The sequence below is a fragment of the Bradyrhizobium sp. 137 genome (assembly GCF_023074095.1).
Lineage (GTDB): Bacteria > Pseudomonadota > Alphaproteobacteria > Rhizobiales > Xanthobacteraceae > Bradyrhizobium.
In genome coordinates this window covers 55,672-166,480 of the sequence record NZ_JADPKU010000053.1, presented here as the reverse complement: position 1 = coordinate 166,480, position 110,809 = coordinate 55,672, and the positions used below count along the sequence as shown (strand labels likewise).

General features: G+C 63.3%; 110 protein-coding genes, 1 tRNA gene and 3 pseudogenes (2 of these 114 running past the window's edge). 50 read left to right on the top strand and 64 right to left on the bottom strand.

The window, feature by feature from the left end; genetic code table 11:
- From IVA78_RS14755 to IVA78_RS14720, 8 genes are all read right to left on the bottom strand, one after another.
- A protein-coding gene (locus IVA78_RS14755) for an ABC transporter ATP-binding protein (RefSeq protein ID WP_247278292.1) crosses the window boundary here: on the bottom strand, window positions 1-645 show its 5' portion. Its footprint begins 96 nt before the window's first position; 645 of the gene's 741 nt are visible here — the first part of the coding sequence; its start codon is at window positions 643-645; its stop codon lies off the left edge, out of view.
- Window positions 642-1,490 carry an ABC transporter ATP-binding protein gene (locus tag IVA78_RS14750; protein ID WP_247278291.1) on the bottom strand — a complete coding sequence of 283 codons (849 nt, stop codon included), beginning with the start codon at window positions 1,488-1,490 and terminating at the stop codon, window positions 642-644. The genes IVA78_RS14755 and IVA78_RS14750 overlap by 4 nt, the downstream gene beginning before the upstream one ends.
- A complete protein-coding gene (locus IVA78_RS14745) occupies window positions 1,490-3,313 on the bottom strand; it encodes an ABC transporter permease (protein ID WP_247466113.1) in 1,824 nt (607 codons plus the stop codon). The genes IVA78_RS14750 and IVA78_RS14745 overlap by 1 nt, the downstream gene beginning before the upstream one ends.
- A gap of 54 nt (window positions 3,314-3,367) precedes the next feature.
- Window positions 3,368-4,525, bottom strand: coding sequence for an ABC transporter substrate-binding protein (locus IVA78_RS14740; RefSeq protein ID WP_247278289.1), 1,158 nt, complete (start codon window positions 4,523-4,525; stop codon window positions 3,368-3,370).
- A gap of 61 nt (window positions 4,526-4,586) precedes the next feature.
- A complete protein-coding gene (locus IVA78_RS14735; protein WP_247466111.1) occupies window positions 4,587-5,171 on the bottom strand; it encodes an alkylhydroperoxidase domain protein in 585 nt (194 codons plus the stop codon).
- 11 nt (window positions 5,172-5,182) lie between these two features.
- Window positions 5,183-5,800 carry a CMD domain protein gene (locus IVA78_RS14730; RefSeq protein WP_247466495.1) on the bottom strand — a complete coding sequence of 206 codons (618 nt, stop codon included), beginning with the start codon at window positions 5,798-5,800 and terminating at the stop codon, window positions 5,183-5,185.
- 36 nt (window positions 5,801-5,836) lie between these two features.
- On the bottom strand, window positions 5,837-6,871 hold the full coding sequence (locus IVA78_RS14725) for a putative FMN-dependent luciferase-like monooxygenase (RefSeq protein WP_247466109.1): 1,035 nt from the start codon (window positions 6,869-6,871) through the stop codon (window positions 5,837-5,839).
- 128 nt (window positions 6,872-6,999) lie between these two features.
- On the bottom strand, window positions 7,000-7,794 hold the full coding sequence (locus IVA78_RS14720; RefSeq protein ID WP_247466493.1) for a MetQ/NlpA family ABC transporter substrate-binding protein: 795 nt from the start codon (window positions 7,792-7,794) through the stop codon (window positions 7,000-7,002).
- A 235-nt stretch (window positions 7,795-8,029) separates the two neighbouring features.
- On the opposite strand from IVA78_RS14720, the gene IVA78_RS14715 reads away from it, so the two are divergent.
- Together IVA78_RS14715 and IVA78_RS14710 are read left to right on the top strand one after the other, a co-directional pair.
- A complete protein-coding gene (locus IVA78_RS14715) occupies window positions 8,030-8,545 on the top strand; it encodes a ferritin-like domain-containing protein (protein WP_247421036.1) in 516 nt (171 codons plus the stop codon).
- A 153-nt stretch (window positions 8,546-8,698) separates the two neighbouring features.
- Complete coding sequence (locus IVA78_RS14710; RefSeq protein ID WP_247278284.1) at window positions 8,699-10,486, top strand: peptide ABC transporter substrate-binding protein; 1,788 nt, start codon at window positions 8,699-8,701, stop codon at window positions 10,484-10,486.
- 236 nt (window positions 10,487-10,722) lie between these two features.
- Here IVA78_RS14710 and IVA78_RS14705 read toward each other — a convergent pair whose 3' ends face one another.
- From IVA78_RS14705 to mnmA, 10 genes and pseudogenes are all read right to left on the bottom strand, one after another.
- Window positions 10,723-11,580: an SDR family oxidoreductase gene (locus IVA78_RS14705; RefSeq protein WP_247466106.1), complete on the bottom strand. Its 858-nt coding sequence runs from the start codon at window positions 11,578-11,580 to the stop codon at window positions 10,723-10,725.
- Between the two features lie 623 nt (window positions 11,581-12,203).
- The gene (locus tag IVA78_RS34575) at window positions 12,204-12,491 is read right to left on the bottom strand and encodes a DUF2934 domain-containing protein (protein WP_247278283.1); all 288 of its coding nucleotides are present in this window, start codon (window positions 12,489-12,491) and stop codon (window positions 12,204-12,206) included.
- Window positions 12,492-12,805: 314 nt separating this feature from the next.
- The gene (locus tag IVA78_RS14695; RefSeq protein ID WP_247278282.1) at window positions 12,806-12,967 is read right to left on the bottom strand and encodes a DUF2934 domain-containing protein; all 162 of its coding nucleotides are present in this window, start codon (window positions 12,965-12,967) and stop codon (window positions 12,806-12,808) included.
- A gap of 545 nt (window positions 12,968-13,512) precedes the next feature.
- Window positions 13,513-13,724: pseudogene (locus tag IVA78_RS14690) on the bottom strand (porin); the annotation flags it as partial.
- 197 nt (window positions 13,725-13,921) lie between these two features.
- Window positions 13,922-14,269, bottom strand: coding sequence for a MarR family transcriptional regulator (locus IVA78_RS14685; protein ID WP_247421046.1), 348 nt, complete (start codon window positions 14,267-14,269; stop codon window positions 13,922-13,924).
- A gap of 231 nt (window positions 14,270-14,500) precedes the next feature.
- Window positions 14,501-16,039: a porin gene (locus IVA78_RS14680; protein ID WP_247466103.1), complete on the bottom strand. Its 1,539-nt coding sequence runs from the start codon at window positions 16,037-16,039 to the stop codon at window positions 14,501-14,503.
- 948 nt (window positions 16,040-16,987) lie between these two features.
- Window positions 16,988-17,064: transfer RNA gene (locus IVA78_RS14675), tRNA-Met, on the bottom strand.
- A 254-nt stretch (window positions 17,065-17,318) separates the two neighbouring features.
- Entirely contained in the window at window positions 17,319-17,675 is a 357-nt protein-coding gene (locus IVA78_RS14670) for a hypothetical protein (RefSeq protein ID WP_247466100.1), read from the bottom strand.
- A gap of 46 nt (window positions 17,676-17,721) precedes the next feature.
- The gene (locus tag IVA78_RS14665) at window positions 17,722-18,360 is read right to left on the bottom strand and encodes a class I SAM-dependent methyltransferase (RefSeq protein WP_247306944.1); all 639 of its coding nucleotides are present in this window, start codon (window positions 18,358-18,360) and stop codon (window positions 17,722-17,724) included.
- Between the two features lie 263 nt (window positions 18,361-18,623).
- Complete coding sequence (gene mnmA, locus IVA78_RS14660) at window positions 18,624-19,805, bottom strand: tRNA 2-thiouridine(34) synthase MnmA (RefSeq protein ID WP_247466098.1); 1,182 nt, start codon at window positions 19,803-19,805, stop codon at window positions 18,624-18,626.
- Between the two features lie 346 nt (window positions 19,806-20,151).
- Here mnmA and IVA78_RS14655 point away from each other — a divergent pair, with 346 nt between their 5' ends.
- The 9 genes from IVA78_RS14655 (at window position 20,152) to IVA78_RS14615 (ending at window position 29,892) form a co-directional block, all read left to right on the top strand.
- Window positions 20,152-21,783 (top strand): flagellar hook-length control protein FliK, encoded by a 1,632-nt coding sequence (locus IVA78_RS14655; RefSeq protein WP_247280366.1) that lies wholly within the window; start codon window positions 20,152-20,154, stop codon window positions 21,781-21,783.
- Window positions 21,784-21,795: 12 nt separating this feature from the next.
- Window positions 21,796-22,503: a flagellar hook capping FlgD N-terminal domain-containing protein gene (locus IVA78_RS14650; RefSeq protein ID WP_247280367.1), complete on the top strand. Its 708-nt coding sequence runs from the start codon at window positions 21,796-21,798 to the stop codon at window positions 22,501-22,503.
- A gap of 372 nt (window positions 22,504-22,875) precedes the next feature.
- The gene (locus tag IVA78_RS14645) at window positions 22,876-23,151 is read left to right on the top strand and encodes a DUF1153 domain-containing protein (protein WP_002714638.1); all 276 of its coding nucleotides are present in this window, start codon (window positions 22,876-22,878) and stop codon (window positions 23,149-23,151) included.
- A gap of 179 nt (window positions 23,152-23,330) precedes the next feature.
- The gene (gene fliF / locus IVA78_RS14640) at window positions 23,331-24,941 is read left to right on the top strand and encodes a flagellar basal-body MS-ring/collar protein FliF (RefSeq protein ID WP_247280368.1); all 1,611 of its coding nucleotides are present in this window, start codon (window positions 23,331-23,333) and stop codon (window positions 24,939-24,941) included.
- 32 nt (window positions 24,942-24,973) lie between these two features.
- Window positions 24,974-26,071: a flagellar motor switch protein FliG gene (fliG, locus tag IVA78_RS14635; protein ID WP_247280369.1), complete on the top strand. Its 1,098-nt coding sequence runs from the start codon at window positions 24,974-24,976 to the stop codon at window positions 26,069-26,071.
- A complete protein-coding gene (locus tag IVA78_RS14630) occupies window positions 26,071-26,694 on the top strand; it encodes a FliH/SctL family protein (RefSeq protein WP_247280370.1) in 624 nt (207 codons plus the stop codon). The genes fliG and IVA78_RS14630 overlap by 1 nt, the downstream gene beginning before the upstream one ends.
- 3 nt (window positions 26,695-26,697) lie before the next feature.
- Window positions 26,698-27,048 (top strand): flagellar motor switch protein FliN, encoded by a 351-nt coding sequence (gene fliN / locus IVA78_RS14625; protein WP_247280371.1) that lies wholly within the window; start codon window positions 26,698-26,700, stop codon window positions 27,046-27,048.
- A 54-nt stretch (window positions 27,049-27,102) separates the two neighbouring features.
- Complete coding sequence (locus IVA78_RS14620; protein WP_247280372.1) at window positions 27,103-28,488, top strand: sigma-54 dependent transcriptional regulator; 1,386 nt, start codon at window positions 27,103-27,105, stop codon at window positions 28,486-28,488.
- A 255-nt stretch (window positions 28,489-28,743) separates the two neighbouring features.
- Window positions 28,744-29,892 carry a M20 family metallopeptidase gene (locus IVA78_RS14615; RefSeq protein ID WP_247280373.1) on the top strand — a complete coding sequence of 383 codons (1,149 nt, stop codon included), beginning with the start codon at window positions 28,744-28,746 and terminating at the stop codon, window positions 29,890-29,892.
- 115 nt (window positions 29,893-30,007) lie between these two features.
- Here IVA78_RS14615 and IVA78_RS14610 read toward each other — a convergent pair whose 3' ends face one another.
- The 8 genes from IVA78_RS14610 to IVA78_RS14575 form a co-directional block, all read right to left on the bottom strand.
- Window positions 30,008-30,163, bottom strand: a complete 156-nt coding sequence (locus IVA78_RS14610; RefSeq protein WP_247280374.1) for a hypothetical protein — start codon at window positions 30,161-30,163, stop codon at window positions 30,008-30,010.
- Window positions 30,164-30,258: 95 nt separating this feature from the next.
- On the bottom strand, window positions 30,259-30,840 hold the full coding sequence (locus tag IVA78_RS14605) for a flavin reductase family protein (RefSeq protein ID WP_247280375.1): 582 nt from the start codon (window positions 30,838-30,840) through the stop codon (window positions 30,259-30,261).
- 32 nt (window positions 30,841-30,872) lie between these two features.
- Window positions 30,873-31,709, bottom strand: coding sequence for an ATP-binding cassette domain-containing protein (locus IVA78_RS14600; protein ID WP_247280376.1), 837 nt, complete (start codon window positions 31,707-31,709; stop codon window positions 30,873-30,875).
- A gap of 7 nt (window positions 31,710-31,716) precedes the next feature.
- A complete protein-coding gene (ssuC, locus tag IVA78_RS14595) occupies window positions 31,717-32,523 on the bottom strand; it encodes an aliphatic sulfonate ABC transporter permease SsuC (protein ID WP_247280377.1) in 807 nt (268 codons plus the stop codon).
- Window positions 32,520-33,698 (bottom strand): FMNH2-dependent alkanesulfonate monooxygenase, encoded by a 1,179-nt coding sequence (gene ssuD, locus IVA78_RS14590; RefSeq protein WP_247466096.1) that lies wholly within the window; start codon window positions 33,696-33,698, stop codon window positions 32,520-32,522. Before ssuD ends, ssuC begins: the two co-directional genes overlap by 4 nt.
- The gene (locus tag IVA78_RS14585; protein ID WP_247280379.1) at window positions 33,695-34,648 is read right to left on the bottom strand and encodes a sulfonate ABC transporter substrate-binding protein; all 954 of its coding nucleotides are present in this window, start codon (window positions 34,646-34,648) and stop codon (window positions 33,695-33,697) included. Before IVA78_RS14585 ends, ssuD begins: the two co-directional genes overlap by 4 nt.
- Window positions 34,649-34,685: 37 nt before the next feature.
- Window positions 34,686-35,636 carry a sulfonate ABC transporter substrate-binding protein gene (locus IVA78_RS14580; RefSeq protein WP_247280380.1) on the bottom strand — a complete coding sequence of 317 codons (951 nt, stop codon included), beginning with the start codon at window positions 35,634-35,636 and terminating at the stop codon, window positions 34,686-34,688.
- A 372-nt stretch (window positions 35,637-36,008) separates the two neighbouring features.
- Complete coding sequence (locus IVA78_RS14575; RefSeq protein WP_247280381.1) at window positions 36,009-37,175, bottom strand: cytochrome P450; 1,167 nt, start codon at window positions 37,173-37,175, stop codon at window positions 36,009-36,011.
- Between the two features lie 332 nt (window positions 37,176-37,507).
- Between IVA78_RS14575 and IVA78_RS14570 the strand changes: the two genes are divergently transcribed.
- Complete coding sequence (locus IVA78_RS14570) at window positions 37,508-37,699, top strand: hypothetical protein (RefSeq protein ID WP_247280382.1); 192 nt, start codon at window positions 37,508-37,510, stop codon at window positions 37,697-37,699.
- Window positions 37,700-37,838: 139 nt separating this feature from the next.
- On the opposite strand, the gene IVA78_RS14565 is transcribed toward IVA78_RS14570, so the two are convergent.
- Window positions 37,839-38,261: a hypothetical protein gene (locus tag IVA78_RS14565; RefSeq protein ID WP_247280383.1), complete on the bottom strand. Its 423-nt coding sequence runs from the start codon at window positions 38,259-38,261 to the stop codon at window positions 37,839-37,841.
- Between the two features lie 183 nt (window positions 38,262-38,444).
- Here IVA78_RS14565 and IVA78_RS14560 point away from each other — a divergent pair, with 183 nt between their 5' ends.
- Window positions 38,445-38,654, top strand: coding sequence for a hypothetical protein (locus IVA78_RS14560; protein ID WP_247280384.1), 210 nt, complete (start codon window positions 38,445-38,447; stop codon window positions 38,652-38,654).
- A gap of 477 nt (window positions 38,655-39,131) precedes the next feature.
- Here the strand turns inward: IVA78_RS14560 and IVA78_RS14555 are convergent, their stop codons facing one another.
- Window positions 39,132-39,632: a nuclear transport factor 2 family protein gene (locus IVA78_RS14555; RefSeq protein WP_247280385.1), complete on the bottom strand. Its 501-nt coding sequence runs from the start codon at window positions 39,630-39,632 to the stop codon at window positions 39,132-39,134.
- Window positions 39,633-40,034: 402 nt separating this feature from the next.
- Window positions 40,035-40,514: a nuclear transport factor 2 family protein gene (locus IVA78_RS14550; RefSeq protein ID WP_247280386.1), complete on the bottom strand. Its 480-nt coding sequence runs from the start codon at window positions 40,512-40,514 to the stop codon at window positions 40,035-40,037.
- Window positions 40,515-40,632: 118 nt separating this feature from the next.
- Between IVA78_RS14550 and IVA78_RS14545 the strand changes: the two genes are divergently transcribed.
- Complete coding sequence (locus tag IVA78_RS14545) at window positions 40,633-41,523, top strand: AraC family transcriptional regulator (protein ID WP_247280387.1); 891 nt, start codon at window positions 40,633-40,635, stop codon at window positions 41,521-41,523.
- Between the two features lie 232 nt (window positions 41,524-41,755).
- Here the strand turns inward: IVA78_RS14545 and IVA78_RS14540 are convergent, their stop codons facing one another.
- A complete protein-coding gene (locus IVA78_RS14540) occupies window positions 41,756-42,049 on the bottom strand; it encodes a hypothetical protein (RefSeq protein WP_247280388.1) in 294 nt (97 codons plus the stop codon).
- A 329-nt stretch (window positions 42,050-42,378) separates the two neighbouring features.
- Window positions 42,379-42,828, bottom strand: a complete 450-nt coding sequence (locus IVA78_RS14535; RefSeq protein ID WP_247280389.1) for a DUF4440 domain-containing protein — start codon at window positions 42,826-42,828, stop codon at window positions 42,379-42,381.
- A gap of 323 nt (window positions 42,829-43,151) precedes the next feature.
- Between IVA78_RS14535 and IVA78_RS14530 the strand changes: the two genes are divergently transcribed.
- From IVA78_RS14530 to IVA78_RS14505, 6 genes and pseudogenes are all read left to right on the top strand, one after another.
- Complete coding sequence (locus tag IVA78_RS14530) at window positions 43,152-43,739, top strand: hypothetical protein (protein ID WP_247280390.1); 588 nt, start codon at window positions 43,152-43,154, stop codon at window positions 43,737-43,739.
- 286 nt (window positions 43,740-44,025) lie between these two features.
- On the top strand, window positions 44,026-44,544 hold the full coding sequence (locus tag IVA78_RS14525; protein ID WP_247280391.1) for a GNAT family N-acetyltransferase: 519 nt from the start codon (window positions 44,026-44,028) through the stop codon (window positions 44,542-44,544).
- On the top strand, window positions 44,541-45,290 hold the full coding sequence (locus IVA78_RS14520) for a class I SAM-dependent methyltransferase (RefSeq protein WP_247280392.1): 750 nt from the start codon (window positions 44,541-44,543) through the stop codon (window positions 45,288-45,290). The genes IVA78_RS14525 and IVA78_RS14520 overlap by 4 nt, the downstream gene beginning before the upstream one ends.
- A gap of 145 nt (window positions 45,291-45,435) precedes the next feature.
- Window positions 45,436-45,756: pseudogene (locus IVA78_RS14515) on the top strand (integrase); the annotation flags it as partial.
- Between the two features lie 133 nt (window positions 45,757-45,889).
- Entirely contained in the window at window positions 45,890-47,059 is a 1,170-nt protein-coding gene (locus tag IVA78_RS14510) for a beta-propeller fold lactonase family protein (protein WP_247466094.1), read from the top strand.
- A 287-nt stretch (window positions 47,060-47,346) separates the two neighbouring features.
- A complete protein-coding gene (locus IVA78_RS14505) occupies window positions 47,347-48,093 on the top strand; it encodes a C13 family peptidase (protein WP_247280111.1) in 747 nt (248 codons plus the stop codon).
- 702 nt (window positions 48,094-48,795) lie between these two features.
- Here the strand turns inward: IVA78_RS14505 and IVA78_RS14500 are convergent.
- Window positions 48,796-49,020, bottom strand: a complete 225-nt coding sequence (locus tag IVA78_RS14500) for a hypothetical protein (protein WP_247280112.1) — start codon at window positions 49,018-49,020, stop codon at window positions 48,796-48,798.
- A gap of 414 nt (window positions 49,021-49,434) precedes the next feature.
- Here IVA78_RS14500 and IVA78_RS14495 point away from each other — a divergent pair, with 414 nt between their 5' ends.
- Window positions 49,435-49,890, top strand: a complete 456-nt coding sequence (locus IVA78_RS14495; protein ID WP_247280113.1) for a GNAT family N-acetyltransferase — start codon at window positions 49,435-49,437, stop codon at window positions 49,888-49,890.
- 899 nt (window positions 49,891-50,789) lie between these two features.
- On the opposite strand, the gene IVA78_RS14490 is transcribed toward IVA78_RS14495, so the two are convergent.
- Complete coding sequence (locus IVA78_RS14490; RefSeq protein WP_247466091.1) at window positions 50,790-51,566, bottom strand: helix-turn-helix transcriptional regulator; 777 nt, start codon at window positions 51,564-51,566, stop codon at window positions 50,790-50,792.
- 184 nt (window positions 51,567-51,750) lie between these two features.
- On the bottom strand, window positions 51,751-52,104 hold the full coding sequence (locus IVA78_RS14485) for a DUF2200 domain-containing protein (RefSeq protein WP_247280276.1): 354 nt from the start codon (window positions 52,102-52,104) through the stop codon (window positions 51,751-51,753).
- Between the two features lie 391 nt (window positions 52,105-52,495).
- Here IVA78_RS14485 and IVA78_RS14480 point away from each other — a divergent pair, with 391 nt between their 5' ends.
- The 4 genes from IVA78_RS14480 to IVA78_RS14465 all read left to right on the top strand — a co-directional run bounded on the left by IVA78_RS14480 (window position 52,496) and on the right by IVA78_RS14465 (window position 55,152).
- Entirely contained in the window at window positions 52,496-53,767 is a 1,272-nt protein-coding gene (locus tag IVA78_RS14480; protein WP_247466089.1) for an SDR family oxidoreductase, read from the top strand.
- Window positions 53,767-54,246 carry a DUF2269 domain-containing protein gene (locus tag IVA78_RS14475; RefSeq protein WP_247466088.1) on the top strand — a complete coding sequence of 160 codons (480 nt, stop codon included), beginning with the start codon at window positions 53,767-53,769 and terminating at the stop codon, window positions 54,244-54,246. The genes IVA78_RS14480 and IVA78_RS14475 overlap by 1 nt, the downstream gene beginning before the upstream one ends.
- A gap of 145 nt (window positions 54,247-54,391) precedes the next feature.
- Window positions 54,392-54,847 carry a YidB family protein gene (locus IVA78_RS14470; RefSeq protein ID WP_247333699.1) on the top strand — a complete coding sequence of 152 codons (456 nt, stop codon included), beginning with the start codon at window positions 54,392-54,394 and terminating at the stop codon, window positions 54,845-54,847.
- A 41-nt stretch (window positions 54,848-54,888) separates the two neighbouring features.
- Window positions 54,889-55,152, top strand: coding sequence for a GlsB/YeaQ/YmgE family stress response membrane protein (locus IVA78_RS14465; RefSeq protein ID WP_247280118.1), 264 nt, complete (start codon window positions 54,889-54,891; stop codon window positions 55,150-55,152).
- 115 nt (window positions 55,153-55,267) lie between these two features.
- On the opposite strand, the gene IVA78_RS14460 is transcribed toward IVA78_RS14465, so the two are convergent.
- The 7 genes from IVA78_RS14460 to IVA78_RS14430 form a co-directional block, all read right to left on the bottom strand.
- Window positions 55,268-56,002 carry a hypothetical protein gene (locus tag IVA78_RS14460; RefSeq protein WP_247466086.1) on the bottom strand — a complete coding sequence of 245 codons (735 nt, stop codon included), beginning with the start codon at window positions 56,000-56,002 and terminating at the stop codon, window positions 55,268-55,270.
- Entirely contained in the window at window positions 55,999-56,415 is a 417-nt protein-coding gene (locus IVA78_RS14455; protein ID WP_247333704.1) for a phage holin family protein, read from the bottom strand. Before IVA78_RS14455 ends, IVA78_RS14460 begins: the two co-directional genes overlap by 4 nt.
- Window positions 56,412-57,089, bottom strand: coding sequence for a hypothetical protein (locus IVA78_RS14450; protein ID WP_247466084.1), 678 nt, complete (start codon window positions 57,087-57,089; stop codon window positions 56,412-56,414). The genes IVA78_RS14455 and IVA78_RS14450 overlap by 4 nt, the downstream gene beginning before the upstream one ends.
- 12 nt (window positions 57,090-57,101) lie before the next feature.
- Window positions 57,102-58,061 (bottom strand): DUF3618 domain-containing protein, encoded by a 960-nt coding sequence (locus IVA78_RS14445; protein ID WP_247466082.1) that lies wholly within the window; start codon window positions 58,059-58,061, stop codon window positions 57,102-57,104.
- Window positions 58,062-58,550: 489 nt separating this feature from the next.
- Window positions 58,551-58,862, bottom strand: coding sequence for a hypothetical protein (locus IVA78_RS14440; RefSeq protein ID WP_247466079.1), 312 nt, complete (start codon window positions 58,860-58,862; stop codon window positions 58,551-58,553).
- A gap of 21 nt (window positions 58,863-58,883) precedes the next feature.
- Window positions 58,884-59,378 carry a septal ring lytic transglycosylase RlpA family protein gene (locus tag IVA78_RS14435; protein WP_247466076.1) on the bottom strand — a complete coding sequence of 165 codons (495 nt, stop codon included), beginning with the start codon at window positions 59,376-59,378 and terminating at the stop codon, window positions 58,884-58,886.
- 204 nt (window positions 59,379-59,582) lie between these two features.
- Entirely contained in the window at window positions 59,583-60,800 is a 1,218-nt protein-coding gene (locus IVA78_RS14430; RefSeq protein ID WP_247466073.1) for an LLM class flavin-dependent oxidoreductase, read from the bottom strand.
- Between the two features lie 171 nt (window positions 60,801-60,971).
- Between IVA78_RS14430 and IVA78_RS14425 the strand changes: the two genes are divergently transcribed.
- The 5 genes from IVA78_RS14425 to IVA78_RS14405 all read left to right on the top strand — a co-directional run bounded on the left by IVA78_RS14425 (window position 60,972) and on the right by IVA78_RS14405 (window position 64,270).
- Complete coding sequence (locus IVA78_RS14425; protein ID WP_247416313.1) at window positions 60,972-62,087, top strand: ATP-dependent RecD-like DNA helicase; 1,116 nt, start codon at window positions 60,972-60,974, stop codon at window positions 62,085-62,087.
- Between the two features lie 250 nt (window positions 62,088-62,337).
- Window positions 62,338-63,048, top strand: coding sequence for a peptide-methionine (S)-S-oxide reductase MsrA (gene msrA / locus IVA78_RS14420; RefSeq protein WP_247466071.1), 711 nt, complete (start codon window positions 62,338-62,340; stop codon window positions 63,046-63,048).
- Window positions 63,049-63,078: 30 nt separating this feature from the next.
- Window positions 63,079-63,498 (top strand): peptide-methionine (R)-S-oxide reductase MsrB, encoded by a 420-nt coding sequence (gene msrB / locus IVA78_RS14415; RefSeq protein WP_247466068.1) that lies wholly within the window; start codon window positions 63,079-63,081, stop codon window positions 63,496-63,498.
- A gap of 108 nt (window positions 63,499-63,606) precedes the next feature.
- Window positions 63,607-63,771 (top strand): DUF3309 family protein, encoded by a 165-nt coding sequence (locus tag IVA78_RS14410; protein ID WP_060737078.1) that lies wholly within the window; start codon window positions 63,607-63,609, stop codon window positions 63,769-63,771.
- A gap of 214 nt (window positions 63,772-63,985) precedes the next feature.
- Window positions 63,986-64,270 (top strand): hypothetical protein, encoded by a 285-nt coding sequence (locus tag IVA78_RS14405; protein ID WP_247280129.1) that lies wholly within the window; start codon window positions 63,986-63,988, stop codon window positions 64,268-64,270.
- A gap of 114 nt (window positions 64,271-64,384) precedes the next feature.
- On the opposite strand, the gene IVA78_RS14400 is transcribed toward IVA78_RS14405, so the two are convergent.
- Together IVA78_RS14400 and IVA78_RS14395 are read right to left on the bottom strand one after the other, a co-directional pair.
- A complete protein-coding gene (locus tag IVA78_RS14400) occupies window positions 64,385-64,927 on the bottom strand; it encodes a DUF4112 domain-containing protein (protein WP_247466065.1) in 543 nt (180 codons plus the stop codon).
- 61 nt (window positions 64,928-64,988) lie between these two features.
- A complete protein-coding gene (locus tag IVA78_RS14395) occupies window positions 64,989-65,414 on the bottom strand; it encodes a DUF5413 family protein (protein ID WP_247466062.1) in 426 nt (141 codons plus the stop codon).
- A gap of 144 nt (window positions 65,415-65,558) precedes the next feature.
- Between IVA78_RS14395 and IVA78_RS14390 the strand changes: the two genes are divergently transcribed.
- The 3 genes from IVA78_RS14390 (at window position 65,559) to IVA78_RS14380 (ending at window position 66,583) form a co-directional block, all read left to right on the top strand.
- Entirely contained in the window at window positions 65,559-65,801 is a 243-nt protein-coding gene (locus tag IVA78_RS14390) for a hypothetical protein (RefSeq protein WP_247280132.1), read from the top strand.
- Window positions 65,802-65,832: 31 nt separating this feature from the next.
- Complete coding sequence (locus IVA78_RS14385) at window positions 65,833-66,057, top strand: hypothetical protein (protein ID WP_247333714.1); 225 nt, start codon at window positions 65,833-65,835, stop codon at window positions 66,055-66,057.
- Window positions 66,058-66,316: 259 nt separating this feature from the next.
- The gene (locus tag IVA78_RS14380; protein WP_247333716.1) at window positions 66,317-66,583 is read left to right on the top strand and encodes a hypothetical protein; all 267 of its coding nucleotides are present in this window, start codon (window positions 66,317-66,319) and stop codon (window positions 66,581-66,583) included.
- Between the two features lie 182 nt (window positions 66,584-66,765).
- Here the strand turns inward: IVA78_RS14380 and IVA78_RS14375 are convergent, their stop codons facing one another.
- Entirely contained in the window at window positions 66,766-68,382 is a 1,617-nt protein-coding gene (locus IVA78_RS14375) for a hypothetical protein (protein ID WP_247466059.1), read from the bottom strand.
- 37 nt (window positions 68,383-68,419) lie between these two features.
- Complete coding sequence (locus IVA78_RS14370) at window positions 68,420-69,712, bottom strand: adenylosuccinate synthase (RefSeq protein ID WP_247333720.1); 1,293 nt, start codon at window positions 69,710-69,712, stop codon at window positions 68,420-68,422.
- Between the two features lie 422 nt (window positions 69,713-70,134).
- On the opposite strand from IVA78_RS14370, the gene IVA78_RS14365 reads away from it, so the two are divergent.
- From IVA78_RS14365 to IVA78_RS14355, 3 genes are all read left to right on the top strand, one after another.
- Window positions 70,135-71,067: a DMT family transporter gene (locus IVA78_RS14365; protein WP_247466491.1), complete on the top strand. Its 933-nt coding sequence runs from the start codon at window positions 70,135-70,137 to the stop codon at window positions 71,065-71,067.
- Window positions 71,068-71,246: 179 nt separating this feature from the next.
- Window positions 71,247-72,182: a DMT family transporter gene (locus tag IVA78_RS14360; RefSeq protein WP_247301633.1), complete on the top strand. Its 936-nt coding sequence runs from the start codon at window positions 71,247-71,249 to the stop codon at window positions 72,180-72,182.
- 96 nt (window positions 72,183-72,278) lie between these two features.
- Window positions 72,279-73,256 (top strand): tripartite tricarboxylate transporter substrate binding protein, encoded by a 978-nt coding sequence (locus tag IVA78_RS14355; RefSeq protein WP_247466057.1) that lies wholly within the window; start codon window positions 72,279-72,281, stop codon window positions 73,254-73,256.
- 187 nt (window positions 73,257-73,443) lie between these two features.
- On the opposite strand, the gene IVA78_RS14350 is transcribed toward IVA78_RS14355, so the two are convergent.
- The gene (locus tag IVA78_RS14350; RefSeq protein ID WP_247466054.1) at window positions 73,444-75,129 is read right to left on the bottom strand and encodes a methyl-accepting chemotaxis protein; all 1,686 of its coding nucleotides are present in this window, start codon (window positions 75,127-75,129) and stop codon (window positions 73,444-73,446) included.
- A 251-nt stretch (window positions 75,130-75,380) separates the two neighbouring features.
- Between IVA78_RS14350 and IVA78_RS14345 the strand changes: the two genes are divergently transcribed.
- The 5 genes from IVA78_RS14345 (at window position 75,381) to IVA78_RS14325 (ending at window position 81,289) form a co-directional block, all read left to right on the top strand.
- Window positions 75,381-76,424, top strand: coding sequence for a C-terminal binding protein (locus tag IVA78_RS14345; RefSeq protein WP_247466051.1), 1,044 nt, complete (start codon window positions 75,381-75,383; stop codon window positions 76,422-76,424).
- Window positions 76,425-76,508: 84 nt separating this feature from the next.
- Window positions 76,509-77,858 (top strand): extracellular solute-binding protein, encoded by a 1,350-nt coding sequence (locus tag IVA78_RS14340; protein ID WP_247280142.1) that lies wholly within the window; start codon window positions 76,509-76,511, stop codon window positions 77,856-77,858.
- A gap of 140 nt (window positions 77,859-77,998) precedes the next feature.
- A complete protein-coding gene (locus IVA78_RS14335; RefSeq protein WP_247466049.1) occupies window positions 77,999-78,955 on the top strand; it encodes a sugar ABC transporter permease in 957 nt (318 codons plus the stop codon).
- Window positions 78,948-79,847 carry a carbohydrate ABC transporter permease gene (locus IVA78_RS14330; RefSeq protein ID WP_091888289.1) on the top strand — a complete coding sequence of 300 codons (900 nt, stop codon included), beginning with the start codon at window positions 78,948-78,950 and terminating at the stop codon, window positions 79,845-79,847. The genes IVA78_RS14335 and IVA78_RS14330 overlap by 8 nt, the downstream gene beginning before the upstream one ends.
- A gap of 86 nt (window positions 79,848-79,933) precedes the next feature.
- On the top strand, window positions 79,934-81,289 hold the full coding sequence (locus IVA78_RS14325; protein WP_247466046.1) for an esterase-like activity of phytase family protein: 1,356 nt from the start codon (window positions 79,934-79,936) through the stop codon (window positions 81,287-81,289).
- Between the two features lie 129 nt (window positions 81,290-81,418).
- Here the strand turns inward: IVA78_RS14325 and IVA78_RS14320 are convergent, their stop codons facing one another.
- From IVA78_RS14320 to IVA78_RS14295, 6 genes are all read right to left on the bottom strand, one after another.
- Window positions 81,419-82,252: an energy transducer TonB gene (locus tag IVA78_RS14320; protein ID WP_247466042.1), complete on the bottom strand. Its 834-nt coding sequence runs from the start codon at window positions 82,250-82,252 to the stop codon at window positions 81,419-81,421.
- Window positions 82,252-82,695 carry a TonB system transport protein ExbD gene (exbD, locus tag IVA78_RS14315; RefSeq protein WP_247280145.1) on the bottom strand — a complete coding sequence of 148 codons (444 nt, stop codon included), beginning with the start codon at window positions 82,693-82,695 and terminating at the stop codon, window positions 82,252-82,254. The genes IVA78_RS14320 and exbD overlap by 1 nt, the downstream gene beginning before the upstream one ends.
- A 4-nt stretch (window positions 82,696-82,699) precedes the next feature.
- A complete protein-coding gene (gene exbB / locus IVA78_RS14310) occupies window positions 82,700-83,476 on the bottom strand; it encodes a tonB-system energizer ExbB (protein ID WP_247466040.1) in 777 nt (258 codons plus the stop codon).
- Window positions 83,477-83,502: 26 nt separating this feature from the next.
- Entirely contained in the window at window positions 83,503-84,018 is a 516-nt protein-coding gene (gene hutX / locus IVA78_RS14305) for a heme utilization cystosolic carrier protein HutX (protein ID WP_247466037.1), read from the bottom strand.
- Window positions 84,019-84,045: 27 nt separating this feature from the next.
- Window positions 84,046-84,381, bottom strand: a complete 336-nt coding sequence (locus tag IVA78_RS14300) for an antibiotic biosynthesis monooxygenase (RefSeq protein WP_247466034.1) — start codon at window positions 84,379-84,381, stop codon at window positions 84,046-84,048.
- A gap of 98 nt (window positions 84,382-84,479) precedes the next feature.
- Window positions 84,480-86,828, bottom strand: coding sequence for a TonB-dependent hemoglobin/transferrin/lactoferrin family receptor (locus IVA78_RS14295; protein ID WP_247466032.1), 2,349 nt, complete (start codon window positions 86,826-86,828; stop codon window positions 84,480-84,482).
- Window positions 86,829-87,089: 261 nt separating this feature from the next.
- Here IVA78_RS14295 and IVA78_RS14290 point away from each other — a divergent pair, with 261 nt between their 5' ends.
- The 4 genes from IVA78_RS14290 to IVA78_RS14275 are packed head-to-tail and all read left to right on the top strand — an operon-like array spanning window position 87,090 to window position 90,146.
- Window positions 87,090-87,296 (top strand): hemin uptake protein HemP, encoded by a 207-nt coding sequence (locus IVA78_RS14290; RefSeq protein ID WP_247280150.1) that lies wholly within the window; start codon window positions 87,090-87,092, stop codon window positions 87,294-87,296.
- Window positions 87,297-87,301: 5 nt separating this feature from the next.
- Window positions 87,302-88,255, top strand: a complete 954-nt coding sequence (locus IVA78_RS14285) for a hemin ABC transporter substrate-binding protein (RefSeq protein ID WP_247466028.1) — start codon at window positions 87,302-87,304, stop codon at window positions 88,253-88,255.
- Entirely contained in the window at window positions 88,252-89,346 is a 1,095-nt protein-coding gene (locus IVA78_RS14280) for an iron ABC transporter permease (protein ID WP_247466025.1), read from the top strand. The genes IVA78_RS14285 and IVA78_RS14280 overlap by 4 nt, the downstream gene beginning before the upstream one ends.
- A complete protein-coding gene (locus tag IVA78_RS14275) occupies window positions 89,343-90,146 on the top strand; it encodes a heme ABC transporter ATP-binding protein (protein WP_247466023.1) in 804 nt (267 codons plus the stop codon). Before IVA78_RS14280 ends, IVA78_RS14275 begins: the two co-directional genes overlap by 4 nt.
- 70 nt (window positions 90,147-90,216) lie before the next feature.
- Here the strand turns inward: IVA78_RS14275 and IVA78_RS14270 are convergent, their stop codons facing one another.
- The 5 genes and pseudogenes from IVA78_RS14270 to IVA78_RS14250 form a co-directional block, all read right to left on the bottom strand.
- The gene (locus IVA78_RS14270) at window positions 90,217-91,893 is read right to left on the bottom strand and encodes a mucoidy inhibitor MuiA family protein (protein ID WP_247466020.1); all 1,677 of its coding nucleotides are present in this window, start codon (window positions 91,891-91,893) and stop codon (window positions 90,217-90,219) included.
- Window positions 91,894-92,075: 182 nt separating this feature from the next.
- Window positions 92,076-92,375: pseudogene (locus tag IVA78_RS14265) on the bottom strand (DNA-binding response regulator); the annotation flags it as partial.
- A gap of 5 nt (window positions 92,376-92,380) precedes the next feature.
- A complete protein-coding gene (locus tag IVA78_RS14260; RefSeq protein ID WP_247466017.1) occupies window positions 92,381-93,016 on the bottom strand; it encodes a GNAT family N-acetyltransferase in 636 nt (211 codons plus the stop codon).
- A 22-nt stretch (window positions 93,017-93,038) separates the two neighbouring features.
- Window positions 93,039-93,689, bottom strand: coding sequence for a CoA transferase subunit B (locus IVA78_RS14255; protein ID WP_247280156.1), 651 nt, complete (start codon window positions 93,687-93,689; stop codon window positions 93,039-93,041).
- A 76-nt stretch (window positions 93,690-93,765) separates the two neighbouring features.
- On the bottom strand, window positions 93,766-94,473 hold the full coding sequence (locus IVA78_RS14250; protein ID WP_135165543.1) for a CoA transferase subunit A: 708 nt from the start codon (window positions 94,471-94,473) through the stop codon (window positions 93,766-93,768).
- Window positions 94,474-94,760: 287 nt separating this feature from the next.
- On the opposite strand from IVA78_RS14250, the gene IVA78_RS14245 reads away from it, so the two are divergent.
- Entirely contained in the window at window positions 94,761-96,653 is a 1,893-nt protein-coding gene (locus IVA78_RS14245) for an AsmA family protein (protein ID WP_247466489.1), read from the top strand.
- Window positions 96,654-96,746: 93 nt separating this feature from the next.
- Here the strand turns inward: IVA78_RS14245 and dctA are convergent, their stop codons facing one another.
- Window positions 96,747-98,132, bottom strand: coding sequence for a C4-dicarboxylate transporter DctA (dctA, locus tag IVA78_RS14240; protein ID WP_247466014.1), 1,386 nt, complete (start codon window positions 98,130-98,132; stop codon window positions 96,747-96,749).
- Between the two features lie 54 nt (window positions 98,133-98,186).
- Window positions 98,187-99,260, bottom strand: a complete 1,074-nt coding sequence (locus tag IVA78_RS14235; RefSeq protein WP_247466012.1) for a 4-oxalomesaconate tautomerase — start codon at window positions 99,258-99,260, stop codon at window positions 98,187-98,189.
- Window positions 99,261-99,370: 110 nt separating this feature from the next.
- Between IVA78_RS14235 and IVA78_RS14230 the strand changes: the two genes are divergently transcribed.
- From IVA78_RS14230 to IVA78_RS14215, 4 genes are all read left to right on the top strand, one after another.
- Window positions 99,371-100,351 carry a LysR family transcriptional regulator gene (locus tag IVA78_RS14230; protein WP_247466009.1) on the top strand — a complete coding sequence of 327 codons (981 nt, stop codon included), beginning with the start codon at window positions 99,371-99,373 and terminating at the stop codon, window positions 100,349-100,351.
- 405 nt (window positions 100,352-100,756) lie between these two features.
- Window positions 100,757-102,142, top strand: a complete 1,386-nt coding sequence (locus tag IVA78_RS14225; protein ID WP_247466006.1) for an ABC transporter substrate-binding protein — start codon at window positions 100,757-100,759, stop codon at window positions 102,140-102,142.
- 94 nt (window positions 102,143-102,236) lie between these two features.
- Window positions 102,237-103,109: a sugar ABC transporter permease gene (locus IVA78_RS14220; protein ID WP_247280158.1), complete on the top strand. Its 873-nt coding sequence runs from the start codon at window positions 102,237-102,239 to the stop codon at window positions 103,107-103,109.
- Complete coding sequence (locus IVA78_RS14215; RefSeq protein ID WP_247280159.1) at window positions 103,106-103,972, top strand: carbohydrate ABC transporter permease; 867 nt, start codon at window positions 103,106-103,108, stop codon at window positions 103,970-103,972. Before IVA78_RS14220 ends, IVA78_RS14215 begins: the two co-directional genes overlap by 4 nt.
- 51 nt (window positions 103,973-104,023) lie before the next feature.
- Here the strand turns inward: IVA78_RS14215 and IVA78_RS14210 are convergent, their stop codons facing one another.
- The 5 genes in view from IVA78_RS14210 to IVA78_RS14190 are tightly spaced (at most 52 nt apart) and all read right to left on the bottom strand, a layout consistent with a single transcriptional unit that may run on beyond the window.
- Window positions 104,024-104,836, bottom strand: a complete 813-nt coding sequence (locus tag IVA78_RS14210) for an ABC transporter permease subunit (protein WP_247466003.1) — start codon at window positions 104,834-104,836, stop codon at window positions 104,024-104,026.
- A gap of 4 nt (window positions 104,837-104,840) precedes the next feature.
- Complete coding sequence (locus IVA78_RS14205) at window positions 104,841-105,755, bottom strand: ABC transporter permease (RefSeq protein WP_247466000.1); 915 nt, start codon at window positions 105,753-105,755, stop codon at window positions 104,841-104,843.
- Window positions 105,752-106,924: an ABC transporter ATP-binding protein gene (locus IVA78_RS14200; RefSeq protein ID WP_247416262.1), complete on the bottom strand. Its 1,173-nt coding sequence runs from the start codon at window positions 106,922-106,924 to the stop codon at window positions 105,752-105,754. The genes IVA78_RS14205 and IVA78_RS14200 overlap by 4 nt, the downstream gene beginning before the upstream one ends.
- A 52-nt stretch (window positions 106,925-106,976) precedes the next feature.
- Window positions 106,977-108,452: a glycerol-3-phosphate dehydrogenase gene (locus tag IVA78_RS14195; protein WP_247465997.1), complete on the bottom strand. Its 1,476-nt coding sequence runs from the start codon at window positions 108,450-108,452 to the stop codon at window positions 106,977-106,979.
- A 35-nt stretch (window positions 108,453-108,487) separates the two neighbouring features.
- On the bottom strand, window positions 108,488-110,809 hold the 3' portion of the coding sequence (locus IVA78_RS14190) for an EAL domain-containing protein (protein ID WP_247465994.1). It continues 366 nt past the right edge of the window; the window shows 2,322 of its 2,688 coding nt (coding positions 367-2,688); its start codon lies beyond the right edge, outside the window; its stop codon occupies window positions 108,488-108,490.

Here is a 110,809-nt window from a genome sequence, read left to right as displayed (position 1 = left end):
GAGAACGTAGGCTTCATGTGCGATCTCGAGCGCAAGGCTGGCATTCTGTTCGACCATGAACACTGAGACGCCGTCCTGGTTGATGGTACGGATCAGCTCGAGCACGCGATCGACATAGAGCGGCGACAGACCCATGGTCGGCTCGTCCATCACGATCATGCGGGGACGGCTCATCAGCGCCCGCGCCATCGCCACCATCTGCTGCTCGCCGCCGGAGAGCGAGCCGGCGCGCTGCGACAGCCGCTGGCCGAGCTTCGGGAACAGCGTGAGCATCCTGTCGAGATCCTGGGCCACGACATCGCGGTCGTTGCGCACGAAGGCGCCCATCAGGATGTTCTCGCGCACGCTCATGTCCGCGAACAGCCGCCGCGCCTCCGGCACCGAGGCGATGCCGCGACGGACGATCTGCGGCGTGGTCAGCCCGATGAGCGAGGCACCGTCGAACGTCACATCACCGGAGCGCGGCTTCACCAAGCCCAGAATGATCTTCATTGTCGTGGACTTGCCGCTGGCATTGCCGCCGAGCAGGCAGACGATGTGACCGCGCGGGACCGATATCGAGAGGTCGAAATGCACCTGGGCCTGGCCGTAGAAGGTGTTGACATCGGACAATGCCAGCAACGGCTCCATCGAGGAGTTCGTCATGCCGCGCTCTCCTGCTCCGCCTTTCCGGAGAGACCATGGCCGAGATAGGCCTCGATCACCTTGGGATCGCTCCGCACCTGCTCGCCCGGACCTTCCGCGATCTTCTTGCCCTCGTCCATGACAATGACGCGGTCCGACAGGCGCATCACCATTTCCAGCTTGTGCTCGATCAAGAGGATGGTCAGCCCCTCCGCCTTGAGCTCGGCGACGAGGGCCTGCATCTCCGCAGTTTCAGTTGGGTTCATGCCGGCGGTCGGCTCGTCCAGCAGCAGCAGCCGCGGCTTCAGCGCCAGCGCACGCGCGATCTCGATGCGGCGGCGGTTGGCGTAAGAGAGGCTATAGGCCGGCTGTTCGATCCGCGGCAGCAGCCGTTCGCCGAAGCGAGCGAGAATGGTCTTCACCTCTTCGCGCAGCCGCTCCTCCTCCGCTTTGACGCTGGCGGGCCGCAGCAGCGCAAGGCCCAGCTCCAGCAGCGGGCCGATCGCCGGCACGGCCGGCTTCACCGCCCGCAGCCGCGTATGCGCGCCGATCAGGACGTTGTCCATCACGCTGAGATTGCCGAAGACGCGACCGAGCTGGAACGTGCGCGCGATGCCGTGGCCTGCGAGCCGCTCCGGCGACAGACCGGTGATGTCCTGCCCTGCGAAGCTGACAGTACCGGCGTCGGGCCGATCGAGACCGGTCACGAGATTGAACAGCGTCGTCTTGCCGGCGCCGTTCGGGCCGATGATGCTGATCAGCTCGCCTCTGGCGAGATCGAGATCGATGGCATCGACTGCGGTGAGACCTCCGAAGCGACGCGTCAGCCCGCGCAGGGACAACATGGGCAGATGCTGCTCCGCCATCAGATCGTCCCCAGCAGGCCCTGCGGCCTGAACCGCACGAGCAGCAGCAGCACGATGCCGTAGATCAGGATTCGATACTCCGCCGCGATCCGGAAGACCTCGGGCAGGCCGACCAGCGCCACCGATCCGAGAATTGCGCCGACGACATTGCCGAGGCCGCCGAGGATCACGACGGTCAGCGCCAGAATGGATTGCTGCGTGTTGAAGGTCTCGTGGTTGATGTAGGAATAGAGATGCGCGGCGATGCCGCCGCTGACACCGGCAGCGAAGCCGCCAAAGATGAAGGCGAGCGATTTGTAGCGGTTGAGGCTGAGGCCATAGGCGCGCGCGGCGATGTCGTCGTCGCGGATGGCACGAAAACTGCGGCCGAGATGCGAGGTCAGCAGACGACCCTGCAGCAGCGCCAGCACGACCATCACCGCAAGGCTGAACCAATAGACCGACGATGGGCTGATCAGGTCGTAGCCGAACAGCGATAGCGGCGGAATGCCGGAGATGCCGATCGGGCCGCGCGTGACGCTCTCCCAGTTCAGGATCACCAGCGACACGATCTCGCCGATGGCGAGCGTTGCGATCGACACGTAGTGCCCGCGCAGGCGGAACGACGGCGAGATCAGGAGCGTACCGAGCGCAGCGCTCATCAGGCCACCCCCGATGATGGCGAGGCCGACCGGCACAGAGAAGGTCAGCGACAGCAGCGCGGCGGTGTAGGCGCCGATCGCCAGCAGCGCGGCATGGCCGAGCGAGACCTGACCCACCGTCCCCGCAACCAGCGTCAGGCTGAGCGCGAGCATGCCGAGCAGCCATGCATTGATCAGCGTCTGGAGCACGTAGAACGACACCGGCAACAGCGGCAGGATCGCGAACCCACCGACTGCAAGCACCGAGGCCCAGCGCGGAATGCGCACAGGACGGCTGGGCGCGATGAAGGTGCCGGTGAGCGGCTCCGGCGGCGCCTGCCGCGCACTCGCGAACAGCCCGTTGGGCCGCAGCACGAGCACGACGACCAACAACAGGAACGCGAACAGATTGCGATAGCTGGTACCGAACACGGCGACGCCGTAGCTCTCGACCAATCCCAGCAGCAGGCTACCGACCACCGCGCCTGGCACGTTGCCGGCGCCGCCGACGACTTCCGCGACCACGCCCTTGAGCGTGGCCTGAAGGCTCATCGCGGTGTCGATCTGATTGTAGTACATGCCGACCAACATGCCGGAGACCCCGCCGAGCGCCGCTGCAATGCCGAATACGGCCTGATTGACGCGGTTGACGTCGACGCCCATCTGCTTGGCGGCGTCACGGTCCTGCGCGGTGGCGCGCACTGCCCAGCCGAGCTTGGTGTAGCGCAGGAAGACGAACAGCAGCAGCGCGCTGGTGATGCCAACGCCGGCGATGAGTAAGTCCAGCGGCCCGATCGTGCCGTTGCCGACCTGGAAGCGGACGTCCGGCAGCTGGCTCGGGAGCGCGCGCGGGTTGGGCGAGAAGGTCAGCATCACCAGCTGGTCGAGCACGAAGCTGATGCCGATCGTCGCCAACAGCGGCGCGATAGGCACCGAGTTCTGCAGCGGACGGAGGCCGAACCGCTCGATGATCAACCCGACGATCGCGGCAGCGACCGCGACCACGATGATGGTAAGCGGCAGCGGAGTATGCAGCTGCACCACCGCGACCCAGCCGATATAGGCGCCGACGAGATAGATCGAGCCTTGCGCAAAGTTGATCAGCCGGCTGACGCCGAAGATCAGCGCGAGCCCGACCGCAACGAGGGCGTAGACATTGCCGACGATCAGCCCGTTGATCGTGTAGTCGAGCCAGGAAGCCACGCAGCATTTCCAATCAGAGGAAGGGGGCCGGAGCGATCGCTCCGGCCATCATTATCAGGTTGGCTTGCCGTCCCAGAGTGCGAACTTGCCGTTGCGCACGACGAGCTCGGCATTCATGGCGCCCTTGACGCGGCGGCTCTCGACGTCGAACGTCGCCGAGCCGAAGATGACGCTGGAGACGTCTCTCACCTTGGCGAAAGCGTCGCGGATGGCGCGGCGATCGGTGCCGCCGATCCTGAGGACGGCAGCGGCCATGTTCATCGCGTCATAGGAATAGGCGTTGAAGGCGTCGGGCTCCTGCCCGTTGTACTTGGCCTTGAAGCCCGCGATGAATTTCTTCACCTCGGGCCGCGGGTCTTCTGGGAAATAGCGTGTGCCGAGGTGGACGTCCTCGACCGCCTCGCCGCCGAGCTCCAGGAATTTCGGAGAGTAGACCGAGCTCGCCGCGCAGATGGTCTGCTTCAGGCCGACCTGGCGCGCCTGGCGCGCGATCAGCGCGCCGTCGGAATAATAGGAGATCAGGATCAGCCCGTCGGGATTGGCGTCGCGCACGCGCACCAGGGTGGAGCGAAAATCGCGCTCCTCCGCGATATAGCCTTCGGTGACCGCGATTTCGGCGCCGTATTCCTTGGCCGCCTTGACGAAATGATCGCGGCTGGTGCGGCCCCAATCGGTGTTGAGGTGCAGCACCGCCAGCTTCTTCAAGCCGAGCCGCTTCACGGCATAGGATGCCAGCAGCGGCTGCTCGTCGGCCTGACTTACGGACGTGCTCCACATGAAGTCACCGCCCTTGGTGAAATCGGGATGCGAGTTGGTGAAGCCGAACTGCACCAGGCCGCCGCGCTGATAGATCGGCGAGGCCGCCATCGAGGCCGGGCTCGAGAAATCGCCGAGCTCCATGACGATGCGGGGATCGGAGACGAACTTCTGCGCGATCGCCACCGACTGGCGCGGATCGCTCTGGCTATCCTCGAACTGGTAGGCGAGCTTACGGCCGTTGATGCCGCCGGCGGCGTGGATCTCGTCGAGCGCGAGATCAAAGCCCTGCCTCCACTGCGCGCCGTATTGGGCGTTAGGCCCAGTCAGGGGACCGCTGACGCCGAGCAGGATCGGCTCGGACGACTGGGCGAATGCGCTGCGCGAGATGGCGGCTCCCGCCATCATGACGGCAAGCGAGCCCTTGACCAGGGACCGACGATCGATGTTGCTCATGCACGGCTCCATCCATTCAGGTGTTACGAATAAGCGGCAATTTATGTGCCAGTGACACTGCTTATTTAGTGGGCTCGCCGAGCGACAGCATCAGCCGGTTCGCCCAGTTGAAGAACGACGCGCCGTTGATGACATCGACGATCTCGGCATCGTCGAGACCGGCGCGGCGCAGCTCCTCAACGTTGTCAGGGCCGAACGCGATCGGCGTTGCGCTCAGCGCCACCGACGCCTTGACCACGGCATTCCAGCGCTCGCCGAGGTCGGCCTTAACCCCTTCGTCAAGCAGGCGCTGCACGTCATCGCGGCGCTTGGAATAGGTGCTGGCAAACCGCGCATGCACGGAGGCGCAATAGATGCAGCCGTTGTAGCGCGACGTCGCGGCCGCCGCGAGCTCGCGCTCGGCGCGCGGCAGGCCGTCGGCGACGTTGTAGAAAATGTCTTTGTCGGTCTTGGTGCGGGCTTCGAGCACCTCAGGGTCGCGCACCAGCAGGCGAAAATATTCGGACTTGGCGCGGGCGCGATCGACGAGGCCAGCGAAATGCCGGTCGGTCAGCTCGCCCTCGGGCAGCGGATCGATCCACGACACCCAGCCGAGCTCCTCCTGGGTGAAGACGACGGGCGGATTGACGTTGTTTGCAGCGCTCATATGCAGTCTCCTTACGCTCCGGCCGCGGTAGGCCCGAGCGAAGCGCCGAGCACGCGCAGGCCGGTGACGACGCGCACTTGGAACGACAGGAACGCAACAAGCTGAGAGAAGGTGACGATGCCGGTGTTCGACCAGCCGGCGACGAGCAGCGCCTTCATGTCGGCGGAGGCGGCATCGCGCGGACGGAACACCAACAGATGCGCATGCTCGAGCGCCGCAACGAGCCGGGCGCCAAGGACGGGCTTGCTTTCCGCGCTCACGCGGTAGATCAAGCCGGCCGTGTTCTCGACTGATAATGGTCCTGCTGGATACGCGCCATACGGGCCTGAGGTCTTGCCGCGTTCGACCTCGGCCTTGATCGCTTCGAGCAAAGGCGCGCCATCCGCATTCGCCGCAAGCTTCTCGCGATAGAAGGCTGCGACGGGGGACTCGCCATGAAGTCCGGTCACGAAGGCCGCGACCGCGGCACGCTCGGGAAGCGAGAACGCGCTCGCATCGATCGGCTCGAACAGGGCGAGATAGCTCTTCTGCGCGTTCTCGCGGGCCTGAAGGCGGCGTGCGCGGATGGCATCCAGAGCCGATCCCGGTTCGATGCCGGCGAGTGTGTCGATGATATCTTGCGTTCCCATCATTCAGCCTTGCGAGGTAATTCCCGTTGATTCCGATCAGCCCGCCAAGGCCACAGCGGGCGCTGCTCGGGTCCAGCCCAGTGCCGGCGCGACTTTTTCCGCGACCAGCTCGATCGAGCGCAGGATATAGGGATGCGGCGCATCGACCGAATGCGCCTGGAACACCAGATCGGTCACTCGTTCCAGCGTGGCATCGCTGCGCAGCGAGGCGATGACGTCGTCGGCTGCGCCGACATGAGTGTCGAACGCGGTGATCATCTCCTCCAGAGTTTCGCCCGGCCTGGCGTGGCCGCCCTTGAGAAATTGCGGCAGCGCGCGCCGCAGCCCGATATCAGCAAGGCGCATCGCCTCAGCCCGGTCGTCGGCGACGAAGACGCTGCGCGAGGCCATGATGCGCGGCTCGCATCCTGGCGGCAGCGCTTCGAGATAGGCATCAATGATCGGATTCTGGATCTCGGCCAGCGTGGCCTTCGGCGCCTCCTTGGTCCGCGGCTGGGTGCGCGACAGCAATAGGCCATCGCCCGCCTTGCCTGCCCGGGCGCCGCCCGCGACCGAGAATGTGGCCTGCCAGATGCGCTTGTCCAATTCCGGCCGTTGCGGATAGAGCGTGTCCCCGCCATCAAGAGGTTTGCCGACCAACGCCGCGCGGACGACCTCCAGATTGCGGGCAAAGATCTCGTTGCGCTGCGCACTGTCGAGACCGAAGGCGGCGAAGGCCGATGGGTTGCCGCCGGTGCCGACGCCCAGCTCGAAACGGCCATTGCAGAGGAGATCTAGCACCGCGGCATCCTCCGCCACCCGCACCGCATTCTCCAGCGGCAGCGTCACGATGCCGGTGCCGAGACGGATGCGCGAGGTCTGCGCGGCGACGTAGCCGAGGAAGGCGAAGGGCGACGGCAGGCCACCTTCGCGCTCGTGAAAATGATGCTGGGCAATCCAGGCGGAATCGAGCCCCGCCTTTTCCGCGCGCACGATCTGCTCGGCCGCATGGCGATATCGCTCGGCCGGCGGAGCCTCATCGAGCAGCCGCGTGAAAAATCCCAGTCGTTTCAGGTTTGCAAAGCGTTTCATACGACCCCTGTCGGGCGAGGATGGCCACGAGCCGATGATGTCGGTTGCCGCAGCTCCAGACAAGCGGGCATTGCGCAGGGCTGCCCGCCGGGATCACCGCTGCGTGGGATTATTGCTGAGCAGGTTGCCTACCAACTCGGCAGCACCGCGCCCTTGAACTTGGTCAGGACGAACTCCTTGACCTCCGGCGTGTGGTAGCTGTCGACGAGGGTCTTGACCCAGGGCTTGTCCTTGTCCGCGCTGCGGACGGCGATCAGGTTGACATAGGGCCCCTTCGGGTCCTCGCGCAGGATCGGATCCTTGACGGGATCGAGGCCCGCCTGAGTTGCATAATTGGTGTTGATCGCGGCAGCGTCGACGTCGTCGAGTGCGCGCGGCGCCTGCGCTGCATCGACCTCGATGAATTTCAGCTTCTTGGGATTGTCGGTGATATCGAGCACGGTCGGCTTGAAGCCGGTGCCCTCTTTCAGCTTGATGACGCCCTTGTCGCGCAGCAGCAGCAGCACGCGACCACCATTGGTTGGATCGTTCGGAATCGAGATCTTGCCGCTGTCGGGAATATCGGAGAAGGCCTTGTGCTTCTTCGAGTACACGCCGATCGGGAAGTTCACGGTGAGCGCGACGGCCTCGATCTTGTAGCCGCGGTCGGCCTTCTGGTTGTCGAGGTAAGGCTGGTTCTGGAATGAATTGGCCTGGATCTCGCCGGCATCGAGCGCCGCGTTCGGCACGACATAGTCGGAGAACTCGATCAATTGGATGTCGAGGCCCTGCTTGGCGGCGATCGGCTTTACCGCTTCCAAGATCTGCGCGTGCGGTCCCGGCGTCACGCCGATCTTGATGGTCTCGGCGGCAGCCGCCGCCGACCAGGCGGCGAGCACGGTCGAGAGAATCAGGGGCAGGCGAAACGACATCTTGGTCTCCATGGTCTTGCGGCAACGATTGGAACCGTATTCGCTTCTCCGCCGCGCGAAATCAATGAAATTGAAATCCTTTTTGGCCGGCTGATGCGGAGAAGGTTTCTCCTTTCGATCCGATGTGGGGAACGAATGCGCCCGCGCTCTTTCGCCGCTCATCCCGACTCTCGTCTTGGTGAGCCAGGCGGGAACAGCCGGCCCGCTGCGGCGTTCCCCTGCCATCATTGTTAAAGAGGAGTCTTTTATGGGTTTCTTCACCAAGGACATCAAATCGATGGAGGACCTGCTGATCCATGGTCTCCAGGATATCTATTATGCCGAGCAGCAGATCCTGAAATCGCTGCCGACGATGATCGAGAAGGCCACCAACAGGGACCTCGTCGCCGGCCTGAAGGCCCATCTGGAAGAGACGCGCAAGCAGGTCGAGCGGCTCGACAAGGTCTTCGCGAAGCTCGGCAAGGAGCCGAGCGGAACCCACTGCCCGGGGATCGACGGTCTCATCAAGGAGGCCGACGAGACCGCCGGGGAGATCGAGGACAAGGCCGTGCTGGACGCCGCCATCGTCGCGAACGCGCAAGCTGTCGAGCACTACGAGATGTGCCGCTACGGCACGTTGATCGCATGGGCCGAAGAGCTCGGCCACGACGAGATCGTGCGCTTCCTCACCACCAATCTGAACGAGGAAAAGGCCGCGAACACCAAGCTCAACACGGTGGCGCTGCGCAAGGGCGTCAATGCCAAGGCCTCCAACGCCGCTTGACGACGCGTTGGCGGCTCCGCCTCGGAGCCGCCAAGGTCGCGTTGCTCGGACCAAACCACTGCGACATCTTCGACTCCCGCACGCTCACCTCCTGAGCTAGACTGCGTCACTTCTGGTGACGACTTTTTTCTTGGGAAGAGTGGGGAGCATCCGATGAACGAGAATGAAATCCGCAATCTGATCGCGGAGGTGAAGCAAGGCACGCTGTCGCGACGCTCGTTCATCCAAAGGGTAGCCGCGATCGGAATCACAGCGCCGATCGCGAGCCAGATCCTGGTCTGGCACGATGTGGCGATGGCGGATGCCACGCTGCCGTACAAGCCAACGAAGGCGGGCGGCGGCGGCCCGCTCAAGCTCCTGCTCTGGCAGGCTCCCACTTTGCTCAATCCGCATTTCGCGAGCGGCACCAAGGACCAGATCGCCTCACGCGTCTTCTTTGAGCCGCTCGCCGGCTGGGACAAGGACGGCAATCTCATCCCCTGCCTTGCCGCCGAGGTTCCGACCAAGGCGAACGGCGGCCTCGCGGCGGATGGCATGAGCGTGATTTGGAAGCTCAAGCAGGGCGTCAAATGGCATGACGGCAAGCCCTTCACCGCCGACGACGTCGTCTTCACCTGGCAGTACGCCGCGGATCTCGCAACCGCCGCCTACACCACGGGCTCCTACAAGGACATCAAGGTCGAGAAGATCGACGACCATGCGGTCAAGGTGACCTTCAAGGCGCCGACGCCGTTCTGGGCCGACCCGTTCGTCGGCTCGGTCGGTCAGATCCTGCCAAAGCATCATTTCGGCGACTATGCCGGCGCCAAGTCGCGCGAAGCGCCCGGCAATCTGAAGCCGGTCGGCACCGGCCCCTACAAATTCGTGGAGTTCAAGCCGGGCGACATGATCCGCGCCGAACGCAATCCCGACTATCACGTCAAGAACCAGCCGCATTTCGACACGCTTGAGGTCAAGGGCGGCGGCGACGCGGTGTCCGCGGCACGCGCGGTGCTGCAGACCGGCGAATACGACTATGCCTGGAACATGCAGGTGGAGGAGGAGGTGCTCAAGCGCATGGAGGCGAGCGGCAAAGGCAAGGTCGACGTCACCGTGTCGGGCAATGTCGAGTTCATCATCCTCAACACGACCGACCCGTGGACCGAGGTCGATGGCGAGCGCTCCAGCGTCAAGACCAAGCACCCGACGCTGTCCGATCCGGCCGTGCGCCGCGCGATCAACTTGCTGATTGACCGCGAGTCGATCCAGAAATTCATCTACGGCCGCGGCGGCATCGCGACCGCGAGCTTCGTCAACCAGCCTCCGCAGTTCAAGTCCAGCAAGCTCAAATACGAGTTCGATGTCGACAAGGCGAACAAGATCTTGGACGAGGCCGGCTGGAAGAAGGGCGCGGACGGCATCCGCGAGAAGGACGGCAAGAAGCTCAAATACGTCTTCCAGACCTCGACCAACGCCCCGCGCCAGAAGACCCAGGCCATCATCAAGCAGGCCTGCCAGAAGGCCGGCATCGAGATCGAGCTCAAATCGGTCACCGCATCGGTGTTCTTTTCCTCCGACGTCGGCAACCCCGACACCTACTCGAAATTCTATGCCGACATGGAGATGTACAACACGACGCAGCCGCAGCCCGATCCGGAGCGGTTCTTGAACCAGTGCGTCTCCTGGGAGATCGCCAGCAAGGACAACAAATGGCTCGGCCGCAACAACTCGCGCTACTCCGATCCCGAGGCCGACAAGGCCTATAAGGCCGCGCAGAACGAGCTCGATCCGGTCAAGCGCGCCGCACTGCTGATCAAGGTCGACGAGATCTTCTGTGAAGCCAACGTGTTCCTGCCGCTGCTCTCGCGCAACATCGTCAACGCCGGCGTCAACAACCTCATGGTCGACATCTCGGGGTGGGACACCATAACGTGGAATCTGGGGGCGTGGTATCGCAGCTAACGGGAGCGCGGGTGAGCGCGAAAGCAACATCGTCGCCGCTCACTCGCGTGTCCCGGACAAGCTGCAACGCTTTGAGCGTTGTAGCGCAGAGCCGGGACCCAGAAGGCGGACAATACGATGCGGCAAGATGGGCCCCGGCTCTGCAGCGCATCGCTGAAATGGGGCTGCGTCCGGGGCACGAGAGGAGAGCAGCCATGCTCTCTCAACCTCGTCATTGCGATCATTGACGTCGCCGGTCAGATAAACGGCTTGCCGCCCGTGACGGCCAGGGTCGCCCCTGATGTGTAGCTCGAGAGCGGATCGGCGAGCATGACGTAGGCGGTGGCGAGCTCGGCCGGCTGGCCGGCGCGCTGCATCGGAACCTGCTTGCCGAAGTTCTTGACCCTATCCTCCGGCATCGTCGAGGGAATGAGCGGCGTCCAGATCGGACCCGGGGCGACGGCGTTGACCCGAATGCCCTTCTCCGCCAGCATCTGGGCAAGTCCGCCGGTGAAATTCTGGATGGCTCCCTTGGTGGTGGCATAGGCGAGCAGGTTGGGGTTCGGCATGTCGGAGTTCACCGAGGCCGTGTTCACGATCGCAGCGCCCGGGCGCATATGCGGGACAGCGGCCTTGGTCAGATAGAACATCGCGTGGATGTTGGTCTCGAAGGTCCGCTGCCATTCCTCGTCGCTGATGTCGGCGATGTCCTCGAACGTGGCCTGATGAGCGGCATTGTTGACGAGGATGTCCACGCCGCCGAGTTCCTCGACGGTCCGCCGAACGATCGTGCGACAATGCTCGGGATTGCGGATGTCACCAGGGATCAGAACGGCTTTGCGTCCCTCCCGCTCCACCAGCGCCTTGACCTCGGCGGCATCCTCGTCCTCGTTCAGATAGGAGATGACGATGTCGGCGCCTTCCCTCGCATAGGCGATCGCGACCGCGCGGCCGATGCCGCTGTCACCCCCGGTGATGATCGCCTTCTTTCCAGCCAGGCGCCCGGCGCCCCTGTAACTCTCCTCGCCGTGATCCGGTCTGGGATTCATCGCTCGGGTCGAACCGGGCATGGGTTGCTGCTGCGCAGGAAAAGGCGGCTTTGGATAATCGGTCATGCGACGGCTCCGGAAGTTTGCTCCGCTAACGGAGAGCGGTCTGAAGCGTTCCTCGCCGCTTGAGGTCTCGTCTCCCGGTTCGCCGACACGTGTTTCCGGTCTCGCGGCGCTTTTCGCCCGAGCTTTGCTTCGTCGCTCCACCCTCTCAAAGCCAACAAGAGGGCTCCGAATTTCGGTAAAACAAAGTATCTATATAGGAAGGGGTTTGACGGGGCGGCGGGTGTTTTGCTCGGATGGGCGGCAAAGAAGCAGCCCCACCAGCAATTCGGCTTCACGATCATCGTTGCCGCCTTGCATTGGATACGAGGCGTGATGGATTTTGTAAGGGCTCCACCCATCCGAACTGCCCCGAGCTCTCGCGCACCTTCGCCAAACCCGACATCGTCCTTCCACTGTGTGCTTCAAGTCACAGCAGAATCACCCGCGTCCGCCTACAAAGACCAGGCATGGCCGCAAACAAGGTAACGGCGGTACGCACGAGCTGGGAGGCGATCAACAGCTACGGACTTCTGAAGCCGCCAGGGTGAAGAACCCGGCGGCTTTTTTCTGTCGCAAGGAGACGCGCGGCCGGAGCCAAGCGCCCTGCTGCCAATGTCGGCATCCAGCGCCAGCAGCGATCGTCGCTATGACGGTCCCGAGCCCTTCCTCTGTTCGCGTTCTTCTTCGATCTGCCGCTCCGCTTCGAGCCAGAAGTCCAGTTCGCGGTTGGCCGGACGGCCGGCCTGCTCCCAGAGTTCGTAGGCGCGTGCCCGCACCTTGCCGCGCCGCATCATGCGGAGGAGCTTTTGCGTCAGCTCGTCGGCAAAGCTCCGGAATCGCCCGACAGTGGTTTCGTCTTTGGCGAGCGCCGCGGCTCGCGTTGCGAGCTCAATCTGGTGCTCTATCTTTTGCTGCTCGTCCACGGTGGCCACCACGCCCTGCGAACCGGTCTGCGGCGCAGCCCGTGCTGCTCAGAGCCTCAATTCATTTTTGAGAGCTCCGTTCCGCGCAGACTCAGACGCAGCAAAGACCAGCACTTCGAGCTGAGGAGACCTGTCGCTGTTTTAGTGCCACGTCGTGTCCGCTTCCACAATCACCACTCTTATCTCGGGATCTTCGGCCGTGTTGCAGGTGCACGGCATCCCCTCACCGCACCGGCAGCCGCCCAGCTTGTCACTCCAGGCCCGGAGCGGATGGTTTGTGCAAACCCATCCCAGACCGAAGCAGAATGGGCATTTCTTGCGGGTCACAGCGTATCCGGCGTCCGCGTGGTGTTCGACTTGTCCTCGTTGCGCAGCTCCTGCTCGGCCGCGTGCCAAAACTCGTCCTCACGGCCTTCGGGCTTGCCAGCTTGCTCCCACAGTCGGTGCGCGCGCTCTCTGATCTCCTGCTCGGTCGGCTCAGGCATGGGATCTCCTGCTGTGAAGCACGGCCCCATCCTTGGGGGTATGGGGGCTTGGAGGCGGGGCCGTGCAGACCAGCAATCGGCGGCGACGCTGGTCCGCGGATTCAAGCCGCGATCATGCGCAAGAGTTCCTTTCCTCGCGCGAGCTTCGCTGCGCCATGGGGCCGCTGCCGGAGATCGATGCGCTTTGAAGGTCATTGGTCGCGGCAGCGGGATCCGCCGCCCCATCCAAAACCGGAAAATCAGCAGTAATTCGAGAAACTTGCCTGAATTGCGATCAGCATTACGCGGGCGCGACCCAAATTCGAGTGCATCTTTCGGGAAGATGCCCAAAGCCTTGGCCGCGACGCATGCGAGGACAAGGACATCATTGCTCCCCTGAACCTCCGGAGTTTGCGCGTTGTTGCATCAGCCGGCTCAATGTCGGACGTCTCGAAGCCAGCAACACCTCCGGCGTCTGATTGCAGGTAGGCTCCGCGGCACGCAAACCAAAAAAAAAGCCCCGGCGGTTTCCCGCCGGGGCTCTCTGTCAGGTCGTTAGGCCGAACTTACCAGTTGCGCTGAGCGCGGAGCAGCAGGGTCAGCGAGTCCTGATCCTTCAGCTCGTACACAGCGGCCGGCTTCGCGATTGCACCAGCACCGCCGTAAGCAAACGTAGCCGCCATCCTCTGGCCCAAGTGGGTCCAGTTGAAATCAGCCGAGAACGTCAGGTTCTTGACCGGGTCCAGCGGGTGATCAAGCCGACCTGACCGATGGCGAAGTGTCGATATCGTTCCGAGCGGTCCGCAGAGCGCGGTCGGCCCGCGAGCCGTACTGCCCCCGCGGTAGGCATCGTAGGCGCGCCCGGTCCTCTGCTCTTCTAGTCTAGGTGGTTGCCCACATAGATGGTCCGCCTTCCAGAATATAGAAGCCAAATGGAAAGATAACCATGTGCCCTTCCCTCATTCGGAGCGGTCCCTACTCTTCAAGCTGCAGCCTCAACCGGCAGCGCAAAATGCAGTTGTCGAGGTCCTTGAGTAATTCGATGGTTCGCAACGTGCCGATCTCACCGAACGCTTGTTTGATGGAGGCGTCAAATGCGTTCCTCGTCTCCTTCAGGTCATCGAGCTGTTTCCGGGCCTTGGGCGTAAGTGAGAGATAGACCATCCGCTTGTCGGTGCGGGAGCTTCGCTTCTGTAGCAATCCTCGCGCGACCAAGGTTTTCGATTGGGCAGTGACAAACGTACCTTCGACGGCAAGCAACTCCGCCACCGTTTTGACGGACATCCCCGGTTTCTTGTCCACGTCGGAGATGATGACGAGCATGTTTAATTGCGGGACGCTCAGTTGGAGCTTGCCAGCCCACCTGGCCTGAATGTCACCAAGTGAAGCGCTGATAGACCTCACCAATCTGCTTATCTGTTCGGAAGCAGCGGGTGTTGGTGCCTCGCTCGTCAGTCCACGCGCCATCGGCCTCTTTGCAATGTCCCTATCAACGAAAGAACCCTCGGCAGTTTCCCGCCGAGGGCCTTTGGAGGTCAGGTCGTCAGACCGAACTTACCAGTTGCGCTGAGCGCGGAGGAGCAGCGTGAAGCTGTCCTGATCCTTCAGCTCGTAGAACGCCGTCGGCTTAGCGACGGTAGCAGCCGGTGTAACACCGACCACGCCAGCATACTTCTGATCCAGACGCGTCCAGTTGAAGTCGGCCGAGAACGTCAGGTTCTTCACCGGGGTCCAGCGAGTGATCACACCCACCTGCCCGATGTTGAAGTCAGGGTTACACGAGGTAACGCCTGGCACGGCCAAAGCGCCAGCGAAGCCGCCACCACCGCAAAGGAAGTCCTTGGCAAGCGATCCGAACGATGCATGCGCATAGGCACCATAGATAGCGGTGTTCCAGTACGGGTCCCAGTTATGGGTGTACGCACCACGGAAACCCCAGGTCTTCACAGATTCCTGATTGGAACCAGGGACGAACACCGTGTCAGGCGCATTGGCAAAGCCGATGCTCTGGTACGCAACGCCCGAACCGCCGAACATCGAGTACGAGCTGCCCGCCAGGTTCTGGAAGTTGTAGCGGGTTGCGCCGTCGGTGTAGACGCCCGAGATGTTGATCACGTCACCCGCACCGGTCGGGATGTTCTTGATCGACAGAGCGAGCTGAACCGCCCAACCCCATTTGTCGTCGGGGTGGCCAGTAGTCTCGGTCGCGCCGTAGTAGGCAACGTGGTTGTCATGGGCAGCCACCGATGCCTGGAAGAGACCCCAGGCCTGGTCAACGCGCACCATAGCGACGAGGTTCGGCGAACGCGAACCGCCGATGGCGTTTGAACCGTAGGAGCCACCAACGATGCCGGCCGCAGTCGCACCCGCAAGGTTCAGATTGCCGGCCTGGTAGTAGGCCGTCGCATCTTCCGCCGAGAACGATGCCGTGATGCCCTGGCCGAAATCAGCGGTATAGGTGAACTGGTTCACGCCAGTGACCGTGCCGCTGCCGCCGACGAGGCTGTCGATGTTGTTGCCGGGATAGTTGGTCCAAGGCGCGTCAAACTGCGACACGGCCTTACCCATCGTGAACCCAGCGAACTGGATGAAGGCATAGTACACGCCGAGCGAACCGCCCGAGGTGCCGCCGTCGCTGGGATTGATGGTGGTCGTACCAGCGGTCGTGGCGGTGTAACCAGTCGCGCCGGTGGCGGAGCCGGTGCCGACATAACCGCCCGTGGTCCAGGAGAACGTCGCATCGAAGAAGGTGCGGACGACGCCATATTCGGTGGCGGTGCGCGTGTCGATGTTGAGATCTTCACGAGCGCGCATCGTGTAGTAGTTGCTCAGGCGATTGTGTGCACCAGCGGGAGCGCCGTTCGAAATGCCGTAGACGCTGTTGGTGCCCAGCGCGACTTCAGCGCGCAGGTAACCACCCAGCTTGATGCAGGTGTCAGTGCCCGGGATGTAGTAGAATCCGGCACCGTACAGGGAGCAGATCTTCACGTATTCGACCGCTTTGGCCTTCACGGGGAGATCGGCTGCCTGTGCTCCGCCAACGGCGATCAGACCCGCCGCTGAACCGAGCAAAAGGCTCTTAACCAACTTCATGTTAAACCTCCAAGTTTGCTCTATAGGGAAGGTTCCGGATCCGCTGGGTGACGACACCCTAAGGTTGGTTCCCTTGTCCCTTAACTCACCGCTTAGTCGCTTCGCGCCTTCGGACACACCCGCTGAACGCGAGGGACTTAAGCGAACCACCTAAAACGGGACGACCTCGGGATGCCCCCCTCCGTCGCGGGTTGGATAAGAGCCTAAGAGGCTTGATCAATCAACGGAAGACGTCACCGTTTTGCCCTCAAGTGGAGCGTTTTCGCGCCGATGTTGCACAAATATCACGCGGCCGTGAGGCGATGGTATCTAAGCAACTTATTGATTTTGATTGCAAATTCCGGCTGTGACTGAGCACGTTTGCGCAGCAGCTCCAAGGGGCTGTTGTGACGCCATAACGGGTCGATTGAGGCGGTGCGTCGGCATCTGTGCACAGGCCCTCGCTTCAAACGACGTGGGTATTACGGAGATTCTCGTTCGTTGTTCATTGCATTGCGCCGCCCCGATTCTCGTTTGAACAGGCCGTCCGCTCGGGAACGGCCCCCCTTTGGGGGAACCACTGCGTCCCTCAGCTCGGTCGCACGATGAAGGTGCCGAACGGATCAGATGCTGCTCGCTCGGTTGCCTCAAGGCGGGTCGAAGAGGGCTACGCCGATGTTCGGCACAGTTTGCGCCAGGATGCGCTGGCGAGATCGCTGATATTGCTTAGATCGCTGGACCGCCACGCGCCGTCTGCCAACACCAAAGGATCAGCAAGCTCCCACGATCCCCATTGCCAGATGTAGTGCCTCGCAGCGACAAGCCGGGCGTGTGCGACCCGGATCTGAGCGCTAGTTTTGCGCTAGCTTGACATTGATGAGCGACCGTTCCGGATCTCTCAATGAGACATCCCTCGCGTCGAAATATCGATCGACCAAGTCTTGGGAAATCAATGGTTTACTTGGGATCTGGTAGCGGGGGAGGGACTCGAACCCCCGACCCCAGGATTATGATTCCCGTGCTCTAACCAGCTGAGCTACCCCGCCACAGGGATCGCGGCGGCGCATAAGGCCGATCTCGCGAACGCGCGGCATATAAGGAAGGGGGCGGCGGGAAGTCAATCCGCGTTAGCTAAAAGCTTCGGCGCGCCAAGGCGCTTGACGTGGAAAGCGGTCGATTTCGCCGCCGGAATTGCCCGGCTTAACGCACCAGACCCGCGGAAGTCCCCTCAACCGGAATCCCGCGCTTTCTGCGCGGATTCCAACCTCTCCCCGCAGGCGGGGGGAGGCGAAGAAACGGCCTATTTCGGCCTCACGTTCGGGTCGCCGCCAGGGCTGCCGGGGGGTGGGATCACCGGGGTGTTGCCGCCGGTGTCGGGCGCTGGGGCATGCATCTCAGGGTCGATGCCAGAGGGCGGGCAGAGCACGCCCTCGGATTTGGCCAGCTTGTCGCCGAGCGGTTCCCGGGACTGGCCCGTGGTCGTGCCGTCAGCCGGACGGTTCGGGCGGTCCTGCGGTGTACAATTGGCCGCATGTTGCGGGGATGGCGGCGCGGTCTGTTGTGGCGGCGTCGCCGGGGCGGGCGGGGCCTGCGCGATCGCGCTGCCAGAGGCGGCGATCAGCAGGCCCGCTAGGATCATGTTTGATGTCGTGCGCATGGGAAGGAAACGCGCGTCTCGCGCGCCCCGTTCCCTGCCCGCACGATCACGATTTGCGGTAGCGGATCAGCGAAAAATGTCCCATCGGCGGCATGGGGCGGCGCTCGGCAAGCGTGACGCCGCCGTGCCTTGCGGCCCAGTTGACGAGGCGGGCCCACGGGAATTCCGGGCGCCAGCCGAGGCGGCGGGCGACGGGTGCGAAGGCGAGCTCGAACAGCTTTCGCGGTCCGCTCTCGGCGCCGATGTGGTTGACGAGGATCAGTTCGCCCCCGGGCTTCAAGACACGCACGAACTCGTCGAGCGTGCCTTCGGGATCGGGCACGGCGGTGATGACATATTGCGCAACCACCGCGTCGAAGAAATTTTCGGGGAAGGCGAGATTCTTCGCGTCCATCACCGAGAGCACTTCGACGTTGGAGAGCCTGAGCGCACGCACACGCGCCTGCGCCTTGCGCAACATCGGCTCGGAGATGTCGACGCCGCAGATTTTCGTGGTGCGCGCATAATCCGAGAGCGACAGGCCGGTGCCGACGCCGACGTCGAGGATGCGGCCGCCGATGCGGTCGGCCTCCGCGATAGTCGACTGCCGTCCGGCGTCGAACACCTTGCCGAACACGAGATCATAGACCGGCGCCCAGCGGCCATAGGCCTTCTCGACCCCGGCCCGCGAGATGTCTGCTGCCATGCCCCCTGCCCCGGATACTTAAAGCGAAAAGAGTCTTGGTTGAATTGGTGAAGGCCGCGGGCTCAGTCCACCTCTCCCATAAGGAGAGATCGGATCGCATCGAAAGATGCGATCCGGGTGAGGGGTTGCGGTCTTAATCACAGCCGCGGCCCCTCACCCGGATTGCCCTGGACCATGCTTGGCATCGCCAGCAGCAATCCGACCTTTCCCCTCCGGGGAGAGGTGAACCCAGACCGACCGCTTGTGCTTGATATCGTCATCCGTCAGCCGCGGACCGCCTCAGCAAGCGGCCTTGCCGTGCTGCTCGCAAGCTTCGCCGCGGCGCTCTGAATAAAACCGCCGCCGAGCACGCGCGCCTGTCCGCCAGGTGCGTCGTAGAACACGCAGGCCTGGCCCGGCGAGACGCCCTCCTCGCCGGCGACGAGCTCGACCTCGTAATGGCCATTGCCGCCGCGCAGCCACGCCGGCTGGGGGCTGCGGGTCGAGCGCACGCGCACGAACATTTCGAGGCCGCCGCCGATGGCGCCGTCGATATCGCCATCGCCGATCCAGTTGACGTCGCGCAGCACGATGCGGTGCATCTTCAGGGCATCGCGCGGACCGACCACGACGCGGCGGTTTGCGGCATCCAGCCGCACTACGAACAGCGGCGCGGTCGCCGCGATGCCAAGGCCGCGGCGCTGGCCGACGGTGAAATTGGCGATGCCGTTGTGCTGGCCGAGCACGCGTCCGTCGAGATCGACGATGTCGCCGGGGTCCATCGCGTTCGGCCTCAGCCGGGTGATGATGTCGGTGTAGCGCCCGGTCGGCACGAAGCAGATGTCCTGGCTGTCGTGCTTGTCGGCGACCGCGAGCCCAAACCGGCGCGCGAGCTCGCGCGTCTGCGGCTTGGTCATGTCGCCGAGCGGAAAGCGCAGGAAGCCGAGCTGCTCGCGCGTGGTCGCGAACAGGAAATAGCTCTGGTCGCGGTCGCTGTCGGCTGCGCAGACCAGCGCGCGCGAGCCGTCATTGAGGCGCCGCGATGCGACGTAATGGCCGGTGGCGAGCGCGGTGGCGCCCAGTTCGCGCGCGGTCTTCAGAAGATCGCGGAACTTGACCGAGCGGTTGCACTCGATGCACGGCACCGGCGTCTCGCCGAGCGCGTAAGAGTCGGCAAAGTTGTCGATGACGGATTCGCGAAAACGGTCCTCGTAGTCGAGCACGTAATGGGGAATGCCGAGCTTGGCGCCGACGTCGCGGGCGTCGTGGATGTCTTGGCCGGCGCAGCAGGCGCCCTTGCGATGGGTCGCGGCACCATGATCGTAGAGCTGGAGCGTGATGCCGACCACGTCGTAGCCCTCAGCCTTGAGCAGCGCAGCCGTCGTCGAGGAATCGACGCCGCCCGACATGGCAACGACGACCCTGGTATCCTCAGGACGGCCTTCGAGATCCAGACTGTTGAGCATCGGCCTTAGGTTCTGACGGCAGCGCGCGGCGCATCCGCGATTTCTTGCTTCTCGCGGGACATCGGCGATCCCCGGGAACTTCAGTTCCCGAAAGGCACGAGGGCCCCCGGTCGAAAGCGGCTGAGAGTGACCTCTTTAATATAGGCGGCATTCCGGTGAAGCAATCACGCGGGCGGCCAGCTGAGGGCAATTCTTGCCGGGGAGGCAGAAATGACGGGGTCGCGGCAGGCGATCGGCGGCCGCACCAAGACATCAAAGTATTGATTTTATTGCCGAAACACCCAGGAAGGGACCCTGGCCCGCTCCTTGCTACCCTCATGCCATAGAAGTTTCCAAGGGGTCTCCTGTGGTTGGTCGGACATCAGATGTCGTGGCAAGCGTGCAAGTCCAAAGCGCGCAGCAGAAGCCTGCCCGGTCGCAAGCCGCGAAAGACGCGTCCGCGGCCGATTCCTTCGGCTCGCTGGTCGACAGCAACACCCAGGCAATCAGCAACAATACAGGCTCGCAGGCGCAGGACACCGTGCCGCGCCGGAGCGACTCTGCTTCGTCGCCCTCCTTGGACAGAAATGCGCGCGACACCTCGTCCGCGGACGAGCCCTCGCAGAGCAGGGCGAGTGATGGCGCCGACGCGTCGGCGCCCGCCAAGACCGATGACGAGAACGACAAGACGAGCGACACGATGGCCGATCCGGCCAAGGACGCCGGCAAGACCAAGGACAAGGCGGAGGCCTCCGACGCCGAATCGGCGGACAAGTCCGACGAGACCAAGGGAAACAAGACCGACGGCACCGACACTCTTACCGCCGCCGTCGACGCGACTACCGCCGCAACGACCGATGCGAGCCAGATCGCCGTGCCCGATCCGAACGCGGTCGTCGCTGCCGCCCCGGTCGTGCCAGTCGATCCGGCTGCGAACCAGGCCACCAACGCGGCCTCCCCCTTGACCATCGCCGCCGCCGGCCTCGCCGCGAGCGCCTCCACCGCAGCACAGATCCAGGGCGCCAAGACCGACAGTGCCACCGCGGGCGACAAGAGCGCCAAGACCGCGAGCGCCAAGGTCGATGCGGACACCACGACCACGCTCGGCGAGACCGCGACCGGCACGAGCGAAGCCACCGCGACCGATGCGAAAGCCAATGGCGGCCTGATCGCCGTGGACCAGGGCACGCCGAAGACCTCGTTCAAGGCCGCGGCCACGGCGCAAGCCCAGACCGACATCTCCAATATCGGCCAGGGCACCGGCAAGGCAAACGCCGCCACGCCACCAGCAGCGGGCGCAGCGACCCTCGACGCCGCCGCGCCTCCGCAGGCCGCCAGGGCGCAGGCAGATGACGGAACGGCTGACGCCAAGGCAGCCGGCACCGAGCGCACCGCTGATGCGGCATCCGGCGCGTCCGCCACGCACGCTCATGCGGGGCCGCAGCCAACTGTCGCCACGACGGATACCAGCGCACAAGCCACCTCGGCCGTGCAGGCGCCGCTGACCAATACCACCTCGGCTGCGACCGCATCGACCGCGACGCTCACCGCGAGCGCGGCAAGCCACACGACGGTGCCGATCAGCGGCGTCCCGATCGAGATCGCGGCCGCGATACGCGCCGGCAAGTCGCGGTTCGACATCAGCCTCGATCCGATCGATCTCGGCAGGATCGACGTCCGCATCAATGTCGACCGCAACGGCCAGGTCACCTCGCATCTCACCGTGGAGAAGCCGGAGACCCTGCAAATGCTGCGTCAGGACGCGCCGCAACTGCAGCGCGCGCTCGACGATGCCGGCTTCAAGACCGGCAGCAACGGGTTGTCCTTCAGCCTGCGCGACCAGAATTCATCCAACCAGAACTCCGGCCAGGACAACGACAATGGCGGCAATGCCCGCCGGCTGATCATCAGTGAGGACGAAACCGTTGCAGCCGTGCCCGTCGGGCGCAGCTACGGCCGCATGCTCGGATCGAGCAGCGGCGTCGACATCAGAGTGTAAGGAGTGTTCGACATGGCCACCACGAATGCCGCCACCGCCCCTTCCGTCGTCTCCGGGACGACCGACATCCCCAAGTCCTCGTCGAGCTCGAGCCTGGGCTCGTCCACCGGCGCGACGCTCGCCGGCAATTTCCAGACGTTCCTGACGCTGCTGACGACGCAGCTGCAGAACCAGAACCCGCTCGATCCGCTCGACACCAACCAGTTCACTCAGCAGCTGGTGCAGTTCGCCGGCGTCGAGCAGCAGCTCAAGACCAACGATTCGCTGGCCCAGCTCGTCACCCTCCAGCAGACCACGCAGGCAACCCAGGCGCTGGGCTTCGTCGGCAAGACCGCCCTGGTCGACGGCTCGACCGCGACCATGAAGAACTCGTCGGCGACCTGGCATCTCAACGTGCCCTCCGATTCGACCGTCGACATCACCGTCGCAAATGCCAGCGGTCAGACCGTGTTCACCGGCAAATATACCGCCGCCGCCGGCACCGACATCCCCTTCACCTGGAACGGCATGGGCAATGACGGCACGCAATGGCCCGACGGCAAGTACACGATCTCGGCCACGGGCAAGGATGTAGCGAACAACACTGTCGGCATCGCCGCGCAGGTGCAAGGCACGGTATCGTCGGTCGACCTGACCCAGTCGCCGCCGCTGCTCACCATCGACGGCGCCAGCTACACCCTGAGCCAGGTGAAGAGCATCATCGCCACCGCCAGCAATTAAGAGAGGTGCCGCTACACACTCGGTGTCGTTCCGGCGAAAGCCAAGACCTTACCGCGTGATCCATCGATGAGGCCCTGGTAGCAGCACCACTTTTCTCACCCAGGAGTCCTCGCCAAGCTGCTGGGGTCGCGACCTTCGCCGGGACGACAATTCGGGGCCTCCCAACCCCGCGCTCAGGCCTCGTTCGTTAGTAAAGCATTTACGAAATGCCTCCTGACCGGCCTGGACGCCCCCGTCCCGCCCGCGGAGACGAGCGCGTTCCAGCCAGTTTCAACGAGAATTGTATTGAAGCCTTAGGCTTAGCGGATTTTTAAGCCGCGACGCGTAGGGTTACTGGCGTGAGTTCAGTGGTTGAGAGTTTGTGAGTACGCCATGACAGAACCCCATCGCCCGAGGGTAAAATACGTCATCGGGCCGGACGGCAGTCCGTTGACGATCGCGGATCTGCCTGCACCCGGCACCAAACGCTGGGTCATCCGCCGCAAGGCCGAGGTCGTCGCCGCCGTCCGTGGCGGACTTCTCTCCCTCGAGGAGGCCTGTAGCCGTTATACCCTGACGGTCGACGAATTCCTCTCCTGGCAGTTTTCCATCGACCAGCACGGTCTGGCGGGTCTTCGCACCACCCGCATCCAGCAATATCGCCAGTAAGCGATCCGGAAACCTGCGGCTTTTGACGAAAATCGGCCTCGCGAGGCCGATTTTTTTCATGACGTTAACTTTTGTCCGACCTCTTAACCGTCGTTAACCATATCGAAACCATCACCTAGGCAATAATTGCCCACTCGGCCTTTCCAGTGAAAGCGGCCGAAGCTGGTTGGGGCGGTTGCTTGCAAGGTCTTGCGGACTTTTTGAAAAGTATCGGAGCCGCCCGATTCGGGGCGATGATCGCGGTCACCGCCGCGCTCATCGGCTTTTTCGCGTTCGTCATCATGCGCGTGACCACGCCGCAGATGACGACCCTGTTCACGGACCTCAGCGTCGAGGATTCCTCGGGCATCATCAAGGACCTGGAACGCCAGGGTATCCCGTTCGAGATCCGCAACGAGGGCTCCATCATCATGGTGCCCAAGGACAAGGTCACGCGCCTGCGGATGAAGCTCGCCGAGGGCGGCCTGCCGAAGGGGGGCGGCGTCGGCTACGAGGTGTTCGACAAGTCGGACGCGCTCGGCACCACCTCTTTCGTCCAGAACATCAATCACCTTCGCGCCCTGGAGGGCGAGCTCGCCCGCACCATCCGCGCCATTGACCGCATCCAGGCCGCCCGCGTCCACCTCGTGTTGCCCGAGCGCCCGCTGTTCGCGCGCGAGGCGCCAGAGCCGTCGGCCTCGATCGTGGTCCGCGTCCGCGGCTCACTGGAAGCCCAGCAGATCCGCGCCATCCGCCACCTCGTCGCCTCCGCCGTCAACGGGCTGAAGCCGCAGCGGGTCTCAATCGTCGACGAGGCCGGCCAGCTGCTCGCCGACGGCGCCGCGACCGATCCGGAGCAGGCGGTCGGCGACGAGCGCCGCATCGCCTTCGAGAAGCGGATGCGCAAGCAGGTCGAGGACATCGTCTCCTCCGTGGTCGGCTCGGGACGCGCCCGCGTGCAGCTCTCCGCCGATTTCGACTTCAACAAGGTCACCCAGACCTCGGACAAATTCGACCCCGAAGGCCGCGTGCTGCGCTCGAGCCAGACTCGTGAAGAGCAGAGCATGACCGCCGACAACAACGGCCAGGTCACCGTCAACAACGAGCTGCCCGGCAACCAGCAGAACAACGGCGTCGCGGCCAAGGACCAGAGCAAGAAGAGCGAAGAGACCAACAATTACGAGATCTCCCGCATCACCAAGACCGAAGTGACCGAGGCCGGCCGGGTGAACCGCATCTCGGTCGCGGTGCTGGTCGACGGCATCTACTCCAAAAACGACAAAGGCGAGCTCGCCTATCAAGACCGCACCAAGGAGCAGCTCGACCGCATCGCAGCGCTGGTGCGCTCGGCGATCGGCTTTGACCAGAAGCGCGGCGACCAGGTCGAGGTCGTCAATCTGCGCTTTGCCGACGCCCCCTCTACAGCGCCGATCGGCGAGCCTGGCGGCTTCCTCGGCATGCTCCAGTTCACCAAGGACGACGTCATGTACTTCGTCGAGCTCGGCGTGATGATGCTGCTCGGCCTGGTCGTGCTGTTCCTGGTGATCCGCCCGCTGGTCAAGCGCATCCTGGCCTCCGACGAGATGGCTGCCGCAATCTCCGGCGTGCTCAGCGGCCCGGCGGGCTCCGAAGAGGCCGTGCCCGCCGGCCAGCCGCTCCTGCCGAACGCCGCCGCAAGCGCGATCGACGTCGCCACCATCCAGGGCCAGGTCCACGCCCAGTCTGTTCATCGCGTCGGCGAGCTCGCCGAGCGCAATCCCAACGAAACCGTCGCCATCATCCGCCAGTGGCTGACCGAACCCGCGAAATAACCCCAGCCAACTGAATCAAAAAGTGATCTGACATGGCCGCCGCATTGCAAAACGCCAACAGCAACGACATCACCAGCGTGATCTCCACGCTCGGTCAGCGGGCCAACACCCGTGCCAAGGACGGCAGGCCGGCCGAGCAATTGTCCGGACCGAAGCGCGCCGCGATCCTGATGCTGGCGCTGGGCGAGCAATATGGCGGCAAGATCTGGTCGCTGCTCGACGACGACGAGGTGCGCCAGCTCTCGCTGGAGATGTCGACGCTCGGCACCGTCGAGGTCGACACCGTCGAGGACATGCTGCTCGAATTCGTCTCGCGCATGTCGGCCTCGGGCGCGCTGATGGGCAATTTCGACGCCACTGAGCGGCTGCTCCAGCAGTACCTGCCGCCGGAGCGCGTCAACGGCATCATGGACGAGATCCGCGGCCCCGCCGGCCGCAACATGTGGGAAAAGCTCTCCAACGTGCAGGAAGAGGTGCTCGCGAACTATCTCAAGAACGAATATCCGCAGACCATCGCGGTGGTGCTGTCGAAGCTGAAGCCGGAGCACGCCGCCCGTGTGCTCGGCATCTTCCCCGAGGAACTCGCGCTCGACGTCGTCAACCGCATGCTGAAGATGGAAGCGGTGCAGAAGGAGGTGATCGAGAGCGTGGAGAAGACGCTGCGCACCGAGTTCATGTCCAACCTGTCGCAGACCCGCCGCCGCGACGCCCACGAGGTGATGGCGGAAATCTTCAACAATTTCGACCGCCAGACCGAGACCCGCTTCATCACGTCGCTGGAAGAGGACAACCGGGAATCGGCCGAGCGCATCAAGGCGCTGATGTTCACCTTCGACGACCTCGTCAAGCTGGATTCCGGCTCGGCCCAGACCCTGATGCGCAATGTCGACAAGGACAAGCTCGGCGTCGCGCTCAAGAGCGCCAACGAGGACGTCCGCAGCTTCTTCTTCGGCAACATGTCATCGCGCGCGGCCAAGATGCTCCAGGACGACATGGCGGCGATGGGCCCCGTGCGTCTGCGTGATGTCGACGAAGCGCAGGCGCTGCTCGTCAACCTCGCCAAGGACCTCGCCGCCAAGGGCGAGATCATGCTGACCAAGAACCGCGCCGACGACGAGCTGGTGTACTGATGGGCGCTCCGGCAAAATTCCTGTTCGATACCGACTTCGCCGCACCCGAACGCTCGAGCCGCGAGAAACCCGCGACGGCGGCCGAGATCGCCCAGAAGATCGCGGAAGCCGAGGCACGCGCCTATCAGGACGGCTTTGCCGCCGGCCAGCGCGAGGCCAAGGCCGAGAGCGACCGCCGCGTTGCGCTGGCCATGGAGGAGATCAACATCGCGATCCGGGGCATCGCCTCCGGGATCGGCAACATCGAGTCCAAGATGGAGACCGAGGCTGTCGACGTCGCGCTCGCGGTGGCCCGCAAACTGTGCGCCGATCTGGTCGCCGCCGAGCCGCTCGGCGAGATCGTCGCACTCGTCAAGGACTGCTTCTCGCATTTGGTGGCGACGCCGCATCTCGTCGTCCGCATCAACGACGCGCTCTACGACGCTGCGCGCGACAAGATCGAGCGGCTCGCCAAGCAGAGCGGCTTCGAGGGCCGGCTGGTGATCCTGGCTGAGCCGGAGATTGCCACCGGCGACTGCCGAATCGAATGGGCCGATGGCGGCGTCGTGCTGGAGCGCGGCGCCATCGCGGCCAAGATCGACGAAATGGTCGGACGCTACATCGCGTCCCGCAGGGGGAATTAAGCCATGAGCGACACCGACGGACAGGTCCCGCTGCCCGATCTCAACGGCCCGATGCCGCCGACCGGTACCGATGTCGGCTACACCGAGGACGAATATGCCTCGCGCGTTGCTGCCGACCTCGAAGCCGTGTTCGACGTGCCGGTGCAGGTCTCGGCCGTGCTCGGCCGCTCCAAGATGGACGTCGGCGAGCTCTTGAAGCTCGGGCCCGGCACCGTGCTCGAGCTCGACCGCCGCGTCGGCGAGGCCATCGACATCTACGTCAACAACCGGCTCGTCGCCCGCGGCGAGGTGGTGCTGGTCGAAGATAAGCTCGGCGTGACCATGACCGAAATCATCAAGACCGAACGCGGTTAGCACAAATAAAGACAATGACGCGCAACGGCGCGACCAGACGGACAGGAGACTGACATGCGGCTTCTCATCGTTGGCACCTTGAAGGGCCAGCTCACCACGGCCACCAAGATCGCGATGGAGAACGGCGCCACCGTGACCCATGCTGAGGATCACGAGCAGGCGATGCGCGTCCTGCGCAGCGGCAAGGGGGCCGACCTCCTGCTGGTCGACGTCGCGCTCGACATCCGCGACCTCGTGATTCGGCTGGAGGCGGAGCACATCCACGCTCCGATCGTCGCCTGCGGCATCACCAACGACGCCCGCGCCGCGGTCGCCGCGATCCATGCCGGCGCCAAGGAATACATCCCGCTGCCGCCGGATCCGGAGCTGATCGCGGCGGTGTTGGGTGCCGTTGCCAACGATTCCCGCGAGCTGGTCTATCGCGACGAGGCGATGGCCAAGGTGATCAAGCTTGCCCAGCAGATCGCAGGCTCCGACGCCTCGGTGATGATCACCGGCGAGTCCGGCACCGGCAAGGAAGTGCTGGCCCGTTACGTCCACACCCGCTCGGCCCGCGCCAAGCGTCCGTTCATCTCGATCAACTGCGCCGCTATCCCTGAGCATCTGCTGGAATCCGAGCTGTTCGGCCACGAGAAGGGCGCCTTCACCGGAGCGATCGCCCGCCGCATCGGCAAGTTCGAGGAGGCGACGGGGGGCACGCTGCTGCTCGACGAAATCTCGGAGATGGACGTCCGCTTGCAATCGAAGCTGCTGCGCGCCATCCAGGAGCGCGTGATCGATCGCGTCGGCGGCACCAAGCCTGTCGCCGTCGACATCCGCATCATCGCGACCTCGAACCGCAATTTGGCTGAGGCCGTGCGCGAAGGCACGTTCCGCGAGGATCTGCTGTTCCGTCTCAACGTCGTGAATTTGAAGATCCCGCCGCTGCGCGAGCGCCCCGCCGACATCCTCGAGCTCGCCCAGCACTTCGTGAAGAAATATGCCGAGGCCAACGGCGTGCCGCTGCGCCCGATTTCGGCGGAGGCGCGCCGCGTGCTCTCCACCAACCGCTGGCAGGGCAACGTCCGCGAGCTCGAAAACACCATGCATCGCGCGGTGCTGATGGCGCAGGGCGACGAGATCGGCGCCGACGCAATCATCACGCCGGATGGTGACCGCCTCGACCTCGCCAGGACCGCGCCGGCCGTGGCGCATGCGACAATGGCCGCCGAGCAGGTGACACGTGCGCTCGTGGGCCGCACCGTCGCCGATGTCGAGCGCGACCTCATCCTGGAGACGCTGAAGCACTGCCTCGGCAACCGCACCCATGCCGCCAACATCTTAGGAATCTCAATCCGCACGCTGCGCAACAAGCTCAACGAATACGCCGACGGCGGCATCCCGATCCCGCCCGCAGGCACCCCGGGCGAATATCCGCGCATGCCGATGGTAGGGGCGTAGGCGGCGCTCACGCTGATCGAGAATGTAGATGCCCGGGCCGGTCCCGGGCACTTTGTTTGACGCAGGCTGCCAACCTCGTCATTGCGAGCGCAGTGAAGCAATCCAGAATCCCTCCGCGGCGACACTCTGGATTGCTTCGCTTCGCTCGCAATGACGAACCTCAAGAGCATCCTTCGCATGACGGAACCGCGTCCCGTGGCTAGGCCATCCGCGCGCCAAGCACTATAACTCCGCGAGAACCACACGAGGATAAACATGTCGGAAGCTCAAATCACGGACTGGCTGGCGTCGCAGCGGCAGGCGATGATCGATCTGTTGCGCGATGTCGTGAACATCGATTCCGGATCCTACGACAAGGAAGGTGTCGATGCGGTCGGTGCGCGGTTCGAGCGGCATTTTTCCGAGCTTGGCATTCCGTTCCGCCGCGAAAGCCACGGCACGTTTGGCGACGCGATCCATGCCGAAGTCGCAAAGCCCGGCAGCAACGAGAAGCCGGTGCTGTTGATGGGGCATCGCGACACCGTGTTCGGCAAGGGCGAGGCCGGACGGCGTCCGTTCACCATCAGGGACGGCCGCGCCTATGGACCCGGCGTGGCCGACATGAAGTCCGGGCTCGTCATGAACGTGTTCGTGGCGACCGCCTTCCACAAGTTCGGCGGCAATCCGCATCCAATCAAGCTGCTGATCACCTCGGACGAGGAGATCGGCTCGCCCTCCTCGCGGCCGGTGATCGAGCGCGAAGGACGCGCCGCGCGCGCCGTGTTCAACGCCGAGCCGGGCCGCCCCACGGGGAATATCGTCACCGGGCGCAAGGGCGGCATCTTCATGCATTTCGCCATCACCGGCAAAGCCGCCCATTCCGGCGCCAATTTCGCCGCCGGCGTCAGCGCGATCGGCGAGCTCGCGCACAAGATCGTGCAGATCCACGCGCTGACCAATCTCGACAAGGGTATCACGCTCAACGTCGGCTTGGTCTCGGGCGGACAATCCGTCAACACCACGGCGCCTTACGCGGAAGGCCAGATCGATCTGCGCTATGTCGATCCCGCAGACCGCGCGACGGTGATGACCGCGATCGAGCAGATCATCGCGACGCCCTATGTGCCAGGCACCAGCGCGACGCTGACCATCAAGGGCGAGTTCGTGCCGGTGGTGCAGAGCGCGGAGTCGAAAGCGCTGTTTGACGGCTATCGGGCCGCCGCCAGAGAGGTTGGCCTTGCCACGCTCCAGGGCGAGTTCTCGGGCGGCTGCGCCGATTCCGGCTTCACCGCCGCGGTGGGCACGCCGACCATCTGCGGCCTTGGCCCGGTCGGCGGGCTCGCGCACACGCCGGAGGAATATCTCGAGCTCGACAGCATCGTGCCGCGCGCGCAGGCGCTCGCGCTGGCGATTCTAAGAGGGTGAGGGAGGCGCCGTAGGGTGGGCAAAGGCGCGCCTGCGCCGTGCCCACCATTTGGCTTCGCTGGGTAGAAGTGGTGGGCACGCTTCGCTTTGCCCACCCTACGAGACCCGCCAAACTCTACGAATAACTCGGCGCGTCGGGCCTGCGGAAGATGTGGATGGGGTCGCCCGGCACGATCGGTTCGCCGCTGAACATCGCGTAGGCGTAGAGCACGAGATAGGCAATCGCGAGCGCGCCGATGGCGTAGAAGGCCCAGGTCGCGACGCGCTTCATCCATCCGCTCCATTGCCGCCCCCGATCCGGAAGGCTCAGGCGCTTCTAAAGCGGTGGCGGGGAAAACGCCAGCCTTGCGCGAGCGATGGCGGCGATCAAATGCCGCGCCGGGCGCGCGCAGGGACGCTGACGTCTGCAAGCTTGACCGCGTCTTCGTCCTGGTCGACGGCCACGTACTGGCCGTGCCAATAAGCCAGCGCCGCAGTCCGCCTCGAGCTCTTGATATCCCTGACACGGCCGATGACTATGCCGTGCGAATGCCGCTCGATGATCTCCTCGACCTCGCAATCGAACGCCGACAAGGCGCCGACCAGGAGCGGAACGCCCGACACCGCCCTCACCCATTGGGCGCCCGCGAAACGGTCGGCGCCCTTCAACCCGCCCTTGCCGGCAAAACGTTCGGCGACATCGAGCTGATCGGCATTGAGGATATTCACGCCGAAGGCACCATGGCGGCGGATCAGCGGAAAGGACGAGGCATCGCGATTGATGCTGACCAGCAGCGTCGGCGGCTCGACCGACAGCGAGGTCACCGAGGTCACCGTCATGCCGCTGATGTCGCTGCCCCGCCCGGCGGTGATGACGCTGACGCCGCCGGTGAGATGGCGCAAGGCGCCGCGGAAATCGGCGGACGAGACGGGGATTTCGGTCATGAGATCGCGGGGCACTACATTCATGGCGTTGCTCCCCCAAGCGGGGTTCCCTGTATTTAGGTACGATCGTCCGCCGATAACAGGTGGTTCAGGATCGAGCCTTCGAGGCCCGCAAGCTCAGCTGAGCCACGCTGGCGCGGCCGGGCCGCGTTAACCGTGACGTCATGAGCGATCCGGCCCTCCTCGATCACCAGCACCCGGTCTGCGAGCGCGACGGCCTCGGAGACGTCGTGGGTGACAAGGATCGCGGTAAAGCCCTGGTCGCGCCAGACGCGTTCCAAAAGGCGCTGCATCGAAATCCGGGTCAGCGCGTCCAGCGCACCGAGCGGCTCGTCGAAGGCGAGCACGCGCGGCCGGGAGACCAGCGCGCGACCGAGTGCGACGCGCTGCTTCTGGCCGCCCGACAGCACCGAGGGCCATTGGTCGCGCTTCTCGGCCAGCCCGACCTCGCTCAGGGCTTTCTCGGCGCGCGCATGCGCATCCTCCGACGCGCGATCGCGGCCGAGCCCGACCTCGACATTGGCGAGCACACGCGCCCAGGGCAACAGCCGCGGCTCCTGGAACATGACGCGGATGTCCTCGGGCTGGATATCCTGGCCGAAGCTGATGCTGCCGGCGTCGATCTTCTCCAGGCCGGCGATGAGGCGCAGCAGCGTGCTCTTGCCGCAGCCGCTCTTGCCGACGATGGCGACGAACTGGCCGGCGGGAATGTGCAAATCGATGCCGCGCAGCACCTCGTTGTCGCCGAAGGATTTGCGCAAGCCCCGGATGCTGAGCGGCAAACCCGCGGCAGTCGCCGGGCGCTCCTCGCGCACCATACGGGCATGTGGCGCGAAATTGGCGCGGCTGGCGAGGTCGGTTTCCGGAAGGGAGCTACGAAGCGCTGTCTGCATGTCACTCTCAACGTTTCTGGAAGGCGGGGTGCCAAGAGAGCGTCAGGCGCTCCAGCACGCGGGAGGCACTGTCGGCGAGCTTGCCAAGCAGGGCATAGATCAGGATCGAAAGCACGACGACGTCGATCAGCATGAACTCGCGCGCCTGCATCGCCATGTAGCCGAGGCCCGAGGACGCCGCGATGGTCTCGGCGACGATCAGGGTCAGCCACATGATTCCGAGCGCGAAGCGGATGCCGACGAAGATCGAGGGCAGCGCGCCCGGGAAGATCACCCGGCGAAACAATTCGCCATCGGTCATGCCGTAGATGCGGCCCATCTCGATCAGCTGCGGATCGACCGTGCGTATGCCGTGCAGCGTGTTGAGGTAGATCGGGAAGAAGACTCCGAGTACCACCAGGAACAGCTTTGCGCTCTCGTCGATGCCGAACCACAGGATGACCAGCGGGATCAGCGCCAGATGCGGCACGTTGCGCACCATCTGCAGCGTGGTGTCGGTGAGCTTGGCCGAGAGCTGCGACAGGCCGTTGGCGAGCCCGAACGCGAAGCCGATGCTGCCGCCGATCAAGAAGCCGATCGAGGCGCGCCAGAACGAGACCCAGATGTTGCGGACGAGCTCGCCGGAGAGCAGCAGCTTCCAGCCTGCGAGCATGACGTCGCTGGGCGCCGGCAGAACCCGCGTCGGCACGAAGCCAGTGACGCTCGCGACCTGCCAGATCGCGATGATGGCGAGCGGCACGATCCACTGAATGAGGCCGTCTGCCCGCGGCAGGCGTACGCTGCGCGGAAGGGCAATGCTGTCGATCACGCTCATGATTGCGACACCCGATGCTGCGGACGGAAATCGCTGCCGACCGTTTCGCCGAAGGGACCGCCGTTGAAGTGCAGCTTCGTCACGTTGCTGGGCTGCTCCAGCGAGAGCAGCGGGAGGACCAGCTCGGCAAAGCGATAGGCTTCCTCCAGATGCGGGTAGCCCGACATGATGAAGGTATCGATGCCGAGGTCCTGATACTCCCTGATGCGCGTTGCGACGGTCTGGGCATCGCCGACCAGCGCCGTGCCGGCGCCGCCGCGCACGAGGCCGACGCCGGCCCACAGGTTCGGAGCGATCTCCAGCTTGTCGCGCCTGCCGCCGTGGAGCTGCGCCATGCGCTGCTGGCCGACGGAGTCCATACGGGCAAAATTCTTCTGCGCCAGCGCGATGGTCTCGTCGCTGACATGCTTGATCAGCTCGTTCGCGGCACGCCAGGCCGCTTCATTGGTCTCGCGGACGATCACGTGAAGCCGGATCCCGAAGGACAATTTTCTGCCGCGCGCGGCGGCGACGTCCCTCACCTTCGCGATCTTCTCGGCAACAAGAGCCGGCGGCTCGCCCCAGGTGAGATATTTGTCCACGGTGTCCACCGCGACATCGATGCCGGCATCCGACGAACCGCCGAAATAGAGCGGCGGGCGCGGCGACTGCACCGGCGGAAACAAGAGCTTGCCGCCCTCGATATGGATATGCTTGCCCTCGGCATTGACGGTCTTGCCGGCGAGCAGATCGCCATAGACGTTGAGGAACTCGCGGGTGACCTCGTAGCGCTCGTCATGGCCGAGGAAAATGCCGTCGCCCTTGTTCTCGACGGGATCGCCGCCCGTGACGACGTTGACGAGAAGCCGACCGTTCGAGATGCGATCGAGCGTCGCCGTCATGCGTGCGGCCACGCTCGGCGATTGCAGGCCCGGACGAACGGCCACGAGATAGCGCAGCCGCTCGGTGAACGGCGCCACTGAGGAGGCAACGATCCAGGAATCCTCGCAAGACCGCCCCGTCGGCAGCAGCACGCCGAAATAGCCGAGCTGATCGGCGGCCTGGGCGATCTGGCGCAGATAGTTGAAATTGACCTCACGGCCGCCGATGCCGGTGCCGAGATAGCGGCCGTCGCCGTGGGTCGGCAGAAACCAGAGGATGTTGGCGTTCGCTTGCTTACTCATGGTGTTGCTCATGATCCTGGTTTCCGAGCCAGGTCGGAAATCTTGATGGATTTGGGGATCAGGCCCAGCGCGAAGAACGCGTCGGCAACCTGCTGCTGGTCGGCGATGACGGCATCGGTGATCGGCTTGACGCCGTAGGCCTGCCGCTTCAGCGCCACTTCGACCACGGGGACCGACAAGCCGATCGACGGCGCGAGCTGCTCGGCCACCGCATGGATGTCGCCCCTGGCCCAGTCGTCGACCGCGCTCAGCTCCGTGAGCACGGTGTCGACGATCTTCGGGTTGGCTTCGAGGAATTTCTTGGAGGAGAAATAGAACTGGTAGTTGGCGACGATGTCGGTGCCGTCGGCCAAGGTGCGCGCACCGGTGGCCGCTTCCGCTGCGGCCTGGAATGGATCCCAGATCACCCAGGCATCGACCGCGCCGCGCTCGAACGCGGCGCGTGCATCGGCCGGCGCCAGGAACACCGGCTCGACTTCCGAATATTTGACACCCGCCTTCTCCAGCGCCTTGACCAGAAGATAGTGGACGTTGGAGCCCTTGTTCAGCGCGACCTTCCTGCCCCTGAGGTCGGCGACCGACTTCAGCGGGCTGTTCCTCGGCACCAAGATCGCTTCGCCCTTCGGCGCCGGCGGCTCATAGGCGACATACTGGATCGGGGCGCCGGCGGCCTGCGCGAAGATCGGCGGAGCTTCGCCGGTGTTGCCGAAGTCGATTGCGCCGACATTGAGCGCTTCGAGCAGCGGCGGACCGGAGGGGAATTCGGTCCACACCACCTTGTAGCCATCGGCGGCGAGCTTCGGTTCCAGCGTGCCCTTGCTCTTGAGCAGCACCAGCTTGCCGTATTTCTGATAGCCGATGCGGATCACCTTGTCCTGCCCGTAGGAGGTGCCGACCGCGGCGGCGACGATGCCGATCGACAGCACGATGGCCGCGATCAGACGCTGAATGATACGCCTCATGTTCAAACCTTTTGAAATGGGAGAGTGGTGGGCACGATCAGGCTGCCGGGTTGCGCCAGACGATGTCGCGGATGACGATCGGCTTCGGGATCAGGCCGAGCTTATGAAAGCGGTCGGCGACGCCCTGCTGGGTCGCGACGATGTCGTCGGTGACGGGGCCGACCACGAAGTTCGCGCGGTTGGCGGCGACGGTCTGGATGTCCAGCGGGACGCCGGTGATCGCGGCAAGCGATTTGGCGACCTCGTCGCGGTGCTGCTCGGCCCAGTTACCGGCCGCGGTCGTCACATCGACGATCTGTTGCAGGACCACTCCGTGGTTCTTCGCGAACTCGCGGTTCGCGATGTAGAAGGAGTTGGTCTTGGTAACCTCGCGCGAATTGATCAGGATGCGGCCGTTCTGCTTGGTCTCACCGATCGCGAAATACGGATCCCAGATCGCCCAGGCCTCGATGCTGCCATTGGCAAAGGCGGGGCCCGCGTCCGGCGGGGTCAGATAGACCGGGGTGATGTCAGCATAGGTGAGCCCCGCCTTCTCGAGCGTCTGCACCACGACGTTGTGCGCGCTGGACCCCTTGGTGAAGCCGATGCGCTTGCCCTTCAAGTCGGCGATCGTGCGGATCGGGGACTCCTTCGGCACCAAGATGCCCTGGCCGTTGGTGATGGGTTGGCCGGCGGCATAGACGATCGCGGCGCCCGCTGCCTGGGCGAACACCGGCGGCGAGTCCCCGACCGAACCAAAGTCCAGGCTGCCGACGTTCATCGCCTCCATCATCGGCGGGCCCGAGGAGAACTCGATCCATTTCACCTCGATGCCTTGCGGAGAAAAATGTTTCTCCAGGGCGGCCTGCTGGCGCGCGATGACGAGCACGCCGGTCTTCTGGTAACCGATGCGAATTTCCTTCACTGCGCCTTGCGCATTGGCGCGCGAGACGAAGGCAGCAGCGGCTGCAGTTCCGGCAGAGAGTTTCAAGAAGTCGCGACGATGCATTCCAAGCTCCCGGCCGCGTGCGGCCGTCATTCATTCAGGTCTCGTGAATGATGGGGCGCGCTACGAAAGCTGTCGAGACGCTCAGGAAAATAGCGATGCGAACACTGCGCGTGCGGCGAAGCGCGTGATTAATCTTTCAAGCGGCGGAGCGAATGAAGATGGAATTTTTCTGCACGCGGATGTGAAGGCCGCGCGGGTTCGGTCTCGAGACTCGCGGCCGGAACCAAAACCGCAAAAACAACCCCATGCACAGTAGCCAGGGCGTGCGAAAACAATGACTTACGCATTATCCGAAGTTCGTTTGACTCGTCGGGCAAAACAGGAGCAAGATGGCATCATGGCGGGGCTCGGGATGGAGGGGCCCCGGCCGACCTAATGAAGCCAATTGACCGGCAAATTCTGCAGGCCGCGGAACGCCCAGCCGACGATCCGCACCTCCTCGTCATCGGCGATCTCGAGCTGCCCCGCGCGCGCGAACACGGTCGGCAGCGCGACGTCGGCGATCATGGCGCGCGAGGCCCAGGCGCCGGCGCAGAAATGCGGACCGGCGCCGAAGGCGACGCTCTTGGATGTGTCTCGTCTCACGTCGAACTGGTCGGCGCGCTCAAAATGCTTCTCGTCGCGATTGGCCGAGCCGAACATCAGGAACACGCGCTCATCGAGCTCGAATGACACGTCGCGGATGCTCCACGGCTTTGCGATGCGCCGCGGCGACATGCCGATCGGCGAAATCCAGCGGGCATATTCCTCGAACGCTTGCAGCCAGGACACTTCGCCCTTGCGCACGAGATTGAGCTGCTCGGGATGGGTCAGCAGCGCCCATACCGTGCCGGCGATGGCCTTGCGCGGCTCGTTCTGGCCGCCGGAGATCGCGAGTTTCACATTTGCGCGCACGCTCTCCATCGGCATGCCGGAGGCGAGGAGCACGCCGAGAATGCTCTGGTCCGGATGCTTGCGCATCACCGGCAGGATGTCGTCGATCGCGGCATCGATGCCCGACGTCGCGGCGTGGCAGCGCGCCTCGATCGCGGGATCGCCGGCATAATTGGCGATGCCCTCGATCATGCCCTGCGACCACGCATCCATGTCCTGAAAGCCGATATTGGTGAGGCCGGTGATCGACTTCAGGCACTCGCCGGAGAAGGGCAGCGCGAAATCGCGCATGAGGTCGATCCGTCCCGGTTCGATGCGATCGATGATGCGGTCGGCATGGGCCTGGAACTGCGCGGTCCAATGCGCCTTCACCGTCTTCGGCGACACCGTCGGAAACATGGCGCGGCGCTCGACCTGGTGCGCCTCGCCGTCCTTTCGCATCATGTTATGGCCCATCAGCCGGTTCATCAGACCTGCGGGCTGGTGCGAGGAGAACACGTCGATCTGCTTCTCGGAAATCGAGATGTCGTCGCGGCTCGTCAGCAACGTCGAGCCGAGCTGCGGCACGAAGGCAATCGGCGCCTCCTTGCGCATTGTCGCGAGCATCGGATAGGGATCGGCCCAGAATGCGGCCGGGTCGATGTCGATGCGCGGCGCGGTGCTCAAACTTCGCTCCCTTGCTATGTGCCTGCCAAGGTTAGCGCCTTCAGGAGCCGCCGTCTGTCCCCAGCGATTGGGACAGGCGGCCTCAGGACGTGTCTTCAAGAGTCGAGTACGCGCGGGTGCGATGGCGAAGCCCGCATTGTCCACAACATCGGACATAAGCGAATGTTCGTTGAGGGCCAAAAGCGGGACTAGTTTAATGCTCTGCATTTCGAGTTGCAGCGCCAGCGGACCTTCAGGCCGATATGATCTAACCGCAAAGGAAGACAGACTCGACTTGGCCACGCGCTTTCCAATAGGCTTCTCCTTTCCAATTATAACTAGCGGGGAGCGAAATGGCTGAAAGAATCAATGTCGAGGTTACCGGCAAATCGCAGTTTGAAGTCGCCTACGACATGGCGAGATACATACTAATCAATATGGAAGGTCGTCAGGTGAAGAGCATAAAGCGGCAAGAGCTCTTGCATTTGGTAGCTGACTGCATCGAGACCTTGCGCGGCATCAAGGTCAGGGAGATTATCAGCTAAAGGCTTGCACTCCTGCAGCGACCGTCCACCCGCATTTCGCAAAATTTCGTGGGCGGCCTTGGAGAGCGCTTTCGGTCGAGACAGCTATGGGTCCATGAGCCGACATCGCTCAATCAAGCGGCGGTACTTATCAGGCTCCTTAGCGGCCGTAGGGGAAGCAGCGATTGCGATCGAGTGTGAGACCGAAATGTGCTCCCAGTGCAGCGATGGCCGCGTCTTGCTGAGGATAGGGATCGGCATTGGATGCGGCAACGATGATGATCCGGAACCCGCCGCGATCCTTGCCGCCGGGTGGCAGCATCGCTGTAGTCAGTGCATTGCCCTCCCTGTCGCGCAGCGTGAGGAAAAGCGGCATCTCTCGCTGTACATGGGCCTCGAGGCCGATGTCGCGCTCGATCGCGTTGGGCCGCTCGGGACGCCAGGACTCGACTGCCTTCTCCCGCTCGCGGCGGAAATATTTCTCAACTGTGTGGTCCATCAGGCGCGACTCATGCATCGCTTCACCTTCCGTCTCGATACGGAACCAGGTCTTGCCCTTCGGTGCGTCGCAAACATACTGCATTTCGCCCGTCCTGCGATCGCCGCAATTCTAGGGCGGCGGGCCTGTAAAGCCAATATGAGACTGGCTCCCGTGTATAGAGCTTCACGATCAGAGGGGCTAAGAGTTCTTGATTGGACGTTGAAGTTCTAGTGAGCCCAAACAATACTAGGTCGATCGGAATAATCCTCTTCAAGGAGCTTCCAGATGCCTGACATAAGGGAAAAGCAACGCGAAGCCCGCCGGAAGATCATTCGCCAATGGGCGAAGCTTCCGAAGGATAAACGCCAGTCTTTGGAGGGGATTTCTGAATTCGCCAGGACCGCCGCTCAGCAGAACGAGAACGCATTCATTCGCAGTCGTCGCGATCCGTATCAGAAGATCATGGGATGGCTATTGCCGCGTGCTCATCTCTGAACGAGTGAATCCTCTGCACATCCTTCCAAGACGAAACCGGGTTCTTCAGCTTGACCCCGTGTGGCGAACAGCCCGCACGATTTAGGGAGCAAACCATGCATCTTGTCGCAACGACATTGAGCGCGATTTTGTGAATCCGATCAGGCGACGCCCGATTTCCGTTTAGGGTCAACCGCGCCAGTTTTCGCCCGATCTCTATCAGCTCCGGTGGCATGGAGGTGATAGGCGCATTTCGTCGCGTAGGGCCAGACTCGGTCCTGCAGGGCTGTACTTGCTGCAGTCCGGTCTTCACTAAAAGCTGATCCTCGGTCCGATCAAGGAGCCGCGCTATCCCGTCATTTTTCGAGAGGGGAGGCCCCTTGGTCTCACGCAGCGGACGCGAGTCGGCTTCCGTGGCCGACAGACCTACGTTTCAGTTGCTGCCTCCGCCCGTTTGGGCGCGAAAGCCGGTCACGACGAACTTCTCTCGGGTAGGCGCTATTTTCCACTCGGCGCGTTCCCCGTTGTAGTCGCCGTGGTCCCCGCTTGTTGCGGCTGCGGCGGCGGTGCCTTAGGAGCCGACGTCAGCATACGAATTTTCCATTGCCCATTCTCACGAACATCAAGAGCAGTCCAAATCGCGTTTATTTCTAGGGGATCGCCTTTCTCACTCTTTCCAGTAATGTGAGCTTCGCCAGTTGACAGAGCCATGTTTTCTGACAATGGCTGAACTTCGGTCACCTTTACCTCGAGGCGATTAAGTCCAGCTTTGAAACCGTCCTCATAAAACTTGGTATTATCGGGCTCAATTCCATTCTGAGTAACACGCAGGTAGTTCTTCGTATAAAGTGCCGTAATCCCGGCAGCATCTTGTTTGTTGAAGTGCTGCTCGTATGCTGAAGCCATCTTCCCAATTTCCTCCTTGAGATTTTGATCTGCTGCAGTAGCAGGAATTGCTGACAGCAATAATGAGAAACATACAGCTCCAAATGTGCGCATGATGTTAGCTCCCTGCTGTTGATGCCTCCCTAGAATAGAGGATGGAGACGAGGCTTACCTCCGTCCTCCTAAGCAACGCCGATCACGCGGTCGCCCGGTTTCGAGGAACAGGTCCTGTCAGTATTACGGTTGGTACACCTCGGGCGCACTAGCGCCGACCTGACTCATCCTGATGATCGCGAAGTGACGTTGGCTCCTGCGCCAATATAGCTCAACACAGCGATGTCGGCCATGGGGTCACATGCTGAAGCGTAGAGACTTCACAGCCCTAATCCGCTCTCCACCTGAAAGGAGACGGTCGTTGAATGGTCGGGCGAGGCAGCTACGGACCAAGGACAGTCGCCAACCTACCTCGCTTTCAGATTGTTCCGCTCCCTGTAACTGAACTTGGGCTTGCATAGGTCAGTGTGGAACGCGCGAGGTCGTGTGCAGGACCATTAGCCAGCGGCCGCCGCTCATTTCGAATATGTTCGTGGTCAAAGCCATGAAGGTTGCGGCCTCGCCGGTTTTCAGTTTGCCTCGAATCTCCTCGAGACCTACGACCCAGGCGACGTTTTCATTGATGCGAATTTGCGGGTCCTGCATCGACACCGAGATTTCGGCAAAGCGGTCAAACGTCGCTTCCCAACTCTGCCTCACAGCGGCCCAGCCGATGATCGGCGTTTTGCTTGCAGGATGAACCGCGACCACATGTGGTTCGTGCGCCCAGATCATGTCCATCGCCGCGATGTCACGCGCAGACAATGCCTCATCGAAGGCGTGATTGGCGGATGTGATCGCCGCGCTCTCCGTGCCGGCTGCGGCGCTTGGCGCGGGCGGGCTGAGCGCGAGGGTGATGAAACTGAGTGTTGCGGCAATCATACGGATCAGCTTGTTCGGCATGGTGAAGCCCTCCTTGTGCATACGAGAGCGTGCCGTATCGCATTGCGCATAGCTAGGTCAGTCTGGTACCGTCAGATGATCAAAATCGGACAGTCGGCCATGCGGCGCGAGATTCCTGATGAAGCCCATTGAAGGGGTCCACTACTTCAACAGGCGCTTCCCAAAATTGGGAATCGAGCCGCTCGCGTTGTCGGAATTGTTCAGGCGCGTGCCGCCCGATCATTTTGACCACCCGCAACGTCCTGCCTTTCATCTTTTGATGCTATTCTCATCGGGGGCGACGACGCATTTCCTCGACTTCGAGCGTTTGCGCTGCACGGCGGGGACGCTTCTGCATGTTCGCCCAGGCCAGGTGCAGCAGTTCGTGCCCGGCGCAGAGGTGGAGGCAACGGTCGTTCTCTTTACGCCCGAGTTTGTCCTGCCCGATGAGGCGGCGAACCATCCGCTGGTCCGGGGCTCGGCGCTCGATCATGCGGCGGCAAGTGGAGCGATCAACCTCGATGCGGATTCATACGGGCGAGTTTGCGCCGGGTGTGCCGCGATAATTGATGAGTACAAATGTAGCGATGGCTCGACGACCTGCGCAAACATCTTGCAGCACCAGCTTCACGTCCTGCTCTTGCAGATCGCTCGCTGCTCGGACCGGCACGAAGCTCCGTTGCTCTCGAGTTATCATCGGACAGTCCGGCACTTTCTCACGGAGGTCGAAGCCCACTTCATGCGGACGCGCCGTGTCGAAGACTATGCCGACAGGCTCGGCTGTTCAACCAAAGCGTTGCGTCGCGCCTGCGTTGCGGTGCGTGGTCTTCCGCCCAAGATGATGATCGAGGAGCGCGTGATCCTCGAGGCGAAGCGGCTTATTGCGTACACACCGTGGCCTATCGAGGCCATTGCCGAGACCGTCGGATTCGGCGAGGCAACGAACTTCGTGAAATTTTTTTGTCACCATGCAGGGATGACTCCATCGAAATTCCGGATGCGGTTTCCAGGCCGTAGCCGACCGGAATAAAAAAGGTACCAGACTGGCACCTGAGCATTCAACAAAAGAAGTCCAATGTCCGGTCAGGGTCAAAGACGGCCTTGGCCAGCTTGCATGACCCTGTTCGGGTCACCTTCAGGAAGTAGACCTCGCGGCGCTCTGAGCTAAGGGCCCGGACACCAACAGGACGATGCCAAAGACATGACAGCTTGTCAGTTGTCATAGTCCGGCGCGTTTTAGCCTTGCATTGATCCCCGCTACCTCAATCCATCCCGCCAATGACGCCAAGAAACGAACCGCCGAAGAAAGAGGTAACAAGCATCATGAGATAGGTCGTCGCGGTGGGACCAAGTTCTGGCTCGTGTTGAAAATGATGAAATCCGAGCAGCCCCAGCAGACAAAACCCCGCGCAGATTGTCGGCCAAAGCGCTCGCCGCCGTGCTGCGAGCCGCTGGGCCGGGGTAGCCCACTGAGGCTGGGATAGATTTCTGGATCGACGAAGCGATACCGCGGCACTCACGACGACGACGATCAGACAGGCAGTGAGGAAGTACATCAGACACTATCCTTAACGCCAACCGTGGGCATCTCGAAGGCCATAGGCCGAGCCAATAGCGTGAATTAATTGCCACAATCCTAAAGCGATAGAGAAAAACGTCACTCGCATCGGAGTGCTAAGCGTTCGGCTCAGCTCCCGAAACGGGACTTCGCAGCCGTCTGAGCAAAGGTCAGCGACGGGCCAAGAGGCGACATTAAAGATTCTGCTTGGACACCGCAGGGACGCATTCGGCGTGTCAATCGATCCAGAGAGATCGCAACGCCGCGCGAAAACGTGATCTCGCTGTCCAGCAAGAGAAGTGCAACTTGAAGCGCGATGTAGCGGACTTATTTTGGTGGCGGACTGTCAGCGTTCCAAGTGTCGCGCCAGTAGAGCCATTTGCCGCCGACCTTTTTCGATACTGACAGGAACTTGCCGGTCTCGACCACATTCCCTGCCTTGTCCTTGATCGTATAGGAGCCCGAAGACCAGCCCAGGTTGCCGTTTGCGCCGCCATCCTGTTTGTCGGCGAAACTGAACACAAGGCCGGCCTTGGCTGCTTCCGACGACATGTTCGCCAGGAAGGTGCGAATGGCGTCGCGACCCGTCACAGCCGGCGCGTTAGGAGGCATCAACACTGCGCGTTCGTCGTACAACTTCGCCATCGTATCGCCGTCGGCGGCCGTGAAGCCTTTTAGCCAGGTCTGATCGGCGGCATGGAGCGCCTTCACTTCCGCCTCTGGTCCGGCAGCCCACGCCGGCAAAGCTACAACGGAGAACATCATGAAGAACGACATGACATTTGCGGCTCGGACTACTGTGCGCATAGTTATCGCTCCGCGTGGCTTACCCGTGCGTTCAGGATAGCACTTCAGGCGCCAGTGGGAAGGCGGTTCCAGCGTCGCATTCCCTGCCTCGGCTTAACGGCGCTGAAAAGCTCCAGGCCTCGCTGCGCAGCTGATGACGCCGCGTGGCGAGGCGGAGTCGAGTGCCCGCAAAGCAGCAATAGATTGGGTGAGTCACATAGAGAAAGGAAATATCCCTGCCATACCTCGGAAGATACGCCCAGTTGGTTTCGGTGTACAGTTCGTGCGGTTGCCCACTTTGCAGGAGGTAAGCCATGAACAGGTTCTATGCTCTCGCGTCGGTTGGGTTCTGCGTAGCTTCGGCAGCGCTCGTCACGTCGGCATCGGCTCTTCCAACGGAGGAAATCCCGAAGACCGAACCAGAGTACATCGCCAAGGTGAAGACCGCCGCCCCGCCGTCGGTCGTGAATAACGCGACGATCACCATGATGCAGCCGGATGGGTCTTCTAAGACCGTCCAAACCGGATCGAACGGTTTCACGTGCTTTATCGGAAATGACGGAACGCCCGAATGTGATGATCAGAACGCCATGGAATGGCGCAAAGCTCTACAGGCCAAACAGGAGCCGCCGAACAAGATCGGCCTGATTTTCATGCTGGCCGGGGACACCGGCACGAGCAATCATGATCATGCCGAACGGCACACGCACAAGCATTGGGTCCAGACCGGCCCGCACGTGATGATTGTCGGGGGCGCAGCACGTGAGATGCTTAGTCCCTATCCGCGCGATCTGGACGTCAAGGACGCGACCCAGCCTTACGTCATGTTCCCCGGCAAACCCAATGAGCACCTGATGATCCCGGTGCACTCGCAAGAGCTAACCACGGGCAGCGCGCGGTGACGCACGTGGACGCCGCCGTGCCTTCGAGACCAGCGGCACGGCGGCGAACGTCAGCTTGGATGCTCCAATGGCGTAAAGTCGAGTTGATCGGCTGCACGACGACGCACGTTGCAATGTCGGAGTCGGGTCAAAGGCTGCCTTGGCCCGCTCGGATCGCCTTGTTCGGGTCACCTTTAGCAAGCGGATCTCGCGGCGCTCTCAGCTGAGGTCGGCACGAGGCCAGTGGGCGACATTGCAGCGAGGCTGCCCATTGCCACGGGTATCGGCCGTATGCCAAAATCACTGGATGCAAATACGAGAAGCTATACCAGAAGATGCGCCTTCTGCCTGCATTGTGTTGCAGCGATCGATAGCGGAGCTTTGCGGAGCTGACCACCGAAGCGACCCCTCCATCTTGGCACGATGGTTGGGCAATAAGACGCATGAGAATTTCTGTGCTTGGGTCGAACAGACGGACAACTCGGTGCTTGTGGCTGTCGAAAATAACGACATCCTCGCGGTCGGGTCAGTAACCGATGCCGGAACGATTGGCCTCAATTACGTATCGCCCGACGCGCGATTTTGGGGAGTTAGCCGCGCCCTACTGCGGGCGCTAGAAACGCGAGCCGCAGAAAGAGGCAATAACCAGTGTAGCTTGACGAGCACTGAGACCGCGCGCCGATTTTACGTGTCCAACGGCTATGTCGAAAATGGGCCGCCGCTCGGCGGATTTGGGACCAGTTCCGGATATCCCATGACCAAGGCTCTGACGACGTTTGCGCGAGCGGAGGCAAAAGGTCTGGATGGTCCAGAGGGCCCATCATGAGCATCACACGAACGATTGCAGATGCTGTGCCTCTAAATGTCAGCTGGGAAGCCGAGGCCAGTCACTGGATACGATGGGCGCGCGCTCCCGGACATGATAGCTACTGGCGCTTTCACCGAGATCAATTCCTTCATCTGTTGCCTGCGCCCGGACGACAAACGGTAGATATCGGCTGCGGCGAAGGACGGCTAACCCGTGACCTGAAGGGACTTGGGCACAGGGTCGTCGCAATCGACAGTTCGCCGTCTATGGTCGAAGCTGCGCGAGAGTTCGACCCGGCGACGGACGTGCGTTTGGGGGACGCCACGGCGCTACCCCTTGACGACGCCTGCGCGGACTTAGCAATCGCCTTCATGTCACTTCAAGATATCAGCGATATGCCTGCGGCCGTCCGAGAAGCGGCGCGTGTGTTGCAACCGGGTGGCAGATTTTGTGTGGCAATTGTTCATCCGATCAATTCCGCTGGGAGATTCGAACAGGCAAGCGCCGAAGCGCGTTTCATCATCCAGGGCGACTATCTCAGTGCATTTCGATATGCTGACGCGGTCGAGCGTGACGGTTTGGCGATGACGTTCCATAGCGAGCATCGCCCTATCGAAGCTTATTTCTTAGCGCTAGAGAGCGCGGGATTCTTAGTCGAGATGCTTCGAGAGCCATCCCTTCCCGAACATGCCGTCTTGTCCAGTGCTGCCCGACGTTGGCAGCGCATACCCTACTTTCTGCATTTGCGCGCCCTCCGCCAGTAAATGCCCCGATGTCGCTTATGGGACATTTGCACCCACCCGGCCAACCAATAGGACCAAAGTACGCCTGCAATTGTCTATAAGCCGACGTAGGTTCAAAAGGTTGCTCGCCCGAAAATGACCGGCCTCATCAACTGAGGAGGTCATCATGACTGATGTCCCAAGCCCCAACGTGAACGTCGCCAAGCGGCGACCGTGGAATAAGGGAAAGATCGTTGGCGCGAAGCCGCCACTCCGTCCCAAGCACGTCTGGTCCATTCGAACAAAGCTCCAGGTCGAAGGTCGGATTCGCGATCTGGCGCTGTTCAACGTCGCTATCGATAGCAAACTTCGTGGTTGCGACGTTGTCGCCCTCAAAGTCGATGATATCGCACCCAGCGGCTATGCGGCCGATCGAGCCAGTGTCCGCCAGAAGAAGACCGGTCGTCCCGTCAAATTCGAGCTTACCGAGGCGACCCGCCAAGCCCTCGATGACCATCTGAGGGCGACAGGCGAGAAGCCAGGAGATCAGACGAGGCACCACTAGCGAACGAAAGCCTCACCTCGTAAACTGCTAAGACCAGCCCTGCAGAGGCGGGCGTCATTTTCGGGAGGATGCCAAGATGTGGCGTAACCGTGCCATAGGATTATCATTTGCGGCCGTCATGCTGCTCAGTACGAGCTTTAGCACTGGGCACGCGAAGCCGCTCTTGATCGTCGGCCTCGATGAGAAGCTTCTGTGGGACGAAAGCGGCAAGCCCGTTCTGTCTGCACCTGGTAAGGATCAGGTTCTCATCGTTGATCTCGCCTCTCCTGAAACCCCCAAGATCATCGGTGCCCTGCCGCTGAAGAACTCAGTGGTCGGACCGCCCGTGAACGTTGCGATCGATCCCAGCGGAACCGTGGCGCTGGTCGCCGACTCGGTCGACGTCGTCAAGGAGGGCGACACGCTGAAACAGGTGCTGGACAACAAGATTTACGTCGTCGACCTGCAGGCCAATCCGCCCAAGCTGGCTGCAACGCTCACTGGCGGGAAACAACCTTCCGGGCTCAGCTTCAGTCCAGATGGCAAGATGGCACTGGTCGCCAATCGCGGAGACAATTCGATCAGCGTCCTCTCCGTGAACGGCACTGACGTGAAGATCACGGACACCGTTGCGATGCCGGACAGTCCATCGCACGTGACGTTCACCCCTGATGGCAAGCGAGCCCTGGTCGCCCGCTTCCCTGCTCACAAAGTCTCCATGCTGGACATCGCGGGCGATAAGGTGACGTACAACAAGATCGATCTGCCGGCCGGCCAGTGGCCCTACAATGTCGCGGCCGCACCCGGCGGGAAAATCGCCCTGACCTCGGATAACGGCAACGCAGGTGCTTCCGATGGAAGTGTGGATACCACGAGCGTCATCGATTTGGAGGCCAATCCGCCACGCATCATCGATCGCGTGGTGGTGGGCGACGGCCCCGAGGGGCTTGCAATCAGCCCCAAGGGCGACGTCGCGGTTGCGGTCATTCTGCGCGGTTCCAACATGAAGAACGCATACTTCTACGAAAAGAACGGTAGCATCTCGGTTCTCAAGATCGACGGCAAGAAAGTGAGCAAGACCGCAGGCATCGAGGTCGGCGGCTTGCCCGAGGCTGCTGTCTTCACGCCCGACGGCAAGTACCTTCTCATCGGCAACTATCTGACGCAGGACTTCTCCATTCTGAAGGTCGATGGCAGTAACATCACGGACACAGGCAAGCGCTTCCAGGTGCCCGGACATCCCGCTTCGGCGAGGATGGGACCGTAAAAGCCTTCATCCATCCGTCGAGGGCTCATCGTGGGGCTCAGGTTTCGTTGGCAATGATAATTAGCTGTTGAACTGGGCAGTTTGCGGTCGACCCACGATCCGGCCCTCGGACGCGAACTCCCGGCCTGTCCCTGTGAACGGACTCCTAGCTACACCGCGTCAAAGGATGCAATGGGCCGTATCCGGACCCTTGCACGTGCCATTCCGAAGGATGGAAATTCACTGGATTTCCGCTATTTTGTGTTGAGCCGCAGTTCTGTAGCGGCGATCTCGAAACGAGGTTCGCGATGACCTCCAGGTCCTCGATCAGGCGGCTCGGCGCGCCGCTCGTCGTTTTTTTTCTGACCATCTGGTCGTTGGTTCCTCCGGTCCATGCGATTGCGGACGCTGGAAAGGTTGGCGTGGTGTCCTTTGGCCTGTACGGGGATCAAGGCGTGTTTAGATCCGAGGCGACCGGCGCGGCTCAGGTCGTGGCCGGCCGTTTCGAGACGGGACCGATCAACGTGGAGTACAATTCCAAGAAAGGGGGAAATGCAACGATCGAAGCTCTGGCCAAGTCGTTGCAGACGGCAGCCAACCGCTTGGATGCCGAGAAAGATGTTCTCTTTTTGATTCTCACCTCGCATGGCTCTCCTGATGGCCTTGCAATCAAGGCGGGGCGGCTCACACAAACGCTCACACCATCTCATCTCCGCGACATGCTCGCGAAGACAGGTGTGCGACACAAGGTGGTGGTGATCTCGGCTTGTTATTCCGGGGTTTTTATCCCGCGCCTGGCGACTCCCGATGTGCTGGTCATCACCGCGGCCGATGACAAGCATTCGTCGTTCGGCTGCCAGGACAAGGCCAAGTGGACCTATTTTGGCGACGCTTTTTTCAACGTCGCGCTCCGGAAAGCCGTCAGCCTGAAGGATGCGTTTCTCGATGCGCGCTCACTCGTCCGGAAGCGAGAATTGCGGGAACATTTCGAGCCGTCGAATCCGCTCATGGCGGGCGGTGCAGACGTGCTGCCATTGCTTGTCGGACGTCCTTGAACAACCGGCCGCGAGCGCAAAGGCTATCGCTCGCGGGCGCATCGCCATTTCCGGTCACCCCCGACAAGCAGACTGTTTGGCGCTTAGACTTCGCATTCGGGCCAGTAGGCGACATGGCGCGGGTGGCCTGATATGAACGAGGCCGCCAACTGAGGCGGCCTTCGCGATGACGAGTGCGCGGGGCAGTGCCAAGCGATGCCGGACCACTCCGCCACCCTGAAAATTGGCGAGACCTTTACAGGCGCCCCCGACAAGTCTCGCGGTACCTGCGGCAATTTCCTGCGCCTTGTTCGCCCAGCTCGTTCTTGTAGAGGCAGGCCTGTCTCAATTCGGCGCACACATCCCTGCGTACTGGTCTTTGGCAGGTCTCCCGATACCTGCGGCAATTTCCTTCGCCCCGTTCCCCTAGCGCGTCCTTGTTTTCGCAGGCAAGCCGCAATTGCTCGCATTGCCCGCCCCCTCGACGGTCGTACCCTCGGACGCCTCCCGGTCCAATCTCAAAGGATTGGGAAAAGGCCGAGATCGGGATTACAAAAAGCGCAGTTGCCGCTGCGGCGCTGAATGCATACTTGCGCATTCCTTTCAACATGGCTGATCCTCCAGTTGGTATGTTCCGATGAATAGAGGGGGCCACTTCGGCGGCCTCTCTCTTGTCGATGGGAGCGGACGGAGTGGGAGTCATCGCTTCTCGCCACCGCTCCCTTAGTGCGCGCAGACCTTGATGGTCTTCATCCCGGTCTCAGCTTCAGTGCGTGTCTTGAACACCTTGCCGTCGCCAACAATGACGGCGGTTGTGGTGGTCGGCTTCTTGTCCATGATCGTGCATTTCTTCGTGGAGGTGTCTTGCACTACATAAAATTCCGTCTGGGCGGAGGCAGCGCCGGTCATGATTGCAGCGGCAGCAGCCGAAATGAGAAGCTTCTTCATTGTGTCTCCTCCATTGTGAGTATGTCCCTGCGCAAATTATCGAGCGCGTGATTCGGTTCCACGGCTGCAAACTACGGCTGGGGTTCACTACTGTGTGGAGATCCTAAAGGGATGATATGAACGCCGGCCGAACGGGCAGTTCAGAGATCGTTTATCTCGAGGTTACCGATCTTCGCCTCCGCAAGCGCACCACCCCCCAGGGGCCGACTTCGGGTTTGGGGTCACATGCTGAAGCGAAGAGACTTCACGGCCCTAATCCGCTCTCCACCTGAAAGCAGACGGTCGTTGGATGGTTGGGCGAGGCAGCTACGGGCCAACATGAGACGCTGTTCTGCTTGCGAAAGGAACTTGCGACATCTGTTCTTTGCGCGCTGAGGTAGAGGCTCTGGAGGCTGCATAGTGTGACTGATATTGATGATCCATCACGAGATACGAAAGGCCTCGACGGCCGATGCAAGTGCACTGAGCACGCTCATTCAAGATGCGGTGCGCGTATCGAATTCGCGCGACTACAATCAGGCGATCATTGAATTGATTTGTGCGAATTTCGCGCTCGACAGGGTCATCGAAAAAATGGAGCAGCGGGACGTATTCGTAGCCGCGAGTGATTGCGTCGTTGTCGGGACGGTCAGCCTTGGCCAGGGAAAGCTGCACTCTTTGTTCGTCGCTCCGGAACACCAAGGTGGAGGCATCGGAAGACGCTCAGTCGAGTATCTGGAGAGACATGCTGTCGGCAAGGGCTTGTCTGAGCTCTGGTTATCGTCCTCGATTACGGCAAAACCGTTCTATACAAAGCTCGGATACGAACTTGTTCACTTCGAAGAACGTCCGGACGGATCGACTTTTCTGATGAAGAAGCCATTGCTCTGATTACGCCCGCTTCGGGTCAACAGCGCAGGTCACGCGAATGGCTTGTCATTTCCGGTTTTCCCTGATGAGCGGACCCTTGAACGTTGCGTCCGGAATTCGCATTCGGGCCAACACCAGATCTCAGCCGATAACTTCGTGCGGCTGTCCGGCGGTGGCCGAATGATCGCACCAAGTGCTTTGGCCGTCTTGAGACTGATAGCGAGAGCGAGTCAGTCCTCTATTCCACAGGTACGTCCGCGCACGTTGGCTTCGCAGGGAGCCTCGCAAACTGTCAACCATACCGTCGATTGATTCTACTCGGGCCATAGGCAATCAGCGAGCGTTCTCTGCTCCCTGCGGGCCACTCCGACATTGGCTCAGCGCGCCCAATTGCGCTGTGCGGTCCAGTAGCCTGAACAGCGCGCGTTTCCTGAATGGCCGCTCCACGTCCCGCGGCCAACATTGCTCGAGAGTCTACCTGAGCCGGAGGCGAATTTGTCCTGAACTGTCACCGAGGCCCGAACCGCGCCGGAACGCGCCACGTGGCCTCTGAACCTGACTAGATTCGGATGTGTAACTATTCCGTCGGTGATGTTGACGGTGAAATTATAGGTCGCATCGCAAGGTCCTCTTTGCGTCACGAAAATGAGGTCCCAGGATCCGTCGAATGCAGAGCGGGCTTGCGCGACGGAGTGGAAGGTGACCAGGCAGCCCACGGTCGCCACACAGGTGAAAAGCTGCTTCATTGTTTGCTCCAAGCTGTCTCCCACACATGGCGAGCGGAGCTGGAGAGTTCAATGCGGCTCGCCGGGGGCCGGAGGAGTGTTGTCGGCTGCGGGTCGCGAGGCGACGGTCCCGGAGGCGGGACCGCGTATCCGCTTTACCTCGCAAGTGGATATCGCGGACCCCGAGTCCGCGCCTTAGTTCAGACTGCACGCTAGCAGGCGCAGGACGATCGCAAACAGCTCGCTCTGCGAGGAGATGCCGAGCCGCTCATAGGCACGCTTGCGATAGGTCAGGGTCGAATGCAGGCTGACGCCGAGGTCTTTCGAGATCGCCTCGGAGCTGAAGCCGGCGAGGATGCGCCGGCAGACCTCCTGCTCGCGCGGCGTGAGGGCGGCAAGCGGCGCGCAGCTCGCGAACAACCCGGCGAGCGTCCGGTCTGGCGTTGCAGTGTGCTGAAAATGGCGGGCAACGCTCGCGGCGATCGCCGGCGCGATCGCCTCAAGGCGCTCTCGCTGCAGGGCGCTGAAGCGACCTTGCGCGGCGAGGCGGTAGAAGTTGACGTAGAAGCAGGTGTCGCCAGTCCAGATCGCAGTCGCGCATTTGTCGACGATGCCCGAATCCTGGAAGAAGATTTTCCGGTAGCGCGCGCCATACATGCGCGGCGCGAACGCAGGCAGCATGATCGGCGCGCCGCCCTCGCGCTCGAACAGCGCATCGCGGTTGGGATCGGATTCGTGGAACTGTCCGGCATAGGCCGCGCCGAGATCGCCGCCGATCGGGATGTTGCCGGCATCGAGCAGGCAGCGCGCAGCGCCGGCACGGGTCAGCGCAAACACCATGCAATGGCCGACATCGGCCTGCCGCCGCAGCGTATCGATCAGGACATTTGGGAAATCGGGGCGTCCGATGGCGAGCACCGCCGACGTTGTATCGCCAGCCGCTGGATATGCGGGCACCGGCTGAGACCGCATCGTTTTCCTCCGCAAGATGTTCTTTTGTTGGAGGATAGCAGGAACGGGATTTCGCCGGAAGTTGGAGAGCGGAACACGGCCGGTATTGCACCAGCAGCTGCTGCCTCATCCTCGCGATCAGATGGAGCGGTATCCGCCCGTTGGGCCGATGGGTTCGCAAAGAGCTCAATCAGGCGCTCGAGAATCACTCCTTTCGCAAAATCTTGTCCATCGTTTTTCCCCGGGCCAGCTCATCGACCAGCTTATCGAGATACCGGATCTCTCGCATCGTTGGTTCTTTGATATCCTCCACTCGGACGCCGCAAATCACGCCTTTGATCAGGGATCGGGAAGGATTGATCTTGGGGGCCTTTGCAAAGAAGGTCTCGAAGTCCGTCTGTTTTTCCAGTTCAGCTTCCAGCTCCTTCTGACCATAGCCCGTCAGCCAGGAGATGATCTGATCGATCTCGGCTTTGCTGCGTCCTTTCTTCTCTGCTTTCGCGACGTAAAGTGGGTAAACGCTTGCGAAGCTCGTTGTGTAGATCCGATGTTTTGCCATGGCCATTCCAGGAGTTCGCTTGTTGCAGGACTGAGACTCGAGACGATCAGGTGCTCGGCGGCGCCCCAGGTCATACGGAGGCTTGGGTCAAGAAACGCAATTCCGGCGATGCACATTTTTATTTCAGCTCGAGAATCGCCACCTTCCCGCTTCTCCGTACAGGTCCTGCGCCGCCGCCGCGTCCGGTAATCTAGCGTCGGCGCGGCGACCCTCTCATATCGATGGCGACGCAACATCTGCGGCAAGGGCGGTCGCGACAAGGCGCTGTCTGCACCAAACTCACCTGTTCCGCCGCGAGGAACCATTACATCAGCCCTGCTTTATTCGTCTGCGCCTTCAGAATTGATCAGCGGTTTGCGTTCCCCGGGGCGACCAATTGAGGGACCAGTCGATGCGCATCCTGCTCGTTGGGGGGACGGGGCTTATTGGATCGGCAATCCACGCCAGGCTCTCCGCCGACGGGCATGAATGCGTATTGGTGTCGCGTCATCCGGCGGCACCCAATGCGCACCACATCACCCTCGATGTTGCCCGGACCACCGACGCTTCGAAGTGGAAGGGCATTCTTGCGGGCGTCGATGCCGTCATCAATGCGGCGGGTGCCCTGCAGGGGCAGGACATGCAAGGCGTTCATGTCGCCGGCAGCGCGGCACTTTATGCTGCGTGTGAAAGCGCCGGCGTCCGCCGTGTCATCCTCTTCTCGGCGATCGGCAGCAATCGCGATGCCCGGACCGATTTTTCGCGCACCAAACGCGACGGCGAAGCCGCCTTGATGGCGCGGGACCTCGACTGGGTCGTGCTGCGGCCTTCAGTCGTTGTAGGCCGGCCCGCCTATGGTGGCAGCGCATTGTTGCGAGGGCTGGCCTCCCTGCCGGTCCTACCGATCATGCCCGATACGGCAGCTATTCAACCTGTGCATCTCGACGACGTCGTCGACACGGTCCTGTTCTTCCTGCAACCCGGCGCGCCTTCTCGCCTCGCGCTCGATCTGGCCGGTCCGCGGCGGATTGCCTTCAGCGACGCGGTCGCGCTGTTTCGCTCTTGGCTGCGCTGGAGGCCGGCTTACCGGCTGCACCTGCCTTCCTGGGCGGCTTCGGCAGCTTACCGCGCCGGGGACGTTGCCCAGATGCTGGGCTGGGTAACGCCCGTCAACTCGACGGCACAGGCCGAGATGCGGCGCGGCGCGACCGGCGATCCCGAGCCTTGGCGTCAGGCTACGGGCATCGTGCCGCGTGACCTTGCAGCCGCGCTCGCAAGCGAGCCCGCCTCGGTGCAGGAGCGTTGGTTTGCTCGGCTGTATGCGCTGAAGCCGCTGATATTCGGCGTTTTCGGTCTGTTCTGGATCGTCACCGGCATCATCTCCCTGGGACCGGGCTGGGAGATCGGAATGTCGTACGTCCGGGAAGGCGGATTGGGAGAAAGGTTCGCTGCCCTCACCGTCATTGCGGGAGCCCTCGCCGACATCGTCATCGGTCTCGCCATTCTGTGGCGGCCGGCTAGCCTTTACGGGCTCCGGGCAGCACTGATCATCTCGCTGACCTATGTCGTGATCGGTACGGCGCTGGTGCCGCGGCTGTGGGCCGATCCGCTCGGACCGATGCTGAAGATCTGGCCGGTGCTGATGCTCAATCTGGTCGCCATGGCGATCCGAGAGGATCGCTGATGCTCTATTTTCTGGTCAAGATGGTGCACATCATCGGTGCTGCGGTCCTGCTCGGCACGGGTGCCGGCATCGCTTTCTTCATGCTGGTGGCGCATCTGCGCGGCGACCCGCGCGAGATCGCGGGGGTGGCGCGGACGGTCGTGCTGGCCGATTTCCTGTTCACCGCGAGCGCCGTCATCCTGCAGCCGATCACCGGCACATGGCTCGCGTGGTCGAGCGGGTATTCTCTTCGCGAGGGGTGGATTGCGGCGTCCATCGCACTCTACGTGGTGACCGGCGCTTTCTGGCTGCCGGTGGTGTGGATGCAGATGCGAATGCGCGATCTCGCCGTGCGTGCGGTCGAGACCGACGCCAAGCTGCCTGCCGAGTATGACCGTCTCTTCCGGTGGTGGTTCGCCTTTGGATTTCCGGCGTTCGCAGCCGTGCTGGCCATCTTCTGGCTGATGATCGCCCGCCCGGCTATTCCATATTGGGATTGAACTGACGCGGCGCCCGCTCGTTGGCCGCTCATCACGCCCGCTTCCGTTTCGCCTGCACCGGCGCCGGCGAGCTGCGAATGCATGCCTAGGAACAGAACCGGACTGGCCGAGTTCGAGCTGTCTAACCTTATCACGGAGTTACAAGATGAGCCGCGGAATGCCGTCCATGACCGCACTGCTCGGACTGCTGGCCATCGCCGGGTATCAGAACCGCGACAAGCTGGCGGAGTTGCTCAGAGGACCGGGATCTGGCTCGCTTGAACCCGCCAACACCCGCCAGCCGCTGGGCGGCCTGCTCGGCAATCTCACGGGCATGCTGAGCGGGGCGGGTGTCGGAGGATTACTGCAGGGCGGAATTGGCGAGCTGCTGGAGAAATTCGACCAAAGCGGCCACGGGGACGCGGCTCGGTCTTGGGTCAGTTCAGGGCCCAACAAGGACATCTCGCCCTCGCAATTGCGGGAAGCGATCGGCCCCGACGTGCTGGACAAACTGGAGCGGGAAACCGGGCTGTCTCACGAGGAGATCCTCGCAAGGTTATCGCGCGAGCTTCCCCAAGCAATCGACAAGTACACGCCTGAGGGGCGTTTACCCACCTCATAGCCTTCGCACTGCCGTCGTCGTTTATTCAGGAGGAGTGGAGAATGAGCATTATTTGGACCATCATTATCGGCTTTATCGCGGGGGTGATCGCAAAGTTCATCATGCCAGGTGACAACGAACCCTCCGGGTTCATCCTTACGACCATCCTCGGGATCGTTGGCGCCTTCGTAGCCACCTACCTCGGCCAAGCCCTTGGCTGGTACCGTCCTGGAGAGGGTGCCGGACTCATCGGCGCCGTGGTCGGCGCCATCATCGTGCTCTTTGTGTATGGCCTCATCGCCGGACGACAACGGCGCACGATTTGAAGAGCAGAAGGCCGGGCTTTTCTCCGCAGCGACTTGCGTGCGAAGCATCCTGCCTGATCAAGCTCGAGCAAAGGGCGCGCGCCGTTGACGGCCAGCGCGCCCCTTTCTGGTCTCATCAAAGAGACTTCACCTCCGCACGGGCAGCTGCCGCAGCGTCCGTGCCGGCCTGCTTAACTCGGTCCACTACTTCGGCGCTGGTGTCGCTGATTTCTGCGACAACCGTGTCCGAGGCCTCACGCACGGCCTGCGACACCGCGCCGGCGCGCCGGTTCAGGTCGGCTTTCACATCGTCGCTGACCTCGCCGATATACTTGTTCTCGATCTCGGAGGCGCGAAACGCGCCTGCAACCGCCGCACCGATCGCGATGCCCACGAGCCCAAGCACGAGCGGCTGCCGTTCGAGCATATTGGCGAGTGATGACTTCGCGTTGTTTATGGCCTCCCTGTCCGGAAACGCGTTGCCGAGCCTGCTGAACTTCTCCTGCGCGAAGGCAACGCCCTCGTCGAAACGATCTCGGACGTTGTCGGCCGCTCCCGAGACCGCATCGGAAGCGGCAGCGGTCGCGCCTCCCAAGGTTTCTCCGACGCCCGTCGACCGATCGTTGTCCATTTCAGGTGCGGTTGGGGGAGCCTCGGTCTGCTTGATCGCGGATGCCGCCGACCTGAGACCACTCGTCCCAAGGTCGACGACCGGCGCGACGGCATCCGCAGCCGAACGCGCCGCAGTCTTAAGCTGCCGGTCGCCGGCCAACAGCCAGAGGGCTCCACCTCCGATCAGCGCGGCGGCAAGCGGGTTTTCCCGGGCAGCGGCCACCAAATTGTCCATAAAGCTGGTTTTTGTGCTGCTCATCGCACCATTCCCTTGACAGTGTCCTTATCCTTTTCGAGCTGGCCGATCGTTTCCCTGGGGGCCAGATGACGCGCATCAAGCCGGTTGATGCCAACGGCGACCAGCACGGCGGCGATGGCCGCCGCGATAATTGCCGACGTCAGATAAGAGACCGGCTGCGACCATCCCGCGGAGATCAATGCGGCGGATAGGGCGAACAGTGCCATGACGATCGCCGGGATCACCAGAACGGCGCCGCCTACGATCAAGCCTAGCGCGCTGCCGATCTTCTGAAGCTTTTCGCCAACCTCCGCCTTTGCCAGCTCTATCTCGTTCTGGAAGAGCTTGGCGAACTGCGACATGGCATCGCCGAGCAGGGTCGAGATCGCCCTGAACTCGCTTTGACTGGTTTTGATATCGCGCTCGATGCTCATGGTACTGTGTTGCCCTGCGTGGATGAGGTTTGTTGGGGATTAGGGCCACGCCGCACGGACCCCTGAGGCCAGGTCTGTTCTCCCGCCGAAAATGAGGTCCCGCCCGGCTTCTGACCGCTTCCCGGCGACGATCTGTTCGTCGTGTCGCGCTGCCCTGGGGACGAGTGTCCGCCCGATGCCTTCAGGAAGCGGACGGCCGCAAAGCCTGCCAGCACCGATATTCCGAGGAAGGCCGCAGGCTGACGTTTGGCGAAGTCGGTTGCGCCTTCGACGAGATCCCGGAAGCTCCCTTCCCGGATCTTCTGGGCGGCGTCCTCGACATAGTCGGCGGCGGAATCGATGCCACGTGCCGCGAACGGTACGTCGGTCTCAAAAGCTCTTCCGGCTTCGCGGATATTGCCCGCCAGGCGCTCGATGAAATCGGCACCGGACCGCTGCTGCTCACGGGCCTGGCTCTGGATCTGGTCCACGGTTCCCTCCGCGACCCCCTTGGCTGCATCCGCGGCCTCACTGAATTTGTCACGCGCAAGATCAGCCGATGCCTGGAGAGCATCACCGGCGCGCTGCTTCATCTCCGCTCCGGCATCGCCGATCTGTCCTTTCAGATCCTTCGCGGTGCCTTTGTCCTGATCCTTTGCGAACTGCGTTACGTTGTGCGGGTCCAAATCGCTCATGATGGTTTTCCTTCAAGTGTTGGTTTGAGGGGGACTAAAGGCAGCTTTGACCACGTCGCCGGCAGCCTCTTTCAATGTGTCCGCCATGTTCTGCGTCATACGGCTGGCGTGGGCGCCGAGATCAGCCTCGCCGACCCTTTGCGCCGCAACATCGGCTGCCGATGTGGTCGCGTCTTTCGCTGCCTCGAATCCGGATTGCGCCGCAGCCGCCGCGGCCTGCTTCACTCCGTCGCTTGCTCTCCCCATGACCTTGGCTTCAGCCCTGGTCTCGGGAAGAGCCGCAGCAATGATGGCGCCGATCGCCATGCCCAAGCCTCCGATGAGGGCGGCATTGTCGCCAATGGTCTGACGGGCCTGGTCAGGCGCGCTGGCAGCGGCATCCTTGGTTGCATCCATGCCGCTCTTGAGCTTTTCACCCGCGAAACTGGCGGCCCGAGCCGCGCTCGCCCGCAGATCAGCGGCAATTCCAGCGGCCTTGTCCTGCGCGTCACCAGCCATCTCGGCGGCTCGGCTTTGAGCGGAGGATAGCGTCTCCTTGGCATCGCCCTGCATGGCCCGGGCGCCCTCCGTCACCTCCTCTAGCATTCGCCCCGCATTATCCATGACCGGACCGGCGGCGTCTGCAGCGCGATCCCGCACTGTCTTCGAAGTCAGGGCAAGCCCGGCGCCGATCATCAGAAGTGGCAACGGCACACCTCGCGCCAACCGCAGCAACGGAACTCCCACTGCGGCGCCCGCGGCCACTGCGCGCATCGGATTGTCCATAATCTGTTGCTTGAGCCCTTCGACCCAACTCTGGGTCTTGTGGCTGACGTATTCGGTGACTTCGGATTTGATGTGCTGCGGCGAGACCTTGTGGCGAATGTCGTCGGCGGTGTCCGATATCTGCTCCTTTAGTCGCCCTACCGTAGCCGCCAGTTCTGCACGGTTGCGCTCGGACTCGCGTCTCAACTCCTCCACAGATCGTGTCATCGCCTTTACCCTCTTGCTTTATTTCTTGGATTTAGGGTCGAACTCACGCTTTGTTGAATCGTTCCTCGCGCTGCCTGGCGCTTGCTGGTGACGACGAGAGCGGGGAGACCAGCGCGATAAGGAGCGACGTTGACCGTCGGAGACGCGCATTGCGTTTAGGGCTAGGCGCTCGTGCGTGCCGCTTTGCTCTCGATCGACAGCACGCGCCACGCGCGCCGATATCGGCCGACGCTCGAATTGCTAAACAAGGATGACGTGCGCCAACCGAGCTCGCCGCTAGAGGCAGCGCGTTGGCTCGCGAAGCTGATCGCGGCCGTCTGACGGGCCGATTGCGTCAGGCGCCGCAGTAGGCATCGCCATTTCCGCAACAACCCAAAGGGGACAAAGTTGCAATGATCGCCATCTAGCCAATGATTGGATACGAAACGGGCTGAGAGGTCTGCTCCGGGTCAAAATGCCGCGCTTGTGCACTGATCACCGCATACCGGTTCAGCTGCACAGGCCCGCTAACCCGCCGCCGCCTTCCCCGCCGCGACGTTGATCGCGAGCTTGCCCACAGCGGTCGGTGAAGGCCTGCGTATCGATGTCCGCCAGCTTGATCTCGCCATTCATCGCGCCCTGTTTCCACGCCGCCTGCGCCGGATCGTTCTGGAGCTCCGGCATCACCTCGCGGCCGAACAGCTCGAGCGATTGGCAGATGTGCTCGTGGCTCATCTTGCCGGCCTCCTTGAGCAGGGTGATCTGGTCGATATGCGTAGACTTTAGACCGTCAAGGCGGCCCCGCCGTCCCGGGACGTGCACTGCCTCTTCCAACTTGGATTCTCAGCCCACCGGTCCCAGTGTCCAATTGTCCCCTGAAAGCGGACTAACTTTTACGTCCTTAATGACTCCGAGCTCCAGGCTTGGATCGAAATGGCGCATCGTCCGCTCGTTGAAGTCAATGATGCGGCCGGGCCTGAGTGGTCCGACGTCATTTATCTTGACGATGACCTTCTTGCCGACGGCCTCGACGAGGGCAAACTTTGGCCTCACGCCAAATGGGACCCCGCCAAATCTCCGACGCAAACTCGTCTTGATGGCAGCCGTCCAGGCAGAGGGATCATAACGCTCGCCGGAGGCTGTGCGCGGACCGCCCTCCTCCTTGCCGGGCTTAAAGGGATTGTACATGGAGGCAGCGCCGACGAGCGCATTCTCGGAGCTAGCATCGACGACGGTGCTTGAGTGAACTCCCCGCGTTTCACCACGAGCAACGGTAACAGAAACGGCAAGCGCAACCAGGGCGCCGCAAAGTGCGGCGCTCGAGCGGAACAGCATCATAACTCCTATGATTTTTTCGATCGCCGGTTCCCGCCACCGCAAACAGAGCAAGCGAACGCGGAAGCGTTCATGAAGCTTGCGCCGATGTTTTGCGGATTCGTGCCAACCCCTTGGCTATGGAACCGTCGTGGGGAACCAGAGCGGTTCCCACGCAGTGTTTTACGTTGTCGCCGACTAAGACAGAGATTGCGTCAGCAGCATGACTTACCGAACGGCGTGGCCCGCCGCGGCCTTCACCGGGGCGACGTTGATCGCGAGCTTGCCGTAGCGGTCGGTGAAGGCCTGCGTGTCGATTTCCTCCAGCTTGATCTCGCCGCTCATGACGCCCTGCTTCCAGGCCGCTTGGGCCGGATCGTTCTGGAACTCCGGCATCACCTCGCGGCCGAACAGCTCGAGCGATTCGCAGATGTGCTCGTGGCTGTTCTTGCCGGCCTGATTGAGCAGGATGACCTGGTCGATATGCGAAGACTGGAATCGCTTCAGCTTCCTGCGGATGGTCTCGGGCGAGCCGATCAGGCCGCCGCGCAACGCTGCCTCCTGGGCTTGCGGATTGTCGCGCTTCCACTTGTTGTACTCGTCCCACATGTTGACCGTGCCGGGCGCGGGCCGCTGGCGGTTCTGCGCGGCGCCGTAGAAGCGCAGCGCGAACTGGAAGAAGGTGGCGCCGTCGGCGCGGGCACGCGCCTCCTCGTCGGTCTTGGCGCACATGAAGAACGAGACCAGCGCCATGTTCGGGTTGATCTCGTAATCGGCAAGCTTGGTGAGCCGCTTAGTCATCGCATTGTAGTAGGCGTGCACCCAGGCGTGGGCGGCATCGGCGCTGACGAACTGAAAGCCGAGCGCGCCGAAGCCGTGGCGGCCGGCGCGCTCGATGGTCGGCAGTTGCGAGCATGCCATCCACAGCGGCGGATGCGGCTTCTGCACCGGCTTCGGGACGACGTTGCGCAAGGGGATGTCGAAGTACTTGCCGTGATGCTCGCTGCCGCCGTCTTTGAACATCGGGAAGATCGCGGCCACGGCCTCGTCGAACACCTCCTTCTTGCTTTCCATGTCGCGCCCGAACGGCTCGAGCTCGGTGATCGACGCGCTCTCGCCCATGCCGAATTCGCAGCGGCCGTTGCTGAGCAGGTCGAGCACCGCGACGCGCTCGGCGACGCGTGCCGGGTGGTTGGTGGTGAGCTGAAGGATGCCATGGCCGAGCCTGATCTTCTGCGTGCGTTGGCTTGCAGCGGCCAGGAAGGATTCCGGCGAGGGCGAGTGCGAATATTCCTCGAGGAAGTGATGCTCGACCACCCAGGCATGGTCGTAGCCGAGCCTGTCGGCGAGCTCCATCTGCGAGAGCGCGTTCTGGTAGAGCCTGAGCTCGTCACCGGCCACCCAGGGCCGCGGCAATTGCAGCTCGTAGAAGATGCCGAACTTCATGGCGTCGCTCTCCCACATTGTTCTTGTTGGCCTCATCTTAGTGCGTGAGGCAACGCTGTCTACGGAGCAGCAATTCCGCCGTGCGGGAGAATGACTTGATTGCAGCGAACGAACGGTTAGTTTGCCAGTGGCGACTCATTTAAGTGTGGCGCCCGCTCTTCCCGGAAAGCCATGCCGACATTCACCCCGCATCAAGACGCCGCGCTCAAGGCCGTTGGCGATTGGCTGAAAGCAAAACCCGGCCGCGGCGGCACGCCGCCGGTGTTCCGCCTGTTCGGCTTTGCCGGCACCGGCAAGACCACGCTGGCGCGGCACATCGCCGAGGGCGTCGACGGCGAGGTGAAGTTCGCCGCTTTCACCGGCAAGGCGGCGCTGGTGATGCGCAACAAGGGTTGCGACGATGCCTCCACCATCCACTCCCTGATCTATCGCGCCCGCGAATCCGGCGAGGAGCAGCCGAGCTTCGAGCTGTGGGACGACGCGCCAGCCTCAAAAGCCAAGCTGATCGTGATCGACGAATGCTCGATGGTCGACGCCGAATTGGGGCGGGACCTAATGTCGTTCGATTGCCCGCTGCTGGTGCTGGGCGATCCCGCGCAGCTTCCTCCGATCCAGGGCGGCGGCTTCTTCACCAATTCGGAGCCCGACGCGATGCTGACCGAGGTACATCGCCAGGCCCAGGACGATCCGATCGTGCGGATGTCGATGGACGTGCGCGAAGGCCGCGAACTCGACATCGGCCGTTACGGCGAGAGCGAGGTGGTGTCGCGTAAGGAGCTCGATCCTGACCGGGTCATGGGCGCCGACCAGGTGCTGGTCGGCCGCAACAACACCCGACGCGCCTACAACATGCGGGTGCGCCAGCGCCAGAACATAGAGGACGCCTTTCCGGTCGCCGGCGACAAGCTGGTGTGCCTGCGCAACAACCGCAAGAAGGGCCTGTTCAACGGTGGGCTATGGCGCGTGAAGTCGCGCAACACGTCGCGCTCGAAATCGCGCATCCTCAGCATGCGGCTGTCGCCGGACGAGGATTTCGGCCACAAGGTGACGAAGGTCTCGGTGCGCGCCGACTGCTTCGAGGGCGGCGTCGAGCAGATCTCCTGGGAGCAGCGCAAGCCCTATGACGAGTTCGACTACGGCTACGTGCTCACGGTGCACAAGTCGCAAGGCTCGCAATGGGACGACGTCGTGCTGTTCGACGAGAGCTTTGCGTTCCAGGACTCCAGGGCACGTTGGCTATATACGGGGATCACGCGCGCGGCGAAGCGGCTCTCTATTGTCGTTTAAGGTTCGGGGCCGAAGCGTCGTGACACTGGCCATTCCGAGGCGATGCGCAGCTCGAACTATGCTGCGCACTTGCGCTCCTGAGTATCTCCCCCGCCGCCGGAATGACGAGTTGCTCACTTCACGGACTCGTGTCCGGCATTAAGTAATAATGGCCCGGCCGGCCCGTATCTCGGGTAACGAACTGCCTCCAAGCGGGCTGTTCGCTTGACGCCAATCGCCCTACACTAACGCCTTCGAACGAGGATGCGCCATGAGCCGAATTCCTTTCCGTGCCCTGTCCCTGTTTGCCGCGACCGCCGCATTGGCGTTTTCGTTCACCGTGCCGTCGATGGCCGCGGAGGATGCGGTCGTGATCCCCGCTCCCGCTATGGATGCAGCGCCCGCGAGCGGAATCCAGACCGCCGTCGTCGCCGGCGGCTGCTTCTGGGGCGTTCAGGGCGTCTTCCAGCACACCGCGGGCGTCGTCAACGCCGTCTCCGGCTATGCCGGCGGCACCAGGGCGACTGCCGACTACCAGACCGTCTCGAGCGGCCGCACCGGTCACGCCGAGTCCGTCGAGATCAAGTACGACCCGAAGAAGATTACGTACGGAAAGATTCTCCAGATCTACTTCTCGGTGGTGCACGATCCGACCCAGCTCAACCGGCAGGGCCCTGACGTGGGCCCGCAATACCGCTCGGCGATCTTCACCACCTCCGACGAGCAGAAGAAGGTGGCCGAGGCCTATATCGCCCAGCTCAACGCGGCCCGGGTCTTCAACAAGCCGATCGTGACTAAGGTCGGCGCGCTGGAGGCGTTCTATCCGGCGGAGGCCTATCACCAGGACTATCTGACGCTGCACCCGAACCAGCCTTACATCGCCTATAACGACATCCCCAAGGTCGAGAACCTGAAAAAGCTGTTCGCGGATAATTACATTGAAAAGCCGACGCTGGTGAATGCCAGCAAGGCCACCAACTGATCACGAGATGACGAGAGAAACGGGAGACCCATGCCCGATCCCAAGACGAAAACAACGGACGACAAGCTCATCAAGAGCGAAGAGCAGTGGCGGCGCGAGCTGACGCCGATGCAGTACGCGGTGCTGCGCGAGAAGGCGACCGAGCGTCCCTTCTCCGGCGAATATGAGCACGACGAGCGCGCCGGCACCTATGTCTGCGCCGGCTGCGGCAACGTGCTGTTCTCTTCCGATGCCAAGTTCGATTCCGGCTGCGGCTGGCCGAGCTTCAACCAGCCCGCCATCGAGAGCCATATCGACGAGGAGCGCGACACCAGCCACGGCATGATCCGCACCGAGGTGCTGTGCGCCAAGTGCAGCGGCCATCTCGGTCATGTCTTCCCCGACGGCCCTGGGCCGACCGGCCTGCGTTACTGCATCAACTCCGCCGCGCTGAAGCTCGAGCCGAAATAAACTTGGCGCGTCACCGGGTTCTGTCCCGGAACCCGGGCGGCGAAGTGTGCTTTCTCTCGTGGCGGTGCGGTCAGTCATCGCATTTTGGCGGCCGCCAGGGAGAATGCGATGTCACTCGGGACCATCCTGATCATCCTGGTGATCATCTACCTGCTGGGCGGGCTGTCCGGCCGGATCGGCGGTTATGGCTATGGCCTCGGCCATTCCGGCATGGGGATCGGGGGCGTCGTGCTCGTGGTGCTGGTCGTGCTGCTGCTTCTCGGCAAGTTGTAAATCATGCAACCATTTGAAATTGCTTGATTTATCGCGCGCGCGGGGCTGCCATGCGCGGATTCATCATCTCGCATCGCAGGGGTCGCATTTTTGTCAAATCGGCCTATATTAGAGGACGAAAATGCCATGTGCGGCGGGCCCGCTCGATTGCGGCCTCTGCCCTCCCCAACCCCACGCGCTTAAAGCCCCAGAGAAGATCACGAGGTCTTTGACCATGCGTCCACTGCGTCCGTTCAACTTCAACACCTCCGCCGAACTCTTCCCCGCCGCGATCCGCAAGAAGAAGCGCGCGGGCTTCACCTATCGCCGGTTCGGCACCGCGGCCGAAGCCGTGCAGTTCGCGATGGAGCAGTTGCCGACGGATTCGCTGAACGGCGCCTATCTCCAGGTCGAGGAAGCGCGCTTCGACCAGAACGGCATCCGCTCGCTCTATGAGAGTGAGGCCTTCCCGTTGCCCCGCCGTCGCAAGCCGGCGGAGACCGATGCCGACGCGGCGTAAGCTTTCGTAAAGCCATGTAATGTGCGCTGAAAGCGCGATGGCCGAAGGGCCGTCGCGCTTTTTGCGTTTCCCCCCGCCCCGCTTGCGGGGATGGGCGAAGAATGCGCGCGACGCTTAAATCCTCGGCTGCTTCTCCAGCCAGCGGCGGAGCAGGCGCACGTTGCGCATGTTGGCGCGGAACATGACGTCGAAGGCGTCGCCCGCGAACGGGACCAGGCCGACCACGCCGTCAACCGCGACATTGCCGAGCATGCGCGCTGTGATGTACCAGGGCGCGCCCAGCGCCCTCGCCTCGCGCACCAGCCACAACGAGATCGCGGTGGTGATGATGTCGCCGACGACCGGGATCAGCCCGATCAGCCCGTCGATGCCGTAGCGGATATTGGTGCCGGGCAGGATGAAGGCAACGTCGAGCAGCTTTGCGATCGCCTCGAGCCGCGCGATCCGCTGCTCGCGCGTCAGATTGCCGAACGGATTGCCTTGCCCGAATTCGAAGCGAAACTCGCGAAATCCCTGCTCCAGCGTCTCAGGGCGAATCTCGTGACCCTCCTGGTCGATGATCGGCCCGCGCGCTTGCTTAGCCGCAAAGGTCGCATGCGAGCCGCTTCCCGAACGGGATCGGCGCGGAGCAAGGATGTCGTCGTCGGACATGGTCATGGCTTCCAATGAACGCGCCGCGGCGGCGGAGGTTGCTAGGCCGCGCCCGAAGGTCGCGCAGTCAGGTTGGTGCGGTCATTGCCTGCGGCTCCTCGACATATCTATGCACGAACCAGGATGAAATCACTGCCGGTACGAACCCGACGAGGCCGTACAGGATGAACTGCACGGCGCCCGAATCCGGCCCCCGCGAGCTGTAGGTCATCGAGGCCAGGACGAAGGCGAACAGGCCGACCAGCAGCATCCGCAGGACCGGGCCGATCCGTCTGATGTGGATTAGGATGTCGTCGACCGCGCCGATCATCAACGAGGGCAGGAAGCCGAACAGATAGCTGTATTGCAGGGTCTTGAAGAAGACTGCGAACAGCTTGCCGACCTCGCCGAGGCTGGTCTGGGTCCAATAGCCGGACTGATAGGTCGTCGTGAGCAGCAGCAGGAACCCGCCGACGAACGGACCGACTAGCGCAAACACCAGATAGCGTTTCATCGAGCACCCTCTTAACTTCGACACCTTATAGCAGCGCCGGCGGGAACCTTGAATAGCGGGGCGCAGGCTCCGCCTGAAGGGAACAAGTGGCAAAGCGACGAGTTCATGCAGGACCTGAATTGTCCCTGTCAGATTGGAGCCCCGATGCCCCGTAGACTTGTTCTGGCGACATTCGCGCTAGCAGCCCTAACGGGTCTGTCGAACGCACCTGCTCTCGCCCAAGGCCACATGGGCACGCCGCAGGAGCAGAAGGCCTGCTCGCGGGATGCATCGCGCCTGTGCCGCAAGGACCTCGGCAATGACGGTGCGGTTCAGAGTTGCCTGCAAGCCAACCGGGCCAAGCTGTCGAAGTCTTGCAGCAAGGTGTTTCAGAGTCACGGAATGTGAGGACCGGAACCCGCGAACGGAGTGTGAAGCCATGCTGCGCGATGAACAACTCTCGATCCTGCGGGATATCAGCCAGTCCGTTGCCTTCGCCGACGATCGCCACGGCAAGATCGGCGAACTGATCGCCGATGGTTATGTGATGAAGGACGGCGATCTGTTCGAACTCACGGCCAAGGGCGTCACCGCGGTCGAAGAACACGCCGCATCACTCGGCACGAGCGATGCGGCGCAAGCGAGCCATCGCCCGATCGGTTGATCTGACCGCGCGCGCCGGCTTTGCGTGACTCTCGCGCAACAATTGCAAATTCCTTCACGCAGACCATTGCAGCTCCGTGACAATGGCGCATACTTCGCTCGGGCGGCGCAGCACTTTCGATTCGAACATCAAGTAATCGAGCGACCACATGCGGGACCAAAGTTCCCGACGTGAAGGCTGTGACATGCGGCAGATCAAGCCGCGTGCGGCGCCCCAAAATCAAGTGGCTCAAGCCCACGAACTCGGGGACCCATTCCGCATGACACGCTATCAGACGATCGCAACTCTCTTCGCCGTCGCCGCCACCGCCATCGCATTCCAGACATCACCTGGTCTCGCCTTCTCGTCCGAAGCGCAGCAGATGTGCTCGGGCGATGCGATGCGGCTGTGCTCCAGTGAAATTCCCGACATCCCCAGGATCAGGGCCTGCATGGTGCGGAACAAGGCACATGTCAGTCCCGGCTGCCGCGCCGTGATGGACCGCGAGCACGCCGCATCGCGCAAGCGGGAAGCCGCCGCGCAGTAAGGCCGTTCAATTTCGATTGCACTGCTGACCGCGAGAGAGCTCGCTTCACCTCTCCCGTAGGGAGAGGTCGGAGCGCATCGCAGATGCGATCCGGGTGAGTGGTTGCAGTCTCACAAAATGGCGCGGCCCCTCACCCGGATTGCTGCAATCCGAGATCTCCCTGCTGGGGAGAGGTGAAGAGCTCAATCGCCCCACTGCGCGAACGCGTCGTTGAAGACGCGCTCGCCGGGGGCGCCCTTCTCGATCGCGATGATGGCGCGGCGCTGATTGGCGTAGACCAGCGGCACGTCGAACCAGGAGCGCTCCTTCAGGAGCTGGACGTTGCGGGCGCGGTCGGCGTCGACATTGGAAAGGCCGACCAGGAAGAAGCCGTCGGTGACCTTGACGGCGAGGCCGGCGAGCGGCGTACCGCGCGCCTGCTCGTTCGACTTCATCAGGATGCCCGGCACGTTGGAGACGCTGCCGCCCGGAAAGTCCTGCGGAAGGATGAAGGTCAATTCCGCGGTATGGCTCGCCGGCAGCGAGGAATCGGTGTTGCGGCGGAACGACATCGTCATCTTGAACTTGCGGTCGGGGATCTCGATGTCGGCGCGCACGGCGATGTCGGCCTTCTGGTTGCCGGACGCCTTGATCGGCTCCAACCGCCACACCACAGAGCCGACATATTGCTTGCCCTTCGGATCGGACGGATCCTCGTCATAGAGCACGACCTTCTGCGCCACCGGCGCGACCGGCTGGTCGCTCGCCGAAGGCTGGCCGACCCGATCCGGGATCTTCGGCTTGCTCTGCGGCTGGGCCGGATTTGGCGCCTCCACCACCTGGGTCGCGGACGGCTTGAGAAAGCCGTTGACGATCTGGACCAGCTGCTTGCCCCAGAGGATGCCGGCGCCGACCAGGATCAGCACGATGCCGACGGCGATCGCGCTCTTGAACGGGAAGGCGGAGCCGGTGCGGACGCGCTTCTTGGCGTCGCGCTCGGCTGCAACGCGCGCACGCTGCGACGGCGGCTGCGGCGTGTAGCGCTCCGCCTCCTCGACCGACTCGTCGTAGGAATAGGGCGGCTCGGACTCGCCGGTGCGGTCTTCCAGGCTCGGCTCCAGCCGGTCGAACTCCGGCGAGGGCGAGGGCACGTTGGCGTAGGTGCGGCGCGCGGCGCGGCTCGCCTGCGCGGCGGCGCCGCCGAGATCGTTGGCATCGGCCGTGATGTCGCGGAAGCCGCGCACGCCCGGTGCGGGTGGTAGCGCGGGCGGCGGGCCCATGTCCGGCGGGCGGCGCGCACCCGCGCGATCGCGTCCGGCCGGTGGAGGCGTCTGCGGCTCCGCCGTCGGCGGCGGAGCGGACGGGCCGGGCTGGCGCGGGGCGTCGAAACGCGGCGCACGCGGCGGCCGCGGCGCGTCGCCCTGATCGTCAGCACCAAAGGACGGGCGGTCGGCACGCGGCGGCGTCGGGGCCGGAGGCGCGCGCGGCGGGGCCGGCTGAGATGCGGGAGCGTTGCCTTCGGCCGCGCGGGCGCTAGCCCGGCGGAAGGCATCGCCGCTGCCGCTAGGGCGAGTGCCCCCACCGGGGCGCGAGGCCTCGCGGGCGCGCTGGGCGGCCTCCGATTCGACCTTGCGGACGGCCTCTTCCAGCGACAGCCGTTCGCGGGTGATCTCGGATTCGGAGAGCGGCGGCTGCACGCTGCGGAGCTGCGCGATCAGCGCCGTGCGCGCACGCTCATAGAGCGCGCGACGGCTTTCGCCGGGAGCATTGGGGTCCAGGGCGGCAATAGCGCGGGCGATCAGCGGATAGTAATCAGCCATTTCAACTCAACTATACGCGCGTCCTGGTAAGATATCGTTAAGCTTCAAACGGATTTTGCACCAGGATAGTATCTTCGCGTTCGGGGCTGGTGGAAAGCAGCGCGACCGGGCACCCCACCAATTCCTCGATCCGGCGGACATATTTGATGGCCTGGGCCGGCAGGTCGGCCCAGGACCGTGCGCTGGCGGTCGGCTCCTTCCAGCCCTCGATCGTCTCGTAGATCGGCTCGACCCGGCTTTGCGCGCCCTCACCGGCGGGGAAATGGTCGATCTCCTTGCCGTCGAGCTTGTAGCCGGTACAGACCTCGATCGTGTCGAAGCCGTCGAGGATGTCGAGCTTGGTCAGCGCCAGGCCGTTGATGCCGCAGGTCCGGACCGCCTGGCGGACCAGCACGGCGTCGAACCAACCGCAACGGCGGGGCCGACCGGTATTGGTGCCGAACTCGCGGCCGCGCTCGCCAATCTTGCGGCCGGTCTCGTTGTCCTGCTCGGTCGGGAACGGGCCCTGGCCGACGCGGGTCGTATAGGCCTTGCACAGGCCAAGCACGTAACCGACCGCGCCCGGCCCGAGGCCGGCGCCGGTCGCCGCCTGCGCCGCCACCGTGTTGGACGAGGTGACGTAGGGATAAGTGCCGTGATCGACGTCGAGCAGCGCGCCTTGCGCGCCCTCGAACAGCATGCGCTTGCCTTCGCGCCGCTTGATGTCGAGCAGCCGCCAGACCGTCTCGGCATAGGGCAGCAGCTGCGGCGCCATCGCCATCAGCTCTTTCAGGATCACCGCGCTGTCGAATTCCGGCAGGTTAAGGCCGCGGCGCAGCGCGTTGTGATGCGCCAGCAGGCGATCGATCTTGTGCGGCAGCGTCTGATGATCAGCAAGATCCATCAGGCGGATGGCGCGGCGGCCGACCTTGTCCTCATAGGCAGGTCCAATGCCGCGGCGCGTGGTGCCGATCGCGGTCGCTGCGCTGGCGGATTCGCGGTGCGCATCGAGCTCGCGGTGCAGCGGCAGGATCAGCGTGACGTTTTCCGCGACGCGCAGATTGTCAGGGCTGACATCGACCCCCTGCGCCCTGAGCTTGGCGACCTCGTCGAGGAAGGCGGCGGGATCGAACACCACGCCGTTGCCGATCACCGACAGCTTGCCCTCGCGCAGTACGCCGGAGGGCAACAGCGCGAGCTTGTAGGTCTTGCCGTTGATCACGAGCGTGTGGCCGGCGTTATGGCCGCCCTGGAAGCGGACGACGATGTCCGCCTGCTCCGACAACCAGTCGACGATCTTGCCCTTCCCTTCGTCGCCCCACTGGGCGCCGACGACGACAACATTGGCCATTCGCGGGTAATCCCTGTTCAATCTGTCTCTAGGAGGCATGATCCTCGCGGAAAACCGGTGCCCACTCTTCCGGGATCATACCTGCGCCCAGCCCAATCGGCGGCCGGAGCCGCCCGCACGCAAGGCAGCCAACCGGATAAAGGAAGCAGCCCCTCTAGGCAAGCAAGAACGGGGCTTTTTCGGGGCTGGGAAGGCCATCCAAGCCTTTGATATCCCCCGAAAATCCAGAGACCTTCCAGAGCCGAGCCAAAGCCTCGACCAAAGCGCTAGACGCGATCTCGGCCGCTGCATGGTCGCGATGCATCCGTCCCCCATTGATGCAACCCCGATTTCCGTGTCTTTGAACGGCGCCGGGCTATGAACCGGCCCGGATCTCGCCGGGCCGGAAGCCTCGGCGCATGACGCGGGGCCAAACCAATCACATGTCTGCCACGGGCCAGAGCACAGGCGCCGAAACCGCCGGCCAAACCTGGATTGCCAACCAGCCTTATCTGTTGCTCAGCATCACCGCGCTGTGCTGGGCCGGCAACGCCATCGTCGGTCGACTCGCCGCCGGCCACATCCCGCCGGTGACGCTGTCATTCCTGCGCTGGTTCTTCGCCTTCCTGCTGGTGCTGCCGTTCGCCTGGAAACATCTTGCGCAGGACTGGCCCGCGATCCGCGGCCGGCTCGGCCTGATGATCACGCTCTCGATCACCGGCATCGGCGCCTTCAACACGCTGCAATATTGGGCGCTGGAGCATACCCAGGCACTGAACACGCTGCTGCTCCAGTCTGCCGCCCCGCTGATCGTGGCGCTGTGGTCGCTGGCCATTCTGGGGATCAGGCTCACCGCGGCGCAGGCATTCGGCGTGCTGCTGTCGATGTGCGGCGTGCTCACGATCCTGCTGCATGGCGACTTCACCACGCTGTCGAACATCGAGTTCAACAAGGGCGACCTCATCTTCATCGTCGCGCTGGTCATTTTCGCGCTCTATTCCGTACTGACCCTGAAGCGTCCGCCGATGCACGGCCTGTCGTTCCTCGCCTTCACCTTCGGCTGCGGCGCCGCCTGCCTCATTCCGCTGGAGATCTGGGAATTGTTCGCGCGCCCCGTGATGAAGCTCAACGGGCCGAACCTGCTGACCCTATTCTACGTCGCAGTGTTCCCCTCGGCGCTCGCCTATCTCTGCTTCAATCGCGGCGTCCGCCTGATCGGCGCCAACCGCGCCGCGCCGTTCTTCCATGTCGTGCCGGTGTTCGGCTCGATCATGGCGATCGTGTTCCTGGGCGAGCACCCGCAGGTCTTCCATTTCCTCGGCTTCGCGCTGGTGCTGGCGGGCGTGTTCGTGGCGTCACGCAAGCAGGCGAGTTAGCAGCGTATCCAAGCGGACCGCTGCCATCATCTCTCCTCTTGTGGGAGAGGGGAAGAGCACGTTGCGTCCAACATATTAACCGCCAATGACGCCTCCCCGGGTCATGCCTGCATTGTAGCATTGCGGCCGCGTGACTTGTGTCATGACGGCAATCCGGCGCAAGCTCGTATCCGACGCCAATGACGATCGCTTCCCCCGCGCCACCGGCCTCCAATACGGCCAGTTGGCTCAACAACCAGCCTTATCTGCTGCTGAGCCTGAGCTCGTTGTTCTGGGCCGGCAACATCGTGCTCGCGCGTCATGTCGGCGCGCATGTGCCGCCGCTGACCGTGACCACGATCCGCTGGTTCGGCGTGTTCCTCATCCTGTTGCCGTTCGCCTGGCCGCATCTGAAGCGCGACTGGCCTGCTTTGCGCAACAGCCTGCCCCTGATGCTGTTCCTGTCGCTGGTGGGATTTGCCTTCAACAACGCGATCTCGTACTGGGCAATGCAATACACCGAGGCGCTGAACGCGTTGCTGATCCAGTCGGCAGGTCCGCTGTTCGTGGCGCTGTGGTCGCTGGTGCTGTTCGGGGTGCGGCTGACCGGTGCGCAGTTCGCCGGCATCGCGATCTCGCTTCTCGGCGTGCTGATCATCATCCTACGCGGCGATCTCGCCGCACTCGCGAGCATCAGCTTCAACAGAGGCGACATCATGTTCGCCTCCTCGCTGGTGGCGTTCGGTCTCTATTCGGCCTTCATCCCGCGACGGCCAAAAATTCACCAACTCTCCTTCCTGTCCTTCACCACCTGCTGCGGCGCGACGATGCTGCTGCCGACCGCGATCTGGGAGGCCCTAAGCGGCCGCGTGCTGCAGTTCGACGGCACGACGCTGGCAACCCTCGGCTACATCCTGATCTTCCCTTCGACGCTGGCCTATCTCTTCTTCAATCGCGGCGTCGCGCTGATCGGCCCAAACCGCGCCGCGCCGTTCTTCCATCTGGTGCCGGTGTTCGGCTCGGCGATGGCGATCCTGCTGCTCGGCGAAAAGCTCCAGCCGTTCCACCTGATCGGCTACGCGCTGGTGCTCGCCGGGGTCGTGATTGCCTCGCGCCAGGGTTCGGCGGCGAAGTAATTCCGCCACGCGGAGACCGGAGACAAACTCACCGCTTCCGATTTCAATGAGGAGACGCTAGGTTCCCCGCCAACGACAAAGAGGGACCGTCCAGATATGATTTCAGCGTTGACTCGAAACCTGCGAGCCATCGGCGCGGCCGCATTGTGCCTCGCCGCCGCATCCACGGCCGAGGCCGACAATTATCCGAGCCGCAACATCACGCTGGTACTGCCGTTCGCGGCCGGCAGCGGCACCGACACCACGACGCGGCTGATCTCGCAGCATCTGTCGCAGGCGCTCGGCGTCGGCATCGTGATCGAGAACAAGGCGGGCGCCAACGGTATGCTCGCCGCAACCTACGTCGCGAAGGCCGCTCCCGACGGTTACACGCTGCTGGTGACGACCAACACCACGCATTCGGCCAATCCCTATCTGCTCAAGAGCCTCACTTACGATCCGGTCAAGGATTTCACGCCGATCGCGCGCACCGGCGACCTGCCGTTCATGCTGGTCGTCAACCCGGAAGTCCCGGCCAAGACTGTTGGCGAGCTGGTCGCCTATGGCAAGGCAAACCCAGGCAAGCTGAGCTACGCTTCGGGCTCGTCCTCGGCGATCGTGTCCGGCGCGACCTTTGCCCACAATGCCGGGCTCGACCTGTTGCACGTGCCCTACAAGAGCTCGCCGCCGGCGCTCAACGACGTCATGGGTGGCCGCGTCTCGATGATGTTTGTCGACATCCTGACCGGCCTGCCGCATGTCAACGGCAACGCGCTGCGCGCGCTCGCGGTCACCACCAAGGAGCGCTCGCCGCTGGTGCCGCATCTGCCCTCGATGCAGGAGGCTGGCGTGCCGGACTTCGACATCTCGTCATGGCAGGGCTATTTCGGCCCGGCCGGCATGCCCAAGGAGATCGTGACGCGGCTCAATACCGAGATCAGGAAGATCGTCGAGAATCCGGAGATCAAGGCCAAGCTCGCCACCCTCGGCATGGACGCCTTCTCGGGCACACCGGAGCAGCTTGGCATCTTCATGAACGAGCAGCTCGTGCTGTGGGAGAAGCTGATCACGAACGCGGACATCGAAAAGCAGTAGGACGTGCTCCTCGGACAATGTCATCGTCCGCGGAGGCGGACGATCCAGTGTTCCAGAGGCGGCTGTATTTGAACCGAGAGGCCGCGGCGTACTTGATGCCCCGCCTTCGCGGGGCATGACAGTCGAGAGAAAAGGGTGGACACGACGCTTTGCGTCTTTGCCCACTCTACGAATTCAGCGCACGGGCTTACGCCGCGCGCACCTTGGCGAGGAAGCCGTCCACGGCGCTGCGCAGCGCGCCGGACTGGTTGTCCAGCTCGCGGGCGTTGGTGAGCACGTCGCTGGCTGCACTGCCGGTCGCTTCCGCGGCCGACGTGACGCTGCCGATATGGGCGTTGATCTCGCTCGAGCCGGCTGCAACCGACTGGATGTTGCGGGCGATCTCGCGGGTCGCTTCGCCCTGCTGCTCGATCGACGCTGAAATGCCGGCGGTGATCTCGCTCATCTCGGCGATCGTCTGGGTGATGCCGGTGATGGCCGTGACCGCGTCGCTGGTCGAGGTCTGCATCGCCGCGACTTGCGCGGAGATCTCCTCGGTCGCCTTCGCAGTCTGGTTGGCGAGCGCCTTGACCTCGGAGGCGACGACCGCAAATCCGCGGCCGGATTCACCGGCGCGTGCCGCCTCGATGGTGGCATTGAGCGCGAGCAGGTTGGTCTGCGCGGCGATCGAATGGATCAGCTTGACGACCTCGCCGATCTTCTCGGCGCCGGTCGAGAGCACCTGCACGGTAGCGTTGGTCCGCTCGGCATCGCTGACGGCGCGGCTGGCGACTTCGGTCGAGCGGGTGACCTGGCGGGAGATTTCCGCAACCGAGCTCGACAGCTCTTCGGCGGCAGCGGCAACCGTGCCGACATTGCCGGAGGCCTTTTGCGAGGCAGCGCCGACCGTTGCGGCACGCGAGGAAGCATCGGTCGCGGTCGCGGTCATCGACTGCGCCGTGCTCTGCATGCCGGCGGCGGCCGAGGAGACGGAGCGGACGATGCCGTTGACGCTGCGTTCGAAGTCGTTGGCGATGTTTTCCATTGCGCTGCGACGTTCCGCCGCGGCACGCTCCTTGGCATCCGCCTCGGTCTTCTCGAGGTCGCGGATGCGGACCGCATTGTCCTTGAATATCTGCACGGTCGAGGCCATCGCGCCGACTTCGTCGCCGCGGCCGACGCCGGGAATGTCGCCCTCGAGCTTGCCATCCGCGAGGTCCTTCATACGGGCGCCGAGCAGCGCCAGCGGACGGCTGATGCCGCGGCCGATCAGCCAGGCGACGCTGCCGGCAACGATGACGATGCCGAGCATGGCCAGGCCGAGCAGCCAATAGACCGGGCCCATCCTGGCGTCGATGTCGTCGAGATAGGCGCCGGTGCCGAGATACATGTCGAAGCCAGGCACGGCGACTGCATATCCGATCTTGCGGATCGGCTTCTCCTGGCCGGGCTTCACATATTCATAATACAGCAGGATCGAACCCTTCGCCTTGACGCCGTCCATCAGCTCGAGCGACAGCTTGCGGCCATTGGTCACGACATCCATGCGGTTGGTGCCGATCTGCTTCGGATCGGGCGCAAGCTGGGTGATGCCGTCATACGACGTGCCGAACAGGTAGCCCGCGCCGTTGTCATAGGTCATCGCGTTGCCGTAGCGGCGAAGTTCGGCCAGGGCCGCATCCTTGGTCAGCTCGCCGGCATCGACGCGCTTCTTCAGAGCGCCCGCGTAGTTGCGTGCCAGCTCGACGATAGCCTTAGCCTGATCGATGCGTGCATTCACCATCTCCTGCTTCATCAGGTAGCCGGCAAGGACACCGGAGATGCACAGGCCCAACAAGGTGACGCCGACAAGAATGCCGAGCTTCGGGGCGATCTTCAGATTGCTCAATTTCACGGGATAGCTCCGGCAATGACGGGATACGGGCACGCGACCAGTTCGATCAAAATCGAATCAACTTTTATGTGTGAGCCCTTATCAAGTTACTTACGGTCGTCCGTAGAAGCCCGGACGCAGCCGCACAAACCGGCAATTTATCTCCGCGCCAACAACCGGGAATTGTACGCGGCCGCGTCGATTTCGCGTAAAAGACGCAAAGGTCAGCCACGAAGGCAGGCCACAACAAGAAACCAAATCGGGAGCAGAAAATGCCGAAATACAGGGTGGTGACGCCGAAGGGCGCGAGCTTCACGGTCGCGGGCAGCGATTACTCCTATGAGCGCGAGGCGCTCGATCCGATCGATGCCGAGATCATCGAGGCGCCGGCCGACGAGGCCGGGTTCATCGCCGCCGCGAAAAACGCCGACGCCATCTATGCCAAGGGCATCCCGATCACCAAGAGCATCATCGACAGCTTACAGAATTGCAAGGTCATCACGCTCGGCTCGGTCGGCGTCGACAGCGTCGACGTCAAGGCCGCCACCGCCCGCGGAATTCCCGTCACCAACATCCCCGACACCTTCATCGAGGAGGTCGCCGACCACGCCATGATGCTGCTGCTCGCGGGCTTCCGTCGCCTGGTCGAGCAGGATCGCATGGTGCGCGACGGCCGCTGGGCCGAGGGCCGGCCGGCGCTGCTCAAGATCCCGCGGCTGATGGGCCAGACGCTCGGCTTCATCTCGTTCGGCCGCGTCGCGCGCGCGGTTGCGAAACGCGCAGCGCCCTTCGGCCTGCGCATGATGGCCTATGATCCCTTCATCCAGGAAACGCTGATGTACGACCACGGCGTGATCCCGGCGACGCTGAACGAGGTGCTGTCGCAATCCGACTTCGTCTCGATGCACGCCCCCGCCCGGCCCGAGGTCCATCACATGCTGACCGAGAAGCACTTCCTGCAGATGAAGAAGGGCTCGATCTTCATCAACACCGGGCGCGGTGCCACGGTGGACGAGGAGAGCCTAATCAAGGCGCTTCAGGAGGGCTGGATCGCGCATGCCGCCCTCGACGTGCTGGAGAAAGAGCCGCCCTCGCACAACAATCCCCTGCTCGGCATGGAGAACGTGACCCTGACCGCCCACGTCGCTTCGGCCTCGGCACGGTTCGACGAGGCGCGCAAGCGCCGCGTGGGCTACGAATTGTCACTGGTGCTTCAGGGCATGTGGCCAGTAAGCTGCGTCAATCCGTCGGTGCTGCAAAGCACCGCGCTCCGCCGCTGGCAACCGGTCAGCATGGATCGCGGGCCGAACAGCTAGGCGGCCGGCGCAAAGGCGCCGGAAACCGGAACGGCCCTTCACCGGCGATCGACGCCGGGGAGGGAGACATCAAGGGAGGAACTGATGAGGAACGACATCACGCGTCGTGATGCCTTGGCGCTGGGCCTGTCTGCTGCAACGCTCGCGGCCACCGGTGCTGCAGCGCAAACAACGCCATCAACGATCAAGGCTGCCGATGTGGCGGCACCGAAACTCGCGATCGAGAAGGGCGCATCCTTGCGCATGCTGCGCCCGGTACGCTTCGTCCAGGCCGACGAGGACGTGTTCCGCGCCAATGCGGCAAAGTTCACCAAGGATACCGGGGTCGAGGTCAAGGTCGACTTCGTCGGCTGGGAAGATATCAATCAGCAGACCGCGGTGACCGCCAATTCCGGCGCCGGCCCCGACATCATCATCGGCTTCTCCGATGCTCCGCACATTTATATCGACAAGTTGATCGAACTGACTGATGTCGCCGACTATCTCGGCAAGCGTTATGGCGGCTGGCTGCCGCTGGCGCAGCGCTACGGCAAGAAGAACAAGAGCGATACGTGGATCGGGCTGCCGTTCGGCGCCACCGCCGGCCCCCTCATCTACCGCAAGTCGGTCCTGCAATCGGTCGGCTTCGACAAGGTGCCGGAGGACCATGCCGGCGTCCTCGACCTGTGCCAGAAGCTGCACAAGGCCGGCAAGCCGGCCGGCTTCGCGCTCGGCAATGCCAAGGGCGATGGCAACGGTTTTGCGAGCTGGGCGCTGTGGTCGCACAACGGATCCCTGCTCGACGAAGAGGGCAACGTCACGATCAACAGCAAGGAGACCATCGCCGCGTTGAACTGGGTCAAGCAGCTCTACCCGACCTTCATCGCCGGCACGACGTCGTGGAACGACGTCAGCAACAACCGCGCCTATTCCTCGCAGGAGATCTCCCTGACCGCCAATGGCGTTTCGCTGTACTTCTCGCTGAAGAACGATCCTGCCACCAAGGCGATCGCCGAGGACAGCGAGCATCAGCTGCTGCCGAAGGGCCTGGCCAAGGTCTCTCCGATGGCGGGCCTGACGCTGAACGCCATGGTGTTCAAGCACAGCCAGTACCCCAACGCGGCGAAGGCATTCCTGCAATACATGCTGGAAAAGGACCAGTACGAGCCGTGGCTCAATGCCAACTCCGGCTACTGGTCGCAGCCGCTGGCCGCCTACGCCGAGTCCGCCGTGTGGTCGCAGGATCCCAAGGTGAAGCTGTTCAAGGACACGATGAACAGCACCTATTACGACGGCTACAAGGGCCCGATCTCGACAGCGACGGGAGCCGTCAGCGCCGACTACGTGCTGATCCAGATGTTCGCGTCCGTTGCGACCGGCGCTGCCACGCCGGAGGCGGCTGCCGCAGAAGCCGAGCAGCGGTGCAAGCGGTACTTCCGGCGGCAGGGGCGATAAAAACTCACGACAAGGCAGCCGTCATTGCGAGGAGCGAAGGGACGACGCAATCCAGACCGTAACCGCGGAGACAGACTGGATTGCCTCGCTTCGCTCGCAATGACTGCGGTAGCGACAGCCCAAGACAGGACGCCGAACCGATGTCCGTGACCACCTTCTCCTCCCCCGCACTGGCGCAGCGGCAGCCGAACTGGATTGTACGCCTGTTCGACTACAAGCCGTTCCTGATCGCGATGTGTCTGGCGCCTGCGATTGGGCTGCTCGCGGTGTTCCTGACTTATCCGCTCGGCCTGGGCATCTGGCTCGCCTTCACCGACACCACGATCGGCCGGCGTGGCATCTACGTCGGCTTCGAAAATTTCCAGTATCTCCTCACCGATTCCCTTTGGTGGAACGCGGTGTTCTACAGCGTGGTCTACACGGCCGTCGCGACCTTCGGAAAGTTCGCACTCGGCTTCTGGCTCGCGCTGCTGCTCAACAACCATTTTCCGTTCAAGAGCGTGCTGCGTGCGATCATCCTGCTGCCCTGGATCGTGCCGACCGTGCTGTCGGCGCTGGCGTTCTGGTGGATCTACGATCCGCAATTCTCGATCATCTCGTATCTGCTGGTCGACGTGCTGCATTGGCGCTCCAGCAACATCGACTTCCTCGGCTCGGCCTGGCCGGCCCGCTTCTCGCTGATCGCCGCCAATATCTGGCGCGGCATTCCCTTCGTCGCGATCTCGCTGCTGGCGGGCCTCCAGACCATCTCGCCCTCGCTCTACGAGGCTGCGATGCTCGACGGCGCCAGCGCCTGGCAGCGTTTCCGCTACATCACCTTCCCGATGATGATGCCGATCCTCGCCATTGTCATGACCTTCTCGATCATCTTCACCTTCACCGACTTCCAGCTGGTCTACGCCATCACCCGTGGCGGACCCGGCAACTCGACCCATCTGCTGGCAACGCTGGCCTTCCAGCGCGGCATCGCCGGTGGCGAGCTCGGCGAGGGTGCCGCGATCGCGGTGTCGATGATCCCGTTCCTGGTGTTCGCGACGCTGTTCTCCTATTTCGGACTGGCGCGCCGCAAATGGCAGCAGGGAGAGAGCAATGACTGATACAGTCGCCCAACCGGCTGTCGCCGACGCGAAGGCAGCGCCCGACACGATGGCGTGGGATTCCGGGCTGCGGCGGCTGATGATGATCTATCTGCCGCTCGGCTGCTTCGTACTTATCCTGCTGTTCCCGTTCTACTGGATGGCGATCACGTCGTTCAAGCCGAACGCGGAGCTGATGAATTACAAGGAGCACAATCCGTTCTGGATCTCGTCGCCGACCCTGGCGCACATCAAGCACCTCTTGTTCAACACCGCCTATCCGCATTGGCTGTGGACGACGATGCTGGTCGCGATCGGTTCGACCACGCTGTCGCTGATCGCGAGCACGCTTGCCGCTTACGCCATCGAACGCCTGCGCTTCCGCGGCAGCCCTTATGTCGGGCTCGGCATTTATCTCGCTTATCTCGTGCCGCCGTCGATTCTGTTCATTCCGCTCGCCACCGTCGTCGTGCAGTTCGGCCTGTTCGACTCACCGCTTGCGCTGATCCTGGTCTATCCGACCTTCCTGGTGCCGTTCTGCACATGGCTCCTGATCGGCTATTTCAAGTCGATTCCCTACGAGCTCGAGGAATGCGCGCTGGTCGACGGCGCCACGCGGCTGCAGATCCTGAGGCGGATCACGCTGCCGCTGGCGGTACCCGGCCTGATCTCGGCCGGCATCTTCTCCTTCACGCTGTCCTGGAACGAGTTCATCTACGCGCTCGCCTTCATCCAGAGCGGCGCCAACAAGACCGTGCCGGTCGCGATCCTGACCGAGCTCGTCACCGGCGACGTCTATCAGTGGGGTGCGCTGATGGCCGGCTCGCTGCTCGGCTCGCTGCCGGTTGCGATCTTCTACTCCCTGTTTGTAGATTATTACGTGTCGTCGCTGACGGGCGCGGTAAAGGAGTAGATGGGCAACTGCGGCGTTTGGCCCGGCTTCACAAAACTGCAATGTGCCGTCCGCATAAGGCGTGCGTCCGCCAACAGGAGACGTACATGCGCGCGACTTTTCTCGGCACCGTCGCAACGATCATTCTCACCGCGAGCGCCGCGCTCGCTCAGAGCGAAGGTGAATTCCCCGCCAAACTCGTCGGCCACGTGGTGATGCCGGCCGAATCGTTCATCGACGCACCCGCCGATGCGCCAGCCGATCTCAAGACCTCGGGCAAATACACGACGGGCAAGCGCGTCGACGCGCTCGGCACCGTGATGGGCAAGTCCTATGAGCGGGCGACGGGCGTGTCGCTGCCGTTCAAGGGCCAACCGCTGCAGGGCCATTCCGGCATCAAGACCATGCCCGACGGCACGTTCTGGGTCATCACCGACAACGGTATGGGCGCGCGTGCCAACTCGCCGGATTCGATGCTATACCTGAGCCACTACAAGATGGATTGGACGAGCGGCAAGATCGAGCGGCTGGAGACCATCTTCCTGCACGATCCCGACAGACGCGTGCCGTTCCGCATCGTTCATGAGGATACCCAGAAGCGCTATCTCACCGGCTCGGACTTCGACACCGAGGGCTTCCAGATCATCGCCGACAGCTTCTGGATCGGCGACGAGTTCGGCCCCTATATCCTGAAGGCCGACAAAACCGGCAAGATCCTGGCCGTGTTAGAGACGGTCGCCGATGGCAAGCCGGTGCGCTCGCCGGACAATTGGGCAGTGGGAACGCCGGCCGCGCCGGGCGCGACCTACACTAATGTCAACCTCCGCCGTTCCAAGGGTTTTGAGGGCTTTGCATCGTCCAAGGACGGCAAATTCCTCTACGGCCTGCTCGAAGGACCGCTGTGGGACGCCGACAAGAAGGACTGGGAAAAGGTCGACGGCAAGGAAGCCTCCCGCATCCTCGAATTCGACGTCGCTGCCGAGAAATTCACCGGACGCTACTGGCAGTATGTGTTCGAGCAGAACGGCAATGCCATCGGCGACTTCAACATGGTCGACCCGACCAGCGGCCTCGTCATCGAGCGCGACAACGGCGAAGGCACCGCGGACAAGTCTTGCCCGCAAGGCACCCGCGGCGAGAACTGCTTTCCTGACCTCGCCAAATTCAAGCGCATCTACAAGATCGAGCTCACCGATGCCAATGTCGGCAAGCCCGTGCGCAAGATCGGCTATATCGACCTCTTGAAGATCAGGGATCCCGACAAGAAGGCGAGGAAGCCGCTCAATGACGGCGTCTACACCTTCCCGTTCTTCACCATCGAGAACGTCGATCGCGTCGACGACACTCACATCATCGTCGGCAACGACAACAATCTGCCGTTCTCGTCCAGCCGCGACCCCAACAAGGCCGACGAAAACGAGTTCATGCTGCTGGAGGTCGCGGATTTCCTGAAGGCGAAGTGAGGCGACGCTCTATCGATACGGTCATCGCCTGGCTCGACCGGGCGATCCAGTAGGCCGCGGCGGCGGTGTGATACGGAAATGCCACGGCGTACTGGATGCCCCGCCTTCGCGGGGCATGACAACGGAGACTTATCGTACCGTAAACTCCACCGGAATCGTAAAGCTCATCGCGCCGTTCTTGACCTCGTCCGGGATCGGCGGAAACGGCGAGGCCTGGCGGATCATCGCCATGGCCTGAGCGTCGAAAGCGGCGACGCCGGACGAACCACTGAGGCGGCTGGATGTGACCTGTCCGCTACGGGCAATCGTAAAGCTCAGCCTCGCGATGCCGCGCTGACCGCCGCCAGAGGACGGATATTGGTGGAAGCGCATCAGATGCGCGCGGACGCGCTGATTGTAGGATGCGATCACGGAGGCCACCGCGCCGGCGCTCTGGGCCGATGCCATTGCCGCCTCGCGCTCGGCGCGCGGGGCTGCGCTGGTGCGCGGCGCCGGCGGCGCCTCAGACGGCTTTTTCGCCTCGCGGCGAACCACCTTCGGCTTCGCCGGCGCCGGCTTTTCGACCGGGACGATCTTCGCCGGCTCGGGCTTGGCCGGGGTCGGCTCCAATCTCTGCTCGGGTGGCGCGACAACGTCCGGCTTTTCCTGCGGCGGCGTCGGCGCGATCGTCTCCTCGGCCATCTGCTGCTGCACGGGCTGCGGCGGCGAAGCGTCGGCCTCCTGCATCACGGGCCCTGGAGCGATGTCGTCCTGCATCGATTGCGGCGCCGAAGTCACCGGTGCCATGTCGATCATGATCGCCGGCAGGCTCACACCTTGCTCGGGCTGCGACTTGAGCCAGCTCATCGCAAGCAGTGCCGCGGCCATGTGAAGCGCCACGATTACGGCCGCCGATAGGCTCCAGCGCATGGTTTCCCTTTCGCCGAGCGGCTCGTGCAGGGCAAACGCGTTTGCGGAGGTCATCAGCTGCGCCCGTCGAGGCCGACCAGCGCGACCTTCAGGTAGCCGGCATTGCGCAAGCTGTTCATCACCTCCATCAAGTCGCCATAGGAGACCGCCTTGTCGGCGCGCAGATAAATGCGCTCGTCCTTGCGGCCCTTGGTGGCGGCAGCGAGCGAGGTGCCGAGCGCATCGCGGGACACAAGATCCTCACCGACGGCAATCGAAAGATCCGGCTTCACGGTGACGAAGATCGGCTTGTCCGGCCGCGGCGCGGGCTCGGCGGCGCTCGCCGGCAGATCGACCCCGATGTCGACGGTGGCAAGTGGCGCCGCCACCATGAAAATGATCAGAAGCACCAGCATCACGTCGATGAATGGCGTGACGTTAATCTCGTGGGTCACGTCGAGATCACCCGGGTCACCGCGCGACCTGACCGAGGAGCTTGCGCCGAGCTTTGCGGACATGGCCCTACTCCGCCGCCCGCGCCAGGCGGAATTCTCTGTGGTCGCGCTGGCGGCTCACCAGCAGCGTAAGCTGTGCCGAGGCATCGCTGAGCAGCGCGCGGTAATTGGCGATGCCGCGAACGAGATGATTGTAGATCACGACCGCCGGGATCGCGGCGACGAGGCCGAGCGCGGTGGCAAGCAATGCCTCCGCGATGCCGGGCGCGACCACCGCAAGACTCGTGGTGTGGCTCTCGGAGATGCCGATGAAGGAATTCATGATGCCCCAGACCGTGCCGAACAAGCCGACGAACGGCGCGGTGGCGCCGATGGTCGCCAGCACGCCGGTGCCGCGCGCGATCTCCCGGGACATGGCCGCCTCGACCCGCTCCAACCGCAGCGCCAGCCGCTCCTGGAGGCCGTTGTCGAGCACGCCGCCGGAGATCTCCGCCTCCCTGGCGCAGGACTGGATAAGCTGGGCGACCGCATCATGCGCATCGCTTGCCCGTGCCGCGGCCTCGGCCAGCGTCATGTTGCCTTCGAGCGCGCGCGTGCGGTGCAAGGCCAGCGCGCCCTTGCGGCGCAGCTCGACGGTCTTGGCGAGCCACACCGTCCATGTCACCAGCGAAGCCACGGCGAGGCCGACCATCACCGTCTTCACGATGATGTCGGCGCCGACGAACATGCCCCAGGGCGACAGATTGCGCGGTAACAGCGCTTCGTCGATCGCGAAGGCCGGTGTCGGCGCGAGCGCCAGCACGGATGTTACGATCATGTGCCGGAGCCTGGAATTGCTTTGCATCCTGATCTCCCGTCAGACAGAAGAAGCTACGCGGTTGGCTGCGGCGCGATCCGGTCCGCTAGCTGCCTGAACCGCGCCAGTTGGTCCGAACGCAGCGCACGGGTCTCGTCGCGGCCGACGAAGACCTTGAACATGATGCCGCCATCGGCATTGACGAAGGCGACGAAGGCGGACGTCTTGCCCATGAAGGGACGCTCGACGAAGGCGATGGCCGCGCACCGCTCGTGGCGGAGATGGCCGTGCAATCCCTTCGGCTGCATCAGGTTGAAGTAACCGCGGCCGATCTCCCCCGCGGGAATCGCCCCGGTGAACTCGAAGATCGCGTCGTCCGTGTGGACGATCAGCGTGACCTCGCCCCATTCGGCAATATCCTGCATGGCGGCGGCGAAATGCTCACTGCCGCCCATGCGCGCCATGGACGGCGGCAGCGCCTCGATCACGGCGCGCGGGGTGACCTTGCGCTCGCGCGCAATGTCCTCGATCACGGCGCCCGGATTGTCGGCCATATACGCCTTGAGATCGGCGAGATCGGTGCTCAACATGTCCAGCTCCCTTCGTGATCGGCCGCCTCAGGCGGCGGCGTTCGCCTTGCGCTCGGTCATGATGACCTCGAACCCCTCGAACCTGGGATGGCCGAGATAGAGGCTTTCGCCGGTCTTGTTGTCGGCACGCGCATGTGCGCGGCGGAATTCCTCGGAGCGAGTCCAGGCCTCGAAAGCGGACTTGTCGACCCACACGGTGTGCGAGGAATACAGCGTGTGGTCCTCCAGCACCGGTCCTTTGAGCAAATGGAATTCAACGAAGCCGGCCATGCTGCCGAGATAGGACTCCCGGCTGCGCCAGACGGTCTCGAACGCGGCTTCCGAGCCGAGCTTCACCTGAAAACGATTCATAGCGATGAACATGAAAGTCTCCCCTTCTGATCAAGACGAAAACGCGCCGAAGCCGCGCTGGAGCATCAGCGCGGCCCGGCGGAAGTTGTGGTGTTACAGTGCCCTGCGGCTCACGCACCTCCAAAGTGGATCTTCAGGCCGGCCTTGTAGACCCTGCCTGGTCCCGGGCTCGTCCACAGCACGTCGTTCTGCGAGGTGCCGTCGGTGGAGCTGCCGGGAATGGCATAGGGCCGGTAATACTGGTTCAGAAGATTGTCGATCGAGGCCGAGAACACGATGTCCCTGGTCGCATTGTAGGTCAGATACAGATTGACGAGATCGTAGCCGGTCGAGCGAATATAGTTGGCCGGCACGTCGTTGTTCGGACCGAACGAAGCCCACTGCGCCGACACGATCAGGGTGCGATCAAGCAGGCGGACACCGCCGGCGGTGACGACCTTGGTCGGGCTGATGGTCGCAAGCCCGATATTGGTGGCGACGTTCTTGCCCTGGATGTAGTGACCGGCGACGCCGATGAACCAGCTGCCCGCATCGTACATCGTCTCCGCCTCGAAGCCCTGGATGCGGGCATTGGCGATGTTCTGATACTGGTAGTATTGGCTGAACGAGCCGAATGGCGGCACCAGGACCGGCGCCGAAGCGACGAGGTCGATATAGTCGCTGACATCGTTGCGGAACAGGTTGATCTTTCCCCTGAACGAGTCGGACGCGCTGAAGATGTTGTCATACTTCAGGTTGATGCCGACTTCCTTGTTCTTGCCGATCTCAGGACGAAGATTCGGGTTGGGCAGGAAGCAGAACAGGCCGACGGTGCCGTCGGGGCAGGGAAAGAACGCCGGTCCGCCACCGGTCGCGTGCGCGCCGGAAATCACCGTCTCGGTGATCGACGGGGCGCGATAGCCTTCAGCATAGCTGACATAAGGCTGGAAGCCCGCGATCGGCGTGACGCCCACGGTGATCTTGGGTGAGAAGCGGTCGCCGCCGGCACTGGTCTTGCCGGAATCGAGGTCGTAGCGGTCATAGCGGATCGCGCTCACCGCCTCGAACCAGGTGCCGTAGTTCTGCTTCAACTGAACGAAACCGCCCGACACGGTACGGATGCCGCTCGGCGTGGTGATGTTGGAGTTGCCGCGGCTGTCGGTCGTGATGACGTCGTCCTGGAACGCGTCGACGCCCCAGGTGACGGCGTTGCGCCAGTCGCCGACGGTGAAGCGCGTGGTGTTGTTGACGTCGATGCCGTAGGTGTTGAGGACATAGCCGCGCCTGTCGCCGACGCAGCCCGAGATGTTGTTGCCGAAATTGCCCGCGCCGCAATAGGCCACGCCTCCGGTCGAATAGTGATAGGTCTTGGTCTGGTCGTTGTCGACGCGGTTGCCGTAGACCGACATGTGCCAATCGAACAGATTGTCGCTCGGCAGCGAATAGTTCCAGGTAATCGTGCCGGTGTAATTCTTGGCGTCGGAAGCGTAAACCGAGGAGCCCTGATAAAGCGCGCGCTGCGCCGCAGTTACCACCGGGCCCCGGTTGAACTGACCAATATCGTACTGATAATCCTGGAAGATGGCACCGAACTTGACCTCGTGACCGACGGCCGGGCGCACCGTGAGCTTCATCAGCCCGCTTTCGACCTGGTTACCGGTGTTGCCGATCTCGGTGCCATTGCCGTCCTTGTAATTGCCCTGCGTGCGATAGACCGCGCCGCCGAAGACATCGACATCGGGCGTGGCGCGCACGCCGCCGAAGACCGAGGCGAGGCCGCGATTGTTGTTGGAGCCGTAGGAGCCGGAGAGATCGACGCCCCAGCGCTCGCCGGGGCGTAACACGTCGTTGATGTCCTTGGTGCGGAAGGAGACCAAGCCGCCAATCGCACCGGAGCCGTAGATATTGGCAGTCGGTCCCCGCACGACATCGACCCCGCCGATCAATTCGGGGTCGAGGAAGAAGGAGCCGTTGGCGTTGTGGCCGGTGCGCTGGTAGTTCTGCCGCGCACCGTCGACCACGACCGCGACCCGGCCGAAATCCTGCAAGCCGCGGATGTTGATGACGGTTGCGGGATCGTCGCCGCGCTCCTGGAACGACACGCCGGGCACGGCATAGAAGATGCGCGACAAACGGTTGGGCTGAAGCCCCTGGATCTGGTCGAGCGAAATCGAGCTGACTGGCGCGAGCGCATCGATCGTCCGCTCCGGTGTCTTGGTCGCGGCGACCGTAATCGTGTCGAGCGTCTGAACAGGCGCGGCGCCTCCAGCCTGGGCGCGGGCGTTCATGAAGTCGGGCGCTGCCTGCTGCGCAACTGGCGGCTTCACCGGCTTGCGTTTCGCTTGCTTGGGCCGTTCCGACGCACTTTCGGCCTGCGGCTGGGCGGCCTGTGCAAGCCCCCTCTCCGCCGTCATTGCCGCGATTGAAACCACCGACGCGCCCAAAATCAGGGCGCGCGAATACCTAGCCCCGTCAGCCATATCAGCCCCAGCCTGCACTTCACTTTAATTTTGGAGTCTATTGGCTGGCGTGCGTTCGCAACGCGAACGACTGGCTGGCTGTCTTTCGAAAGCACGCGGGGCACTCCCCGCTGCCATAATTGGTTACGTGGCAACACTCTGACCGTCAATGACATCAGGTTACAGTTTATATCGATTGTAAATTGCTGCCGTTGGAATGCGCCTCGCGCCCCTTATACAAAGCAAGACGCATCTGAATTTCGAAAGCGCATCACACCAACAATGTCAGCAACATCAGGAGACAGCAGCAGCGGCGCGGCGGGGGCGGCAGGAGGCCCTTCTGCAGCAACGAGAACCCTCACCATGCGAGGAAGCCGGATCGACAGCCGCGAGCTGTTTGCGGCCGAGCGCGAGATCATCATTGCGCATGGCGAGGACAGCTATCGCCTGCGCCTGACCTCGCAGAACAAGCTGATCCTGACGAAGTGAACGCAATGACATTTTGTCGCACTCTTGCAAGCCTCCTGCTCTCCGGCACGTTCGCGCTCATGTCCGGCGCGCACGCCGCCGGTGTCACCGTGCACGACGCGCGCAATCGCGACGTCGCCATCACCGATTTCGCACGCACGGTCTCGATCGGCGGCGCCATCACCGAAATCCTCTATGCACTCGGCCTGGAGAGCCGGCTGGTCGGCGTCGACACGACGAGCCTCTATCCGGCGGCGGCGCTGCACGACAAACCCAACGTCGGCTACATGCGCCAGATTTCCGCCGAAGGTGTGCTGGGCCTCAACCCGACGCTGATCCTGGCGATCCAGGGATCGGGCCCGCGCGAGACCATGAACATCCTGGAGGCGGCGAAGGTGCCGCTGGTGCTGGTGCCCGAGACGTTCTCCGAGGAAGGTCTGATCGAGAAGATCAAGCTGGTCGGCCACGCCATGAGCGTCGATGCGCGCGCCGAATGCCTGAGCGCTGCGGTCGGCACCGATCTCGCGCAGCTCCGCGCGTTGCGTGCCAAGGTGACGAAGCCGGCGCGCGTGATGTTCGTGATGTCGCTCCAGAACGGACGCGCCATGGTCGCCGGCCGCAAGACCGCGGCGGACGAGATCATCCAGCTCGCCGGCGCCGCCAACGCCGTGGACGATTATGATGGTTACAAGATCATCGGCGACGAGGCGATCGTGGCAGCCAAACCCGATGTCGTGCTGTCGATCGAGCGCGGCAACGATTCGCTCCAGGCCGAAGCGGTCTATGCCCATCCCGGCTTTGCGCTGACGCCGGTTGCGTCCAACAAGAGTTTCATCACCATGGACGGGCTCTATCTGCTCGGGTTCGGGCCGCGCACGGCCGCGGCCGCTCGCGATCTCTCCGTCAAGCTCTATCCGACGCTGGCCGAACAGGGCGGCGCGTTCACGTCGGCCCTGTCGGCGGCGAATTGCCGGCAATGAGTGTGGCGGTCGGGACGGATGCGCAAGGCCGGCGACGACGCGCCGCACGAGCACGTGCCGCATCGTTCGCGCTTCCCCTTCTGGTCGTGCTACTCGTGCTCACCGCCATCGTTGCGCTGACGGTTGGCGCGGCCGGTATTCCTCTCTCGCGACTGCCTGCTGCGCTCGGCTTTGCCGGCAATACGATCGCCGACGCCACGACGGCGCGTCACCAGCTCGTGCTGTGGTCGATCCGCATTCCCCGGATCGCAGCGACCGCGATGGTCGGCGGCCTGCTCGCCGCGGCCGGCGCGATCATGCAGGGACTGTTTCGCAACCCGCTCGCCGATCCCGCGCTGGTCGGCGTTTCCAGCGGCGGCGCGCTCGCGGCGGCGAGTGCGATCGTCTTCACCGATTCACGCTTCGGCGAAGCGCTGCGCTTCCTCCAGACCGAGCTGTTGCCGCTCGCGGCCTTTACAGGTTCGCTGACGACGACCGCCATCCTCTACGGCATCTCCAGCCGTGCCGGGCGAACCTCCATCGCGATCTTCCTGCTCGCCGGCGTCGCCATCACCGCCATTGCCAATGCCGCCATCGGGCTGCTGGTGTTCGTCGCCGACGACCGCCAGCTCCGCGACATCACGTTCTGGCTGCTGGGCTCGATGAGCGGCGCGACCTGGACCAAGGCCGCCGTGCTCACGCCGATCCTGGCCGTCGGGCTTGCTGCCTGCGCCTTCATCGCGCGCGGGCTCGATCTCCTGGTGCTCGGCGAAGCTGACGCTTTTCACGGCGGGGTCGACGTCGAGCGCCTGAAACGGATCTCGATCGTCATGGTTTCCGCCATGACCGGCGTTGCCGTGTCGATCAGCGGTGTCATCGGCTTCGTGGGCATCGTCGTGCCGCATCTGCTCCGTCTCGTCGTCGGACCGGCGCATCGCCTGCTGCTGCCCGCCTCGGTGCTGCTTGGCGCTATTCTGATGGTCGGCGCCGACACGCTGGCGCGCACCATCGTGGCGCCTGCGGAGATGCCGATCGGCATTTTGACCGCGGCCGTCGGTGCGCCGGTCTTCCTGGCCATCCTGCTGCGGCAGCGTGGGCTCGCCTCGCTATGAGCGCCGTGATCGAGGCGCGATCCTTGAGCAAGCACGCCGGCCGCGCGACGCTGCTCGATGGGGTTGGCCTGCATGTCGCGGCCGGCGAGATGGTCGCCATCATTGGCCCGAACGGCGCCGGAAAGTCGACGCTGCTGCGGCTGCTCTCCGGCGATCTCCGCCCGAGCGAGGGCGAGGTGCGGCTGAAGCGGCGCGACATCAGCAGCTTCACGCCGCGCGAGCTCGCCGCGCGCCGCGCCATGCTGTCCCAGCACATCAACGTCACCTTTCCCTTCACGGTCGAGGAGATCGTGCTAATGGGCGCGGGCGATCGCAGCTCGCGCGAGGCGAGCGCGCTCGTCGATGCCGCGCTGGACGAGGTTAGCCTCGCCCATTTCAGAGACCGGCAATTGCCGACACTGTCTGGCGGCGAGCAGCAGAGAGCCCATTTCGCCCGCGTGCTGGTGCAACTCGCCTGCGGCGAGGCCGAGCACGGCCCCGGACTTCTGCTGCTGGACGAGCCGACCTCGAGCCTCGACCTGCGCCACCAGATCGACCTCGTGGAAGCCGCGCGCCGCCGCGCGGCAGGTGGCACGGCGGTGGTCGCAATCCTGCACGACCTCAACCTCGCGATCCGCTTCGCCGACCGACTGATCGTGCTGAACCGCGGTAAGCTCGCCGTCGACGGCCCGCGGGCCGATGTCATCACGCGCGAGATCATCCGCGACATCTTCGAGATCGATGCCGCCGTGAACCAAGGCGACGACGGCGTACCGTACGTGCTGCCGCAATCGATGCGAGCGGCTGGGCCTGCGCGATGATGCCCAGTTGTTCGCGCAGAGCTTGCGGCGCACTTCACCTGTCCCTACGGGAGAGGTGAAGAGACACCGTCTAGCCGGCCGGTGCGATCACCATGCTCTTGTCCTTCGGCCAGCGGATGCGCCAGGCGAAGTTGATGTCCTTGGGCTCGCCGGGCTTGGCGTCGAACGACCATTCCAGCACGCCGCGCTTGTCGCGGATGTTGCTCGCGGTGGGCGGCGTGCTTGCGGGCAGCATCTCGACCACGATGTCCTCGTTCTCGCTGACCGGCAGCTGATCCTCGATCGCAATCTTGATCGGGAAGTCGTGTCCATTGCGGATCGTCGTCTTGAACGCGCGCTCGTCGGTCTTCGACGTCGTGACAAGGAGACCCGCCGACCCCTCGTTGCGCTTGAGCACCGCGCGCTCGATCTTAACCTTGTCGTCGGCGCCGAAGCCGAGCCGCACGATGTCGTCCTTGGCCGACGCCGTGATCTTGCCGCGGCCGACGAAGACGCCGTCGCGGTAGATCGCAACCTTGCCCGGCAATAGAGTCGCCTCGTCGCTCTGCCTGAAGCTGGCTTCGAGGAAGGCGGTCGGGTCCATCACCGGGGCGGCCCGCACCGCCAGATCGGCGGGCACATTCACCGACGCGATACGGAGGCTCTTGGCGCCTTCGGCGGCGCCGAGGCTGACGCGCCCGGGAATCTTGAAGGTAGCGTGGAAGTCACCGATCTCGGCAACCGCCTGCTGCTCGTCGGCGCGTTCATGCGACTCGGCCGATTCGGCCATTTTCGAAAGATGGGGCTGCATCTGACGTGCGACCGGCGCGGGCCGCGCCAGATCGGAGACCGTTCCTGCAGCCACCGGTCTCGCCACCTGCGGATATTGCGCGACCAGCGAATTAAGCTCCGGGGCGCTGCCGCCGCGGCTGATGCGAACGGTGGAGACGCCGAGCGTGACGTTGGACCAATCCTCGCCGGTCGATTGGGTGACCTCGGCGCGGCGCACCAGCTCGAGCTGCGGCTTGCGGTCCTTGGCGTCGGTGTCGAGCCGGGCGTCATAAAGCGGCAGCCAGCGCGCATTGCGCACGGTATAGGTCACCCGCAGCGTCGCCTTGGTCGCGGCTGCCGAGGCGACGTCGATCCGCACCTCCAGCTTGCTCGGCGGCTTGGCCGAACGCTCGGCCTCGAGCTGCGCGATCTGCCGATCGATCTCGCGCTGTTTTCGCGCGGCCTCGCGGATCGCAGTGTCGGCGGTCGCGATCTCCTCGGCGACGGCGGCAAAGGCCGCGCGCCATTCGGTGATCGGCCGGGCCTCGCCCTTGTCGCCGAGACCGGCAGGCGAGGCTTCGGCAAAGTGCTGCGCAAATTTGCGCCGGGCGGTGGCCGAGTCGATGACACCTTGCAGATCGGCGCGCTGATCCTTCAGCGCCTCTATGCGCTTGTCGAGCTCCGGCAGGTTCACCGGCGGCGCCGCACGCGGCGGTCGCGCGTCGATGGTGCCGATGGTCAGCTTGGCGCCCGCCTCGCCTTCGACGCGGAGGGAGGACGGATCGAGCGAGAGCGGAAAGTCCTTCGCGACCAGCGTATTGTCACCAGAGGCCAGATCCAGCGCGATGACACGGGTCACGGTGGCACCATCGGGATAGACGGTGACGGTGTCGATAGCCGATGTGGCGTCCACGTCGGCGGCCCATGACGGCAACGCCGCCGCCGAGGCCACCAGGACCAGACTCGTCGTCGCCAGATATTTCGCGATGGTACGCATAAATTTCCTCCCTGCCGATATCGACGCGTCACCAGCCGGACGCGCGAAAAGATGCCTCGCCATCGTGATGAGACGCGGCAGGGAAGGAACCGGTTCGATTGGGGTTTCCGTGGGACGCTGCGGCGGCGGCAGGGTGGCCGCGGAACGCGTTGTGGTCCCGCCAAGCCTCGGACATGGGCAGCCGAGCCCTGACCGAACATGCGACGAAGCAGATCGGCCGGGTTGCGGGCGGCTTTCGGCAACACGCTGGCGCCGTAGCCCTCGATCGTCCGCCCGCTCAGATGCGTGCGCCGGCGGTCTTTGTTGGTGAGGCGCGCAGCGAGATGTTCGAGCCGTCGCCTTCGCGCTTGGTCGGCGGTTCGCAGCCGGCCAGCCAGCGCTGGCGGTTCGCGCCGGGCTTGCGCGAACTCGTCAACGGCAGCATCGATCCGATCGACCATGTCGCGGGCGCGGAACGGCTTTCCGATGAAATCGGCCGCGCCGCAGGCTAGATTGTCCGCACGAACATGCGAAAGCCGGGCGCGCCGATCAGCGCCTCGAAATCGGGATCCCGCTTCTCCTCCGCGAACACGAATCCGGCCTTGCTATAGGCACGTTCGGCGGGCTCGTTGCCGATCAGAAACGATATCGTCGCCCGGCCAAATCCAGCCGCCCGCCCTTTATCCAGCGCGTGCCGGATCAGCGCCTGCACCAGCCCGCGACCGCGATAGGCGGGATCGGTTGCGATATATTCTATCATCCAGTCGCCCTCGCCGCCCTGAACCCAGCAGGCGCGCGTATAGGCGCCGCGTCGACGGATGGCTTCCAGCTCCGGCGCGGCGAGCCCGGTTGCAGCGGCGACTTCCTCGATCGCGCGCCAGGCCGAAGGTCCGGTGCCGGCCGCCGGCAGCGCGGATAGCGCGGCGGCAGGCATGCCATCGATCTCGGCGATCAGGAATTGCGAGACGTGCCACATCGACACCGCGTCTGCGACGGTGATGCGCGCGATGAAATCGAGGCACTGCGCTTCGGGCCAGCCGAGCGCGACGTCGAACCAGCCACGCGTGCGGTAGCCGCGCTGCGACGTCAGAATGGTTCGTGCGACAAAACCGGCGTCGTCGGGACGCGCTGACCGTATCGTCATGCGCGCCTCCATTGCGACGGCCTTACGTATTCTTCAGCGCAACGCGGAATTCGGCTTCGGTCTTGGCCTTGACCTCCTCGAGCGAGACGCCGTCGGCGAGCTCGATCAGGGCCATGCCGCCGTCGCCGTGCTTGTCGATGGTGAAGACGGCGAGATCGGTGACGACCATGTCGACCACGCGCTCGCCGGTGAGCGGCAGGTTGCACTGCTTCAGTAGCTTCGGACCGTCCTTGGCGGAATGCTCCATCACCACGACGACGCGCTTGACGCCCGCGACGAGATCCATCGCGCCGCCCATGCCCTTGACCATCTTGCCCGGGATCATCCAGTTGGCGAGGTCGCCGTTCTGGGCCACCTGCATGGCGCCGAGGATCGACAGATCCATGTGACCACCGCGGATCATGCCGAAGGAATCGGCGCTCGAGAAATAAGACGTCGAGGGCAGTTCGCTCACGGTCTGCTTGCCGGCGTTGATCAGGTCCGCGTCCACCTCGTCTTCATAGGGGAACGGGCCCATGCCGAGCATGCCGTTCTCGCTTTGGAGGCTGACGTCAATGCCGTCGGGGATGTAGTTCGAGACCAGCGTCGGGATGCCGATGCCGAGATTGACGTAATAGCCGTCGCGCAGTTCCTTCGCGGCGCGCGCGGCCATCTGTTCACGGGTCCAGGCCATCTAACTCTCCTGTAGTGCTTCATTGCGCATGATCTTGCCGGAAAATCGGTATCCACTTTTCCGGATCATGCGCGCCTTAAGCGGCGGGTCGCGGGCGGGTGTTGCGGAATTCGATGCGCTTCTTGGCCGTGCCGACCTCGACGATGCGCTTCACGAAGATGCCGGGCGTGTGGATGTGGTCGGGATTGAGTTCACCGGCCGGAACCAGATGCTCGACCTCGGCCACCGTGATCTTGGCGGCGGTCGCCATCATCGGGTTAAAGTTGCGCGCAGTCTTGCGGTAGATGAGATTGCCGGCGGTGTCGCCCTTCCAGGCATGCACGATGGCGAGATCGGCGAACAGGCCACGCTCCATCAGATATTTCTCGCCGTCGAATTCCTTCACTTCCTTGCCTTCGGCGATCAGCGTGCCGACGCCGGTCTTGGTGTAAAAGGCCGGGATGCCGGCGCCGCCGGCGCGAATGCGCTCGGCCAGCGTGCCCTGCGGATTGAATTCGAGTTCCAGCTCGCCGGCGAGGAATTGCTGGGCGAACAGCTTGTTCTCGCCAACATAGGACGAGATCATCTTCTTGATCTGCCGGGTTTCCAAGAGCCGGCTGAGCCCGATACCGTCGACGCCGGCATTGTTGGAGACCACCGTCAGGCCCTTGACGCCGGACTCGCGGATCGCGTCCGACAGCTCCTCGGCGATGCCACAGAGGCCGAAGCCGCCCGACATGATCATCATGTTGTCTTTCAGAATGCCATCGAGAGCCGACTTGGCGTCGGGATAGACCTTGTTCATGCAAATGACCTTCGACTGAACCTTCGGCTTGCGGGCGTCGCGCCTTATTGGCGGCGATTATTAGGCGAAATTCTCCGAAGCCGTCAATGATACGGGGTTCTCCGATCCGTGGCCGGGTGATAGAAGCTGCCCACGCCATGGGCAGAATCGTCCGCGGCCTTGAAAGCGACAAGAAAACCCATCAAGTTGCGGGACTTAACATAATAAGGCTTGGGCATGGGCACGCAGGTTTCCCGACCCGCCCTTCTGGCTCCAATGACCAACCCGATCAGGACATGCCATTGACCATGGCCCAAGGAATGAAGCGCCTCGGGACGCCGATCGCGGCGCTGCTCGGCCTGGCGCTGATCGCCCTGATCGCGACCTCCTGGCTCATCAACCGTGACGCGCTGCGCCAGGCGGTGGAAGCGCAGATCCGCGACGTGACCGGGCTCGAGCTCAGTGTCGCAGGCAACATCGACATTTCGGTCCTGCCGGCGAGCTATATCTCCTTCCGCGACGTCGGTCTCAAGGGCGGCGGCGCCACCGATCCCGCGCTCCATGTCGACGTCCTTACTGCCAATTTGCGGCTGCTGCCGCTGCTGCTGCAACGGTTCGAAATCGCCGACCTGACGCTGCTGCGGCCGCGCATTCATGTCAGCCTGAAGCCGGACGGCGAGAGCAACTGGACGCCCTTCATCCAGACCATTGCGCGCACCATGAAGCCCGGCGCCGACAATCAAGTGTCGTTCTCCGAGATCAGGATCCAGGACGGCGTGCTCAATTACGAGGACGTTGCCACGCGCGCCACCGAGAAGCTAGAGGACATCGACCTGTCGCTGGCCTGGCCCTCGATCTCGCGCTCCTTCGCCGCGACCGGACAGTTCGACTGGCGCGGCGAGCGCGTCGATGGCTCGATCAGCTTTTCCGATTTCGTCGCCGCCCTCTCCGGCGAGCGCTCAGGATTGAAGGCGCGGATCGCGAGCGCGCCGCTCAAGCTCGCCTTCGACGGCAGCGTCGCCAACCGCACCAGCCCGATGATGGAAGGCACGCTCACCATCGACAGCCCGTCCTTGCGCAATGCGCTGCGCTGGACCGGCCAGCCGCAGCCCGCCAGCGGCGGCTTCGGCCGTTTCGCGCTGAAGGCGCGCGCCAATGTCGTGGGTGCCTCGATCGCGCTCACCAACGTCAATGTCGAACTCGACGGCAATGCCGCTGAGGGCGTGATGACCTACGCCAATAACGGCCGGCAGACGCTGCAGGCGACGCTCGCCGCCGACGCGCTCGACTTCACACCCTATATCTCGACCTTCCGCCTGCTCGCGAGCGGCGCGCGCGACTGGAACAGGCAGCTGTTCGATCTTAACGGGCTCTCGACCACTGACCTCGACATGCGCCTGTCGGCGGCAAAGCTGACGGTCGGCCCGTCGAAGCTCGGCCGCACTGCGATCGGCGCCAATTTGCGCAACGGCACGCTGGCGCTCTCGGTGGGCGAGGCCCAGGTCTATGGCGGCATCGCCAAGGGCTCGTTCGGCATCGCGCGCGCCGACAGCGTCGCCGACATCAAGGCGCAATTCCAGTTCACCGACGTCGACCTCCAGGCTTGTGCCTCCGAACTGTTCGGCCTCAACAAGCTGTCGGGCCGCGGCAACATCAACGTGTCGCTCTTCGCCTCCGGCTCGAGCCCGTTCGGTCTCGTGCAGTCGCTCGACGGCAGCGCCACCGTCACCGGGCATGACGGCGCGATCTCGGGCTTCAATGCCGAGCAGCTGCTCAAGCGGCTGGAGCGGCGGCCGCTGTCGGGCGGCGGCAATTTCCGCAACGGCTCGACCCCCTACGACAAGCTCACCATCGCAGTGAAATTCTCCGACGGGATCGCCACCGCCGAGGACATCCGCATCGAAGGACCCGCGGCGAAGATCACGCTGACCGGCACCGCCTCGGTACCGACACGCGAATACGACATGAAGGGCGTCGCGAGCCTCAACACGACGTCAGGCTTTCAATTGCCCTTCATGGTGCAGGGGCCCTGGGACGATCCCCTGATTTTCCCCGACCCCGAAAGCCTGATCCGGCAGTCGCCTGCGGCCTCTCCCTTCCTCGATCTCCTGAAGCAGCGCATTACCGGGGGCGGAAAGCGCCCGGCGCAGGACGGATCGCCGGCGGCGGAGAACGCGAAGGAGAGCGCCAAGTCCAACTAGAGTGATTAACCTCGCTCTCTTAGGCTTGGCAGCCTGCGCACAGGCTCGATTTGCCAAATCCAATACTGCGACGGATTTGATGCAAACGCGGCGTCAAGCGGCCGATTGCGTCGTCGAGATCCAGCTCTTGTCCTCGTGCACCATGGTTGCCCCGTCGATCTTCGTCCCGGCCGCGACCTTGATAGTGCCGCTCTGTCCCAGTTCACGGGCCAGCACCTCGCGGTCACAGGCGTCCTCCCACAGCGAAATGGTGATGGATGCGACACAGTTGCTGATCATGCTGGTCAGCGCCCGCGCCTCCGACATGAAGCGGTCAATGCCAACAAGCAGCGCCACGCCGGTCACCGGCAAATCCGGCATGACCGAAAGGGTCGCGACAAGCGCGACGAAGCCGCTGCCGGTGACGCCTGCCGCCCCTTTGGAAGTCAGCAGCATCAGTCCGAGCATTGCCGCAATCTGCCCCCATGACAGGTGAATGTCGCAAGCTTGCGCAATGAAGATGGAAGCCAGGGTGAGATAAATGGCGCTGCCGTCCAGATTGAAAGAGTAGCCCATCGGCAACACGAGCCCCGATACGCCTTTCCGGCATCCGAGTTGCTCCAGCTTGCGTAGCGCACCAGGCAACGCCGGCTCCGACGACGACGTGCCGAGCACGATCAGCAGTTCTTCCTTGAAGTAGCGGATAGTCTTCCACAGGCTGAAGCCGTTAAGCCGCGCCAGCGTGCCAAGCACGACGACCACGAAGACGGAGCAGGCGATATAGAACGTCAGGATCAGCAGTCCGAGCGAACCAATCGAACGGATGCCGTAGCGCCCCACCGTGAACGCCATGGCTCCAAAGGCGCCGAGCGGAGCGAGCTTCATGATGAAGCCGAACGACACAAACAGCACCTGTGAGAACGAATCGACTGCCTTTGTCACCACCACACCGCCATCGCCGGCACGGCTTAGGCCAAAAGCGATCAGGACAGAAATCAGTAGCACCGGCAGCACTTCGCCGTCGGCAAACGCTCCAAAAAACGAATGCGGGATGATGTGCAGCACGAACTCCGCGAATCCGGTCGCACCTGCCTGCTTGGTGAATTTCGCGGCCACCGACGGATCCAGCGTACTGACGGACACATGCATGCCAACACCCGGCTGGATCAGCGATACAGCGAGTAACCCGGCCAGCAGTGCGAGCACAGTCAGCAGGTAGAACAGCGCCATGGATTTCACCAGCGTGCGGCCGATCTCGCGGGAATCGCTGATGCTGTTGATGCCGCTGACGATAGTGCAGAACACGATCGGCGCGATCATCATCTTGACCAGCTTGACGAAGCCGTCGCCAAGCGGCTTCAGCGCGGTACCCAACTCAGGCCACAGATGGCCCGTGAGGACACCCAGCATCAGGCCAATCAGCACCTGGACGTAGAGAATCCGGTAGAATGGCTTCCCCGCCTGCGTGTTCGGGTGCCCAACCAGCGCTTGCTTCTGCATTCGCGTTTCTCCCATGGCTCTGATTTTTCTTGATGGCTTCGAAGGCGGCGGGCTTCAGGCCGCCAGCACCGAATGAGGCACGTGCGATCGACGGGCGAAGACATGGCCCTCGAAAATTCGCCGGGCCGTCCGCTGCACCCGGGCAATTGGGCCGGGCTCCAGCCGAACGACGAGCTGGCCGGAGGGATGGGCGAGCGTGATCGGGACCGGCAGTGCCAGCGGCCCGACCATCTCTGCGGCGATCGTTCCGGGCGTCACGCAGGCAGTCGCGATCGCGACAGCGCCGGTCACCGCCAGCGCGCTATGGCAGTCATGCGGCATGAAGTACCGGATGTTCAACGCCCCCTCGCCCGCAGGCGCCATCAGAACCGGCTTCGGGATCACCATTGTCGCGGAGTTCGGAAAACCCATCCGGCGTCCCGCCTCGATGCGCAAGTTCTCGAGACGCGCACGGAAGCCGCTGTCGGCGAAGTCCGAGGGCGCCTCACGGCCAGCCCAGCCCAGATCCGCCGCGCGGACCAGCATGACCGGAATCGCCGCGTCGATGCAGGTCACGTCGATCCCTTCGATGCAGTCGACCGGACGTCCCGTCGGCAGCAGGCGACCGGTGCATGCGCCGGCCGCGTTGGGGAAGGACAGTTCGATGGGCGCGGCCGTTCCCGGTACGCCGTCGATCCGCGCCTCGCCCTCGTAAGTCACCCGCCCGCCGGGAGTGGCAACCGTCGCATCAATCAGCTTGCCGGTGTTGACATTGTGGACACGCACATGGGTGCGATCCGCGGTGGCGGCGACCAAGCCGGCTTCGATTGCGAACGGCCCCACCGCTGCCAGCATATTTCCGCAGTTCGGCGAGGTGTCGACGATCCCTTCACGAACACGGACCTGGGCAAACAGGTAGTCAACATCTGCGCCGGGTACCGAGGCCGGCCCAATGATCGCGACCTTGTTGATAACGGCATTGCCGCCGCCGATTCCATCGATTCCAAGATCGTGCCCACCTCCCATCACGGACAACAGGATCGCGTCGCGCAACCTGGGATCGGCCGGAAGATCGCGGGCCAGGAAGAACGGCCCGCGCGAGGTACCCCCACGCATGACCACACAGGGAATCGCAATCTGATCGTTCATGGACCTTTTCCGTCGGCGACGTCTTCACTCGACCATCCCCCCTCTGAACTCTTTTGTGAAATGCAAATATCCGATGTATTATTCCGCATATCGATATAATGGAGGCTGCCATGAACGCAGAACTGCTCGACCTCAAGGCGTTCATCACCGTCGCGGAGACGGGAAGCTTTGTTCGCACCGCCAAGGCGCTGAACCTGTCTCAGCCGGCGCTCAGCCGACGCATTCAGAAGCTGGAAGAAAGCCTCGGTGCGCCGTTGCTCGAGCGGTCGACGCGCCACGTCAATCTCACCATGACGGGCCGTGACTTCCTGCCGAAGGTGCGCCGCCTCATCGACGAGTTTGAGACGTCGGTGCTCGCCATCCATGATATCGGCGCGCGAAGTTCAGGCTTGGTCTCGGTGGCTGCGGTGCCGACAGCAGTATTCTATTTTCTGCCGCGTGCGATCGGCCGGTTTGCCGAAGCCTATCCGCGCATTCGCATCCGGATTCTGGACATCGGTGCCAATGAGGGACTGGAAGCGGTAGCGCGCGGAGAAGCCGATTTCGGCATCAATTTCATTGGTGCTTCGCATGCCGAGATTGACTTTGAGAAACTGGTTGAGGATCCTTTCGTCCTGGCCTGCCGTCATGACCATGCGCTGGCGTCACGCAAGCAGGTAAGCTGGTCGGAAATTGTGCCGCACCGGGTGATCACCGTCGGTCGCAACAGCGGCAATCGCGCATTGATCGACAATGCGCTGGCGCGACACGGTCTGCAGCTGAACTGGTCCTATGAAGTCGCTCACCTCTCAGGTTCGCTTGGCCTGGTCGAAGCGGGACTGGGCATTGCCGTGCTACCGAAGCTCGCGACGCCCGCCGCCGATCATCCGGTCATTCACACCATTCGGTTGGTCGAGCCGGAAGTGTCGCGGACGATCGGAATCGTGCGCAGGCGCGGGGCGACACTATCCCCTCATGCGAGCCAATTTCTCAAGATGCTGCTCGAGACATGGCGTTCGCTTTCCCGGACCAGCGGGCAAGGCAAGGCGCGATCCCGATCCGCTCAGGCTAGTTCGCATGCCATTTCAACAGGGCTGAAGGGGAAACGCTGACAGTTTGCCCGCTAAGCGGTGCAAGTCCGTTCCCCGACGAACCTGAGCTCCTGGATCAATCGGCCCATTTCCTTCAGAGACATTTTGGCTCCCGCAGCCGGAGCGCCGCGGCGCTACGAGCCGGCTGCGTTGCGTTCAGTCCTCATACCGCTTACAACAGCTGAGTCTTTCGCTGGCGGCGAGCAGGTGTGTGGAGCTGCGCATGGGCAGGCCAAGCCAGAACGCACAAGGCGAATTAATCGCTGCGAATTGATGCGGCGATTGGATCGATACGCGGGTTAAGCATCTCCGCGAGGCTCTATCCCACGACATTGGTCTGACAACATGGCGCTAGATCAGACTTCCGCCATGCGCTAGTGTTTTAGACGGCCGGCTAAAAACACCGGCCGTTTGAGGGAGAAAAACGTGAGATCCAAGGTTATTGGCGCAGTATCATTGGCGGTCGCTGCGGTTGGGCTTTTCGCCGCCACTGCACCCGCCTTTGCGCAGCAGAAGACGATTACGGTCTGGTGGGGCAAGGGCTTCTATCGCTCCGAAGACGACGCGCTGATCGAGACGATCAAGAAGTTCGAAGCCAAGACCGGCATCAAGGTCGAATTGTCGCAGTACGCGATCCAGGACATGATTCCGAAGACGGTCGCGGCGCTCGATGCCGGCACCGTGCCCGACGTTGCCTACTCCGACTCCTATGACGTGCAGGCGCAGGGCAAGTGGGCATACGAGGGCAAGCTCGAGGACCTCACGGATGTCATGGAGCCGATCAAGGGCCGGTTCGTGCAGAACACGCTGGACGCGTCGATCCTCTACAACGATGTGACCAAGAAGAAGGCCTATTACGGCTTCCCGCTGAAGCAGCAGAGCATGCACGTCCAGATCTGGAACGACATGCTGGAGAAGGCCGGCTTCAAGCAGAGCGACATTCCGACCGATTGGACGGGCTATTGGTCGTTCTGGTGCGACAAGGTGCAGCCGGCGATCCGCAAGGCGACCGGCCAGCGCATCTATGCCGTGGGCCAGCCGATGGGCGTGGAATCCACCGATGCCTTCCAGTCGTTCTACACCTTCATGGACGCCTACCACGTCAAGCTGGTCGACGATGACGGCAAGCTGCTGGTCGATGATCCCAAGGTCCGCGAGAACCTGATCAAGGCGATGAAGGACTACACCGACACGTACATCAAGGGCTGCACGCCGCCGTCCTCGACGACGTGGAAGGATCCTGACAACAACGTTGCCTTCCACAACAAGACGATCGTGATGACCCACAACTTCACGATCTCGATCGCGGCGAAATGGTTCGAGGACTCGCAGAACCAGGCCCTCACCCAGGAACAGCGCGACGCCGGCAAGAAGGCCTATGAACAGGACATCATCACGGCGTCCTTCCCCAAGGCGCCGGATGGCTCGACCATCCGCTACCGCTCCGACGTCAAGACCGGGCTGATCTTCACCGCGGCCAAGAACAAGGCCGAGGCCAAGCAGTTCATCAGCTTCCTGCTCCAGGAAGAGAACGTCCGTCCCTATATCGAGGGCGCGCTCGGCCGCTGGTTCCCGGTGACGAAGGAAAGCCAGGAAAGCCCGTTCTGGCAGGCTGACAAGCACCGCAAGGCAGTCTACACGCAATTCAAAGGCGGCACCGCCGCGTTCGACTTCACCAAGAACTGGAAATTCACCGTTCTCAACAACGAGAACGTGTGGGCGAAGGCGATGAACCGGGTGGTGAGCGAGAAGGTTCCGGTCGATAAGGCCGTCGACGAACTGATTGCCCGCATCAAGCAGGTCGCGGGTTAAGTCGTCCGCCCCTCTCCCCGCGTTGCGGGGAAAGGTATAAGAACAACACCGGCCGCGTTTCGCGGCCGGCTTCTCTTTGAAGAGTTCGAAAAGAATGGCGATCACGCTCTCTGGCGATCAGGCAATTCCCGGCCCGCCTCTGTCGTCGCGGCTGACCCCGGCGCAGGTCTGGGGCATCGTGCTGCTCGCGCCCTACCTGCTCGTTTTCCTGGCCTTCGTCGTTTATCCCGTCTGCTATGGGCTGTGGCTGGCGCGCGCTCCGGCGAACTACGTCGCGCTGTACAACGACCCGATCTTCGCGCGCGCCGCGGTCAACACGCTGATTTTCCTGGTCATCGGCATCAATATCAAGATGCTCATCGCGCTGTTCTTGTCCGGCTTCTTCGCCCAGCAGCGCACCTGGATCAAATGGCTCTCGGTGATCTTCATCCTGCCCTGGGCGGTGCCGTCGATCCCGACCATCCTGTCGGTACGCTTCATGCTCAATCCGGAATGGGGCATGATCAACCACCTCATCTTCTCCTTCACCGGCGATGACGGCCCGAACTGGCTGAACGATCCGACCGTGGCGCTGAGCATGGCGATCGCCGTGCACATCTGGAAGTCGCTGCCGTTCTGGACGCTGATCCTGATCACGGGCCGGCTTGCGATCTCGCACGATCTGTTCGAGGCCGCCGAGGTCGACGGCGCGAGCTGGTGGCAGAAATTCCGCTACATCACCTGGCCGTCGATGCAGACGCTCTACGTCACCTGCACGCTGCTCTCGATGATTTGGACGCTTGGCGATTTCAACAGCGTCTATCTGCTCACCGGCGGCGGCCCGGCCGACCTCACGCATGTGCTGTCGACGCTCGGCATCCGCTATCTCCGGCTCGACCAGCTCTCGCTGGCCATGGCGTCGATCGTCTGCGCGATGCCGTTCGTCCTGCCGCTCGTGTACTTCATGATGAAACGGTTGTCGCGATGAAGCTCCCCGGCGTAAGCGAATTTTCTTGGCGTGACGTCGCGACCGAAGCGCGGCTGCTGCTGATCGGCATCCCCGTCTTCCTGTGGACGATGATCCCGATCTATCACATGTTCCTGTTCGCGATCTCCCCGAAGGAGGACGCGTTCTCGGGCAAGCTGTGGCCGGATCATCCGACGCTGCATAACTTCGAGATCGTGTTCAAGCAGCAGCATTACTTTCTGCGCGACTTCTACGTTCAGTTCTGGAATTCGACGGTGATCGCCGTCTCCGTCGGTGTGCTGACGCTGTTCATCGCAACCGCGGCGGCGTTCTCCATCTCACGGCTGAAGGTGCCGGGCGGACGCACCGTGCTGAACCTGGCGCTCTTTACCTATTTCATCCCCGCCGCGTTCCTCGCCGTGCCGATGTACCGCACCATGGGCAATTACGGCCTGCTCAACAATCACTGGTCGCTGATCCTGGCCATGGTGACGATCGCCTCGCCTTACGCGATCTGGGTGCTCAAGCAGGCCTCCGACAAGCTGCCGGTCGAGCTGGACGAGGCCGCCGTGATGGACGGCGCGACGACGCTGCAGATCTTCCGTCTGGTCTACCTGCCGCTGATGATGCCCTCGCTGGTCGCGATCGGCACCTATGCGGTGCTGCTCGCCTGGAACGAATATCTCTACGCGTTCCTGTTGCTCTCCAACGACCGCGAGATCACCCTCCCCGTCGCGCTCGGCAACTTCCTCGCCGCCGACGACTCCCCGTGGGAGCTGTTGATGACCACCGGTTTCATCTACGCGCTGCCGCCGGCCGCGGTCTACTACGCCTTCCGCCGTTACATGGTGGGCGGGCTCACGGCGGGTGCAGTGAAGTCGTAGGCAAACTGGTCATTCCGGTGCACGCGCAGTGCACCCGGAATGATGCCTTCGCTACAGCGGCGCCGCGCTCTCGCCCTGTGAGCTCGACAGTTTCGAGACGAGCGAGGCAATGACGACGACCACCGCGATCAGGGCGATCACCAGCGTGCAGATCGCGTTGATCTCCGGCTTCACCCCCAACCGCACCTCCGAGTAGATCCGGATCGGCAGCGTCGCCGAGCCGGGACCCGTGGTGAAGCTCGCGATCACGAGATCGTCCAGCGACAGCGTGAATGCAAGCATCCAGCCGGCGACGATCGCCGGCGCGATCAGCGGCAGCGTGACGGCCACGAACGCGCGGACGGGATCGCAGCCGAGATCCATGGCGGCCTCCTCCAGCGAGCGATCGAGCGAGCCGAGGCGGGACTGCACGACCACGGCGACGAAGCACATCGTCAGCGTGGTGTGGGCGATCGTCACCGTCCAGAAGCCGCGCTCGGCGTTGAGCGCGACGAACAACAGCAGCAGCGACAATCCGGTGATCACCTCCGGCATCACCAGCGGCGCATAGAGCATGCCGGAGAACAGCGTACGTCCGCGGAAGCGTTCACCACGCGACAGTGCGACCGCTGCGAGGGTGCCGAGTAGCGTGGCAATGGTTGCAGACGAGACCGCAACCCGCAGGCTCATCCAGGCCGCCTCGATCATGGCGCGGTCATTGAAGAACTCGTGATACCAGCGCAGCGACCAGCCACCCCACACCGTCACCAGACGCGAGGCGTTGAAGGAATAGATGACGAGGATGAGGATCGGCAAATAGAGAAACGCCAGCCCGAGCGCGAGCGAGGCGACGTTGAAGCGGGAGAGACGGGAGAGCTTGCGCATCGTATCAGCGCCCCTGTTCCAGTTGCCGCTTCTGGAGCCGCTCATATAGCAGAAGCGGTAGCAGCAGCATCACCAGCAGCACGATGGCCGCCGCGGACGCGACCGGCCAGTCCTTGTTGGTGAAGAATTCGAGCCAGAGGGTCTGGCCGATCATCAGCGAATTGGAGCCGGCAAGAAGATCCGGGATGACGAACTCGCCGACGATTGGAATGAAGCACAAGAGCACGCCGGCGCCGAGGCCGGGCAGCGACAGCGGGAAGGTGACGAGCCAGAACACCTGCCACGGCGGCGCGCCGAGATCGCCGGCCGCCTCCTCCAGCGCCCGCTCCATCTTGGCGAGCGTGGCATAGAGCGGCAGGATCATGAACGGCAAATAGGAATAGACGATGCCGATACACATCGCGCTGTCCGTGGAGAGCCACACCACGGGCTGGCTGACCAGATGCAGCGCCAGCAGGATCTGATTGAGCAGGCCATCGTGCTGGAGGATGTTGATCCAGGCATAGATCCGTATCAGGAACGAGGTCCAGAAGGGCACGATCACCAGCACCATCGCCACCGCCTGCCAGCGCTTCGGCAGCCGCGCCATGCCATAGGCGATGGGGTAACTGATCAGGAGCAGGAGCGCGGTCGCCGTGACCGCGACGATGAGACTGCGCACATAAGCGAATACGTAGATTTCGTCGGAGATCAGCAGCCTGAAATTGTCAATCGACAACGCAGCAAGGGCCGTCTTCAGCGCTTCCCATCCCGCCGTCAGGTCGAACACGGGCTCGTAAGGTGGCTGAGCAATCGCCGTCTGCGACAGGCTGATCTTCAGCACGAAGCCGAACGGCACCAGGAAGAACAGCGCCATCCAGAGGTAAGGCGCGATGGCAGCAAAACGCGCCGGCCGCGCGAAGATACGGCGGGAGCTCATGACGGCAGCACCACGCAGTCGTCGGGCGTAAACCAGGCGATGACTCTCTGGTTCACACTGTAGGCATCGACGTCGAGGCGCGCGCTGTTGACGACTGAAGCTTGCACCATTCCGCCGTCGTCGAGCTTCACCTTATAGGTGGTGGTGCCCCCGAGATAGCAGATGTCGGCGATCACGCCGTCCAGACTGTTGATCGCCGTTTCACGGCCGGCCTCAAACACCGGCCCGCGGCGTGAGAGCTTGACCTTCTCGGGCCGGATTGCGACCGACAGTTTCGTCTCGCTCACCGGCTCGCGCGGCTCCGCCGCCACCAGCGTGCCCGCTTCACGGGTGGCGATCACCAGGCGATGCCCATCGCGCAGCCTGAACTCGCCGTCGAACAAATTGACGTCGCCGACGAACTCGGCGATCCAGCGCGAGCGCGGCGCCTCGTAAAGCTCGCGCGGGGTCGCGACCTGCGCCAGCTTGCCGGCGTTCATCACACCGATCCGGCTCGCCATCGTCATCGCCTCTTCCTGGTCGTGGGTGACGACGATGAAGGTCATGCCGAGCCGGCGCTGCAGCTCCATCAGCTCGGCTTGCGTGCTCTCGCGCAGCTTCTTGTCGAGCGCGGCGAGGGGCTCGTCGAGCAGCAGGAGCTGCGGTCGGCGGGCCAGCGCACGGGCGAGCGCGACGCGCTGGCGCTGGCCGCCGGAGAGCTGGTCGGGCTTGCGTTTCTCCAGCCCCTCGAGCTTCACCAGCGCGACCATCTCCGCAACGCGCGCGGCAATGTCGGCGCGCGCCATACCGGCGCGCTTCAGGCCGAAGGCGATGTTGTCTTGTACCGACAGATGCGGGAACAGCGCGTAGCTCTGGAACATCATGTTGATCGGACGCTCGTGCGGCAAGGCCTGCGCGATATCCTTGCCCCCGAGCAGGATGCGCCCCTCGTCCGGCGCCTCGAAACCGGCGAGCATGCGCAAGAGCGTGGTCTTGCCGCAGCCGCTCGGACCAAGCAGCGCGAAAAACTCGCCGGCCCTGATGTCGAGCGACACGCCGTCCACGGCACGGAACGTCCCGAAGTTCTTGGAGACGCCCTCAATGCGCAGCAACGGCTGCCCGGCCACCGGATGTTGATCTCCGCTGGCCGCATTCGCCGCGGCGTCTGTTCTGGGCAACTCGTCCGTCATGTTCCCTGCCAACCCCGATTCCGCCGCACGCTAGCGGCCGATCGTGCCTAGCTCAACCGGTTCGGGATGAATCGTTCACACCCGCCATGAACGCGGCCAGCGCGTCGCGATCCGCTGCGGGCATGGTCAGACCAAGCTTGGAACGGCGCCACAGGATGTCCTCTGGGAAGCGCGCCCATTCGTGGGTCATGAGATAGCGCACCTCGGCCCCGGTCAGCTCGGGACCGAAGGCGGGACCGAGCTCTTCACGGATCTTGGCCTCGCCGAGCACCGCCGCTAACCGCGAGCCGTAGGCGGCAACCAGCCGCTGGGCCTGCGGCTCCGAGAGAAAGCGCCAGCGGCCGCGCGCGAGATCGACCTCGGTATCAAAACGATTCCAGGCAAAATCCCCGCCGGGCAGCACTGCGCCGGCGGTCCAGCGCGGCGACATCGGATAGAACCGCGCCAACTTCGTCACCGCCCTCTCCGCGCGCAGGCGCGACGTCGTTATGTCGCCGCCGAACATCGTGATCAACGGCGCCTTGCGCCGGCGCGCGTGGAACAGGGTGTTGCCATCACGACTGCGCGCGGACGCCAGGGTCAGGTTGACGCCGGAGACCGTCTGGACCACGTCGGACGGGGTAACGCGCTCGCGGAAATAGCGGCTGGCCGCCTCGCAAAGATAGCTGATATCGGCCCCAGGCATGGCCACGATCGCGGGATCGCCGGTGAACTCACGCGTGACCGTGCCGATCAGGGTGAAGTCGCGCTCGAAGGGCCGGGCAAAGATCAGCCGTCCATCGTTGTTCTGCAAGACGTAGACGTTATCGGATTCGAACAGCCGGGGCACGATGATCTGGCTCATCTGCATGGCGGCCATGGCGAGCAACGGCTGCCGCAGCACAGTCTCCGCCACCACCGACGTCCAGGCCCCGGTCGCGTTGGCCAGTGCCCGGGCCGTGATCGTGCGGCGCTGGCCCCGATCGACCACCGCAAGCCGCCAGGCGTCGGTTCGATCGGCGCGGACGCAACGCGCGCCGGTCCGGATCACCGCGCCACGCTCGGCGGCATCGAGCGCCGTGACCACCACCAGACGGGAATCATCGACGACGCAATCCGAATATTCGAACGCCGTGCCGAACGGACGCTTCAGCGCGTTGCCAACCGGATGATGCGTGATGTCGAGCGTTGTCGCGACAGGCAGCCCGCTCCGGCTGAGGCTGTCATAAAGGAATAGGCCGGCGCGCAGCAGCCATGGCGGACGTTCGTCGGAATGGGCGGGAATGACGAACTGCATCGGCCGGACCAGATGCGGCGCGATCCTGAGCCAGGTCCGCCGCTCCATCAGCGCCCGGCGCACCCGCCAGAACCCGCGCCGTTCCAGAACCGACAGATCGCCGTGGATCAGCCGCGGCGTCGCCGACGACGCCCCGGCGCCGAGATCGCCCTGCTCGAACAGGACGACCCGCAGACCGCGGCCAGCCGCATCGCGCGCGAGGCTGACACCGTTCAGGCCGCCGCCGATGATCGCAAGGTCGTAATCCGCCATGAGCCGACGAGAAGGAGCGAAGCGCCCCATCATCATTAGCCGGTCTTGAGCGCAAGCTCCATGACCTCAGCGCGGCCGACGAGGCCGGCATATTTCCCGATCGGCAGGGGCTTGCCGAGCAGATAGCCCTGCACGCCATCGCAGCCCTCCTTGGCAAGGAAGGCGAGCTGGTCGGTGGTCTCGACGCCCTCGGCGATGATCGACATTTCGAGGCCGTGGCCGAGATCGATCACGGCTCGCACGATTGCCGCCGATTGCGGGTTGCGGCCGAGATTGATGATGAAGGCTCGGTCGATCTTGATCTTGTCGAACGGGAACGCCTGGAGATAGCTCAGCGAGGAATAGCCGGTGCCGAAATCGTCCATGGAGATGCGCACGCCGAGCGCCTTCAGCCGGCGCAGCAGCGCAAGGCCTCGATCAAAGTCCTCGATCAGCACGCCCTCGGTGATCTCCAGCTCGAGCCGGCCGGGTGCAAGGCCGGTCTCGATCAGGATCGAATGGACGAGGCCAACCACGTCACCGTGCATGAACTGCGCCGGCGACAGATTGACTGCGACCTGGAGCGGATTTGGCCAGGACGCCGCCTCACGGCAGGCCTCGCGCAGGATCCACTCGCCCATCTCGACGATCAGGCCGCTCTCTTCCGCGATCGGGATGAATTCGGCCGGCGAGACCTGACCACGCACCGGATGCTGCCAGCGCGCCAATGCCTCGAAGCCGATGATCTCGCTCTCGGCGACGCTGTGGCCGGCGGCGCCCTGCGGCTGGAAGGCGAGCGAGAGCTCGCCATTCTTGATCGCCATCGATAGGTCCTGGTGCAGCACCCGGCGATCGCGGATCTGCTGGTCCATCTCCGGCTGGTAGAGGCTGATCGTGCCGCGCGACTTCTGCTTGGCGCGGAACAGCGCCGCGCCGGCATTGGCAAGCAGCGAGGCACCATCGGCGCCATTGTGCGGGAAGACCGACATGCCAGTGGTGATACCGGCGCGAACCGGCCGACCATCGATCTGGAATTCCCGGGCGACGGCTTCGCCGATCTGCTGCGCCAGCGCCATTCCGGCGTCCGGCTGCTTGCCGTCGATGATGAGACCGAATTCGTCGCCCGACAGGCGCGCCACCACGCCGCCGCGTGCGGAGTCCTGGAGCCGCTGGGCCACCTCGATCAGGAGCTTGTCGCCGAGCGCATGGCCGAAGACGTCGTTGACCTCCTTGAGGCCGTCGAGGTCCACGCACAGGACGGCAAACTCCTCGACCGTGCCTTCGCAGGCCTCGATCATCTGGGTCAGCGCCTGGAGGAAGGCGGCGCGGTTCGGCAGATCGGTGAGGCCGTCGTGATAGGCCATGTGCGCCATGCGCGACTCGGTCTGCCGGCGATCGGTGACGTCCTCATGGGTCTTGATCAGATATTGCGGCTCGCCGGCATCGCTCAACACGGTGGCGCGGCGTGTCAGGAACAGACGCAAGCCGTCCTTAGTGGAGATCGGATGCTCTTCGGTGATCATCCCGCGCTTCTTGATTGCGGCCTCGTCGCGCGCGATGATCAGCTTGGCTTCCTTGGGATTGAAGATATCCGCGGCAGTCAGGCCCGTGGCTTCCTCCCGCCTGCGGTTGAGAATCGTCTCGGCGCTGCGGTTGGCGAGCAAATAGCGGCCGTCCTTGACTTGCTCGACGATCAGCGCGACCGGAATGTTGTCGACCACGAGCTCGAGGAACTTCTTGGTGCTCTCCAGTTCCTGCGACAGCGAGCGGCGGTCGGTGATGTCCTCGAATACCAGCAGCAGGAATCCGGGCCTGTTGCTTTCATTGCGGACCGCGATCCGGATCGAGGCGACCATCCGCTGCTCCCCGCCACGCTCGACCTCGAAGTCGTTGCGGAATTGACCGTCCGGCGAGTTGAGCGCGGCCTGGTCGGTCGCCTCGATAGTGGCCGCCGAGGCGGGCGAAAACAACTCGCGCGCATTCTTGCCGACCACGTGATCCCGCGAGAAGCCCCAGAAGCGCTCATAGGCGGTGTTCGCGAAGATGTAGCGGCCGTCCTCGATGCTCTTCGCGGCAACACAGGCCGGCACATTGTCCAGCACGGTTTCCAGGAACTGCTTGGTGGAGGCGAGCTGTTGCGAAAGCCGCCGCTGTTCGCTGACGTCGAGATGCGTCGCCACCGAGCCGCCGTTCGGCAGCACGTAAAATTTCACCAGGATGGCCCGTCCATCCGGCAGCTCGGTGATCAAACCGTTGCTGCTTGCCGCCTTCTCGTAGAACTCGTCAACGGAGGCTCCGCCGAGCACCCCGCGCTTGCGTCGCAGCTCGAGGAGTTCGGAGCCGTTCATGTTGGCCCGGATATCCGACCGCGTCAGGCC

Excerpts from the sequence above, each read along its gene's own strand:
- fliG (WP_247280369.1), top strand. The coding sequence starts at position 24,974 with ATGGCCGCCGCATTGCAAAACGCCAACAGCAACGACATCACCAGCGTG.
- IVA78_RS14510 (WP_247466094.1), top strand. The coding sequence starts at position 45,890 with ATGTGGCGTAACCGTGCCATAGGATTATCATTTGCGGCCGTCATGCTG.
- IVA78_RS14485 (WP_247280276.1), bottom strand. The coding sequence starts at position 52,104 with ATGGCAAAACATCGGATCTACACAACGAGCTTCGCAAGCGTTTACCCA.
- IVA78_RS14740 (WP_247278289.1), bottom strand. The coding sequence starts at position 4,525 with ATGAGCAACATCGATCGTCGGTCCCTGGTCAAGGGCTCGCTTGCCGTC.
- IVA78_RS14385 (WP_247333714.1), top strand. The coding sequence starts at position 65,833 with ATGCTGCGCGATGAACAACTCTCGATCCTGCGGGATATCAGCCAGTCC.
- IVA78_RS14210 (WP_247466003.1), bottom strand. The coding sequence starts at position 104,836 with ATGCGCAAGCTCTCCCGTCTCTCCCGCTTCAACGTCGCCTCGCTCGCG.
- ssuD (WP_247466096.1), bottom strand. The coding sequence starts at position 33,698 with ATGAGCAACACCATGAGTAAGCAAGCGAACGCCAACATCCTCTGGTTT.
- IVA78_RS14650 (WP_247280367.1), top strand. The coding sequence starts at position 21,796 with ATGGCCACCACGAATGCCGCCACCGCCCCTTCCGTCGTCTCCGGGACG.
- IVA78_RS14735 (WP_247466111.1), bottom strand. The coding sequence starts at position 5,171 with ATGAGCGCTGCAAACAACGTCAATCCGCCCGTCGTCTTCACCCAGGAG.
- IVA78_RS14250 (WP_135165543.1), bottom strand. The coding sequence starts at position 94,473 with ATGAACAAGGTCTATCCCGACGCCAAGTCGGCTCTCGATGGCATTCTG.
- mnmA (WP_247466098.1), bottom strand. The coding sequence starts at position 19,805 with ATGCTCAACAGTCTGGATCTCGAAGGCCGTCCTGAGGATACCAGGGTC.
- IVA78_RS14450 (WP_247466084.1), bottom strand. The coding sequence starts at position 57,089 with ATGAGCGATTTGGACCCGCACAACGTAACGCAGTTCGCAAAGGATCAG.
- IVA78_RS14195 (WP_247465997.1), bottom strand. The coding sequence starts at position 108,452 with ATGGCGGATTACGACCTTGCGATCATCGGCGGCGGCCTGAACGGTGTC.
- ssuC (WP_247280377.1), bottom strand. The coding sequence starts at position 32,523 with ATGAGCGTGATCGACAGCATTGCCCTTCCGCGCAGCGTACGCCTGCCG.
- IVA78_RS14750 (WP_247278291.1), bottom strand. The coding sequence starts at position 1,490 with ATGGCGGAGCAGCATCTGCCCATGTTGTCCCTGCGCGGGCTGACGCGT.
- IVA78_RS14555 (WP_247280385.1), bottom strand. The coding sequence starts at position 39,632 with ATGCGCACATTTGGAGCTGTATGTTTCTCATTATTGCTGTCAGCAATT.
- hutX (WP_247466037.1), bottom strand. The coding sequence starts at position 84,018 with ATGTTGAGCACCGATCTCGCCGATCTCAAGGCGTATATGGCCGACAAT.
- IVA78_RS14505 (WP_247280111.1), top strand. The coding sequence starts at position 47,347 with ATGACCTCCAGGTCCTCGATCAGGCGGCTCGGCGCGCCGCTCGTCGTT.
- IVA78_RS14455 (WP_247333704.1), bottom strand. The coding sequence starts at position 56,415 with ATGAGCATCGAGCGCGATATCAAAACCAGTCAAAGCGAGTTCAGGGCG.
- IVA78_RS14570 (WP_247280382.1), top strand. The coding sequence starts at position 37,508 with ATGGCTGAAAGAATCAATGTCGAGGTTACCGGCAAATCGCAGTTTGAA.
- IVA78_RS14550 (WP_247280386.1), bottom strand. The coding sequence starts at position 40,514 with ATGCCGAACAAGCTGATCCGTATGATTGCCGCAACACTCAGTTTCATC.
- exbD (WP_247280145.1), bottom strand. The coding sequence starts at position 82,695 with ATGTCCGCAAAGCTCGGCGCAAGCTCCTCGGTCAGGTCGCGCGGTGAC.
- IVA78_RS14280 (WP_247466025.1), top strand. The coding sequence starts at position 88,252 with ATGAGTGTGGCGGTCGGGACGGATGCGCAAGGCCGGCGACGACGCGCC.
- IVA78_RS14345 (WP_247466051.1), top strand. The coding sequence starts at position 75,381 with ATGCCGAAATACAGGGTGGTGACGCCGAAGGGCGCGAGCTTCACGGTC.
- IVA78_RS14695 (WP_247278282.1), bottom strand. The coding sequence starts at position 12,967 with ATGCCTGAGCCGACCGAGCAGGAGATCAGAGAGCGCGCGCACCGACTG.
- IVA78_RS14610 (WP_247280374.1), bottom strand. The coding sequence starts at position 30,163 with ATGAAGCGCGTCGCGACCTGGGCCTTCTACGCCATCGGCGCGCTCGCG.
- IVA78_RS14300 (WP_247466034.1), bottom strand. The coding sequence starts at position 84,381 with ATGTTCATCGCTATGAATCGTTTTCAGGTGAAGCTCGGCTCGGAAGCC.
- IVA78_RS14275 (WP_247466023.1), top strand. The coding sequence starts at position 89,343 with ATGAGCGCCGTGATCGAGGCGCGATCCTTGAGCAAGCACGCCGGCCGC.
- IVA78_RS14445 (WP_247466082.1), bottom strand. The coding sequence starts at position 58,061 with ATGACACGATCTGTGGAGGAGTTGAGACGCGAGTCCGAGCGCAACCGT.
- IVA78_RS14520 (WP_247280392.1), top strand. The coding sequence starts at position 44,541 with ATGAGCATCACACGAACGATTGCAGATGCTGTGCCTCTAAATGTCAGC.
- IVA78_RS14405 (WP_247280129.1), top strand. The coding sequence starts at position 63,986 with ATGCGTCCACTGCGTCCGTTCAACTTCAACACCTCCGCCGAACTCTTC.
- dctA (WP_247466014.1), bottom strand. The coding sequence starts at position 98,132 with ATGCAGAAGCAAGCGCTGGTTGGGCACCCGAACACGCAGGCGGGGAAG.
- IVA78_RS14525 (WP_247280391.1), top strand. The coding sequence starts at position 44,026 with ATGCAAATACGAGAAGCTATACCAGAAGATGCGCCTTCTGCCTGCATT.
- IVA78_RS14340 (WP_247280142.1), top strand. The coding sequence starts at position 76,509 with ATGAGGAACGACATCACGCGTCGTGATGCCTTGGCGCTGGGCCTGTCT.
- IVA78_RS14425 (WP_247416313.1), top strand. The coding sequence starts at position 60,972 with ATGCCGACATTCACCCCGCATCAAGACGCCGCGCTCAAGGCCGTTGGC.
- IVA78_RS14335 (WP_247466049.1), top strand. The coding sequence starts at position 77,999 with ATGTCCGTGACCACCTTCTCCTCCCCCGCACTGGCGCAGCGGCAGCCG.
- IVA78_RS14585 (WP_247280379.1), bottom strand. The coding sequence starts at position 34,648 with ATGAGGCGTATCATTCAGCGTCTGATCGCGGCCATCGTGCTGTCGATC.
- IVA78_RS14205 (WP_247466000.1), bottom strand. The coding sequence starts at position 105,755 with ATGAGCTCCCGCCGTATCTTCGCGCGGCCGGCGCGTTTTGCTGCCATC.
- exbB (WP_247466040.1), bottom strand. The coding sequence starts at position 83,476 with ATGCAAAGCAATTCCAGGCTCCGGCACATGATCGTAACATCCGTGCTG.
- IVA78_RS14725 (WP_247466109.1), bottom strand. The coding sequence starts at position 6,871 with ATGAAACGCTTTGCAAACCTGAAACGACTGGGATTTTTCACGCGGCTG.
- IVA78_RS14565 (WP_247280383.1), bottom strand. The coding sequence starts at position 38,261 with ATGCAGTATGTTTGCGACGCACCGAAGGGCAAGACCTGGTTCCGTATC.
- IVA78_RS14715 (WP_247421036.1), top strand. The coding sequence starts at position 8,030 with ATGGGTTTCTTCACCAAGGACATCAAATCGATGGAGGACCTGCTGATC.
- IVA78_RS14200 (WP_247416262.1), bottom strand. The coding sequence starts at position 106,924 with ATGACGGACGAGTTGCCCAGAACAGACGCCGCGGCGAATGCGGCCAGC.
- IVA78_RS14235 (WP_247466012.1), bottom strand. The coding sequence starts at position 99,260 with ATGAACGATCAGATTGCGATTCCCTGTGTGGTCATGCGTGGGGGTACC.
- IVA78_RS14290 (WP_247280150.1), top strand. The coding sequence starts at position 87,090 with ATGTCAGCAACATCAGGAGACAGCAGCAGCGGCGCGGCGGGGGCGGCA.
- IVA78_RS14720 (WP_247466493.1), bottom strand. The coding sequence starts at position 7,794 with ATGGAGACCAAGATGTCGTTTCGCCTGCCCCTGATTCTCTCGACCGTG.
- msrA (WP_247466071.1), top strand. The coding sequence starts at position 62,338 with ATGAGCCGAATTCCTTTCCGTGCCCTGTCCCTGTTTGCCGCGACCGCC.
- IVA78_RS14245 (WP_247466489.1), top strand. The coding sequence starts at position 94,761 with ATGGCCCAAGGAATGAAGCGCCTCGGGACGCCGATCGCGGCGCTGCTC.
- IVA78_RS14285 (WP_247466028.1), top strand. The coding sequence starts at position 87,302 with ATGACATTTTGTCGCACTCTTGCAAGCCTCCTGCTCTCCGGCACGTTC.
- IVA78_RS14630 (WP_247280370.1), top strand. The coding sequence starts at position 26,071 with ATGGGCGCTCCGGCAAAATTCCTGTTCGATACCGACTTCGCCGCACCC.
- IVA78_RS14325 (WP_247466046.1), top strand. The coding sequence starts at position 79,934 with ATGCGCGCGACTTTTCTCGGCACCGTCGCAACGATCATTCTCACCGCG.
- IVA78_RS14685 (WP_247421046.1), bottom strand. The coding sequence starts at position 14,269 with ATGCTCGTCATCATCTCCGACGTGGACAAGAAACCGGGGATGTCCGTC.
- IVA78_RS14605 (WP_247280375.1), bottom strand. The coding sequence starts at position 30,840 with ATGAATGTAGTGCCCCGCGATCTCATGACCGAAATCCCCGTCTCGTCC.
- IVA78_RS14330 (WP_091888289.1), top strand. The coding sequence starts at position 78,948 with ATGACTGATACAGTCGCCCAACCGGCTGTCGCCGACGCGAAGGCAGCG.
- IVA78_RS14410 (WP_060737078.1), top strand. The coding sequence starts at position 63,607 with ATGTCACTCGGGACCATCCTGATCATCCTGGTGATCATCTACCTGCTG.
- IVA78_RS14460 (WP_247466086.1), bottom strand. The coding sequence starts at position 56,002 with ATGAGCAGCACAAAAACCAGCTTTATGGACAATTTGGTGGCCGCTGCC.
- IVA78_RS14600 (WP_247280376.1), bottom strand. The coding sequence starts at position 31,709 with ATGCAGACAGCGCTTCGTAGCTCCCTTCCGGAAACCGACCTCGCCAGC.
- IVA78_RS14400 (WP_247466065.1), bottom strand. The coding sequence starts at position 64,927 with ATGACCATGTCCGACGACGACATCCTTGCTCCGCGCCGATCCCGTTCG.
- IVA78_RS14480 (WP_247466089.1), top strand. The coding sequence starts at position 52,496 with ATGCGCATCCTGCTCGTTGGGGGGACGGGGCTTATTGGATCGGCAATC.
- IVA78_RS14500 (WP_247280112.1), bottom strand. The coding sequence starts at position 49,020 with ATGAAGAAGCTTCTCATTTCGGCTGCTGCCGCTGCAATCATGACCGGC.
- IVA78_RS14230 (WP_247466009.1), top strand. The coding sequence starts at position 99,371 with ATGAACGCAGAACTGCTCGACCTCAAGGCGTTCATCACCGTCGCGGAG.
- IVA78_RS14395 (WP_247466062.1), bottom strand. The coding sequence starts at position 65,414 with ATGAAACGCTATCTGGTGTTTGCGCTAGTCGGTCCGTTCGTCGGCGGG.
- IVA78_RS14380 (WP_247333716.1), top strand. The coding sequence starts at position 66,317 with ATGACACGCTATCAGACGATCGCAACTCTCTTCGCCGTCGCCGCCACC.
- IVA78_RS14495 (WP_247280113.1), top strand. The coding sequence starts at position 49,435 with ATGATCCATCACGAGATACGAAAGGCCTCGACGGCCGATGCAAGTGCA.
- IVA78_RS14545 (WP_247280387.1), top strand. The coding sequence starts at position 40,633 with ATGAAGCCCATTGAAGGGGTCCACTACTTCAACAGGCGCTTCCCAAAA.
- IVA78_RS14215 (WP_247280159.1), top strand. The coding sequence starts at position 103,106 with ATGAAGCTCCCCGGCGTAAGCGAATTTTCTTGGCGTGACGTCGCGACC.
- IVA78_RS14580 (WP_247280380.1), bottom strand. The coding sequence starts at position 35,636 with ATGCATCGTCGCGACTTCTTGAAACTCTCTGCCGGAACTGCAGCCGCT.
- IVA78_RS14360 (WP_247301633.1), top strand. The coding sequence starts at position 71,247 with ATGACGATCGCTTCCCCCGCGCCACCGGCCTCCAATACGGCCAGTTGG.
- IVA78_RS14535 (WP_247280389.1), bottom strand. The coding sequence starts at position 42,828 with ATGTCGTTCTTCATGATGTTCTCCGTTGTAGCTTTGCCGGCGTGGGCT.
- IVA78_RS14370 (WP_247333720.1), bottom strand. The coding sequence starts at position 69,712 with ATGGCCAATGTTGTCGTCGTCGGCGCCCAGTGGGGCGACGAAGGGAAG.
- IVA78_RS14560 (WP_247280384.1), top strand. The coding sequence starts at position 38,445 with ATGCCTGACATAAGGGAAAAGCAACGCGAAGCCCGCCGGAAGATCATT.
- IVA78_RS14260 (WP_247466017.1), bottom strand. The coding sequence starts at position 93,016 with ATGACGATACGGTCAGCGCGTCCCGACGACGCCGGTTTTGTCGCACGA.
- IVA78_RS14475 (WP_247466088.1), top strand. The coding sequence starts at position 53,767 with ATGCTCTATTTTCTGGTCAAGATGGTGCACATCATCGGTGCTGCGGTC.
- IVA78_RS14270 (WP_247466020.1), bottom strand. The coding sequence starts at position 91,893 with ATGCGTACCATCGCGAAATATCTGGCGACGACGAGTCTGGTCCTGGTG.
- IVA78_RS14220 (WP_247280158.1), top strand. The coding sequence starts at position 102,237 with ATGGCGATCACGCTCTCTGGCGATCAGGCAATTCCCGGCCCGCCTCTG.
- IVA78_RS14465 (WP_247280118.1), top strand. The coding sequence starts at position 54,889 with ATGAGCATTATTTGGACCATCATTATCGGCTTTATCGCGGGGGTGATC.
- IVA78_RS14540 (WP_247280388.1), bottom strand. The coding sequence starts at position 42,049 with ATGTACTTCCTCACTGCCTGTCTGATCGTCGTCGTCGTGAGTGCCGCG.
- IVA78_RS14665 (WP_247306944.1), bottom strand. The coding sequence starts at position 18,360 with ATGGCAGCAGACATCTCGCGGGCCGGGGTCGAGAAGGCCTATGGCCGC.
- msrB (WP_247466068.1), top strand. The coding sequence starts at position 63,079 with ATGCCCGATCCCAAGACGAAAACAACGGACGACAAGCTCATCAAGAGC.
- IVA78_RS14620 (WP_247280372.1), top strand. The coding sequence starts at position 27,103 with ATGCGGCTTCTCATCGTTGGCACCTTGAAGGGCCAGCTCACCACGGCC.
- IVA78_RS14390 (WP_247280132.1), top strand. The coding sequence starts at position 65,559 with ATGCCCCGTAGACTTGTTCTGGCGACATTCGCGCTAGCAGCCCTAACG.
- IVA78_RS14680 (WP_247466103.1), bottom strand. The coding sequence starts at position 16,039 with ATGAAGTTGGTTAAGAGCCTTTTGCTCGGTTCAGCGGCGGGTCTGATC.
- IVA78_RS14615 (WP_247280373.1), top strand. The coding sequence starts at position 28,744 with ATGTCGGAAGCTCAAATCACGGACTGGCTGGCGTCGCAGCGGCAGGCG.
- IVA78_RS14645 (WP_002714638.1), top strand. The coding sequence starts at position 22,876 with ATGACAGAACCCCATCGCCCGAGGGTAAAATACGTCATCGGGCCGGAC.
- IVA78_RS14355 (WP_247466057.1), top strand. The coding sequence starts at position 72,279 with ATGATTTCAGCGTTGACTCGAAACCTGCGAGCCATCGGCGCGGCCGCA.
- IVA78_RS14295 (WP_247466032.1), bottom strand. The coding sequence starts at position 86,828 with ATGGCTGACGGGGCTAGGTATTCGCGCGCCCTGATTTTGGGCGCGTCG.
- IVA78_RS14490 (WP_247466091.1), bottom strand. The coding sequence starts at position 51,566 with ATGCGGTCTCAGCCGGTGCCCGCATATCCAGCGGCTGGCGATACAACG.
- IVA78_RS14435 (WP_247466076.1), bottom strand. The coding sequence starts at position 59,378 with ATGATGCTGTTCCGCTCGAGCGCCGCACTTTGCGGCGCCCTGGTTGCG.
- IVA78_RS14705 (WP_247466106.1), bottom strand. The coding sequence starts at position 11,580 with ATGACCGATTATCCAAAGCCGCCTTTTCCTGCGCAGCAGCAACCCATG.
- IVA78_RS14670 (WP_247466100.1), bottom strand. The coding sequence starts at position 17,675 with ATGCGCACGACATCAAACATGATCCTAGCGGGCCTGCTGATCGCCGCC.
- IVA78_RS14530 (WP_247280390.1), top strand. The coding sequence starts at position 43,152 with ATGAACAGGTTCTATGCTCTCGCGTCGGTTGGGTTCTGCGTAGCTTCG.
- IVA78_RS14255 (WP_247280156.1), bottom strand. The coding sequence starts at position 93,689 with ATGGCCTGGACCCGTGAACAGATGGCCGCGCGCGCCGCGAAGGAACTG.
- IVA78_RS14730 (WP_247466495.1), bottom strand. The coding sequence starts at position 5,800 with ATGGGAACGCAAGATATCATCGACACACTCGCCGGCATCGAACCGGGA.
- IVA78_RS14320 (WP_247466042.1), bottom strand. The coding sequence starts at position 82,252 with ATGACCTCCGCAAACGCGTTTGCCCTGCACGAGCCGCTCGGCGAAAGG.
- IVA78_RS14375 (WP_247466059.1), bottom strand. The coding sequence starts at position 68,382 with ATGGCTGATTACTATCCGCTGATCGCCCGCGCTATTGCCGCCCTGGAC.
- fliN (WP_247280371.1), top strand. The coding sequence starts at position 26,698 with ATGAGCGACACCGACGGACAGGTCCCGCTGCCCGATCTCAACGGCCCG.
- IVA78_RS14710 (WP_247278284.1), top strand. The coding sequence starts at position 8,699 with ATGAACGAGAATGAAATCCGCAATCTGATCGCGGAGGTGAAGCAAGGC.
- IVA78_RS14430 (WP_247466073.1), bottom strand. The coding sequence starts at position 60,800 with ATGAAGTTCGGCATCTTCTACGAGCTGCAATTGCCGCGGCCCTGGGTG.
- IVA78_RS14470 (WP_247333699.1), top strand. The coding sequence starts at position 54,392 with ATGAGCCGCGGAATGCCGTCCATGACCGCACTGCTCGGACTGCTGGCC.
- IVA78_RS14365 (WP_247466491.1), top strand. The coding sequence starts at position 70,135 with ATGTCTGCCACGGGCCAGAGCACAGGCGCCGAAACCGCCGGCCAAACC.